The organism is uncultured Winogradskyella sp. (genome assembly GCF_947496485.1).
In the GTDB taxonomy this organism is placed as follows: Bacteria; Bacteroidota; Bacteroidia; order Flavobacteriales; family Flavobacteriaceae; genus Winogradskyella.
The window spans coordinates 173,015-288,357 of record NZ_CANMCZ010000001.1; the positions used below are offsets into that span (position 1 = coordinate 173,015).

The 115,343-nt window shown below is 32.3% G+C and carries 109 protein-coding genes (2 of these 109 running past the window's edge); 35 read left to right on the forward strand and 74 right to left on the reverse strand.

The genetic code is table 11. The features are described 5' to 3' along the window. The 5 genes from Q0822_RS00715 to Q0822_RS00735 form a co-directional block, all read right to left on the reverse strand. Positions 1-1,019, reverse strand: partial view of a thioredoxin family protein gene (locus Q0822_RS00715; RefSeq protein ID WP_299118929.1) — the 5' portion only. Its footprint begins 952 nt before the window's first position; only the first 1,019 of its 1,971 coding nucleotides appear in the window; its start codon is at positions 1,017-1,019; the stop codon falls past the left edge of the window. 137 nt (positions 1,020-1,156) lie between these two features. Continuing rightward, positions 1,157-1,567 (reverse strand): rhodanese-like domain-containing protein, encoded by a 411-nt coding sequence (locus Q0822_RS00720; RefSeq protein ID WP_299118931.1) that lies wholly within the window; start codon positions 1,565-1,567, stop codon positions 1,157-1,159. A gap of 10 nt (positions 1,568-1,577) precedes the next feature. Continuing rightward, the gene (locus tag Q0822_RS00725; protein WP_299118932.1) at positions 1,578-1,892 is read right to left on the reverse strand and encodes a rhodanese-like domain-containing protein; all 315 of its coding nucleotides are present in this window, start codon (positions 1,890-1,892) and stop codon (positions 1,578-1,580) included. A gap of 106 nt (positions 1,893-1,998) precedes the next feature. Beyond that, a complete protein-coding gene (locus Q0822_RS00730) occupies positions 1,999-2,661 on the reverse strand; it encodes a thioredoxin family protein (protein ID WP_299118933.1) in 663 nt (220 codons plus the stop codon). 7 nt (positions 2,662-2,668) lie between these two features. Next, the gene (locus Q0822_RS00735) at positions 2,669-3,217 is read right to left on the reverse strand and encodes a TlpA disulfide reductase family protein (protein WP_299118934.1); all 549 of its coding nucleotides are present in this window, start codon (positions 3,215-3,217) and stop codon (positions 2,669-2,671) included. Positions 3,218-3,561: 344 nt separating this feature from the next. Between Q0822_RS00735 and Q0822_RS00740 the strand changes: the two genes are divergently transcribed. The 7 genes from Q0822_RS00740 (at position 3,562) to Q0822_RS00770 (ending at position 10,496) form a co-directional block, all read left to right on the forward strand. Continuing rightward, positions 3,562-4,962 carry an anthranilate synthase component I family protein gene (locus Q0822_RS00740; RefSeq protein ID WP_299118936.1) on the forward strand — a complete coding sequence of 467 codons (1,401 nt, stop codon included), beginning with the start codon at positions 3,562-3,564 and terminating at the stop codon, positions 4,960-4,962. Position 4,963: 1 nt separating this feature from the next. Then, on the forward strand, positions 4,964-5,530 hold the full coding sequence (locus Q0822_RS00745; protein ID WP_299118938.1) for an aminodeoxychorismate/anthranilate synthase component II: 567 nt from the start codon (positions 4,964-4,966) through the stop codon (positions 5,528-5,530). A 2-nt stretch (positions 5,531-5,532) separates the two neighbouring features. Continuing rightward, entirely contained in the window at positions 5,533-6,525 is a 993-nt protein-coding gene (trpD, locus tag Q0822_RS00750) for an anthranilate phosphoribosyltransferase (protein ID WP_299118940.1), read from the forward strand. A gap of 278 nt (positions 6,526-6,803) precedes the next feature. Beyond that, the gene (gene trpC, locus Q0822_RS00755) at positions 6,804-7,589 is read left to right on the forward strand and encodes an indole-3-glycerol phosphate synthase TrpC (RefSeq protein ID WP_299118942.1); all 786 of its coding nucleotides are present in this window, start codon (positions 6,804-6,806) and stop codon (positions 7,587-7,589) included. Beyond that, positions 7,586-8,281, forward strand: a complete 696-nt coding sequence (locus Q0822_RS00760) for a phosphoribosylanthranilate isomerase (protein WP_299118944.1) — start codon at positions 7,586-7,588, stop codon at positions 8,279-8,281. The genes trpC and Q0822_RS00760 overlap by 4 nt, the downstream gene beginning before the upstream one ends. 331 nt (positions 8,282-8,612) lie before the next feature. Next, positions 8,613-9,227: a phosphoribosylanthranilate isomerase gene (locus tag Q0822_RS00765; protein WP_299118946.1), complete on the forward strand. Its 615-nt coding sequence runs from the start codon at positions 8,613-8,615 to the stop codon at positions 9,225-9,227. Positions 9,228-9,590: 363 nt separating this feature from the next. Next, complete coding sequence (locus tag Q0822_RS00770) at positions 9,591-10,496, forward strand: TIGR01777 family oxidoreductase (RefSeq protein WP_299118947.1); 906 nt, start codon at positions 9,591-9,593, stop codon at positions 10,494-10,496. Positions 10,497-10,504: 8 nt separating this feature from the next. Here the strand turns inward: Q0822_RS00770 and Q0822_RS00775 are convergent, their stop codons facing one another. The 9 genes from Q0822_RS00775 to Q0822_RS00815 form a co-directional block, all read right to left on the reverse strand. After that, entirely contained in the window at positions 10,505-11,152 is a 648-nt protein-coding gene (locus Q0822_RS00775) for a hypothetical protein (RefSeq protein ID WP_299118949.1), read from the reverse strand. A 113-nt stretch (positions 11,153-11,265) separates the two neighbouring features. Further along, the gene (locus Q0822_RS00780) at positions 11,266-11,487 is read right to left on the reverse strand and encodes a hypothetical protein (protein WP_299118951.1); all 222 of its coding nucleotides are present in this window, start codon (positions 11,485-11,487) and stop codon (positions 11,266-11,268) included. 69 nt (positions 11,488-11,556) lie between these two features. Beyond that, positions 11,557-12,252 (reverse strand): DUF4253 domain-containing protein, encoded by a 696-nt coding sequence (locus tag Q0822_RS00785; RefSeq protein ID WP_299118954.1) that lies wholly within the window; start codon positions 12,250-12,252, stop codon positions 11,557-11,559. A 242-nt stretch (positions 12,253-12,494) separates the two neighbouring features. Continuing rightward, complete coding sequence (locus tag Q0822_RS00790) at positions 12,495-12,923, reverse strand: hypothetical protein (protein ID WP_299118955.1); 429 nt, start codon at positions 12,921-12,923, stop codon at positions 12,495-12,497. A 100-nt stretch (positions 12,924-13,023) separates the two neighbouring features. Next, complete coding sequence (locus Q0822_RS00795) at positions 13,024-13,722, reverse strand: hypothetical protein (protein ID WP_299118956.1); 699 nt, start codon at positions 13,720-13,722, stop codon at positions 13,024-13,026. 481 nt (positions 13,723-14,203) lie between these two features. After that, positions 14,204-14,728 carry a hypothetical protein gene (locus Q0822_RS00800; RefSeq protein WP_299118958.1) on the reverse strand — a complete coding sequence of 175 codons (525 nt, stop codon included), beginning with the start codon at positions 14,726-14,728 and terminating at the stop codon, positions 14,204-14,206. Positions 14,729-14,947: 219 nt separating this feature from the next. Beyond that, a complete protein-coding gene (locus Q0822_RS00805) occupies positions 14,948-16,486 on the reverse strand; it encodes a phospholipase D family protein (RefSeq protein ID WP_299118961.1) in 1,539 nt (512 codons plus the stop codon). Positions 16,487-16,504: 18 nt separating this feature from the next. Continuing rightward, positions 16,505-17,287 carry an anti-sigma factor gene (locus Q0822_RS00810; RefSeq protein WP_299118963.1) on the reverse strand — a complete coding sequence of 261 codons (783 nt, stop codon included), beginning with the start codon at positions 17,285-17,287 and terminating at the stop codon, positions 16,505-16,507. After that, a complete protein-coding gene (locus Q0822_RS00815) occupies positions 17,287-17,841 on the reverse strand; it encodes a sigma-70 family RNA polymerase sigma factor (protein ID WP_299118965.1) in 555 nt (184 codons plus the stop codon). The genes Q0822_RS00810 and Q0822_RS00815 overlap by 1 nt, the downstream gene beginning before the upstream one ends. A 127-nt stretch (positions 17,842-17,968) precedes the next feature. On the opposite strand from Q0822_RS00815, the gene Q0822_RS00820 reads away from it, so the two are divergent. Next, positions 17,969-18,481: a fasciclin domain-containing protein gene (locus Q0822_RS00820; protein ID WP_299118968.1), complete on the forward strand. Its 513-nt coding sequence runs from the start codon at positions 17,969-17,971 to the stop codon at positions 18,479-18,481. Between the two features lie 163 nt (positions 18,482-18,644). Here the strand turns inward: Q0822_RS00820 and Q0822_RS00825 are convergent, their stop codons facing one another. Beyond that, positions 18,645-20,684, reverse strand: a complete 2,040-nt coding sequence (locus tag Q0822_RS00825; protein ID WP_299118970.1) for a dihydrofolate reductase — start codon at positions 20,682-20,684, stop codon at positions 18,645-18,647. A gap of 95 nt (positions 20,685-20,779) precedes the next feature. Between Q0822_RS00825 and Q0822_RS00830 the strand changes: the two genes are divergently transcribed. Further along, positions 20,780-21,799: an SRPBCC family protein gene (locus Q0822_RS00830; RefSeq protein ID WP_299118972.1), complete on the forward strand. Its 1,020-nt coding sequence runs from the start codon at positions 20,780-20,782 to the stop codon at positions 21,797-21,799. Beyond that, entirely contained in the window at positions 21,799-22,167 is a 369-nt protein-coding gene (gene crcB / locus Q0822_RS00835; protein ID WP_299118974.1) for a fluoride efflux transporter CrcB, read from the forward strand. Before Q0822_RS00830 ends, crcB begins: the two co-directional genes overlap by 1 nt. Here the strand turns inward: crcB and Q0822_RS00840 are convergent. Next, entirely contained in the window at positions 22,164-22,766 is a 603-nt protein-coding gene (locus Q0822_RS00840; protein ID WP_299118977.1) for a DUF1684 domain-containing protein, read from the reverse strand. The two genes, crcB and Q0822_RS00840, sit on opposite strands and share 4 nt — an antisense overlap. A gap of 234 nt (positions 22,767-23,000) precedes the next feature. Here Q0822_RS00840 and Q0822_RS00845 point away from each other — a divergent pair, with 234 nt between their 5' ends. Genes Q0822_RS00845 through Q0822_RS00860 form a run of 4 tightly spaced genes read left to right on the forward strand, consistent with a single transcriptional unit; the run spans position 23,001 to position 26,340 of the window. After that, positions 23,001-24,206, forward strand: a complete 1,206-nt coding sequence (locus tag Q0822_RS00845; RefSeq protein ID WP_299118980.1) for an MFS transporter — start codon at positions 23,001-23,003, stop codon at positions 24,204-24,206. Then, the gene (locus tag Q0822_RS00850) at positions 24,203-24,580 is read left to right on the forward strand and encodes a VOC family protein (RefSeq protein WP_299118984.1); all 378 of its coding nucleotides are present in this window, start codon (positions 24,203-24,205) and stop codon (positions 24,578-24,580) included. Before Q0822_RS00845 ends, Q0822_RS00850 begins: the two co-directional genes overlap by 4 nt. Positions 24,581-24,589: 9 nt before the next feature. Then, a complete protein-coding gene (locus tag Q0822_RS00855; RefSeq protein ID WP_299118987.1) occupies positions 24,590-25,567 on the forward strand; it encodes a YpdA family putative bacillithiol disulfide reductase in 978 nt (325 codons plus the stop codon). Next, complete coding sequence (locus tag Q0822_RS00860; RefSeq protein WP_299118989.1) at positions 25,564-26,340, forward strand: DJ-1/PfpI family protein; 777 nt, start codon at positions 25,564-25,566, stop codon at positions 26,338-26,340. Before Q0822_RS00855 ends, Q0822_RS00860 begins: the two co-directional genes overlap by 4 nt. 1 nt (position 26,341) lies before the next feature. Here the strand turns inward: Q0822_RS00860 and Q0822_RS00865 are convergent, their stop codons facing one another. Continuing rightward, entirely contained in the window at positions 26,342-26,785 is a 444-nt protein-coding gene (locus tag Q0822_RS00865) for an Lrp/AsnC family transcriptional regulator (protein WP_299118991.1), read from the reverse strand. Between the two features lie 116 nt (positions 26,786-26,901). Between Q0822_RS00865 and Q0822_RS00870 the strand changes: the two genes are divergently transcribed. Continuing rightward, complete coding sequence (locus Q0822_RS00870) at positions 26,902-27,297, forward strand: hypothetical protein (protein ID WP_299118993.1); 396 nt, start codon at positions 26,902-26,904, stop codon at positions 27,295-27,297. A gap of 4 nt (positions 27,298-27,301) precedes the next feature. Here the strand turns inward: Q0822_RS00870 and Q0822_RS00875 are convergent, their stop codons facing one another. Beyond that, the gene (locus Q0822_RS00875) at positions 27,302-27,916 is read right to left on the reverse strand and encodes a DEAD/DEAH box helicase (protein WP_299118995.1); all 615 of its coding nucleotides are present in this window, start codon (positions 27,914-27,916) and stop codon (positions 27,302-27,304) included. Between the two features lie 3 nt (positions 27,917-27,919). Then, positions 27,920-31,336, reverse strand: a complete 3,417-nt coding sequence (locus Q0822_RS00880) for a methylmalonyl-CoA mutase family protein (RefSeq protein ID WP_299118997.1) — start codon at positions 31,334-31,336, stop codon at positions 27,920-27,922. A 145-nt stretch (positions 31,337-31,481) separates the two neighbouring features. Here Q0822_RS00880 and purU point away from each other — a divergent pair, with 145 nt between their 5' ends. Both purU and Q0822_RS00890 read left to right on the forward strand, forming a co-directional pair. Beyond that, entirely contained in the window at positions 31,482-32,333 is an 852-nt protein-coding gene (gene purU / locus Q0822_RS00885) for a formyltetrahydrofolate deformylase (protein ID WP_299119000.1), read from the forward strand. 248 nt (positions 32,334-32,581) lie between these two features. Next, the gene (locus Q0822_RS00890; RefSeq protein ID WP_299119002.1) at positions 32,582-33,682 is read left to right on the forward strand and encodes an OmpA family protein; all 1,101 of its coding nucleotides are present in this window, start codon (positions 32,582-32,584) and stop codon (positions 33,680-33,682) included. Between the two features lie 35 nt (positions 33,683-33,717). Here Q0822_RS00890 and Q0822_RS00895 read toward each other — a convergent pair whose 3' ends face one another. After that, positions 33,718-34,848, reverse strand: coding sequence for a TlpA disulfide reductase family protein (locus Q0822_RS00895; protein WP_299119005.1), 1,131 nt, complete (start codon positions 34,846-34,848; stop codon positions 33,718-33,720). Positions 34,849-34,932: 84 nt separating this feature from the next. Continuing rightward, positions 34,933-35,880, reverse strand: a complete 948-nt coding sequence (locus Q0822_RS00900; RefSeq protein WP_299119007.1) for an MBL fold metallo-hydrolase — start codon at positions 35,878-35,880, stop codon at positions 34,933-34,935. 40 nt (positions 35,881-35,920) lie between these two features. Between Q0822_RS00900 and Q0822_RS00905 the strand changes: the two genes are divergently transcribed. After that, positions 35,921-36,628 (forward strand): DUF4197 domain-containing protein, encoded by a 708-nt coding sequence (locus Q0822_RS00905; RefSeq protein WP_299119010.1) that lies wholly within the window; start codon positions 35,921-35,923, stop codon positions 36,626-36,628. Here Q0822_RS00905 and Q0822_RS00910 read toward each other — a convergent pair whose 3' ends face one another. The 5 genes from Q0822_RS00910 to prfA form a co-directional block, all read right to left on the reverse strand. Then, entirely contained in the window at positions 36,629-37,135 is a 507-nt protein-coding gene (locus tag Q0822_RS00910; RefSeq protein ID WP_299119012.1) for a hypothetical protein, read from the reverse strand. It abuts the gene before it with no gap. Positions 37,136-37,309: 174 nt separating this feature from the next. Then, positions 37,310-38,092 (reverse strand): helical backbone metal receptor, encoded by a 783-nt coding sequence (locus tag Q0822_RS00915; protein WP_299119016.1) that lies wholly within the window; start codon positions 38,090-38,092, stop codon positions 37,310-37,312. Positions 38,093-38,094: 2 nt separating this feature from the next. After that, positions 38,095-38,916, reverse strand: a complete 822-nt coding sequence (gene pyrF, locus Q0822_RS00920; protein WP_299119017.1) for an orotidine-5'-phosphate decarboxylase — start codon at positions 38,914-38,916, stop codon at positions 38,095-38,097. Continuing rightward, entirely contained in the window at positions 38,917-39,588 is a 672-nt protein-coding gene (gene lepB, locus Q0822_RS00925) for a signal peptidase I (protein WP_299119018.1), read from the reverse strand. A gap of 28 nt (positions 39,589-39,616) precedes the next feature. After that, positions 39,617-40,693, reverse strand: coding sequence for a peptide chain release factor 1 (gene prfA / locus Q0822_RS00930; protein ID WP_299119020.1), 1,077 nt, complete (start codon positions 40,691-40,693; stop codon positions 39,617-39,619). A 118-nt stretch (positions 40,694-40,811) separates the two neighbouring features. Between prfA and Q0822_RS00935 the strand changes: the two genes are divergently transcribed. Both Q0822_RS00935 and Q0822_RS00940 read left to right on the forward strand, forming a co-directional pair. Further along, the gene (locus Q0822_RS00935; RefSeq protein ID WP_299119022.1) at positions 40,812-41,099 is read left to right on the forward strand and encodes a hypothetical protein; all 288 of its coding nucleotides are present in this window, start codon (positions 40,812-40,814) and stop codon (positions 41,097-41,099) included. 6 nt (positions 41,100-41,105) lie between these two features. After that, the gene (locus tag Q0822_RS00940; protein WP_299119024.1) at positions 41,106-41,765 is read left to right on the forward strand and encodes an ABC transporter ATP-binding protein; all 660 of its coding nucleotides are present in this window, start codon (positions 41,106-41,108) and stop codon (positions 41,763-41,765) included. Here the strand turns inward: Q0822_RS00940 and Q0822_RS00945 are convergent. The 5 genes from Q0822_RS00945 to Q0822_RS00965 all read right to left on the reverse strand — a co-directional run bounded on the left by Q0822_RS00945 (position 41,762) and on the right by Q0822_RS00965 (position 47,480). Continuing rightward, the gene (locus Q0822_RS00945; RefSeq protein WP_299119026.1) at positions 41,762-42,769 is read right to left on the reverse strand and encodes a DUF3078 domain-containing protein; all 1,008 of its coding nucleotides are present in this window, start codon (positions 42,767-42,769) and stop codon (positions 41,762-41,764) included. The two genes, Q0822_RS00940 and Q0822_RS00945, sit on opposite strands and share 4 nt — an antisense overlap. An 11-nt stretch (positions 42,770-42,780) precedes the next feature. Further along, the gene (locus Q0822_RS00950) at positions 42,781-43,959 is read right to left on the reverse strand and encodes an AIR synthase related protein (RefSeq protein ID WP_299119027.1); all 1,179 of its coding nucleotides are present in this window, start codon (positions 43,957-43,959) and stop codon (positions 42,781-42,783) included. 14 nt (positions 43,960-43,973) lie between these two features. After that, positions 43,974-44,744 carry a Curli production assembly/transport component CsgG gene (locus Q0822_RS00955; RefSeq protein WP_299119028.1) on the reverse strand — a complete coding sequence of 257 codons (771 nt, stop codon included), beginning with the start codon at positions 44,742-44,744 and terminating at the stop codon, positions 43,974-43,976. A gap of 186 nt (positions 44,745-44,930) precedes the next feature. Beyond that, the gene (locus tag Q0822_RS00960; protein ID WP_299119031.1) at positions 44,931-45,068 is read right to left on the reverse strand and encodes a hypothetical protein; all 138 of its coding nucleotides are present in this window, start codon (positions 45,066-45,068) and stop codon (positions 44,931-44,933) included. A 225-nt stretch (positions 45,069-45,293) separates the two neighbouring features. After that, a complete protein-coding gene (locus Q0822_RS00965) occupies positions 45,294-47,480 on the reverse strand; it encodes a glutamine synthetase III (RefSeq protein WP_299119034.1) in 2,187 nt (728 codons plus the stop codon). A 174-nt stretch (positions 47,481-47,654) separates the two neighbouring features. Here Q0822_RS00965 and Q0822_RS00970 point away from each other — a divergent pair, with 174 nt between their 5' ends. After that, entirely contained in the window at positions 47,655-48,674 is a 1,020-nt protein-coding gene (locus Q0822_RS00970) for a glutamine synthetase beta-grasp domain-containing protein (protein WP_299119037.1), read from the forward strand. A 75-nt stretch (positions 48,675-48,749) separates the two neighbouring features. On the opposite strand, the gene Q0822_RS00975 is transcribed toward Q0822_RS00970, so the two are convergent. Further along, the gene (locus Q0822_RS00975; RefSeq protein WP_299119040.1) at positions 48,750-49,700 is read right to left on the reverse strand and encodes a calcium/sodium antiporter; all 951 of its coding nucleotides are present in this window, start codon (positions 49,698-49,700) and stop codon (positions 48,750-48,752) included. Between the two features lie 144 nt (positions 49,701-49,844). On the opposite strand from Q0822_RS00975, the gene Q0822_RS00980 reads away from it, so the two are divergent. From Q0822_RS00980 to Q0822_RS00990, 3 genes are read left to right on the forward strand one after another with little or no spacing between them, the layout of a single operon-like run. Beyond that, positions 49,845-50,834: a TlpA disulfide reductase family protein gene (locus Q0822_RS00980; RefSeq protein WP_299119043.1), complete on the forward strand. Its 990-nt coding sequence runs from the start codon at positions 49,845-49,847 to the stop codon at positions 50,832-50,834. A gap of 29 nt (positions 50,835-50,863) precedes the next feature. Further along, positions 50,864-51,223: a BlaI/MecI/CopY family transcriptional regulator gene (locus tag Q0822_RS00985; RefSeq protein ID WP_299122236.1), complete on the forward strand. Its 360-nt coding sequence runs from the start codon at positions 50,864-50,866 to the stop codon at positions 51,221-51,223. Positions 51,224-51,225: 2 nt separating this feature from the next. Further along, complete coding sequence (locus Q0822_RS00990; protein ID WP_299119045.1) at positions 51,226-53,523, forward strand: M56 family metallopeptidase; 2,298 nt, start codon at positions 51,226-51,228, stop codon at positions 53,521-53,523. 82 nt (positions 53,524-53,605) lie between these two features. On the opposite strand, the gene Q0822_RS00995 is transcribed toward Q0822_RS00990, so the two are convergent. After that, the gene (locus Q0822_RS00995) at positions 53,606-55,564 is read right to left on the reverse strand and encodes an endonuclease (RefSeq protein WP_299119048.1); all 1,959 of its coding nucleotides are present in this window, start codon (positions 55,562-55,564) and stop codon (positions 53,606-53,608) included. Between the two features lie 593 nt (positions 55,565-56,157). Between Q0822_RS00995 and Q0822_RS01000 the strand changes: the two genes are divergently transcribed. Beyond that, positions 56,158-56,307 carry an SsrA-binding protein gene (locus Q0822_RS01000; protein WP_299119051.1) on the forward strand — a complete coding sequence of 50 codons (150 nt, stop codon included), beginning with the start codon at positions 56,158-56,160 and terminating at the stop codon, positions 56,305-56,307. Between the two features lie 53 nt (positions 56,308-56,360). Here Q0822_RS01000 and Q0822_RS01005 read toward each other — a convergent pair whose 3' ends face one another. The 6 genes from Q0822_RS01005 to Q0822_RS01030 form a co-directional block, all read right to left on the reverse strand. Next, positions 56,361-58,595, reverse strand: coding sequence for a TonB-dependent receptor (locus tag Q0822_RS01005; RefSeq protein ID WP_299119053.1), 2,235 nt, complete (start codon positions 58,593-58,595; stop codon positions 56,361-56,363). Positions 58,596-58,761: 166 nt separating this feature from the next. Further along, positions 58,762-59,235, reverse strand: coding sequence for a hypothetical protein (locus Q0822_RS01010; protein WP_299119055.1), 474 nt, complete (start codon positions 59,233-59,235; stop codon positions 58,762-58,764). A gap of 4 nt (positions 59,236-59,239) precedes the next feature. After that, entirely contained in the window at positions 59,240-62,380 is a 3,141-nt protein-coding gene (locus Q0822_RS01015; protein WP_299119058.1) for a non-ribosomal peptide synthetase, read from the reverse strand. Positions 62,381-62,393: 13 nt separating this feature from the next. Continuing rightward, complete coding sequence (locus Q0822_RS01020; protein WP_299119062.1) at positions 62,394-62,633, reverse strand: acyl carrier protein; 240 nt, start codon at positions 62,631-62,633, stop codon at positions 62,394-62,396. Further along, positions 62,626-64,206, reverse strand: a complete 1,581-nt coding sequence (locus Q0822_RS01025; protein WP_299119065.1) for an amino acid adenylation domain-containing protein — start codon at positions 64,204-64,206, stop codon at positions 62,626-62,628. Before Q0822_RS01025 ends, Q0822_RS01020 begins: the two co-directional genes overlap by 8 nt. Positions 64,207-64,215: 9 nt before the next feature. Next, the gene (locus Q0822_RS01030) at positions 64,216-65,370 is read right to left on the reverse strand and encodes an acyl-CoA dehydrogenase family protein (RefSeq protein ID WP_299119068.1); all 1,155 of its coding nucleotides are present in this window, start codon (positions 65,368-65,370) and stop codon (positions 64,216-64,218) included. 239 nt (positions 65,371-65,609) lie between these two features. Here Q0822_RS01030 and Q0822_RS01035 point away from each other — a divergent pair, with 239 nt between their 5' ends. Beyond that, positions 65,610-67,220, forward strand: a complete 1,611-nt coding sequence (locus Q0822_RS01035; protein WP_299119071.1) for a hypothetical protein — start codon at positions 65,610-65,612, stop codon at positions 67,218-67,220. Between the two features lie 30 nt (positions 67,221-67,250). On the opposite strand, the gene Q0822_RS01040 is transcribed toward Q0822_RS01035, so the two are convergent. Further along, positions 67,251-68,888, reverse strand: a complete 1,638-nt coding sequence (locus tag Q0822_RS01040; RefSeq protein WP_299119073.1) for a hypothetical protein — start codon at positions 68,886-68,888, stop codon at positions 67,251-67,253. A 293-nt stretch (positions 68,889-69,181) separates the two neighbouring features. Between Q0822_RS01040 and Q0822_RS01045 the strand changes: the two genes are divergently transcribed. Genes Q0822_RS01045 through Q0822_RS01070 form a run of 6 tightly spaced genes read left to right on the forward strand, consistent with a single transcriptional unit; the run spans position 69,182 to position 77,393 of the window. Next, positions 69,182-70,237 (forward strand): ornithine cyclodeaminase family protein, encoded by a 1,056-nt coding sequence (locus tag Q0822_RS01045; RefSeq protein WP_299119076.1) that lies wholly within the window; start codon positions 69,182-69,184, stop codon positions 70,235-70,237. Positions 70,238-70,287: 50 nt separating this feature from the next. Next, positions 70,288-71,529, forward strand: coding sequence for a HupE/UreJ family protein (locus Q0822_RS01050; protein ID WP_299119079.1), 1,242 nt, complete (start codon positions 70,288-70,290; stop codon positions 71,527-71,529). A gap of 24 nt (positions 71,530-71,553) precedes the next feature. Continuing rightward, the gene (locus Q0822_RS01055) at positions 71,554-74,472 is read left to right on the forward strand and encodes an amino acid adenylation domain-containing protein (RefSeq protein ID WP_299119082.1); all 2,919 of its coding nucleotides are present in this window, start codon (positions 71,554-71,556) and stop codon (positions 74,470-74,472) included. A 10-nt stretch (positions 74,473-74,482) separates the two neighbouring features. Further along, positions 74,483-75,283 (forward strand): class I SAM-dependent methyltransferase, encoded by an 801-nt coding sequence (locus tag Q0822_RS01060; RefSeq protein WP_299119085.1) that lies wholly within the window; start codon positions 74,483-74,485, stop codon positions 75,281-75,283. Beyond that, on the forward strand, positions 75,280-76,629 hold the full coding sequence (locus tag Q0822_RS01065) for a phosphopantetheine-binding protein (RefSeq protein WP_299119087.1): 1,350 nt from the start codon (positions 75,280-75,282) through the stop codon (positions 76,627-76,629). Before Q0822_RS01060 ends, Q0822_RS01065 begins: the two co-directional genes overlap by 4 nt. Before the next feature lie 32 nt (positions 76,630-76,661). Further along, a complete protein-coding gene (locus Q0822_RS01070) occupies positions 76,662-77,393 on the forward strand; it encodes a 4'-phosphopantetheinyl transferase superfamily protein (protein WP_299119090.1) in 732 nt (243 codons plus the stop codon). A gap of 348 nt (positions 77,394-77,741) precedes the next feature. Here Q0822_RS01070 and Q0822_RS01075 read toward each other — a convergent pair whose 3' ends face one another. From Q0822_RS01075 to Q0822_RS01090, 4 genes are all read right to left on the reverse strand, one after another. Continuing rightward, complete coding sequence (locus tag Q0822_RS01075; protein WP_115816073.1) at positions 77,742-78,788, reverse strand: serine hydrolase domain-containing protein; 1,047 nt, start codon at positions 78,786-78,788, stop codon at positions 77,742-77,744. Between the two features lie 155 nt (positions 78,789-78,943). Further along, positions 78,944-80,176 carry an adenylate/guanylate cyclase domain-containing protein gene (locus Q0822_RS01080; protein WP_186844063.1) on the reverse strand — a complete coding sequence of 411 codons (1,233 nt, stop codon included), beginning with the start codon at positions 80,174-80,176 and terminating at the stop codon, positions 78,944-78,946. 318 nt (positions 80,177-80,494) lie between these two features. Further along, a complete protein-coding gene (locus tag Q0822_RS01085) occupies positions 80,495-83,788 on the reverse strand; it encodes a M1 family aminopeptidase (protein ID WP_186844064.1) in 3,294 nt (1,097 codons plus the stop codon). Between the two features lie 2 nt (positions 83,789-83,790). Beyond that, positions 83,791-84,678 (reverse strand): ABC transporter ATP-binding protein, encoded by an 888-nt coding sequence (locus tag Q0822_RS01090; RefSeq protein WP_186844065.1) that lies wholly within the window; start codon positions 84,676-84,678, stop codon positions 83,791-83,793. 208 nt (positions 84,679-84,886) lie between these two features. Here Q0822_RS01090 and Q0822_RS01095 point away from each other — a divergent pair, with 208 nt between their 5' ends. Both Q0822_RS01095 and Q0822_RS01100 read left to right on the forward strand, forming a co-directional pair. Beyond that, the gene (locus Q0822_RS01095; RefSeq protein ID WP_186844066.1) at positions 84,887-85,681 is read left to right on the forward strand and encodes a histidine kinase; all 795 of its coding nucleotides are present in this window, start codon (positions 84,887-84,889) and stop codon (positions 85,679-85,681) included. Beyond that, entirely contained in the window at positions 85,678-86,379 is a 702-nt protein-coding gene (locus tag Q0822_RS01100) for a LytTR family DNA-binding domain-containing protein (RefSeq protein ID WP_186844067.1), read from the forward strand. Before Q0822_RS01095 ends, Q0822_RS01100 begins: the two co-directional genes overlap by 4 nt. 112 nt (positions 86,380-86,491) lie before the next feature. On the opposite strand, the gene Q0822_RS01105 is transcribed toward Q0822_RS01100, so the two are convergent. From Q0822_RS01105 to Q0822_RS01130, 6 genes are all read right to left on the reverse strand, one after another. Continuing rightward, positions 86,492-87,889 carry an alpha/beta fold hydrolase gene (locus Q0822_RS01105; RefSeq protein WP_186844068.1) on the reverse strand — a complete coding sequence of 466 codons (1,398 nt, stop codon included), beginning with the start codon at positions 87,887-87,889 and terminating at the stop codon, positions 86,492-86,494. Between the two features lie 121 nt (positions 87,890-88,010). Continuing rightward, positions 88,011-88,463 carry a hypothetical protein gene (locus tag Q0822_RS01110; protein WP_186844069.1) on the reverse strand — a complete coding sequence of 151 codons (453 nt, stop codon included), beginning with the start codon at positions 88,461-88,463 and terminating at the stop codon, positions 88,011-88,013. A gap of 102 nt (positions 88,464-88,565) precedes the next feature. Further along, positions 88,566-89,222, reverse strand: a complete 657-nt coding sequence (locus tag Q0822_RS01115) for a hypothetical protein (protein WP_186844070.1) — start codon at positions 89,220-89,222, stop codon at positions 88,566-88,568. Further along, the gene (locus Q0822_RS01120; protein WP_186844071.1) at positions 89,206-89,697 is read right to left on the reverse strand and encodes an RNA polymerase sigma factor; all 492 of its coding nucleotides are present in this window, start codon (positions 89,695-89,697) and stop codon (positions 89,206-89,208) included. The genes Q0822_RS01115 and Q0822_RS01120 overlap by 17 nt, the downstream gene beginning before the upstream one ends. A 65-nt stretch (positions 89,698-89,762) precedes the next feature. Further along, on the reverse strand, positions 89,763-90,461 hold the full coding sequence (locus tag Q0822_RS01125) for a response regulator transcription factor (RefSeq protein ID WP_044633815.1): 699 nt from the start codon (positions 90,459-90,461) through the stop codon (positions 89,763-89,765). Then, on the reverse strand, positions 90,458-91,411 hold the full coding sequence (locus Q0822_RS01130) for a histidine kinase (RefSeq protein WP_052823525.1): 954 nt from the start codon (positions 91,409-91,411) through the stop codon (positions 90,458-90,460). Before Q0822_RS01130 ends, Q0822_RS01125 begins: the two co-directional genes overlap by 4 nt. Positions 91,412-91,641: 230 nt before the next feature. Here Q0822_RS01130 and Q0822_RS01135 point away from each other — a divergent pair, with 230 nt between their 5' ends. Beyond that, a complete protein-coding gene (locus tag Q0822_RS01135; RefSeq protein WP_100818301.1) occupies positions 91,642-92,730 on the forward strand; it encodes a serine hydrolase domain-containing protein in 1,089 nt (362 codons plus the stop codon). Here Q0822_RS01135 and Q0822_RS01140 read toward each other — a convergent pair. From Q0822_RS01140 to Q0822_RS01255, 24 genes are all read right to left on the reverse strand, one after another. After that, positions 92,727-93,206 carry a zinc ribbon domain-containing protein gene (locus Q0822_RS01140; protein WP_246457469.1) on the reverse strand — a complete coding sequence of 160 codons (480 nt, stop codon included), beginning with the start codon at positions 93,204-93,206 and terminating at the stop codon, positions 92,727-92,729. The two genes, Q0822_RS01135 and Q0822_RS01140, sit on opposite strands and share 4 nt — an antisense overlap. 58 nt (positions 93,207-93,264) lie before the next feature. Continuing rightward, complete coding sequence (locus tag Q0822_RS01145) at positions 93,265-93,840, reverse strand: helix-turn-helix domain-containing protein (RefSeq protein ID WP_186844072.1); 576 nt, start codon at positions 93,838-93,840, stop codon at positions 93,265-93,267. Next, the gene (locus tag Q0822_RS01150) at positions 93,833-94,303 is read right to left on the reverse strand and encodes a hypothetical protein (RefSeq protein ID WP_186844073.1); all 471 of its coding nucleotides are present in this window, start codon (positions 94,301-94,303) and stop codon (positions 93,833-93,835) included. The genes Q0822_RS01145 and Q0822_RS01150 overlap by 8 nt, the downstream gene beginning before the upstream one ends. A gap of 1 nt (position 94,304) precedes the next feature. Further along, on the reverse strand, positions 94,305-95,684 hold the full coding sequence (locus Q0822_RS01155) for a serine hydrolase (RefSeq protein ID WP_186844074.1): 1,380 nt from the start codon (positions 95,682-95,684) through the stop codon (positions 94,305-94,307). A 161-nt stretch (positions 95,685-95,845) separates the two neighbouring features. Continuing rightward, the gene (locus Q0822_RS01160) at positions 95,846-98,059 is read right to left on the reverse strand and encodes a CocE/NonD family hydrolase (protein ID WP_222611297.1); all 2,214 of its coding nucleotides are present in this window, start codon (positions 98,057-98,059) and stop codon (positions 95,846-95,848) included. Positions 98,060-98,092: 33 nt separating this feature from the next. Further along, on the reverse strand, positions 98,093-98,713 hold the full coding sequence (locus Q0822_RS01165; RefSeq protein WP_186844075.1) for a hypothetical protein: 621 nt from the start codon (positions 98,711-98,713) through the stop codon (positions 98,093-98,095). A gap of 119 nt (positions 98,714-98,832) precedes the next feature. Continuing rightward, positions 98,833-99,555 (reverse strand): LytTR family DNA-binding domain-containing protein, encoded by a 723-nt coding sequence (locus tag Q0822_RS01170; protein ID WP_186844076.1) that lies wholly within the window; start codon positions 99,553-99,555, stop codon positions 98,833-98,835. After that, positions 99,542-100,567 (reverse strand): histidine kinase, encoded by a 1,026-nt coding sequence (locus Q0822_RS01175; protein ID WP_299105120.1) that lies wholly within the window; start codon positions 100,565-100,567, stop codon positions 99,542-99,544. Before Q0822_RS01175 ends, Q0822_RS01170 begins: the two co-directional genes overlap by 14 nt. Before the next feature lie 329 nt (positions 100,568-100,896). Beyond that, positions 100,897-101,604, reverse strand: coding sequence for a CPBP family intramembrane glutamic endopeptidase (locus Q0822_RS01180; protein WP_186844078.1), 708 nt, complete (start codon positions 101,602-101,604; stop codon positions 100,897-100,899). 54 nt (positions 101,605-101,658) lie between these two features. Next, positions 101,659-102,558 carry an MBL fold metallo-hydrolase gene (locus tag Q0822_RS01185; protein ID WP_186844079.1) on the reverse strand — a complete coding sequence of 300 codons (900 nt, stop codon included), beginning with the start codon at positions 102,556-102,558 and terminating at the stop codon, positions 101,659-101,661. 186 nt (positions 102,559-102,744) lie between these two features. Further along, positions 102,745-103,599, reverse strand: a complete 855-nt coding sequence (locus Q0822_RS01190) for a type II CAAX endopeptidase family protein (protein ID WP_186844080.1) — start codon at positions 103,597-103,599, stop codon at positions 102,745-102,747. A 27-nt stretch (positions 103,600-103,626) separates the two neighbouring features. Further along, entirely contained in the window at positions 103,627-104,709 is a 1,083-nt protein-coding gene (gene trpS, locus Q0822_RS01195) for a tryptophan--tRNA ligase (RefSeq protein WP_222611298.1), read from the reverse strand. Positions 104,710-104,840: 131 nt separating this feature from the next. Then, positions 104,841-105,527 carry a DUF4386 domain-containing protein gene (locus Q0822_RS01200; protein WP_071339919.1) on the reverse strand — a complete coding sequence of 229 codons (687 nt, stop codon included), beginning with the start codon at positions 105,525-105,527 and terminating at the stop codon, positions 104,841-104,843. A 229-nt stretch (positions 105,528-105,756) separates the two neighbouring features. Beyond that, positions 105,757-106,584 carry an alpha/beta hydrolase-fold protein gene (locus Q0822_RS01205; RefSeq protein WP_186844081.1) on the reverse strand — a complete coding sequence of 276 codons (828 nt, stop codon included), beginning with the start codon at positions 106,582-106,584 and terminating at the stop codon, positions 105,757-105,759. A gap of 132 nt (positions 106,585-106,716) precedes the next feature. Then, entirely contained in the window at positions 106,717-107,292 is a 576-nt protein-coding gene (locus tag Q0822_RS01210) for a hypothetical protein (RefSeq protein ID WP_186844082.1), read from the reverse strand. Positions 107,293-107,573: 281 nt separating this feature from the next. Beyond that, entirely contained in the window at positions 107,574-108,827 is a 1,254-nt protein-coding gene (locus Q0822_RS01215) for an alpha/beta hydrolase-fold protein (protein WP_186844083.1), read from the reverse strand. Positions 108,828-109,037: 210 nt separating this feature from the next. Continuing rightward, positions 109,038-110,021: an alpha/beta hydrolase gene (locus tag Q0822_RS01220; RefSeq protein WP_186844084.1), complete on the reverse strand. Its 984-nt coding sequence runs from the start codon at positions 110,019-110,021 to the stop codon at positions 109,038-109,040. 7 nt (positions 110,022-110,028) lie between these two features. Continuing rightward, positions 110,029-110,883 (reverse strand): alpha/beta hydrolase, encoded by an 855-nt coding sequence (locus Q0822_RS01225; RefSeq protein WP_186844085.1) that lies wholly within the window; start codon positions 110,881-110,883, stop codon positions 110,029-110,031. A gap of 54 nt (positions 110,884-110,937) precedes the next feature. Further along, the gene (locus tag Q0822_RS01230) at positions 110,938-111,870 is read right to left on the reverse strand and encodes an NAD(P)-dependent alcohol dehydrogenase (RefSeq protein ID WP_186844086.1); all 933 of its coding nucleotides are present in this window, start codon (positions 111,868-111,870) and stop codon (positions 110,938-110,940) included. A gap of 11 nt (positions 111,871-111,881) precedes the next feature. After that, entirely contained in the window at positions 111,882-112,451 is a 570-nt protein-coding gene (locus Q0822_RS01235) for a hypothetical protein (RefSeq protein ID WP_186844087.1), read from the reverse strand. A gap of 52 nt (positions 112,452-112,503) precedes the next feature. After that, complete coding sequence (locus tag Q0822_RS01240; protein WP_186844088.1) at positions 112,504-113,106, reverse strand: hypothetical protein; 603 nt, start codon at positions 113,104-113,106, stop codon at positions 112,504-112,506. Between the two features lie 356 nt (positions 113,107-113,462). Then, positions 113,463-113,789 (reverse strand): hypothetical protein, encoded by a 327-nt coding sequence (locus Q0822_RS01245; protein WP_246457472.1) that lies wholly within the window; start codon positions 113,787-113,789, stop codon positions 113,463-113,465. 210 nt (positions 113,790-113,999) lie between these two features. Then, the gene (locus Q0822_RS01250; protein ID WP_186844089.1) at positions 114,000-115,085 is read right to left on the reverse strand and encodes an acyltransferase family protein; all 1,086 of its coding nucleotides are present in this window, start codon (positions 115,083-115,085) and stop codon (positions 114,000-114,002) included. Positions 115,086-115,097: 12 nt separating this feature from the next. Next, on the reverse strand, positions 115,098-115,343 hold the final stretch of the coding sequence (locus Q0822_RS01255; protein WP_186844090.1) for an ankyrin repeat domain-containing protein. It continues 348 nt past the right edge of the window; 246 of the gene's 594 nt are visible here — the last part of the coding sequence; its start codon lies beyond the right edge, outside the window — the gene reads right to left on this strand; it ends in the stop codon at positions 115,098-115,100.

Sequence of the window (115,343 nt, forward strand, 5' to 3'; positions counted from 1 at the left end):
AAAATTGGTCCTGTACAGGAAAAGGATACAATAGCTAAAGTTAGAGCCATAAAGAAGACACCAATAAAACCACCAATTTTATTGGCTTTACTATCCATTGCAGCACTCCAAGATTGTGGTAAGGTTAATTCATAATAACCAAAAAATGAAAATGCAAAAGCTATAAATATGACAAAGAATATAATATTCAATGTCACATTAGTTGAAATATTATTTAAAATTCCTGGATCTAACGAATCCATTAAATGGAAAGGCAAACTTAATAATGCATAAATTAGAAAGATAAAGAAGCCATATAATACAGAATTAAATATCCCTGTTTTAGAATCGCCTGCACTCTTAGTGAAAAAAGATACAGTTAAAGGAATCATAGGGAACACACAAGGTGTTAATAAGGCTATAAGACCGCCTAAAAAACCAAGAAAAAATATACTTAGATTACTTTGCTCCTCTACGGTTTGTTTTTCGTATTTATCCCAACCTGTAACATTTAGATTGAGTGACTCAGATAATTGTTTGCTTCTATCATCTATAGAAATTTCTTTTTTCGCTATTTCTGAACCATCTAATGATAAGTTAAATGTATTCTCTCCAAGAATACATTTTGAGTCATCACAGGTTTGATAATCAACAGAAACTTCAATCTGTTTAAGATTACCGTTTAATAGTTTTATCTTTTGTGTAAAAACAGCTTTGTCCTTAAATTTCACTACATCCTCTTCAAAGATCTTATCAAAAATAGGAGCTACGTTAGGCTCAGAAGTTTCACCTATTAACTCATAGTTATTCTCTTGATTTTTAAAATCGAAAAATGTAGTTGGTGCAAATCCGCCATTAGATTTTTGAGAATAAATAGACCAACCACTATCTATATTGGCCTTAAAAATAAGATTGTATTCAGTATCGGAAACTTTCTCAACAGAAGATTCCCATTTAGTAGGTTCTAATTCTTGAGAATATAAATTGAATGAAAAACATAACGCCAAAAGGCTAAGTAGAAGTACTTTTTTTAAGCTCATATACAAAATGTTAATGCACAAATGTAAGAGATGTGTTTTTATTAATGGTTAACAGTCGTCTAATTTATAAAAACCTTAGGAATTAAGGTTATTTTATTTAGGCATAAAAAAACCGAACATTTGTTCGGTTTATATATTTAAGATTTTACTTCAATCTTTATTTTATCGGAATGTTTCCATTTAGAGATTCCGCCTTCGAGATCATATATTTTTTCAAAACCAGCGTCTTTAAGTTTTTTAGCACACTTAGCACTTCTATTACCACCTTTGCAGTAAAGTATTACTGGCTTTGCTTTATCTAATTTTGTTATATCCTCATCAAAAGTTGGTGATTGAAAATCTATATTCTGGGAATTAGCAATACGCACTTCTTCGTGCTCCTTTGGAGTTCTAACATCTACCAACTGTGCATCTTCTAACTCTAATATGGATTGCATTTCTTCAGCTGTAACTAATTTTACTTCTGTATTTTCTAGTTTAGAGTCAATACAGCTTACACTAAAGCTTATTGCTCCTAAAAGACAACAAATGATTATTAATTTTTTCATGATTTTTTTATTATTGATTGACTACTTCTCCTCTCCACTCATTAAAACCTCCGATTAGGTTATAAGCGCTATCAAAACCTAATTGGTTCATTATTGCACAAGCCTGTCCACTTCGGTTTCCAGATCTGCAATACACATAATAGCTCTTAGTCTTATCTAATTTTTGTATTTCTTCAATAAAACCTTGACCTCTATAAATATCTATATGAATTGAATTAGGTATAACACCTTCATCAACTTCGTCTTGGGTTCTAACATCTAAAACAACCGAATTATTGTCTTCTTCTAGTTGTTTTGTCCAATCTTTTTGCGATAAATCCGCCATATTCAGCTTTTTTCTTCGACAAAATTAACATTTCCTTATGATATAGACGTAAAAAAATCCGAAGTGTTACACTTCGGATTACATATTTAACATTTAGGTAACTTACTTATACTTTAATAGAACATCCTATAGCTTTTGTTTCTTTAGTTTTAACTTCTTTATTTTTCAATAAGGCATTAACCGCATCTTCTGCATAAGTTTCAGTAACTGCTTCTGCATCTTTGTAATTATTATCAATAGCACCAATGTACTTAACTACATTTCCTTTTTTTGTTTTTTCAAGAATGTAAACATGTGGCGTTTTAGTTGCTCCATATTGAGGATAAATTTTTTGCCCTTTGTCCATTAAATATGGAAAAGTAAACCCTTTTTCTTTGGCTCTAGCTTTCATCGCCTCCATGTTATCACCTGGTTTTACGTCTGTATTGTTAGGCATTATTGCAATAACAGGATAGCCTTTGCCTGCATACTTTTTGTTTAGCGCTTCCACTCTATCTTCATAGGCTACAGCATAAGGACAAGTATTGCATGTAAAAATTACAATAAAGCCTTTTGCATCTTTATAATCTGCTAGAGACACTTTATTTCCGTCTATGTTTTCTAAACTAAAGTCAGTAGCAATATCGCCTACTTTGTAGCCATCACCATCAGTATTAATTGTAAAAGCAGAAAGTGTAAGCACTAACACCATAACTGCAAGTAATTTTAAAGTTTTACTCACCACACTTCTATTGTTAAAGTGTTGGTGATTTTTTTTAGTAAAATTCATAATTTATTTATTTTAAAAATTGTTTTAGTTCGGTTTCTAATTCTTCTTGTGTGAATGATTTTTCGTAAAACTGTCGTTTATCGCCTTTATATATAATAGTTGCAGGCAATGCACCTGACCAGTCTTTATCAACCATAGCAACCCATCGATTCATATCTGTATCATCCAAAGCTACGATTTCAGATTTTAAATCTTTTATTTTAATAAAGGGCTTTAATTTCTTTTCGTAATCTTTAGGAAAATCTAAGCTTACTAAAAGCACTTCCACATTTTGGTCTTTATAGTTTTCGTTTATATGTTCAAAAAAAGGTAATTCTTTTACACAAGGTGCGCACCATGTTGCCCAAAAATTAACCACATGCACCTTATCATCTTTAATATTTATAAATGGCTCTAAGCCATCATAATCGTAAATATTAAAATCTATATCAGATACATCAATAACTTCTTCTATTTTCTCAGTAACAGCATCTTTTGATTCAACTGTTTCAGAACCAGAAGTCTCATTTTTACATGATAATATTGAAAGTAGAAGTACAAATAATATGTGTTTCATGCCTTAAAGTTATTAATCCATTTGTTTCGCTCTTACATAATTAACAAAAAATTAAATCAAACATCTAATTCGAAACTTCATTAAATCACTAATCATATATTAAGGATGTTCTATCTGACATTCCAAAAAATTAAATATTTACAGATAAAATGTTTGAAAAAGCGAATTATCATTTCTATATTTGACTTTCAAAATGAAAACAATAACAAATCATATTTGGTGGTGGAATTTCTCAAACTCATGTTCGTGAAATAACCCCTTGGTATGTAAAAACATATAAAAAAAGGCTTGTCATTCACGACAAGCCTTTTTTTAATTTAACTAAATACTGAATTTAGCATAAAATGAAAACATTTAGTCTATACACACATTATAAGAAGATATTGGCAGATACCATTACTCCTGTTAGCATTTATCTAAAAATTAGAGATAAGTTTCCTAATAGTATTTTATTAGAGAGTAGTGATTATCATGCCAATGATAATAGCTTTTCTTATATATGCTGTAATCCAATTGCCTCAATTAAGGTTGAAGGTGGAAATATTTCTCAAACGTATCCAGATGGAAGTTCAAAATCTAATTTTGTGGATACCGTTGGTGTCGTTGAAGAAATTCACAAATTCACACAGCGTTTTAAAGTTGATTCTAATGATAAATTTAAGTTTATCAATAATGGCATTTTTGGTTATACATCTTACGATGCCGTAAAATACTTTGAGGATGTTGAAATTTCTGAGAAAGAAAATTCTATAAAAATTCCTGAAATATATTACGCAGTTTATCAAAATATTATCGCTATAAATCACTTTAAAAATGAAGCTTATATTTTTGCACATTGCTTTGATACTGAAAATAATATTGATGAGATTCTTCAGTTAATCCAAACCAGACAATATGCTTCTTACGATTTTAATCCTAAAGGAGAGATTGAATCTAACCTTACTGATGACGAATACAAGCAGCATGTCGAATTAGCAAGAAAGCATTGCGCAAGAGGTGATGTATTTCAATTAGTACTATCAAAACAATTTTCTCAAGAATTTAGCGGAGATGAATTCAATGTGTATAGAGCACTTAGAAGTATTAATCCTTCTCCTTACCTATTTTATTTCGATTATGGCAATTTTAAAATCTTTGGTAGTTCACCAGAAGCGCAACTTATAGTTAGTGATGGCAAAGCTGAAATTCATCCAATTGCAGGTACTTTTAAACGCTCTGGTAACGACTTAAAAGATGCAGAATTAGCAGAAAAACTAATTGCTGATGACAAAGAGAATAGTGAACATGTAATGTTAGTTGATTTAGCCAGAAACGACCTAAGCAGGCATGGAGGTAATGTTACTGTAGAAAATTATAGAGAAGTGCAGTTCTTCTCTCATGTTATTCATTTGGTAAGTAAAGTGACAGGAACCATACATAAAGGTACAGACACCATGCAAGTAGTTGCAGATACTTTTCCTGCAGGAACTTTAAGTGGTGCACCAAAGCATATGGCAATGCAGCTCATTGAAAAATATGAAAAAACAAGCAGAGGTTATTATGGCGGAGCCATTGGATTTATGGATTTTGAAGGCAACTTTAATCATGCGATTATGATTAGAACCTTTTTGAGTAAAAATCATAAACTATTCTGGCAAGCTGGTGCAGGATTAGTTGCTAAATCCAATCCAGAAAGTGAATTACAAGAGGTTTATAATAAACTTGGTGCATTAACCAACGCCATAGAGCAAGCTAAAGACATTTAATATGAAAAAAGTATTAGTAATAGACAATTACGACAGTTTTACATACAACTTAGTGCACTATTTAGAAGATTTAGATTGCGAGGTCACTGTGAAAAGAAACGATAAGTTAACGATTGAAGAAGTAGAAAATTTTGAAAAAATTGTATTGTCTCCTGGACCAGGAATTCCAGAAGAAGCGGGTTTATTAAAAGAAATAATAGCAACTTATGCTCCTACCAAAAGTATACTTGGCGTTTGTTTAGGACAACAAGCAATAGGAGAAGTCTTTGGAGGCACTTTAGAGAACTTAGATACGGTTTACCATGGTGTGTCAACAAATGTTACACTTTCCGTTGATGACGAAACTCTTTTTAATGGTTTGGGTAATACCTTTGAGGTAGGTCGCTATCATTCTTGGGTAGTAAATACAAACTTACCAGATAGTTTAGAAGCTACTTCATTTGATGAAAACGGACAAATTATGTCGCTTAGGCACAAAACTTATGATGTAAAAGGAGTACAATATCATCCTGAATCTGTTTTGACACCGAATGGAAAAGCTATTCTTAAAAATTGGGTTAATAATTAATTATGAAAGCACTTTTAAACAGACTTATAAATCAAGAAAGTATCTCAGCAGAAGAAGCTAAGAACGTTTTAGTAAATATTTCTTTAGGAAAATACAACCAAAGTCAAATTGCATCATTTCTAACCGTTTATATGATGCGAAGTATAACTCTTGAAGAACTTAGAGGCTTTAGAGACGCACTTTTAGAGTTGTGTATTCCTGTAGAATTAGACGATTACAATACTATAGATTTATGTGGTACAGGAGGTGATGGTAAAGATACTTTCAATATTTCGACCTTATCCTCTTTTGTAACCGCAGGTGCTGGTGTTAAAGTTACAAAACATGGCAATTACGGAGTGTCTTCAGCTTGTGGTTCATCTAATGTAATGGAATATTTAGGCATTAAATTTACTAACGATATAGACTTTCTTAAACGCAGTATTGACGAAACTGGCATTTGTGTTTTACATGCACCATTATTTCATCCTGCGATGAAAAATGTGGCGCCAATCCGAAAAGAATTAGGAGTAAAAACCTTTTTTAATATGCTTGGACCTATGGTGAATCCTGCATTTCCAAAAAACCAAATGGTTGGTGTTTTTAATCTCGAATTATTAAGACTTTACGGCTATTTATACCAAGAAACAGATAAAAATTATGCTGTTGTACATGCTTTAGATGGCTATGATGAAATTTCATTAACAGGAAAAACTAAAGTCATATCAAACGCCACAGAAACGTTGTTTGAACCTAATGACTTAGGTGTCCTACAAATTAATGAAGCTGAGATATTTGGAGGTAAAACTATAAAAGGAGCTGCCGCAATTTTTAGAAGCATCATTGACGGAAAAGGTACTGAAGCGCAAAATAATGTCGTTTGTGCTAATGCAGGTTTAGCCATTGCTACGGCAAAACAAATTTCTCACAAAGAAGGTTTTGAATTAGCGAAACAATCATTAGATAGCGGAAAAGCTAAAGCCAGTTTAGAGAAACTTATAGAATTGAGTAAGTAGTAGGCAAATAAAGATATATTAGGGTTGAAAACAAAAGTGACTAAATATGAAAGTCCTAAATTTCGACACAGTCGGAATCAACGATTTTCAGAAATAATGAGCGAAAAAGCGGAACTGCGAAGCGCAGCTTCAAGCATGAAGCTTTGAAAGCGAATGGTGCTTTAGCAATTTCCTAACAAATCGTTTTGAATTTTTGGTTCGTTTTGTTTCAAGACAAAATGAACAGAAGAAAAATAAAAGTATAATTAATTAGATTCCTGCCTACGCAGGAAATAAATATGAACATTTTAGACAAAATAGTAATAGACAAACGAAAGGAGGTCGATTTAAGAAAGTCCTTAATTCCGATGCGTCAATTAGAACACTCTGTTTTATTTGAGCGTGAAACCAATTCTATGGCTCAGAACTTAAGAGCAAGCAGTTCTGGAATTATTGCAGAGCATAAAAGACGATCACCATCTAAGTCTGTAATCAACCAAGGTTTAAATGTACAAGATGTGGCTAGTGGTTATGAAACCGCAGGAGTTTGTGGTATGTCTGTATTAACCGATGTCAAATATTTTGGTGGAGCTTTAGATGATTTATTACTGGCTCGAGCAAGTTGCAATCTTCCACTTTTAAGAAAAGAATTTATAATTGATGCCTACCAAATTATAGAAGCTAAGGCTTATGGAGCAGATGTTATTTTATTAATTGCTGCGATATTAACTAAAGATGAGATTAAGCAATTTTCTGAGTTAGCGAAAAGCCTAAATCTCGAAGTTTTACTCGAAGTTCATAACGAACATGAATTACAAAAATCTATCATGCCTTCTCTAGACATGTTGGGTGTAAACAACCGAAATCTTAAAACTTTTGAAGTCAGTTTAGAAACTTCAAAATTATTAAGTGCACAAATACCTAACGACTTTGTAAAAGTTTCGGAAAGCGGTATCAGTTCAGTAGAAGCTATCAAAGAATTAAAGCCTTATGGCTATAAAGGTTTCTTAATAGGAGAAAACTTTATGAAAACAGAGCATCCTGGACAAAGTGCAGCTAACTTTATTAAGACTTTAGAATCATGAAACTAAAAGTCTGTGGCATGAAATATAACATTGCTGAAGTTGCAGAACTGCATCCAGACTATCTTGGTTTTATATTTTACAAAAAGTCTCCTAGAAATTTTGAAGATACAATTCCAGAGTTGCCAAAGGACATTAAAAAAGTTGGTGTTTTTGTGGATGAAAACATAGAAGTTCTTGTAGCCAAAATTGATACCTGTAAACTTGATGCTATTCAATTACATGGCCATGAGTCACCCGAGTATTGCCTTAAGTTAAAACGTCATTACGAGGAACATAGTGACTTAGTAATCTCTTCAAAAGAAACAGATTACCACGACTTTTCAAAAAAGTCTCGCAATGACAATGTTTTAGAGATTATCAAAGTCTTTTCTATAAAGGATGAATTTGATTTTTCTGTATTAAGTAACTATAAAGATGTCTGCGACTATTTTCTATTCGATACCAAAGGTAAATTACCTGGTGGTAATGGCTATACTTTTAATTGGGATGTCCTCAAAGATTATCCATTCACCAAGCCTTACTTTTTAAGTGGTGGTATTGGATTGAATGAGATTAAAAAAATTAAAACGTTTAAAGAAAGTCCTGCTTCAAAATACTGCTATGCGTTAGATGTAAACAGTAAATTTGAAATAGAACCTGGATTAAAGGATATTGAGTTATTAGAGAACTTTAAGAGTCAACTTTTTACATAGTTTTAGTTAGCAGTTAGATTAAAACAAAAGATAGTAAATATGAAAGTCCTGATTTTCGACAACGTCGGAATCATCAAAATTCAGAAATAAAGAGCGAAGGAATGTAGATGCGAAGCGCAGCTTCAAGCACGGAATTCCGAAAGCGAATGTTGCTTTAGCAATTTCCTAATTTTGATCGTGATCTTTTGGTTCGTTTTGTATCAAGACAAAGTGAACAGAAGAAAAAATAATTAAAAATAGATTAGCTGGGCTGAACCTAAAGGTTTGTCTGCCTACGCAGGAATGACAAAATTAAGGAGCATGGTGAGATTCCTGCTTTCGCTAGAATGAGATGAAACTAAAAGTTTGTGGTATGAAATATAACATTACTGAAGTTGCAGAACTGCAACCAGACTATCTTGGTTTTATATTTTATGAAAAGTCACCCAGAAATTTTGAAGATACAATTCCAGAGTTGCCAAAGGACATTAAAAAAGTTGGAGTTTTTGTGGATGAGAAAATAGAAGTTATTGTAGCCAAAATTGATACCTATAAACTTGATGCTATTCAATTACATGGCCATGAATCTCCGGAAATATGTAGATTATTAAAATCCACAAAAAAAGAAATCATCAAAGTCTTTTCTATAAAGGATGAATTTGATTTTTCTGTATTAAGTAACTATAAAGATGTCTGCGACTATTTTCTATTCGATACCAAAGGTAAATTACCAGGTGGTAATGGCTATACTTTTAATTGGGATGTCCTCAAAGATTATCCATTCACCAAGCCTTACTTTTTAAGTGGTGGGATTGGACTGAATGAAATTGAAAAAATTAAAACGTTTAAAGAAAGTCCTGCGTCAAAATATTGCTATGCACTAGATGTAAACAGTAAATTTGAAATAGAACCTGGATTAAAGGATATTGAATTATTAGAGAACTTTAAGAGTCAACTTTTTACATAGTTTTAGTTAGCAGTTAGATTAAAACAAAAGATAGTAAATATGAAAGTCCTGATTTTCGACAACGTCGGAATCATCAAAATTCAGAAATAAAGAGCGAAGGAATGTAGATGCGAAGCGCAGCTTCAAGCACGGAATTCCGAAAGCGAATGTTGCTTTAGCAATTTCCTAATTTTGATCGTGATCTTTTGGTTCGTTTTGCATCAAGGCAAAATGAACAAAGAAAAAAGCTTCACCTAAACAAACAGATTGCTTCGTTGCACTCGCAATGACGATACCAGGCAATTAGTTTGCTCAAACGTTAAATCCTAATTAAAATTTATAAGCTCCGTTATTCCCTTTCGTATCTTTACATAAAAAGGGAGAATGACCGTTTTAATAACAGGAGCAACAGGATTAATTGGGCAGGAAATTGTAAAACAATGTCATGCAGAAGGTATAAATGTACATTACCTCACCACTTCAAAATCTAAATTAAGTACAGAAGCTAACTACAAAGGCTTTTATTGGAATCCTAATAACAACGACATAGATCATAGGTGCTTTGATGGTGTTTCTGCTATTATTAATTTGGTTGGTGCCTCAATTTCTAAACGCTGGACAGATGACTATAAAAAAGAAATCTTAGAAAGCCGAACCAAAACAGCTCAACTCTTACAAGACACGATTAAAACTCATAATTATAAAATTGAGCACGTTGTTTCCGCAAGTGCTATTGGTATTTACCCAACCAGTTTAGTCAATTATTACGAAGAAGACAATACTGAAATTTCAGAATCCTTTTTAGGTAAAGTGGTTGTAGAATGGGAAGACGCAGTCGATGGGTTTAAAACTTTGGGCAGTAAGGTTGCCAAAATAAGAATTGGTTTAGTGCTCGCCGAAGATGGTGGAGCTTTACCAGAAATTGTAAAACCTATAAAATATGGCGCAGGTGCTGCCTTTGGTAGTGGTAAACAATGGCAAAGCTGGATTCATGTTGAAGATTTAGCCGCATTGTTTGTATTTGCTTTACAACATAAATTAGAAGGTATTTATAACGGAGTAGCACCAAATCCGGTGAGTAATAAAGAATTAACCAAAGCTGCGGCTAGTATTCTAAGCCGACCTTTAATCTTACCTAATATTCCTAAGTTTGCTATGAAACTAGCATTAGGAGATATGCATATTTTGTTGTTTGAAAGCCAACGTGTAAGTTCTCAGAAAATTGAAGCTGAAGGATTTAATTTTAAGTATGCTAATTTGAGACCTGCTTTAGAGGATTTGTTGTTGTAATACGGATTTTAATCATCGGTCAATATTTCAACAGCTTTCCAAACATATTCCTTAGTAAACTCTCCAAAGTAACTTATAAAATCACTTTTATCAGAAATAACTACGAAGCTACTGCAATTATAACGTCGATTAAAAAAAAGTCTTTCAACAGTTTGTTCAGGATCTTTAATCCACTCTTTAAATCCATCATTTCCCCCAAATAAACCATCAGATTCTTTATAGACGTAAATGATATTTGATGCTCTTATTCTATTAATCCCTTTTTCCATTTGGTTGTACCAACTTCTTCTTGTTCTGCGAGTTGCAGTTCCACTTGAATTACAAGAGTCTTTTCCTGGGTAATAAATTATAACTAATGGTTTTGTAGAATCTATTTCTTTATTTGTTGATAACGTTAAAAGTGAATCTAAATATCTTCTATTTTGCAATGTTCCGTGATTCTCTCGTAAGGAAAGAACTTTATGATTGATAGAATCTCCTTGAAGAATGCTTAATAGTCTATTTTGCTTTTTTCGGCTTTCAAATTCTGTTTTTGAAATTGGACTATAATTTTCATCGAAGTATTTAATACTATCATTGTCAATTTTTTGGTTTTGTGAAAACGAAAAACTTGAAATTGAAATAGCTATAATAAATATCTGAAATATTTTTTTCATATATGTTAGGTCGGTATTGTATATGGTGCGCTGTGTGTTAAAGCACCTAATTTAGCAAATACAAAACTAATGGATCGTTTAATCTACTCGTTAAAAATAGTCGCTAGAAGAGTTTATTCCATAATCTCATAATCAATAGACAATTTACGTAACGCTCTTAATGCCGAACCTGAGTTTTTATCGTCTACCTCAATATCTACAGCATCGCCTTCTAATAGAATATCGGTGAGCTCATTAGCTAATGAGTCACTCATATTTGAAATCTCTGTAATACACTTGGCTATAGCTCTTTTATCTGGTCGCTGCGCATCACAGGATAGTAAGTTTAGTTTCATAGCAACAAGATACAAGAGTTTATGTCTTTGTTTAAAATAATGTCCACTAAATTGGGAAATAATAATTATTTAATCCCACCACAACCAGAAGTATTTATTGTCTTTATAATCTGAAATCATCTCGTCCATATCGCTATAACCTTGATCGATAACATCTGGACAAAACTCATAGACATCTGATGTGAATTTAGATAGGTCTTTAGGTAACTTATTCATGTAAGCATGAATCCTCGCGACGTCAATAACCACAAATTTGAAATCGACCTCAGCATGCCAGGCTTTTAATTGATTTAAGATATCCTGATTATAGACATCATAGTTTAAGCCATTGGTGCCAATCTGCTCTATAATTTTAAATGGGTCCGAACCATCCATAATTATAATATCGTAATAGCTATTGTAAGATTCGTCAAAGTCCATATTGGAAAGAAATATGTAATTATTCCCTGCAACCACTTTATCGTAATATCTATTGAAAATCGCATGCGCTTTTTGTTCCTCAATAAATTTGAACACTAAACCTTTGCCTAAGACATAATTTGTTTCATTGCCATCTTTATCAAAATTATATACTTCTCGATTTAATTGAATAGGTTCCTTTTTAACAGCCTTTTTTATCTCAGACAGCAATTCCTTGTCTATAGTCAATCCATTCTGATGGTTATCTTGTATTGCACTATTTGACGCCAAATCTACTTTAGATTCACCTTTATTTAAACAGGACACTGTTGCTAAAAAGATAAAGATATAAACTAATTTTTTCATAAATCTGATGACTGTCATAAGGCTAATTTATTAGGATTTGATTTTGGAACACAAATATGGCTTGTTATGTGTTTAAGCAACTAAATTAGCAAATACAAACCAAATAGAAAATCCAAGAGGGTTTTCAGAAATAACGGAGAACAAGCAATTACTTATAGCCATTCTTGGCAAAAGCTTCTGTTTAAAATAGAAAAGGCTATCTATTATTAGACAGCCTTTTTATTATTTAGTTTCAATTGTAATTAGTTGCCAGCACTTAATGAGTAACTACCATCTCCATTAAACGAAGTTAGTATAATGGTAACAGTCCAATTTCCAGGTTCGCCAGAGTTAGTCACACCATCTATACTGTCTGGTTCGTTTGCACCATTAAGCGTTTTGTCTAAAACCACAGTTCCATTATCATCTGTAACCACAATTTGGAATGTTCCAGAAGCTGTAGCGGTAATATCTGCATTATAATCTGCAGTTGCTAAGGTATTTGTCCAACTAATAGTCCTAGAGCCATTTCCACCATCTCCTGTAAAGTCTCCTCCTATGTCTCCAGAAGGGCCTTCGTTAACAGTAATACTTACTGCTGGCACATCATCATCTGAACAAGATGTAAATGTTGCAACGAGCAATGTCATTACAATTAAAATTGTAGGTAATTTAAAATTTGGGGTTTTCATTAATATTAAGTTTTGTTGTTTACTTATACTTAAAACAACTAAATCGATAAAACTCCCAGTGAATTAACGCAATGATTTTAAATTTATTTTTAATAGTCTTTTAGTCAGTTCGTAATTCTAGGATGATTTTTTCACCTTTTTCTACCATGGGTTTAATATTATCTAAGTCATCATATTTTTCTTTTGCACTCGGAATTTGAACCGTTGCCAAATGATAAACACCAAACATTTTAGCATCAATTTTTATATCATTCTCTTTTGCATCTAATAAAACCCAATAAGGAACAAAAGCCCAATCCATATTTTTTAGTGTACCGATAGTTTCCGCACTTTCTGTATCACCAGACAAAAATATTCTTTTGTCGTGCCATGTAATGAGATAAGAATAGTGATTAGGAGACCATTTGTGCTTTGTTTTAAATACTTCAACACTGAAATTTTCTAATGATTCTTCAAGATTTTTCAATGCTTCAATATTCCAAGACCCATATTTTTTTCCGCCTTTTTCTTTAATGACTTTTTTAATGTTCTTTTCGGAGTAATGGTCAGAATGTTTGTGCGTAAATATAAATATAGAATTGTCCTTTATGCTATCTAATTGAGATTCGTCAAACTCCATATAGCCGTGTGCGCCAGATTTATACGGAAAATCTGTATAGATATTTGTTGTGCCATCTGTGATATATAATCCGCAATTTCCTAAAAATTGAATTGTAATCTCTTTGGATTGCGAAAACCCAAGTGTTGCAATTAAGCAGAATGTGAGAGTAAAAAATAATTCTTTAAATGTTCTTTTCATATTACGATGTTATATTGTAGACGATATGTTTATGTATCTGAAGTTGCATGTTTAAGGAACTTTTAGTGAACAAAAACGAACGCGAGAAAATTCCGTTGTATTTAATTCGGTCTGATTAATATTTCTTTTTAAATATTTTGACAGCAATTCCGCCAACAATTATTAATGGAAGAACATACATAATTAGTTTTGTCAATCCATTATTTGAAATAGTTCCAGCTTGAGCACCAGTTCCGTAAATCAGAAGAAATATTAACGTTTCAACAAAATATATTAATATCAATAGAATTATTAATCCGATAATCTTTAGTATGTTTTTCAAGGTTCTGCTCAAATGTGTGGTAACGGTATAATGTATGATTTCGTTGCGTGTTTAAGCGTTAAAGTTAGCAAATAATCACAGATAGAAAATTCCAGCGGAATTTTCGTAAGTAAGCTCTAACTAGCAATGAATTATGCACATTGTTGGCAAATCGCTTTTTTAATATTTCATATCAAATTCACCATTCCTTATTTCCTTAATTTCATTTTCAGAATTGATTGCATCATACCAAAATCTACCAGCTAAAATTCTCTCGCTTTGGTCGTGATATTCAATTTCAAATTCGCCGATATATTCAAGGTTTGTAGAGTATTCAATTTGAGTGTTGATACTATACATTCCTGTGCTATAATCGTTAAAATCAATAGTTATTCCCTCAAGATTTAATTCATCAGGATTGATTCCTTTTACAACCATTCGTACAGCTAAAAAACCATTGTTTTCGTCTCTATTATTAAATCTTAATATTATAAAATCCTCATCCATGAAAGATTCAAATCTTAATTCAGATGAGCCAGGACCTGGTGATGTAACAACTTTTGGTTTAAGTTCTATTCCGTCTACATCGCATTTCACGCCACCTCTTCCATCAAACACATAATTATCATCGTCTAAATCAACTGAAGCTGTTTCGCAAGCAAACAAAGAAAAGATTGATAAGAGTAAAATAAATTTCTTTTTCATAGTTCTATTTTTAATAGATGTGATTCGATTCAAGTGGTTGCGTTCAAATGTTTGCCAACGTGTTATATAAACACTTTTAGTCTTTATATCCCACAAATATCTAAGGACAAAAAAACTTTCAAGTGTTTTTTATAAAATCTAAATCTAAGCAAAACTATCATAAAATCTATACGTAGAACTACGTATATTTCAAATAAAAATAAGGTGAGAAAACGGCGCCTATAAAATAGATTTAGGCAAAATCTTACGTGTCCATGTTTTTAAGCGCTTGTAGTTACCGACTTCGGCATCTGGGTTAAAATCTAAAGTGGTTTCCCAAGAGTTTTCTGGTTTAAACTCTATTTCCATGCCTTCTAAAACACCTTCAGCAATAGCCTCAGAATTAACAACCACAACGCATTCGGTATTTAAATTAGCACTTCTAGGATCTAGGTTAAAGGTGCCAATCACCGTTATTTTATTATCAATCACCATAGATTTGGCATGCAATCCAAATATGGGTTTGTGATCTAGTTGTTCTTGCAATTCGCCAGTCATAATTTTGGTACGCTCTGCAGCATCTGGTCGAAATTCAAATATCCGCACTCCCGTTTTAAGCAATGCTTTTCTATCGGTTTGATAGCCGCTAAAGGCTTCTAAATTATCTGTAGACGCCAAACTATTGGTGAGTATTCTAATCTTTACTCCGCGATCTACAGCGTCTTTAAACAGATTTTGTGATAATTCTGTAGTAATTAAATAGGGTGTTTGGATTTCTATGGACGATTGGGCATTTTTCACCAAATCAATTAACGCACTGGTTGAGACTCCTCCTCCACCTAAGCCATCAGTGCCATCATTTTTTCCTGGTTCGTCTGAGATAAATTCTACCTCATCTAACCATACCAATTTCCCAGATGCGTTAATGGTTTTAAATGTATTTGGTAGATTAGAAATGCGTTCTCTTACTTGTGGCCAGAAGTTTTCTGGATTGCAAGCATACTCGTGCAGCTTATCAAATCGGTTCTCTGCGGTTGCATTTTCTGGTATATCATCAACCACTTCTGTGACATCTTTGCTTAAACCGCTAGTCCAGAATTGTTCAAAAGAGGTATTGATGGTTTCGGATACTTTTCCTAATAATAAAATATCTCTATCTCTAAAGTTATACTCGTGGTCGTAGTCAAAATATTCATCCGCAATATTACGACCTCCTGTAATCACCACTTTACCATCGACGATAAATGTTTTGTTATGCATGCGCTGATTGGCATCTCTAAAATCTGTGGCAAACTTTCCGATTTTACTAAAAATGTTCTTTCCTAAATTCACTCCTGGATTATAGATTTTTACGGTAATATTTTCGTGCGATGCAAAGGTGAGTATATCTTGGATGTCTGCATCTACCATAATATCATCAACTATAATTCTCACTTTAACTCCACGATCTGCTGCCCTTATTAAATAATCGCAAGCAATGAGCCCGACATTATCTGTTGAAAAAATGAAATATTGAATGTCTATAGTTTCTTCTGCATATTCACTTAACCATGCTCTGGCGACCATGGAACCGCTTCCATCTTCGAGAACATAAACTCCGGTTTTGGTAGCCATCTGGTCTGCGACCGCTTTTAGTTCTTTAGACAACGAGGTACTATCGCTTCTATGGATTTTATCGCAAAAATTTGTTTCTGGAGATACGTTTTCCCCTTTTTTACAAGAGCTTAAAATGAACAAGGCTATTATAAAATAGGGTATAAATTTTAAAACTGACCTCATTTGGTTTCTAGATAAAAGTTACCTTAAATATACATTAGTCACCAAACGCTCTACAGTTGGGTGATCATTACCACCTGCAGGTTCTATGGTAATATTAAGTGATTCGGCATCATCGATGTATGCCATTGTCATAATGGTTTTATCCTTAGAAATGACTCCCATATCAATCATTACTCCCTCTACATCTGCCCACATTTGGTAGTCGTGCTCAGCGTCTAATTCTGGTAAACGTTCTGTATTAATGATGACCGACTTCGATTTATGGTTGACATAACTTACCACCTTGGCTTCTGGCAATGAGGCATTACCTTTTAGGATATATTGTTCTGTATCTGGGTTTACAATAGCATTGAAAGATGCATTATTTTCTTTTAGCTTTACATTCAAAACTTCTATGGTTGAGTTAAGCTCTGTATTGTTCATTTCAACAATTTGCAACTGTTCTTTTACATCATTGAGTTGTGAGTACATCCAAAAACTGCCAATCATTAGTAAGCCTGCTACGCTTGCTGCAATACCAAAATAAAATTTGGTGTTATTAGTTTTCTTAAGTGTTACTACTTTCGGTGACTCTTGTGTTTTAATGTCTTTTAAAAGCTTCGATTTTACCAATGCTGGTGGAGTCACTGCATTTTCTAAACCGATAGTCTCAAAAGCTTCCTCAAGTTCATCAAAATGTGCTTTGAGTTCAGCATCAGACACAAGCATTTTCTCAATCTGTGTGCATTGGTCTGCATTGAGTTCTCCGAGCAGATATTGCTCTAATATTCCATTTTCTAATAGCGTCTTCTTATCCATCATCATAGCGCATTTAGTATTAGTAATATGAGACTTAAGGTCTTGGTATAAGTTTCTCTAACCTGTTTTAAGGCCTGGCGCACGTAAGATTTAAACGTTCCTAAAGGCACATCCATTTCTTTGTGTGCTTCTCTATGCGTTAATCCTTTAAAGTAAACGAGCTCTATGGCTTCTTTATGGTGGTCTTCTAATTTTTTAACCGCACCATTGAGTTCTAAATACTCTGCATCTATACTAATAGCATCTTCTTTATTAATATGTACACTAAAATCATCCGTTTGGATGAGCGGATCTGTTTTTCTGAGCACATTTAACGTTTTGTTTTTTGCAATGCGATACACCCAAGTATAAAAACGGCCTTTGTCAACATCGTAACTTTCAGCTTTATCCCAAACTGTCATAAAGGTATCTTGCAAAATATTTTGTGCTTTGCCTTCATCGCGAATCATTTTTATGATCACTCCATAAATCGCACCAGAATACTTATCGTATAAAACGGATAGCGCACGCTCGTCTTTGTTTTTTAATTGTTGAATAAGTGCGTTATCGTTTTGCATTAATGTTAAAGATTTCCTAAAAGTAAAGTGTTGCTCATCCAGAGCAAACATGACTGTGTAAATATAAATGAAAGCACTTCAAAAACGAAATAAGTGTATTAATAGTTTAACTTATAATTTAAAAATCATGAAAAAATTAGTTTTTATTTTAACAGCGTTTGTTGCCTTAACATTTAACCAAACTGCAACAGCTCAAAAAACAATCGTAGATGTTGCCGTAGGTAGTGAAGATTTCTCAACTCTAGTTGCCGCTTTAAAAGCAGCAGATTTAGTAGAGGCTTTACAAGGAGATGGACCATTCACTGTATTTGCACCAACAAACAGTGCTTTTGCAAAAATTGACAAAGATGCATTAGCAAATTTATTAAAGCCTGAAAACAAATCTACATTAGCAAATATATTGACGTATCATGTTATCCCTTCAAAATTAATGGCAAGCGATGTTGTTGCTGCATTAAAAAAAGGAGATGGAAAAGTTGAAGTTAAAGCCTTAAACGGAGCCGTGCTAACTGTGATGTCTAAAGATGGAAAAATCTGGTTGAAAGACGAAGCAGGAAATTATAGTGAAATCACTGCTACAGATGTTACAGCTGACAATGGAGTGATTCATGTTATCGATACTGTAGTAATGCCTAAATAAGTTTTTAGTGTATTGGTTAGTAATGGTATTACTGCAAGTTATTAATCATTGTTTGATTGATGTTGATTGATTAATAGCCCGCAATTTTAGTGATAAAATTGCTATGAAAGAAAAAGCACTTACATTTCTGTAAGTGCTTTTTTGATTTTAAATGATTTCTAACTTAGTTCACTACTGGTAGATGGCTATAGTTTTTACTATAATTCAACATCTGCTGCGGGAAACCTTCTGGTTGTGTCACATTAATTGCTGTGATTTCTCCTTCATCATTCATTTTTGGTACTAGAACCGGATTTACAAAACCACTATAAGGTGCAGATGTAAATTGCTTATTACGCTCTAAAACCTCAGCGTGAACTTTCTGGTCTACTTTTACTCCATAACCTTCTACTAAAGCTTCAACTGCAGCGTAATCTCCTTCAGATTTTATACGTTGTGTTTCGCGTAATAACTGCCCAAATAATTCATGTAACTTATCGTAATCGTTAATATTAAAATAGGTCTTACCATCTCTGGTAACTTTTTCAATAACGTTGTCTTTCTTACCTTGTTCATAAGCCCAAGCCGAAACCCATTGTCTGTTACGCATGTGCGATTCTTCAACATCATCTCCAAGATTTAGACGAATTAATTGCGTCATTAAACCATTTCTAATATAACCATCGTAAGCTGCCATACCAACTTTTTTCCAATCGTCTACCAAACCAAGTTCTTGCAACTTAGAATCATAAAGATAATATAGACCTACTAAGTCCGCTCGTCCTTCTTCTAAAGTAGATGCATAATTTTTTAATGTTTCCTTAGTCTCACCAACTCCAGGATTTAATTGCCCAGATGCATGACCTATAACTTCGTGAAGCGCTGTATGTAATTTATCAGCCTGCTTGCCATATTTTTCTTCTAATTCAAATTCTTCATCATCATGCACAAACTCTTTTAAACGTCCACTTCCACCTGCATTATTGTAAGCATTGATAATGTTTCCTAGTGAAACAGATTTACTTCCTACTTCAGCTCTAATCCAATTGGCATTTGGTAAGTTCACTCCTATTGGAGTACTTGGAGAGGCATCACCAGCTTCACCAGCAACATTAACTACTTTGTAAGTAACACCAACAACGTTCTTCTTTTTGTGTTCGTCCATGAGCGGAGAATTATCTTCAAACCATTGTGCATTCTCAGAAAGTACAGCCATTTTTTCTGACATATCAAAATCGTTAATCTGTACAATAGTTTCGTAAGACCCTCTGTAACCTAATGGATCGTTGTATACTTCAATAAAACTATTAATATAATCAACATTACCAGCCGTTGCTGCTGTCCATGCGACATTATAATCATCCCAAGTTTGTAAATCTCCTGTTTTGTAGTATTTAATTAATAGTGCAATAGCATCGCCTTGTTCCTTATTCTCTGCTACACCTTGTGCTTTTTCTAGCCATTTCACTATCTCATCGATTGCAGAACCATAAAGCCCACCTGATTTGTAAACACGTTCTTTTAATACACCATTTTCTTTAACCAATTGAGAGTTTAGTCCATAAGACAATGGTCGCTTAGGATCTGGTGATGTTTTAGCTCTGTAGAAACTTTCAACATCAGCGTTAGTTACATTTGGTCCATAAAAATTTACTGCAGATAAAGCCACATTATCAACACCTTTGGCTTGATTCACTTTTTTAGAATCTTCAGTATTGAAAATCACATCAAAAGCTTCACCTTCTAATATAGTTTCAGTCTCTGATAGTAATTCATTGAGGTAGTCTTTAGAAAATTCTGGTTTTAATTTATCGTTAGAATAATGATGGTGAATACCATTACTAAACCATACACGCTTTAGATATACTTCAAAAGCTTTCCAATTATCTGATGCTTTGTCTCCACTATAATTTTTGTAAACATTTTCTAATGCTTGTCTAATTTTAAGATTGTGTCTATAGTTTTGATCCCACATAATATCGCGACCAGCTAGACCAGCTTCAGTTATATAATAGACTAATTTTTGTTCTTTTAAGCTTAGGTTCTCCCATCCTGGAATTTGATACCTTAAAATTTTAATATCTGCAAACTGCTCAACGTTATAGTTAAACTCAGTTTCAGACATTTTCTTAGTTTCATCTGCTACAATTTCTTTTGCTTCATCTTTACAAGAAAACGCAAATACTGCTATAAGACAAATTGTAAATATTGATTTTAATTTCATAGAGTTAGTAAATTTTTGGATTGTATACAAATGTACTAATATATCACATATCATAAAATTAGTATCTTTGGAAAACGACTAAATAAATCAATAAAATGAAAATCTTAAGATATATTTTATTACTGCTGTTAATCCTTGTCATAGGGTTTTCAATTTACATCGCAGTACAACCAAATTCGTTTGAGGTGACGCGAACAAAAACTATAAAAGCTCCTCAAGCTGTAGTTTATAATAACATTATAGATTTTAAAAACTGGGAGGCTTGGAACTCTTGGGTAGAAGAAAATCCTGAAACAAAAGTTATGCTTCCTGAACTAACTAAAGGAATTGGCGGTTCTTATTCTTGGGAAGATGAAGATGGTATTGGTACTATGAAAACCTTGGCTACTACCCCTAACTCGTCAATTACACAAGAAATGCAATTTGCTGATTTTCCAACTAATGATGTTACGTGGAATTTACAACCCAATGACGATGGTACAACCGAAGTAACATGGACTATATCAGGAAAAGATTTACCTTTTGGTTTTAAAGCATTTGCTACTGTAATGGGTGGCATGGAAAAACAAATCGGTCCTCACTATGAACGTGGACTTACCATGTTAGATAGCGTATTACAAGACGAGATGAAAGTTTACAGCATCAATGTTGAAGGTGTTACTCAACATAGTGGTGGCTATTATCTTTATAATACAACCTCTTGCAAATTCAGTGAATTTGAAAAAAATATGAAGGAAATGTTACCTAAAGTGGGTGCATATGCCATGACCCATAATGTTACTATGGCTGGACCTCCATTTATTTTATACCATAAATGGGATGAAGAAAATGATGCAGTGATTTTTTCTTGTTGTGTACCAACAAATTCTAAAATGGTTTCTAACGAGCCTGGGATTTTAACTGGTCAGCTAGCGTCATTTAGAACGGTGAAAACAGTCTTGAAAGGAAATTATGATAACCTTAAAGAAGCCTGGGAAACAACAATGAAATACATTGCTGATAATAATCTAGAAATGATAGAAGCAGGACCAATGTTAGAAACTTATATTACAGATCCTATGAGTGAACCAAATCCTGCCAAATGGATAACTGAAATCTATGTTGCTGTAAAATAATGAAACAACTTTTATTAGTTTTTGTAGGAGGCGGCTTTGGTAGTGTGCTACGCTTTATTATTGGTAAATGGTTAAATAGTTCTGAAAACGGAATTCCTTATGGCACCTTTGCAGCAAACATCATAGGAAGTTTACTTATTGGTATTATTCTAGGTTTAGCTGCGAAAAACGAAACGCTATCTCAAAGTCAGACATTACTTTTAGCCACAGGATTTTGTGGTGGATTCACCACATTTTCTACCTTCGCTTATGAAAATCATGTGTTTTTAAAATCAGGAGACTTTACCAGTTTTGCGCTCTATACAATTGCAAGTTTTGTAATTGGGTTTTTAGCTGTATTCTTGGGACTATATTTAGTTAAAGCTTAGTGTTTTTTGAATGCTTTAACACCAGCTTCTATTTCTGTTGCTAAATAGTTTTCTCTAGGCACTATCGGACAAGAATACTTATCGTTATAGGCACAGTATGGATTGTAAGCGGTGTTAAAATCTATAATTATTGTATCTCCTTCCGGAATTGTTGCTTCTGTATAACGTCCACCAGGATAACTTCCATTGCCATTAGTATCATCCAAAAAAGGCAAAAACAAATAGTCCTCATAGCCTTCTTTATCTAAAAGTCCTAAGTTCTGATAGATGTTGAGCTTATATTCTTTTCCTTTTAAACTGAAAGTAACCACACCATACTTTACATAATCTGGTCGTCGTTCTGTCGTAGTTTTCATTTTAAATGGCTTAGCATCTGGCGTTAAAGTCAACTTTGCGTTTACAACATAAGTTGAATCGAATTTATAAAAATCTAAACCTTCAAAGGTCTTTCTATCCTTATCTTTTAGTGGAGATTTTGTAGCATCCTTAAAATCTGCATTCATCTCTTTTTGCCATTCAGTTTCACCGAGAATAGCTTGTTTTTCTTGAGCACAACTTATTGAAAAAGCAAATAAAAAAAGTAATACCAAATTCTTCATTTCAAAATATTTTAGAACTCAAAAATACAACTTCTCATATTTTATTGTAGTTTTGAATCAACAATTAGATAAAATAATGTTACAAACAATTAGATATACAAAGCAAACCTGTGTGATTTCTTCGGAAAACATTCGGACGCATTATCTATTGTAGCTATACACATATACTATTAAACAATATTTAAAAGTCCGACGTTAACGTCGGACTTTTTATTTTTATAACAACCACCAAAAATGAAAACTTTATTTAAAAACTACCTCAGTACCTTCGATGGCCTTTCGAGAGAAGTATGGTGGCTGGCACTAATTACATTTGTAAATAGAGCTGGTACGATGGTCATTCCTTTTTTATCACTCTACCTTACAGATGATTTAAAGTTTACATTCACAGATGTAAGCTGGATTATGAGTGCCTTTGGATTAGGCTCTGTTGTTGGTACATGGATAGGTGGCAAACTAACAGATACTATTGGCTACTATAAAGTAATGGTGAGGAGTCTTTTAAGCACTGGCTTCCTATTTATTATACTGCAATTCTTAAATACGTTTGTTAGTGTTTGCGTTGGCATCTTTTTAGTTATGGTTGTTGCTGACACCTTTAGACCTGCAATGTTTGTTGCTATGAGTGTTTACAGTAAACCTGAAAACAAAACACGCTCAGTAACATTAATACGTTTGGCTATAAACTTGGGGTTTTCTGCTGGACCGGCTGTTGGTGGACTCATAATTACAACAATGGGTTATGGCGGCTTATTTTGGGTAGATGGTATTACTTGTATTCTGGCGACTTTACTGTTAATTAAAGTATTGAATCCACGAGTAGCAAAACCTGTAGATAATATCATTGTTGAAAACCCTGTTTCGGTCTTTAAAGACAAACCCTTTTGGATATTCTTTATTGCTATGTTCATTTTTGGGATTATCTTTTTACAGTATTTCTCTACAATGCCATTATATTATAAAGATGTGCATTTACTCTCAGAATTTGAGATTGGAGTATTATTAGGATTAAATGGGTTTTTTATTTTCTTATTAGAAATGCCTTTAATAAAATGGTTAGAAAAAACGAGATATACCAAAATTGGGCTCATGCTTTTTGGTATCCTATTAGTAAGTATTAGTTTTTACGTACTCAATTTAACATCTTGGATTGGGGTTTTACTAATAGGTATGTTATTTATGACTATTGGAGAAATGATCGCATTCCCTTTTTCTAATGCTTTCGCAATGAGCAGAGCTGAAAAAGGAAAACAAGGCGAGTATCTCTCAATGTATGTTATGGCTTTTTCTATTGCACATATATTTGGACATAATGCAGGATTAAGGCTTGTTGACAATATAGGATATGATAACACATGGTACCTTATGGCTAGTCTTGGACTTATTGGTGTTCTACTGTTAATTTATTTGAAACGCATATTAAAACACGAAGTCATATGAACTTAAATCAAATAACAATCTCATCACTAGATGTTGAAAAATCGACAACGTTTTATAAAGTACTAGGCTTAAACTTAATAGTTGATGCTTTGCCAAGATATGTTCGGTTAGCATGTCCTGATGGAGAATCAACGTTTTCCATTCATAGTGTTGAAGAACTTCCTAACGGGAATAAAATAACGCTATATTTTGAAGTCAATAATCTTTCTAAAACAGTTTCGGAACTGAAAGAAAAAGGTATTACTTTTAATTCTGAAATTACAGAACAACCTTGGCTATGGACTGATATACATTTGAACGATCCTGATGGACATCAAATTATTATTTATCATGCAGGAAAAAACAGAAAAAATCCGCCTTGGAGAATAAATTAGAGAAAGTAAATGAATTCATCTAGTAACGACATTATAATAATTGGAGCAGGACCTATCGGAATAGCCTGTGCACTAGAATGCAAAAAACGGAATTGGGATTATAAAGTGATTGAAAAGGGAGCCTTAACCAATTCCTTATTCAATTACCCATTGAATATGACCTTCTTCTCAACCTCCGAAAAGTTAGAAATTAATGCTATTCCATTTATAAGTAACAATTCAAAACCGACCAGAAATGAAGCCTTAGAATATTATAGAAGAGTAGCAACTTCAAATCAATTAAAAATCAGTTTATACGAAAAAGTTACAGCTATATTTAAGAAAGATAATGGTTTTGAGGTCACTTCTGATAAAGAAAAGTATAACACCAAAAAAATTATAATTGCGACTGGTTTTTATGATATTCCGAAATTGTTGAATGTTCCAGGAGAAGATATGAATAAAGTAGCACATTACTACAAAGAGGCACATCCTTATATCATGCAAGATGTTGCTGTAGTTGGTGCTAGTAATTCTGCCGTAGATGCAGCTTTAGAGATATATAGAAAAGGAGGAAAAGTATCTATGATTGTTAGAGGTGAAGCCATAGGAGAACGTGTGAAATACTGGGTGAAACCAGATATTTTAAACCGGATTGAAGAAGGAAGTATTAAGGCCTATTTTAATTCTGAAGTTAAACATATTAAACCTAATGAAATCGTCATAAATACTCCAGAAGGAGAAGTCACTTTACCTAATGACCAAGTTTTAGCCTTAACAGGTTACAAGCCAAATTTTGAGTTTTTAAAACAAATAGGAATCACCTATTCAAATAATAAAAAATATATACCTAATTATAATCCCAAAACCATGGAATCTAACGTTAAAGGACTCTATTTAGCTGGAGTTATTTGTGGTGGTATGGAAACGCATAAATGGTTTATTGAAAACTCAAGAATACATGCTAAAATGATTACAAACCATATTGAAACTGAATTGAAAAAATGAAACACTTATACTTTTTATTAATCTTCACACTTTTACTAAACTGCAATTCTGAAAAAGAGAAAGAGATAACTATAGATTCCGAAAATTCTTATGAAATCGGACAAACTGTTGCTGTCACTGTTCCTAAGGAATTCCCAAAACTAGAACCCAACCGCTACAATGTTGCCTTTTTAATTATGGATGGCACATATAATACAGAACTCACAGCACCTTACGATATTTTTCAGCATACCATTTTTAGAGACAGTATAAAAGCCATGAATGTATTTACAGTTGCAAATACAGATACTCCAATTACAACTTTTGAAGGTATGCGCTTATTACCAGATTATAATTATGTGACTGATTCACTACCAAAAATTGACATCCTTGTTGTACCAAGTGCAGAACACCACTTAGATACAGATTTAGAAGATGATGTAATGTTAGACTTTGTTAGAAAAGTTGATAAAGAAGCACAATTTATAACCTCACACTGTGATGGAGCCTTTGTACTCGCTAAAGCAGGTCTTTTAGATAATGTAGTTTCTACAACCTTTCCAAGCGATATTGATAAAATGAGAGACAGGTTTCCGAATTTAGATATTAGAAAAGAGGTACTTTTTGTGCATGACGGCAAATATATTACCTCAGCTGGTGGTGCTAAATCTTTTGAAGCTGCTCTATATCTAAGCGAATATCTTTACGGAAAAACAATCGCTCAATCTTTAGCTGGTGGTTTAGTTATAGATTGGGATTTAGAAGAAGTCCCTCATTTAATTATAAGAGAGTAATCTACTTTAAAGGTTTTACTTCACTATGCTTAATAACTTGTGATAATACAATTTGGGTTTTAGTTTCACCATAACTAATTAATTGATCGATAAAAGTCTCTAAATGCTTTTGATTTTTTAACACGACTTCCATGACTATATTTTCGTTGCCTGTAATTCGGTAACAATTTATAACCTCATCATAAGTCTTTACTTTTTCCAAAAAGGGCTTTAACATACCCATGAAAGCTCGCAACGTAATTAATGCTTTTAACTGATAACCTACTTCAAAAGGTGATACTAAGGTGGTATAAGCTTGGATAATTTCTGCATCCTCCATCTTCTTAATACGCTCACTTACAGCTGGTGAGCTTATACCAACACGTTTTCCAATCTCTACATTAGACATTCGAGAATTCTCTTGAAGGCACTTTAAAATCTTCCAATTGAGACTATCTATACTCATTTAAATAAATTAGGTAATAATAATATAAATATTAAAGCAAATATACATATTTACTTTAATATTTAAAGTTAGATATCGATTCTAGTGTGTAATTTCGTGTACATTGCTATTGAAAAATGAATTACAACCTACCATCGCATTTATCTGATCTGCCTATTTATAAAAAGGCAATGGATATTATTATGCTTTCCCGAAACATCTCAACGTATTTAAATCATGATTTATCTTATTTAAATGAAGATGGTACTGAGGATAATGATATTTATTTTTCTGGAGACATCGTACAACAATCTACTAATCTTGCTCCTGAAATAATTAATGCTGAGCGTGAACGTTATTCTGAAAAAAAACATCAACATCTAGAGAGTTTAGAACGTTTAACCACAAAATTATATAGCAACTGTAGAAGATTAGAACGCTCTAGCAGTAATGGAAGAGACTACTTACCTATTCTTAGAGGTGAACTCAAAAAATTTAGAAAACTGCAACGTAATTGGATGATGACTTTGTAAGCGTTTATTTATCCTGAACAAGGTATGCGTTACTCATAAATGAATTTTGATAATTCTTTATTTTAGAATTTAGCTCATCAGCAACTATTACAAACTGACATTTATTAAGACTTTCTGATAAACGCAAAATATGATTATAGGCATTATTACGACCAAGATAATCAGCATCTTCAATGGCGAATAACTGTATTTCACCCAAATGAATGCCATTTAAAAAATAAAGCTTACTTAATCGTGCAGGAGTTGCAATAACGATATCTTGACCTGGATAAATTTCTGTTTTCTGCTTTTCAATGTCATACTCATCATAGAGAGCGTAGAGTCGCAAATCCGTATTCTTAGTAAATCTTTCAAATTCACCTTTTAAAGCTAATGCCTCTTGCTTGTCTTTTACTACGATTATAGCTCGTGGAGAATCTTCAAAAGCTTCAGCTTTTAACTTATGTATTGCAGCAATGATAAGTGCGGTTGTTTTTCCACTTCCTTTTGGTGCAATTACGTAAGCGTCAGCACCTCCTTTTAGTTTTGGAAGTACTTTCTTTTGAAAAGCGTTTGAGGTTTCGAAACCTACATGTTCTAACGATTCTTTTAATAATGGGTGTAGTTTTTTGAATGACATCAATTACATATTACGTCTATATTGTCCACCAACCTCAAATAAAGCTGAAGTAATCTGACCTAAAGAACACACTTTACAAACTTCCATTAAGGCTTCAAAGATATTTTCGTTATTAACTGCTTTTTGCTGTAAATCTTTCAATAAAGTATCAGTATCATTTGCACTATGAAGATTTTCTAAAATCTTAATTTGAAATTGTTTTTCTTCTTCAGTGGCCCTAATCACTTCTTTCGGAATTACAGTTGGCGAACCTTTACTGCTCAAAAATGTATTGACCCCAATAATTGGAAATTGTCCGTTGTGCTTCAACGTTTCATAATACAAGCTCTCTTCCTGAATTTTAGAACGCTGGTACATGGTTTCCATTGCACCTAAAACGCCACCACGCTCAGTAATTCTATCAAATTCGAGTAAAACAGCTTCTTCTACTAGATCGGTTAATTCTTCTATAATGAATGAGCCCTGGATTGGATTTTCATTTTTAGCTAAACCTAATTCTTTATTAATAATTAATTGAATTGCCATTGCTCTGCGTACAGATTCTTCTGTAGGAGTTGTAATGGCTTCATCATAGGCATTTGTATGTAACGAGTTACAATTATCATAAATAGCATATAAGGCTTGTAACGTTGTACGAATGTCATTAAAATCAATTTCTTGCGCATGTAAACTACGTCCAGAAGTTTGAATGTGATATTTCAACATTTGTGCTCTTGGATTTGCTCCATATTTATGCTTTAAAGCTTTTGCCCAAATCTTACGAGCTACACGGCCTATAACAGCATATTCCGGATCGATTCCATTCGAAAAGAAGAACGATAAGTTTGGACCAAACTTATTAATATCCATGCCTCTACTTAAGTAATATTCCACATAAGTAAATCCGTTTGACAAAGTCAATGCCAATTGCGTAATTGGGTTGGCACCAGCTTCTGCGATATGATAACCAGAAATTGAAACTGAATAGAAATTACGAACATTATTCTCTATAAAATATTCTTGTACATCACCCATTAAACGCAACGCAAATTCAGTTGAAAAAATACAAGTGTTCTGAGCTTGATCTTCTTTTAAAATATCGGCCTGTACTGTTCCTCTAACTTGAGCGATGGTTTTTGTTTTTATCTCTAAATAGACATCAGCTGGCAATACTTGATCACCAGTAACACCTAACAGCATTAAACCTAAACCATTATTGCCCTCTGGTAAATCGCCATTATATGTTGGCCGCTCTTTTCCTTTATACAGTTTCGCGATTTTTGTTTCTACTTCTTTTTCTAAACCATTTTCCTTAATGTATACTTCACATTGTTGGTCGATAGCAGCATTCATAAAAAAACCTAACAGCATTGGTGCAGGGCCATTAATAGTCATACTTACCGATGTCATTACGTTTGCCAAATCGAAACCAGAATAGAGTTTTTTAGCATCATCTAAACAACAAATAGATACACCTGCATTTCCGATTTTGCCATAAATATCTGGTCTTAAATCTGGATCATTGCCATAAAGCGTTACACTATCAAAAGCAGTAGATAAACGCTTAGCTGGTAATCCCATACTTACGTAATGGAATCTTTTATTAGTTCTCTCTGGTCCACCTTCACCTGCAAACATTCTCGCAGGATCTTCACCTGTTCTTTTAAAAGGATATAATCCTGAAGTATATGGAAATTCACCTGGTACATTTTCTTGCAAACACCATTTTAAAATATCTCCCCAAGCTTGATACTTTGGCAAAGCTACTTTTGGTATTTGAGTATGCGATAATGACTCTGTATGTGTTTCTATTTTTATTTCCTTATCTCTTACTTTAAAAGAATAGATAGGGTTTTTGTATTTATTAACTTTCTCATCCCAACCAGTAATTACTTCCCAATTATATGGGTCTAAGTTTAGTTTAACACGATCAAATTCTCCAACAAGAAGTTTTATAAAGTCTTTGTTTTCAGGATTACTCGAACTGATAGAATTAGAATCTATTCCTGCTTTGTCTAATTCTGGAGTAGATTCTAAAACAGATTCTAAAGTTTTAAATATTCCATAGAGTTTTTGAGCAACCTCAACTTGTTCATTTGCCTTCTTATCGTAAGCACGGTTACTTTCTGCGATTTCAGATAAATAACGTGTCCTACTTGGCGGAATAACAAAAATCTTCTCACTCATCTCTTTTGAAATTTCGAAAGTAGATTTTAGTTCTGAATCTGCTTTCTCCACCAATTTATCCATAATGGCTTTGTAAAGCGTATTCATTCCTGGATCGTTAAATTGTGAAGCTATGGTTCCATAAACTGGTAAATCATCTTGGTGAACATCCCAAAGATTATTGTTACGCATATACTGTTTCTTAACATCACGTAAAGCATCTAAAGAGCCACGTTTATCAAACTTGTTTATCGCTACCAAATCAGCAAAATCTAGCATATCTATTTTTTCTAACTGTGTAGCAGCACCAAATTCTGGTGTCATTACATATAAAGCAACATCACTGTGTTCCATTATCTCAGTATCAGATTGCCCAATACCAGAAGTCTCAAGAATAATTAAATCGTACTCTGCTGCTTTTAAAACTTCAATAGCTTCATTCACGTATTTAGACAAGGCTAAATTAGATTGACGTGTTGCCAAACTACGCATATATACTCTTGGTGAGTTTATAGCATTCATTCTAATCCTGTCACCTAATAATGCACCACCTGTTTTACGTTTAGATGGATCAACTGAAATAAGTCCAATTGTCTTTTCAGGAAAATCAATAAGAAAGCGTCTTACTAACTCATCTACCAAAGAGGATTTACCTGCACCACCAGTTCCTGTAATTCCTAAAACTGCCGTTGTAGATGTTTTATTCTTTTCGTGAATAGTATTTAATGCTTCTTTTGCAACTTCAGGAAAATTCTCAGCCGCTGAAATTACTCTTGCAATTGCTTTAGGATTTTTCTCATGTAATATTTTTACTTCACCATTAAGAACATCACCTATTGCATAATCTGATTGCTGCACTAAATCATTAATCATGCCTTGAAGTCCTAGCTCCCTTCCATCGTCTGGTGAATAAATTCTGGTGATTCCATAATCCATTAAATCCTTAATCTCTTCAGGAAGAATAACTCCTCCTCCACCACCAAAGATTTTAATATGACCAGCCCCTTTTTCTTTGAGTAAATCAAACATATACTTAAAGTACTCATTATGTCCTCCTTGATAAGACGTCATAGCGATAGCATTAGCATCTTCTTGAATGGCCGTATTAACTACTTCTTCTACACTTCTATCATGACCTAAATGAATAACCTCCACTCCGGTAGATTGGATAATACGACGCATAATATTAATGGCAGCATCATGTCCATCAAAGAGGGATGCAGCAGTTACAATACGTACTTTATATTTTGGCTTATAAGGTGCAACTTGTTTCATTCTTAAAAATCTTGCTTATTTAAGGGACAAATTTACGGAATATTCAAAAAAATTAAGCAATAATCATTAATTATCTAAAACTTTCAAAATGTCTATATAGCTTAGTATTTTATTTAATTTTAACAGTTCATACAAGTTCAGTTTTATGAGTAAAATCACACTATTAATTCATTGTAAGGACCAACCAAATATTATTGCTTCGGTCACTAACTTTATAGCTAATAATAAAGGAAATATTGTATACATAGACCAACATGTAGATAGAGAACAAAATATCTTTTTTATGCGGTTGGAATGTGAATTTGATTCAATTTCATTTTCCATCGAAAATTTCAAAAATAAATTCAGCACTACTTTAGCTGATACTTTTGAATTAAAATGGAAAATCTATGCTGAAAAGAAACCAAAAATGGCATTGTTTGTTTCTAAATATGATCATTGTTTATATGATATATTAGGACGCTACAACTCAGGTGAATTATTTCTCGAAATTCCCTTTATATTAAGCAATCATCTCGATTTAAAACCTATTGCAGACAGTTTTGAAATCCCGTTTTATCATATTCCTATTTCCAGAAATACAAAAGCAGAAGCAGAAAAGGAGCAATTAAAACTGTTAGAATCGCATGGCATAGATTTTATAGTATTAGCAAGATATATGCAAATAGTTTCTGGAACCTTAATTGATAAATATCCTAACAAAATAATTAATATTCATCATTCTTTTTTACCTGCTTTCGTTGGAGCAAAACCTTATCATTCAGCTTTTAAACGCGGAGTTAAAATTATTGGTTCAACAAGCCATTATATTACAGAAGAGCTAGATGCAGGACCAATAATTGAACAAGATATTGCTCATGTATCACATACACATTCCATTAAAGATTTAATTGCAAAAGGACGCGATTTAGAGAAAATAGTACTATCAAATGCTATAAAGCTTCATGTAAATAGAAAAGTGATGGTATATAATAATAAGACCGTCATATTCTCTTAGTTGAAACAAAAAATTATACGTTTTAATCAAAAATTATGTTAAATTTTTATTAATTTTTTATATATTTAACATTCCAATAATATTTAATTCAAACAAAGTCGATTTTTATTATTGTTCTACACTTTAACTTTACTTCCTAACTAGAAGTTAATAGTGACTCTTGCTAAACATTGTGTGTCTAAACCTATACGTGGGATTTTTAATCTTGCGTTATATTTTAATAACCATTAACTAATTATTTAATTCTTATGAAACAAAAACTATTATTATTAGTCTGCTTTATTGCTGGGATCGGATTTTCTCAAGCACAAGACTTACCAACGAATCCAGCACCTGGAAAATGTTATGTAAAGTGTATTACAAAGGATGAGTTTAAAGATGTTGAAGAAACTATTCAAACAAGTCCTGCTTATACTACTTTAAAAGTTGTTCCTGCTACTTACAAGACTGTTGAAGAAAGAGTCTTAGTTAAAGAAGCTTCTAAAAAGTTTGTTTATGTACCTGCAACATACGAAACAGTTGAAGTTTCTTATGTAAAACAAGCAAGTCGTAATGACTTAAAAGTTGTACCTGCTTCATTTGGAAGTGATTCTAGAACTTTTGAAATCTATCCTCAAACTTCAGGATGGGAATACAAAGTATTGGAGGATTGTCCTTCTGTAAATAAGGACGATTGTGTTGCCGCTTGTTTTGTTGAGTATCCTGCACAATCTACAAGTGTAACATATACAACTTTAGCAAGTGATGCAAGTACTAACTCTTCTCCAGTGCCAGAACAAACTGCAACTTACAAGAAAAGAGTTATAAAAACTCCTGCAAGAATGGATGAAATTGAAATTCCTGCTGAGTATGCTACAATTAAGAAAAGAGTTGTAGATACACCTGCTTCTACAACAACTAATACTATAGCTGCACAATTTCAAACAGTTACAAGAACTGTATTAGAGAAAAAAGGTGGTATTACTACTTGGGAAGAAGTTGATTGTGAAGTATTAAATGCTACGCCAATTCCTGTATATTATGAATTAGGAAGCGCTAGATTAACTTCTGCATCTAAAAAAGTTATTGACGAGAGATTATTAACAATTTTAAATGATAAGCCTGTAAGTATTGAGATTATGTCTCATACAGACTCTAGAGGTAATGATGACTTTAACCAGTCTTTATCTCAACAAAGAGCTAACTCTGTGGTTAACTATTTAGTATCTAAAGGTATCTCTAGAAGCAGATTATCTGCTAAAGGTTATGGTGAGACGCGTTTAGCCAATAGATGTGCTAACGGAGTTGATTGTTCAGAAAATCAGCATCAACAAAACAGACGTACTGAATTTAGAGTTTTAAGTAACTAAGAATTTAGCCTTACGTTTTTAGATAAAAAGCTCCTTTAAGGAGCTTTTTTTTGTATGTGATAAACAGGATAAGTTATTTTTTTCTTTTCTGCCTTTATGCCATAATTATCTTCTAAGTCAGTTTGCATTAACTGAAAGAACTTATAGTGGAAATCCCAATCATGCTTACCTAAGCTTACATCAGTCTCATCCGGTACAATAACTGGCATATCGAGTACAAATGCCAACTGATAAGCAACATCCTTTAATGATACATTATCTGCTTGGATCTGAGAATCGCCGACTAAGTACTTAGCATTATTTTTTCCCCAATCAATTTGATTTGTATCCCAAAATCTTGGAGTTTCTACATTAAACTTAATCCCTTCACCTTCAGCAAATTTTCGTTCTACACCTAAATTCATTTTAGTAACAAGTTTGAAAGCAAGGTTTTCATTTGCATTGAGAGGTTTTTTAAAATAAATTTCATAATTAGTATCTAAACCTTCTTCTAAGACAATCTGATTCTTATATATTTTGGCCAAATAACCAATAATCTGTTTTAATGAACCGGTCAATTTTAGGTAGTCTTCAGCATCTCCAATCGTTAAATCTTCTACATTATATGACAATGATTTTATTTCTAAACTTTCCGTTGGTACGTATTCTGAAATAGTATCTTCTTCAATTGAAACGACGTTGAAAAAAGAATTTAATGAGGCTTTAGAAGATTGCTGTCTCAAAAACTTTGAAACGATTTCTTTTTTTAAATCTGGCGCACCACCTTGCCAAAGTACTTTTCCATCAGCATTGAATAATACTCCTTCTGGCAACACTCTTACGTTATAGTCTTTAAAAGTTTCTCCCTTATAATCTATTGCAATTGCTAAATCCGTAGGCTTCTTTTTGAGAAATTTCTCAACCCTTAATGGATTTTCTTCAGTAAGTGACACAATATATAAATCATTAGGAAATTGTTTTTGCAAAACACCTAGATGTTCTTTTGCAGTTATGCATGGTACACACCATGTAGCCCAAAAGTCAACAAAAAACAATTTATTATTGTCGGATGAAGCAATTTTAGATTCTTGTAAGAATTCTGAAACCTTAATTTGCCCAAAACTATACGATGCAACTAATAAGCAAACTATAAGAGGTAAAAAGTGTTTCTTTTTTATACTGGTCATAACGGATGATATCTTTATCTATGGATAATCAAATACTGTGCTAAAAATAACAATTTATCTTCATTGTTCTTTAACTAACGTATTTTAGAGCCCAAAATTATCACCTTCTTTGGCAAATCTAAATCCAAGATTTCTAATACTATCTTTTAACCTATGCCTTTCTTTTATAGCTGGATTGGTATGATTAAAATGAATGAAATAGATTTTATTTTTAGTTTCGACACTTTCATTTTCAAATAATGTTGTCGTCTCAGTAGTAAAAGGGTGTGGAATCTTAGTCATATCTCTCTTTAGTTCTCCATCTCTAAAAAAAGAAGCATCAACAAATGCGTAATCCACTTTTTTAACCTCTTCAATAATATTTCTATCCCATTTTTCCCATTTATCTATATCTGGAATAAAAAGCGCTGTTTTATTTTTCCCCTTAATTTTATACCCCACTGTTTCTGAATATTCATCACGATGTGGTACTAATAAAGGTGTTACTTTTAGCGTTCTGTTAATGTAAATAGTAGAGTCTTTTTTTAAAGGTTTCAATTCAATATTATTCAATAACACTAATTGACTCCATGGGCCATTTGTTTCGAGAAACATTTTCATTCTTGGCATCACATAAACCGGAACTTGTGATGATCCCAAAGCCTCTTTACCTAAATTCATTAAACCTGTATAGTGACCAATATGAGCATGGGTTAAAAACACGCCATCAATTAAGCTGCCATTATCTAAATGCTGATCTTTTAACATTTGTGTTTGTTCACTAATATCTGGTGTAGCATCAAATAAAAATTTTTGTTTTGAAGTTAAGTCTACGAGACCTAAACAAGAAATTAATTTCTTCTTTTCGTTTCCTTCATAATAAGGTTTACAGCATTCTTTCTCGCAATTAATTTGAGGATAACCAGCATCTTGAGCTATACCCAAGATTGTGATATATTGGTCTAATTGTTCTTGTTTGTCTTTTTCGTAGGAAGAATTACAACTGCATAAAACTAGAGTAAATATTAGGCATAATATTTGAAATGATTTCACTTGTAACGATTATCTTTGCTAAGATATAAAACCCAAACCAATGATTAGAAAAATTTTCGCCCTACTTATTATTTTAAACCTAACGGCATGCGCAGAGTTACAACAAGTTGTAGACTCATTACCACAAACAGATGGAGTACTTAGTAATGCCGACATTGCTTCTGGTTTAAGACAGGCTTTAGACCAAGGTATTGACAAACAAGTAACAAAGTTGACGCAAACAGATGGTTTTTACAAAAACGATTTGGTAAAGATACTTTTACCCAGTGAACTTCAAAAGGCAGATAATGCTCTCAGAAAAATTGGACTCAGTAGTTTGGCGGATGAAGGGTTAAAAGCACTTAACAGGGCCGCTGAAGATGCAGTGAAAGAAGCGACTCCTATATTTGTAAATGTAGTAAATGATATTACTTTTAATGATGCAAAAAATATTTTACTTGGCGAAGAAAATGCTGCCACAAGTTATTTGACTACTAAAACGAAAACGGATTTATATAATAAATTTAAACCTGTAATAGAGAGTTCTTTTAGTAAAGTTGGTGCGGATGAGATATGGACAAATCTTATTACTAGATATAACAATATTCCCTTAACTAATAACGTAAACCCTGACTTAACAGACTACGTGACAAATGAAGCTTTAGATGGTGTTTATACAATGATTGCTGTTGAAGAAAAAGAAATTAGAAGCAAAGTATCTTCTAGAAGCACAGCCTTATTAAAGAAAGTATTTGCATTACAAGATTAGTCACTCTACTTTCTTATACAAACCATCAAAAGCGACAGCTACTACTTTATCACCTGAAATGGTTTCCCACAATTGACGTACCGTCCCATCGTCATTTGCAGTCCAGGTAATGCGATGATGAAAAATCTTGCCTTCAGCATTAGTTTCATCATCTGTTCTTAAAATCATTTGGTTACCAACTTTATTTCCTTTCATATGAAGTGTCGCTCCTTGATTATCAATCCAGATTTGCTCCCATTGTTTGGTTTTTAAGTTGTAGAAATTATTACTAGTACCTGTATAACCTGGAGTTGTGCTTGTCCAATTTTCTTGCAAAACGCAATTATCTTGGTCCTTCTTAATCACATTTTTACCTGCTTTTGAGCCATCTTTATTAGTGACTTCCCAAGTGCCTATCCAAAAATCGAATTCCGAATGTTTTTCTGTACAACAGTTGCAATTTTGAGTTTGAGAAATAACTGAAATAGAAAATATTAAAGCTATAACTATTGGTAGATGAGTCTTCATTGTTATAAGTTTTGATGAAAGTTATTAAAGAAGATTTAATTATCTGCTAATATTAACATAACATTTAATATACAAATAGGTATCATCTTTGCATTGCAAAAGATTAATTAGTTAGGTCTTTATTGAAGATTAGTAAGCAAGTCGGTATTTTAGTTAGGTATCGACTTTTTTTGCTTAATTATGAAGTGTTTCAAAATAAGAGAACGACTTTTTTAAACGACTTCCATACCAAGAGAACATTTCACCATCTACAATTTTAATGTCTTTGTCTGGAAAATGTAATTTTAATTCTAAAATATGTTCTTCTTTAAAAGGAAAAGGTTCACTCGAAAGAAAAATAACATCAGTATATTTTAATTTTATATTCTCCAATTCAATTTCTGGATAACGCATTTCTTCTTTGAAAGCATTCTCATAACCAGCTTCTTCAATCATGATATCAATAAATGTATCTGAACCTGCAACCATCCATGGGTTTTTCCATATAAAATAGGCGACTTTAGGTTTTAATGAGCTTTTTAATCGATTCTGCAACAGATTCCGTTGCTCTTTAATATCATTAATAATTTTTAAAGCTTTATTCTCTACTTGAAAAATATTACTATACATTTCGATAAGCTCAAAGCAGTCGTCTAGGTTATACACATCACTAATATGAATTGGTGCTATATCATCTAATGACGCAATAATAGCTTTAGTATTCTCTTCCTTATTACACAGAATAATATCTGGGAGAAGTTCTTTTACTTTTTCAAGATTGATTTGCTTTGTTCCACCAACAACTTTTTTTGATAGCCTTAGATGCTTTGGATGGACACAGAATTTAGTGACACCAACTATTGAAGACTCTAAACCTAAATCTACCAACAACTCAGTCTGACTTGGTACTAATGAAATTATTCGTTTAGGTACTTTCTTTAGTTGAAATTCTCTCTTAAGTTGATCTGTAAAAGTCATTGTTAGAAATGATGTTCTAATTCAACAGCCATCTGCAATTGTAGTGCTTCTGCCTTTTTTGCAGCAGCTTCCGCAAAGTTTTTTTCTGTAGAAGCATAAATAATTCCTCTTGAAGAGTTTATTAATAATCCGACCGAACTATTCATTCCATATTTACAGACCTCTTGAAGATTACCACCTTGAGCACCAACACCTGGAACTAGTAAAAAGCTATCTGGAATAATTTTACGAATATCTGCTAAAAATTCTGCTTTAGTCGCACCAACTACATACATTAGATTTTCTGAATTCCTCCATGATTTAGACGTTTCTAAAACCTGCTTATACAACTCTACTCCATCTACGGTTTTGGTCTGAAAGTCAAATGCACCTAGATTTGAGGTCAAAGCTAATAAAATAGTATGCTTATCCTTAAAAGCTAAAAATGGCTCAACCGAATCTTTTCCCATATAAGGTGCTACCGTTACACTATCGAAACCTAAATCTTCAAAAAATGCTTTAGCATACATTGTGCTTGTATTACCAATATCTCCTCGTTTTGCATCTGCGATTGTATAAATTTCTGGATGATTTTCGTTAAGATAATTGATTGTTTTCTCCAGAGCTTCCCAACCCCTAATTCCATAAGCTTCGTAAAATGCTGTGTTTGGTTTGTATGCCACACAAAGATGATGAGTCGCATCGATTATGGCTTTGTTAAAAGCGAAGATTGGATCGTCTTCTTTTAAGACATGTTTTGGGACTTTATTTAAGTCAACATCCAATCCAATACAGAGGAAGGATTGCTTTTCGTGAATTTGGTCTATTATTTGTTGTGTTGTCATTTAAAAAGTAATTAAAACTGTACCAAGTATATGCGTGTCATCTACAAAACCTCTATATCTTGAATCATAAGAATTATCTCTATTATCTCCAGAAAAAAAGTATTTTCCTTTTGGTATAATAATTGGTCCAAAATTATTAAAATTCCAATCAGAATGATTTAAAAAAATCTCTTTAGATAGATTATCTCTTCCATAGTAATAATATCTTTCTAATTCTATAGGCAGCGATTTTACAAATGAATCATCTAAAAAAACTCTAATTGTATCAGAACTATAATGTGAATAAGGCTCAGGATTTACAACATTATCTTTAATATACCTATTATAATATTGAGGCAACATCTTATACTGAAACCTTAAATCAATTCCTATATCTATATTTTCACCATTAACAAAATAATTACCATTTTTACATTCTAATGTATCACCAGGAATTGCTATTAATCTTTTAACTATTGTCCAACCATCTAAACTATCAGAATATTTAAAGTAAGCAAAGTCTAAACGTTTAGGGCTTTTTAAACTAGAACCTAAAATTGTAGATCCTAATTTTAAATTTGGTTCACTTGATGTTGAAGATATAGCATATGTTCTTAATACTCCTGACCATCTAAACAAAATAACGAAAACTACAAACGCAGCTATAAGAAGTATGATATTTTTCTTATTCATAAAAAAAGCCTCAAAATGAGGCTAAGATCTAAATTACATCATCACTAGCTTTCAACAACTCCGTGTTTTCAGCTAACATTAATTCGTCTATTATTTTTTGAATATCACCATTAATGATATTTGATAAGTCGTAAAGTGTTAACCCAATTCTGTGATCCGTTACACGCCCTTGAGGATAATTGTAGGTTCTAATCTTTGCACTTCTATCACCAGAACTCACCATGCTCTTGCGCTTTTCAGAATCCGCAGCTTGTTGTTTTGCCAGTTCTAGATCATACAATCGTGAACGTAAAACCTTCAAGGCTTTCTCTAAATTTTTGTGAGATGACTTTTGATCCTGGCAACTTACAATCATTCCTGTTGGCTCATGATGCAATTTAATTGCAGAATAGGTTGTATTTACCGATTGCCCACCAGGTCCTGTAGATGTTGTACGTTCAATACGTACTTCAGTCATATCCAGCTCATAATCAAACTCCTCTGCTTCAGGTAATACCATAACAGTAGCTGCACTTGTATGCACACGACCTTGAGTTTCTGTTTGCGGTACACGTTGTACACGATGCACACCTGCTTCAAATTTTAATGTACCATAAACATCTTCACCAGAAACTTCAAAAATAATCTCTTTAAAACCACCAGATGTTCCATCACTTTGACTTACAACATCGACTTTCCAACCTTTATCACTGCAGTACTTAGAATACATCCTAAATAAATCACCTGCAAAAATACTAGCCTCATCACCACCTGTACCAGCTCTTACCTCAACCACAACGTTTTTAGCATCATCTGGATCTTTAGGAATTAATAAGAAACGGATTTCTTCTTCAAGTTTAGTGATAGTCTCTTTGGCTTCGTCGAGTTGCATTTTAGCCATTTCTACCATTTCTGCATCAGACCCATCTGCAATTATTTCTTCAGCCTCAGCGACATTATCTAGTGCTTCCTTATAAACATCTCCTTTATCTACAATTATTTTAAGATCCTTATATTCTTTCATCAGCTTAGTATAGCGTTGCTGATCTGATATAATATCTGGTTGAATAATAAGGTCATTTACCTCATCGAATCGTTGTTTTATAATCTGAATTTTCTCTAGCATCTCTCTTCAAAAAATTGAATTTCAAAAATACGACATTTTATGGATTTTAAGATTACAGTTATAACGACATATCAACAGTAAAAAATAAAATACCGATAATAAACGTTACATTATTAATATGCAGCGATTCCTAGCTATACTTGCATTCTATAAGCCGTTTGTGGTTTGGTCACTTATTATAACAGCTATCATCGGATTTTTTAATCCGCATTTAGTACCAGCAATAGTAACCAAATTATTTCTGACGGTTTTTGCATGGTACTATGTCAATGAAACTAACAATAAACATAAATTAACGTTTTATAAAAATTTAGGCATTTCGCCTTTAAAGCTTTTTACCATTATGTTTATTGTAGACTGCATTTTAACCATTATATTCCTTACTGTATTTAAGGAATTTACATAAATAACAATGATATTTGAATTAGACAATGTAGAACTTTACTTTAAAAACAAACGAATTTTAAACGGTATTTACCTAAAAGCTGAAACTGGTCAAGTGACTGCTATATTAGGTAGAAATGGCTGTGGTAAAAGTAGTTTGCTCAATATTGCGTTTGGGAGTTTAAAACCGAAATACAAATTGATTAGAATTGACAATAAACCACTTTTAAAACCTTTGTATTCAACAGGCTTTGCGAAGTATCTACCTCAATATAATTTTATTCCTAATGGAATGAAGCTTTCATTTATTTTCAAATTATACAAATTGAGCTGGATGGCTTTTATAGAAAATTTTGAGGCATTTTCAATTTATGAAAACTCAAAATTTAAAGCCTTATCTGGAGGTGAGCGCCGCATTCTTGAAACTTATATTATCTTGAAATCAGAAAGCGAAATAGCAATTTTAGATGAACCTTTTTCTCATTTATATCCATTGCATATTGAAACTGTAAAACAGATGATTGCTGAAGAAAAAGCGGATAAGATTATTATTATTTCAGACCATATGTACGAACATATTATCGATACTTCTGATACAATTTACTTATTAAAAAACGGTACAACGAAAAAGATTAATAAACTTACTGAACTCGAAGACTACAAGTATTTAAGTGAAGGCAGTGTCTAATTAAGATTATTTTTTTGTTTTATAATATTGTCTAAATCCACAACGACTCCAACACCAAGAATTTGTTTCCATTGTAGTTTTGGTCCTTCAATTACCAACTCTTCGTTGGTCATTTCATTCCTCTCAACTTCAATTTTTATATCATTATCGTATCTAAGGTGAGAACCTAGAATAGCCTTGACATATTTATTCACTTTCATATCCAAGTTAATCTCCCATTCTATGTCTATGTTTCCAAAACTGTTGATATAATCTGTATACAACCTTAAAAGACTAGTTATTTTTATATTCTCAAATACTTCTTCTTCATATTGGTTCGTCAACAAAATACCCAACTCTTGTCTCACTTTTTTTCCATTCCTTAATATATTTCCTTCTAAATCATAAATAGCAGGGTCGACACCAAAAGCACCTTGATTTGCCAAATCATCATCTAAAACAAAAGTGGTTTTTAATGTAAATGGTGAGGCATAAAAAGACATACGCTCAATATGCCTACCATATTCCATACCTAAACCAAAAAACATATAGCCAGGTGCCAAAAATTTTGAAATGGGCTCATCTCTATTAGGATAATTGTATCCATTAGCTAATTGGGTATTCAAACTAAACCTAGCGGAGTAAAACCAATTGCTCTCAGGATTTTTTTCTAGTCCCACATTAGAGATCACTTCTATAACGTCATCCGTTTTTCTAATATTCCTATCCTCTTGCTTGTTTAGACCATATCTAATGTTGAAGTTCGAATTCCAAAACCATTTTTCTTGTTTGTATTTAGCAGAAGCTTTTCCAGTCACAATACCTGAAATAGAATTGGTTCCACCTGAGTTCCAGTTGGTAAATGAAACTTGATTTAGATTCAAACCAACTTCCTTTTTAGTTCTCCAACCCAATTTAACTTCATCCTTTTTTTTATTGTGAAAATATAAGGAATCTGGCTGCGCAAATATTTGACTTTGGCCAATGACAAATAGACTTAGTATAAACCAAGTATAAGTTTTCATGCTTGAAAAATTTAGTATGTAAACGTGCCGTATTCGCTTTTTATGGTAAGTTTCTTGTGCTCAGAAGCTTCTACTCTACCAATTACTTTTGCATCTACATTAAAAGATTTTGAAATCTCAATAACAGCATTTGCAACTTCTGGTTTTACATACAATTCCATACGATGTCCACAGTTAAAGACTTGATACATTTCTTTCCAGTCCGTTTTAGATTGTTCTTGAATAAGTTTAAATAACGGAGGAATTGCAAACATATTATCTTTTATAATATGAAAACGATCTATAAAATGAAGAATTTTTGTTTGAGCACCACCACTACAGTGTACCATGCCATGTATAGAATCGCTTTTGTATGTATTGAGAATCTCTTTAATAATTGGTGCGTAAGTTCTGGTTGGTGACAATACTAATTTACCAGCATCTATAGGCGAATTTTCGACTGAATCAGTAAGTTTTGTTTGTCCAGAATAGACAAGGTCTTCAGGAACTGCTGCATCAAAACTTTCAGGATATTTTTCCGCTAAATATTTTGAAAACACATCATGTCTTGCAGAGGTTAATCCATTACTTCCCATACCACCATTGTATTCCGATTCGTATGTTGCTTGTCCGAATGATTCTAAACCAACAATAACATCTCCTTCAACAATATTAGCATTATCGATAACATCGCTTCGTTTCATACGAGCCGTTACAGTAGAGTCGACAATTATCGTTCTTACTAAATCTCCAACGTCTGCAGTTTCTCCACCTGTAGAATGAATGGTGACTCCAAAAGATTTTAAATCTTCGATTAATTCTTCTGTACCATTAATGATTGCAGAAATAACATCACCAGGAATTAGATTCTTGTTTCTTCCTATTGTAGAAGATAACATGATATTATCTGTAGCACCAACACAAAGCAAGTCGTCAATATTCATTATTAGTGCATCTTGGGCTATTCCTTTCCAAACTGAAATATCTCCAGTTTCCTTCCAATACATGTAGGCCAATGATGATTTTGTACCAGCTCCATCAGCATGCATAATAAGACAATAATCTTCATCGTTTGTTAAGTAATCTGGTACTATTTTACAAAATGCTTTAGGAAATAGACCCTTATCAATGTTTTTTATGGCATTATGTACATCTTCCTTTGAAGCGGAAACTCCTCGTTGTGCATATCTTTTACTCACCGAACTACTCATTGCAATGTATATTACTATTGGTCTTGCAAAAATAATGATTGTGTTTTATTATCAGTATAAGTTTGGGTCTTATTATTAATAAGAATAGGAATTGGATTTGAATTAATGACTGTTTTCATCTTTTTTCGCAATGCCTCTTTTTTCTTATTTCCACCAAAATAAATATTTAGACCTAATCCCATTCTATATAATACGTCATCACTATCACCAGCAATAAGTCCATCTAGCTCGTCACTTAAGAAATAATTATATTCTCCAAACAACTTGAGGCCTACACGATCCGTAATAATAACTTCGAAACCAAAACCACCTTGAGCTTTTGACTCCGTGGCTGTAAAGTCATTATCTGCATTATAACCTACACCAGCGTATAGAAACGGAGAGAATCTCGTGTAAGGACTAAATAGCAATTCTAAATTTAAATCAAAGGACATAAATCCATTATTATAAAGTTCTTTAAATGCTATATTATATTTATTGTAAGTTATATTAAAATTTAGGTGACTTGTAAGATGATGCTTGTAACCTATTCTAAAATAAACTTCGAATTCAGGGTCTGAATAATCACCATTAATAATAGCTGAACCAGCTGCCATATCGATAGCATTAGAACCTCGGTAACTAAAAAAAGCAAATCTACGGTTTATAGATTTCTCATTCTTTTTTTCTCGCACTTGAGCTTTTTGTGCTTCTATTGTTTTCTCTATTTCTTGGGAAGAAGCAAAACTAACACAAACTACTGTCATTGCTATACTTAATAAAATAGCACTGAATTTAGGAGTCATATACCTTTTATTAGAAAGATAAGTCGATTTCACTACAGATTTGGGAGGAACGCAATATAGAAAAATAATTATCAAATCATAAACAAGACAAAGGAATTAACAGAAACAAAAAAAGATAAAATCGAATAATCGATTTTATCTTTCTGCAGGTATTATATAATACTTAAGGTATTGTCTTAGTTTTTTTTAAGATTCTGACTGTAGCTTAGACTGTATAGTCACAACGTCATCTTTAGTCACGTTATTCAGATCTTCTGAATTGTCTTGAGAAAGGATTAGAGTTGCGCCAACAAGAATAGCTACACTTAATAGTAACTTTTTCATTATTACAAATATTGATTAATAGCACTACAAAGATATGTAATAAACCCAATGCGGAAAGGACAATTCTAAATTTTTAACGAGTTATTACTGTCTTTTCGATAATTCGCTAAAAGTTACCGATAAACGACACCAAAATTAACTTTAGCAAAGAATTATGTACGTATAAATACGTACATAATAATGCCAATTCAGGCTAAAAAACGAACATAAGCTACTGTAATACTATCATTTAGTAAACAAAAGCTCTCTATATTTAGTCAATGGCCACAACTCGTCGTCAATCATTAGTTCTAATTTATCACTATGGTACCTAATATCCTCAAACAATGGTTTCACCTTATTACAATAACCATGAGCCTTTTTTTCAATATCTGATTGTTTATTTAATGATTTTCGAGCATCTGTCATTTTAGTTACCAATGAATTAATGGCTTCAATATGATGAGAAATTTGCTCAATAAGAGATAACTGTTCTTTTGCAAAATTTTTAAACTTATCACCATAAATAGTTTTGAGACCTGTAACATTTTCAATTAATATATTTTGATATCTGACCGCAGTTGGCACTATATGATTACGAGCAATATCGCCCAAAACACGACTCTCTATTTGAATATGAAGAATGTATTCTTCCATCTCAATTTCGTAACGTGCCTCGCTCTCTACATTGTTCATTACACCTAAATTTTCAAAAAGGGCAATTGAAGATTTAGCGACCTTAATTTTTAATGCTTCAGGAGTCGTCTTATTGTTACTCAAACCTCTCTTTTTTGCTTCTTTTTCCCATGCATCACTATACCCATTTCCTTCAAAAAGAATAGCTTTTGATGTTTTAATATACTCTCTTAAAACATTGAAAACGGCATCATCCTTTTTCATTGATTTTTTATCAATCAATTCGTCAACTTCATGCTTAAAATCTATTAATTGCTTAGCAACTATTGTATTTAAGACAGTCATAGGATTAGCACAATTTGCTTTAGATCCGACTGCTCTAAATTCAAACTTATTACCAGTAAATGCAAAAGGCGATGTTCTATTTCTATCTGTATTATCTAATATAACTTCAGGAATTTTTCCAACTACATTGAGTTTTAAATCTGTTTTTTCTTTTGGTGATAATTTACCTTTAGTTACAGTCTCTAATTCATCTAATACCTTAGTTAATTGTTCACCAATAAATACTGAAATTATTGCTGGCGGAGCCTCATTAGCACCTAAACGATGATCATTACTTGCGGATGCAATAGCTGCTCTCAACAATTCCTCATGCGTTTGTACTGCCTTTATGGTATTGATAAAGAAGGTTAAAAATTGAAGGTTGCTCATTGGAGTTTTACCAGGTGACAGTAAATTAACTCCCGTATTTGTACTTAGACTCCAATTGTTATGTTTTCCCGAACCATTTACACCAGCAAATGGCTTTTCGTGCATCAATACTTTAAAATTATGACGCTTAGCAATTTTTTGCATAATATCCATAAGCAGAGAGTTATGATCTACTGCTAAATTTGCCTCTTCATATATTGGAGCTAACTCAAACTGATTTGGTGCTACCTCATTATGTCTTGTTTTTACTGGAATACCTAACAGCATACATTCATTTTCCAAATCGCGCATGTAAGCCATAGCCCTATTTGGAATAGTTCCAAAATAATGATCATCGAGTTGTTGTCCTTTTGCAGGTGAATGTCCTAAAAGCGTACGACCGGTTAATACAATATCTGGACGAGATGCAGCCAAATCACTATCAATTAAAAAATATTCTTGCTCCCAACCTAAGGAAGCATTTACTTTTTTCACATTCTTATCGAAATACTTACAAACTGCTACTGCAGCGTTATCCACTGCTTGCAGCGCTCTTAATAGTGGTGTTTTATAATCTAGAGCTTCACCAGTATAGGATACAAAAACTGTTGGAATACATAAAGTTGTACCATAAATAAACGCAGGAGATGTTGGGTCCCAAGCTGTATAACCTCTTGCTTCAAATGTATTTCTAATTCCACCATGAGGAAAACTTGAGGCATCAGGTTCTTGCTGTACCAACTGATTCCCACCAAACTTTTCTATAGCAAGTCCATCTCCTATAGTTTCAAAAAAAGCATCATGCTTTTCTGCAGTAGCACCTGTTAAAGGTTGAAACCAATGCGTATAATGTGTTGCCCCTTTTGAAATTGCCCATTCTTTCATTCCTGTTGAAATGTGGTCCGCAATTAAGCGATTAATTTTTGTTCCTTTTTCAACAGCCTCTAAAATACTAGTTAAGGCAGTTTTGGTTAAATACTGACGCATTGCAGCTTCATTGAACACATTCTGTCCAAAAATTTCAGAACGCCTTTTCTCGTCCTTAATTATTATTGGTTTTCTTTTCGATGATTCTTTTATTGCGTGAAATCTAAGTGTTGACATATTAATAATAATTTAGGCCAAAAATACGAAATCTTTAAAATTTACAGCAACACCCATTCAAAAATAGGGTTGTTAACAATAATTAATAACATTTTATCTAAAATACCCTATTTTTTTTGACCTATTAAAAAAAAAGATAATATTTGCATTATCAATTTTTTAAATAATAAAACGATGAGTAAATCTAAATTAGAGTACATATGGTTAGATGGATATTTTCCAACCCAAAACATGAGAAGTAAAACTAAAGTAGAAAATGACTTTAGTGGAAAATTAGAAGATTGCCCAATTTGGTCTTTCGATGGCTCTTCAACAAAACAAGCGTCTGGAGGATCTTCAGATTGTCTATTAAAGCCTGTTGCTATTTATCCAGATCCTGCAAGAAGAGATGGCTATTTAGTAATGACTGAAGTTTTAAATGCTGATGGAACTCCTCACATTTCTAACGGTAGAGCTACAATCGAAGATGAAGACAATGATTTTTGGTTTGGTTTTGAGCAAGAGTACTTCATAATGGATACCAAAACACAATTACCTTTAGGTTTCCCTATTGGTGGCTATCCTGCACCTCAAGGTATGTATTACTGCTCTGTTGGTGGTAAAAACACTCATGGTAGAGATTTAGTTGAAAAACATGCGGATTTATGTATTGATGCTGGTCTGAATTTTGAAGGTATTAATCAAGAAGTTGCTTCTGGTCAGTGGGAATTCCAATTGTTTGCTAAAGGAGCAAAAAAAGCTGGTGATGAAATTTGGATTGCACGTTATTTATTAGATCGATTGACCGAGCAATATGGTTATTATATTGAATACCATCCAAAACCATTAGGTAAAGATATGGACTGGAATGGTTCTGGTATGCATGCAAATTTCTCTAACACAGTATTAAGAACTTGTGGAAGTCAAGAAACATATGAGAAAATTTGTGAAGCGTTTAGACCAGTTGTTAAAGAGCATATAGCTGTTTATGGTGAGTTTAATGATCAACGTTTAACAGGTGATCATGAAACAGCATCCATTAATGATTTTAGCTATGGTGTTTCTGATAGAGGAGCTTCTATTCGTATTCCAATTATAACAGTTGAGAAAGGCTGGAAAGGTTGGTTAGAGGATAGACGACCAGCTTCAAATGGTGATCCTTATAAGATTGCAGGTAGAATTATTAAGACTGTAAAGAGTGCTAATATTTCTTAATTAGCAATTAATTATATAAAAATTAATTAGGCTTGTAGATTTCTGCAAGCCTTTTTTAATACCCTTTATATTAGATTACTTTAGTGATACATATATGAAGACCAAATAGGCACCAAATAATAGCATCCCTTTTAATCTTCCTATTTGAAATCGTTTAGGTATGAGCATTAACGGAATTAAGATTGCTGCAAAAGCAATCATCCAAAATATATTAGTAGATAATATTTGTGGAGTATCTGGATTTACCACAATCGGCTTTACAATGGCAGTTAAACCTAAAACTGACGCAATATTAAAAATATTAGAACCTATTAAATTACCTAAAGAAATCGCTTTTTCTTTCTTTAACGCAGCAATAACAGAAGCCGCCAACTCCGGCACACTAGTACCAATTGCAATGACAGTTACGGAAATCGCATAATCGCTAATACCTACAGCTTTAGCAAGTTGCTTTGCACCTTGCACCAACCACTCAGAACCAAAATATAAGCCTGCAGCTCCTATTAAAAGCCAAGCTACAATTTTAAAATTTGACACTTCGGCTAACGCATCATCAACTTCATCTAAATTAGCTTTTATGGATTTTCTGGAACTTCTAATTAAAACAATAAGGAAGATAATTAATGATACAAAAAGTATTACTCCTTCTAATGCCGTTAAAACTTCGTCATTTTTTAAAAAGAAATATAATGCAAACGAAGCCAACATCATCATTGGCCAATTGAGTTTATAAAAATCTCTATCTACAACTAAAGGAGAAATTATTGCAGTAATACCTAGCACCAAACCTATATTAGCAATATTAGAACCAATGACATTACCAAGAGCAATGTCAGACACACCATCTAAAGCAGCTTGCAAACTCACTAAAAGTTCTGGTGCAGATGTTGCAAAAGACACAACCGTCATACCAATAACGAGTTTCGAAATTTTAAGCTTAAATGACAATCCTACCGATGCTCTAACCAAAAAATCTCCACCGACAACTAACAACGCCAAACCAGCTATAACAAGAAATACACTCATTTATTTAATTACAATTTTAATGTAACAGCGAAGATAGCATTTCATTTTCAAAGCGACTCAAAACTAAAAATTTCGTTAAATAACTATTCTTTTAGTTGTATAACTATAAAAATAGTTATAGATTTGAATAATAAAATAATCATTATGAAAAAACTCGTTCACCTATTTATAGTTCTGCTTATTTTATCTTGTAAGAGTGAAACTACGGAAGAGTTCTCATTTTCTGGAACGACTACTGGAATTATTGATGGAACTAAAATGATTCTAGACAATATAGACACAGGTACAATTTTAGATTCAACCATAGTTCAAAACAATTCATTTTTATTTGAAGGCGATTTACCAAGTTCACCTTTAAGAGCTGTTCTTCGGACTTCAGATTATTCTCACTACAGATATGTCTGGTTAGAAAACAATACTATGACTTTTGACGCTAGTAAATCTGACTTCAGAAACGCAGTTATAAAAGGTTCTGAATCTGAAAATTTGAATCAGCACTTAAGCAAATTAGTTAGTGAAATTGAGCCACATAGTGAAGCTCAAAGTGAAGTAGAACAAAAGTTTGTTGGAGATAATCCCAACAGCATAGTAAGTGCCAATATCTTATCAATTTATGCTACTACCTGGGGAAAAGAAACAACCAAAAGTTTGTTTGATAAACTTTCCATAGAAAATAAAAACTCTAGGTATGGAGAGAAAATTTCAACTTATATTAAATTGAATAAAGAACCAAAAATCGGTGAGGGCTACGTTGATTTTGTAATGGAAGATGAAAATGGAAAAAACATCAAACTTTCTAATAACACAGGTAAAATAACCTTATTAGAATTCTGGGCGTCCTGGTGCGGACCATGTAGAAAAGAAATCCCTAACCTTGTTAAAACCTATGAAAAGTATAATTCTAAAGGGTTTGAAATATTCGCTGTCTCTCTTGATGATAACAATGAAAACTGGAAAGATGCCATAAAAAAAGATAGTTTAAACTGGCAACATGCAAGTGACCTTAAAGGAAATGAAAATGTAGCTGGGTTAATTTATGGAGTAAACGGAATTCCTGATAATTTCTTAATCGATGAGAATGGAATTATTGTTGGAAGAAACCTTCGAGGTGATAGACTTAATAAAAAAACTTGAAGAATTGACTAAAATCTGAAACGATTATGATACAAAAACTCACAAATAAGGAAGAAGAAATAATGCATATTCTATGGAAGCTCGAAAAAGCTTTCGTTAAAGATGTACTGGCAGAGATAAAAGAAGACAAGCCACATTATAATACGCTTTCTACAATTATAAGAAACCTAGAAGAAAAGGGATATGTAAATTATAACGCATACGGAAAAACACATCAATACTTCCCGATTGTCTCTAAAGAAGATTATAAAACTAAGTTTATGAATACTGCGATTGAAAATTACTTTAACAGCTCTTATAAAAACGTGGTTTCATTCTTTGCTAAAGAAGAAAAGATCAGCGTAGATGAGCTGAAGGAAATCATTGCATTAATCGAAAATAAAAAGTAGTTATGGAGTATCTTTTAAAAGCATCAGTAGTAATAGTCGTCTTCTATTTGTGTTTCCATTTCTTTTTAAAGAAAGAGACATTTTTTCAGCATAATAGATGGTTTCTATTAATAGGTTTAGTAGTTGCCTTGGTGTTTCCATTTATTGTGATCCCTGTTTATATACCAATAGAACCTATTGTTATATCCGAGAATGTTTACACGCAAAATATACCCTTAAACTCTGCTACTATTGAACATGAAACGGTATTTGATTGGACCAAACTATTTCCAATTATTTATGGAATTGGATTTATATTATTTTCAATTCAATTTATATTACAATTTGGCTCTTTAGCCATACTCTTATTAAAAAATCCAAAACACAAAGACAAACATTTTACTTATGTTGTTGTAAAGACCAAAATATCGCCTTTTTCATTTTTTAAGTGGATTGTTTTTAACCCTGAATCTTTTGAAGAAAATGAACTAAAGCTTATACTAACACATGAGAAAGTGCATGCTCAACAATTGCACTCCATAGACATATTGCTAGTACAAGTTACCTGTATTATATTTTGGTTTAATCCCTTGGTTTGGCTATACAGAAAAGGGTTACGCCAAAATTTAGAATATATCGCTGACTGCAAAACCCAGACTTGTTCTGTAAACGAAAAAGAATACCAACACTTATTATTAAAAACAAGTGTAGCAAATCACAACATTTCATTATCAAATAATTTTTATAATTCATTAATCAAAGAACGAATCGTTATGTTACAAAAATCGAGATCAAACAGAAAAAAACAATGGAAATACGTATTAATGTTACCGCTTTTAGGTGGTTTATTAATAAGTATGAATACTGAAAAAGTATATTTAGATGCCGAAAAACCAGCTTTAAACTCAGAAAAAACTATAGAATTTGTTGTTACCAAAAACACAACTGACAATCAATTAAAAGCCATGTCAGAAGCTGTTGATAGTAAAGGTGGAACTTTAGTTTTCAGCGAAATAAAACGAAATGAAGATAATGAGCTTATAGACATTTTTGTTAAACTTTATGATCGTAGCTATGGAGGAGGTGATTCTAAAAATACCATAGACCCTTTTATAATTTATAAAGAATTATTTGGCAAAGGTGGTGGTTATGTTGGTAGAATAGATGGTGCAACCATACATTTCGACCAAAAACTTAGCACTATTTCGGATAAAGTAGTTGAGGAACTACAAAATAGAGCCCATAAAGCAATGGTCAAAACTGGAATACAAAATGAAAAAGACTTAAAAAGAATTGAAAAAAAGCGAGCTGAATATGGGAAAGTCGAAATGAACAAAATGAAGGTGTCCTCAACACCTGTAAAAACAACTTCAGTTACGAAGCCTGATAAAAATAGTCAACTCATAGCTATGGCTGCACCTCAAAAATCTAAAAGTAAACCTCAATTGAATGGAGATATTTCTATTACAATAATTACAAAAAATACCACGGATTCAGAATTAGACGAGATAAAGGAGAATCTGAAAAAAGAGGGTTTAACTGCTAAATTTAAAGGAGTAAAACGCAACAAGAATGGTGAGATTACTGCAATAAAAATTGAAGTGAAATCTAAAAATTCTAATACTAGTTATAATGTTAACTCAGATGAAGCTATTGACCCAGTAAAAATTATTTATAACGAAAATAAAAACACTATTTCAATTGGAAATAGCAATGCAAAACACATAGAAAATACATTTGTATATGAAACTAAAGGCTCAAAACATAAGCTTCGTAATTCAAGAAACGGAAGTCATGTTTATGTAATATCAGATGACGAGCATGAGCATGATGAAGAACATGAGCATGATGAAGAGCATGAGGATCATGATGTCCAATATATTATCAAGGCTAATGGTAAAAAAGGTAAAAGAAAAATTATAAAACGAAGTAAAAATGTACATGTTGTTTCTGATGACAACAAAGTTGTAGAAGTTATAGTTGATGAAGATGAAGGCAATAAATTTGTAATAAGAGGTAAAGCTAAAAGTGTTTGGGTAAGCGATAATGAAAATGGAAGAAGTAATGATGATAATGTAAAAGAGGAAATAATCATTTTACAAAATGCACATGACAAGAATAATATCTTCATTTCTAGCAATGACGATAAGGACCCTTTATTTATACTTGATGGAAAAGAGGTAACCAAAGATAAATTTAAAGATTTAAAGGCTGATTCTATAGAATCCGTTACAGTCTTAAAGGATAAAAAGGCCATCGAAAAATATGGAGAAAAAGCAAAAAATGGTGTCATTGTTATAAAGACAAAAAAGAAGAACTAATTTATTTTCATCAATCAATCAACAGGAAAAAGCCAAACTAAAATTTTTAGTTTGGCTTTTTTATTCAAAAAAATACAACTATTTAATCTAGTATTATTTTCTTGCTTGTTGAACGATTATCATTCATCAATTTCAGAATATACAATCCTTTGGCTAAATCTAAATCAACATAATCATCAATAGATTCATAATGTTTCAAAAGTTTGCCTTCAATAGAAAAAACTTCAATTTTAGTATCTCCTTTCAAACCTGCAAAATAAACTCTTCCGTTAGTAGGATTAGGATATATTATTACCTCAGATAAGCCATTATCATCAACACTTAACGATTGGTCCCAAGTATCCCCAACATTTGTTCCCCAAATATATTCTACCATTAGTGGCTGGTCTATAAATGGATTTCTATTCTTCTGCCAATTATAAACGATATTATTTCTATTAATTTCAAAATCATCTGGCGGATCATTTCTGTGCCAATCCAATAAAGTTGCTAAGTCACCTAATTGCCCAGTAGTATTTGGAAAACCATTAACTACTTCTAATCCGTTGTATCGAATCTCCATATATAACACGCTACGTGCTACATCACCTCTAAAACTTCCCAAAGTTCCTGTTGGGCCAACATATTGTCCATAATGCTGATTTCCACGAGAACTATTCTCAGCTGCATCCGCTGCTCTCAATGCATGAGCATCTGAATTTCCATGACGAAGCGAATCTGCTTTGGTTGTCCAAAATATGTCTATTCCATCTGCTATTTCATCGTCTTCAATATCAAAAAAACCACCTCTAGATCGCGGAAATGTATGTTCTCTGTTCCACTTACCTGTATTATCAGAACTTGTTTGAAAATCTAGTTTTGGTCTTCCTTCTTCAGAATACACTAACCAAACCTGGTTACTATTAAGCGGATTCTGATCAGCTTCTTTTAAAATATCAGTAACGTCTGCATAAGTTTGCGCTCTAACCGTTGTAGGATCAGAAATAATATCCTGTAAAGCTTGTCTCAGAGCGGTATCCGCAAGACCATCCGTGCTATCATAATAACCAATTGGTTGTGTACTTTGCACAATTCCTGTTGTTGGATTAACTGGTGTTCCCCAAGCAGCCATTGTAAAATCGTTGTCAACAACTCTTACTTCAACAAAATTATTAGAAGGCACCAATGGTTCCACTAAATCTAAGAACTGTACTTCTAAAACCTCGTCACCTTCATCTGTAGTATCATCAACTAGATTAATAGTAGTACTTGTAGAATTTGATCCAGTAGAAATTATTAGACTTAAATTTCCTGTAAAATCTGAAGTATCGAATCCAAAATTATCTAAACTTATAGTAAAATTTAAATCTGAAGAAACATTGGTTTCAGAAGTAAAAGTGATATCAAAAGTATCACCTTCTCCATACTCAGTTTCTACTACTGAAATTGTAACTGGATTAATATCGCTTCCGGAACCATCATTTTCGCGTCGCGGAGTTGGTGTAGCTGCAGAAAATGACTCTACATCCATATTATCCACAAATCGCTGTATAGATTTTGGATTGGCATTAGTACCATTATCATTGTATTGCGTGGTTTCTCCCATCAAAGCCAACAAAGCTGTGTCATCAGAATCATTAGTTCCATATACCATAGCATCTACTAAATTGGTCTGTGTGGCTAAAGTACCTTCTGGAAAATCATTGATGGAAGCTAAATATAAGCCTACTGCATCTGCTCCATTCTGAATTACATTTTCTGAAATTAATAACTGAGGGAAAGGAGATACTCCTCCGCTACCTATTAATAATAATCCATTATTATCTGTTGTGTAACCATCCAAATCAATAACCATGTAACTAGAATCTCCTCCGCTACTTGAGCCATTAAAGAAAACTAAAATGTAACCATCTGTAGAAAAATTTGGAGTCTCAGACTTTAACTCCACAAACTCGGCAGTATCTGTACTTGGGGAATCTGCGTCTAATTCATTAATCACTATAGTTTGTGACCAACTCATTAGTGATATGAAAAATACAATACTTGCAAAAATTCTGTTCATCTTCTATTTTTTTTACAAAGATAGCTTTAAAATTAAGTACTACTGTAAGGTCAAAATTAATTACAAAAAATAGCGCAAACAGAATATGATATTTATCACATTTTAATTTCGAAAAAAGATGAAAAGCTAAAAAACAATCATTTTAATGATGAAAAGCCTCTACGATTATCAAATCCACTTCCAAAATGCCCTATAAATATATCAAATTCATATATAAAATTGAATTAATTATTACAAATAGTAACTAAATTTAAGGCAAGTCACATTTTATTAAAACTATTATGATTTTTATACTTACAAATTCATATTCAAATTCGTTGATTTATATAAAAACATTTGGAGAATTATTCGTTGCCGATATATATTGAAAACTCAATCAAGTAAACGAAGTAATTTATTAACCTCTAAAACCAAAAAATTATGATGACATTAGCAAAATTGATTATTGATATTATATTTTCAATATTCTAAATTAAAACCAAACAACCAATCAAAAAAATGTAAAACTTAGTTCTAGAATAAGTTTTACTATTTTTGTCACTAAAGTGACATTAGACAAAAGTTTAAATGAGCTTTTGTAACAAATCCAAAACATGAAGAAATCTATCTTTAAGCTTATCGCAAAAGCTAATAAAGCAATTCTTCCCAGTTATTCCAAAAAACAATTAGATCTTAGTAAAGCCACTAAGATTCAACTTGCTATAATAGGTTGGCGAGTGTATATTACCAAAAATGCGCTCTAATAAAAAAAGACTACCAAAAGGTAGCCTTATTTTTAAAAATATTAACTATTCTATTAAAACCTTACTGACAACATAGCTCTCATAAAGAAAGGTGTACCTGGAGTAAAGGTTATTTCTTCTACTGGATCAGTTTCATTAAATAAACGCGTTTCTGTTGCAAATTGTGTTTCGTTCCACTCTACATCGAATAAATTTTCTACGATTAGACCAAAAGACCAATTTTTTGCGAAATTGTAATTCAAGTTCAAATCGGTAACTAAATAGCCCTCAGCCACGATAGAATCATCTTCATTCGCTGGTCTATCATCTACATACCTGTAGTTTAAACTTCCTGAAAACTTTCCTAAATCCCTAACTGTAATACCACCAACAGATGTTAAATCTGGTGCCAAAGGAATAAAATCTTGTCCATTAGGCTCTTCTGTGCTTCTTGCTATTGTATAATTGATATCACTATTAATAAATAGCCAATCATTAATTTGATAACGAAATCCGAAATCAACACCATAGCGCTTTGTTTTACCACTCGGTTCCACAATACCTGCATCACCAACGTAAACAAACTCCTGCTCTAAAAACAAGCTCCATAATGCGGCATTAACAACCAATCTATTAGCTGGTTTCCATATCGTACCTAAATCCGCTCCAAATGCCGAAGGCAATGTTTGTTCTCCGGTATTTGCCGTAACCACCCTTGCATCGTTAGAGTGAAAACCATAACCAAGTTTACCGAATAATTGTAAATTTTCAGAAGCCGTGAATATTGTATTAAATTTCGGGCTAATAATAACATCATTTTCACTCAAGGTCTCAAAGGAATCTGCTAAGAAATCCACATAATTAAACTTAAAATAATCTAATCGAAGCCCTGGATTAAATTTCCATTTCTTCGTTTTTAGATTGGCACTTAAAAAAGCATAACCGTTAAGCTCATCGATATCACCAAATGCTATTCTTTCTAAAGTCTCACGTCTATTCCTAGTTTTTGATAATTCGACATCATTATTATCATCGTATCTAAATCCTAAACCAGCATCAAAATCAAATTGCATGTCGTGATTATCTAAATGAAAATCGCGACTATAAACTGATTCTGCACCTGCAATAAGACGATTTTCTTTCTGCTTAATTTGATCACCATTAACTGGATCTTCTAGAAAGAATGTAAAGTTGGAATACAACTCAAATCCGTATCTCGATAAAAAGGCTTTAGACTTAATGCTTTGGTGCTCGTCTAATTGCTTTTTGTGATTTACCCATATGTTAGATCTACTCGTGTTACCACCCTCAGTATCGTCAATAGCACCAAAGCGACCTATGATTCCTTGTTCAACAGCTCTTGTAGGAATCTGACCAGAAGCATCCCAACGACTTTGAAAATGCGAAATGGATAAAGTTAATTCTTCATCTTCATAATTATTAAAGTTGTAGCGTCCCAATATATTGAAACGGTTAAAATTTTGAGGTGAATTAAAAACACCATCAGTAAGCACTAATTCTGATGCAATGAATGTATTACTATTCTCAGTATCTGAGATTTTAAACATATTTACATTTCTAATCGTATTAAATTGACCCACCTCTAGTTTTACCAAATTATCATCAATCTTCTTTTTGGTGTTTAATTCTACATAACCAGCGGTATTAAAGTTACCTACATTAGCATAATAAGGTCCTTTAGCAAAGTCTATATTATCAATAGTTTCAGGAATAATAAAGTGCATATCCGCATAACCTTGTCCATGTGCATGAGATACCATATTAACAGGTAAACCATCGGTAGAGATAGTGATATCCGTTCCGTGGTCAATATCAAAACCTCTTAAAAAGATTTGCTCGGCCTTTCCACCGCCTGCATGTTGGCCAATAATTAATCCTGGCACTTTTCTCAAAATTTCCTGTGCAGATTTTATCGGATTAGTTTTAATATCTACATTGACATATTCCGTTAATGCGTTTACCTTAGATACTAAAACGACTTGATCTAAAGATACTGAGGATTCGACCAAGATAATGTTAACCGTTGCGTCCAATTGATCTTCTGTAATTGTAATTTTTTGTTTTTCGTAACCTAAGCCACTTATAATTAAGACATCTCCAACTGAGATATCATCAAGTTCATAATAACCAGCTACATTGGAATCTGTAAAACCACCTGTGTTTTGGTTATATACGTTTACGCCCTCTATTGGCGTTTTCTTTTCGTCTGTAATTCTCCCATTTATTTCATGGGCAAAAATATTACCGCTTAGTGCCATAAACACTAAGCAAAATAAAATCTGTTTCATAACTTATTTTTTATTAAAACTTTAATGTGATTGTAATTTTTTCAACGCAGATAAATCAATTTTAGTCAAAGATTTACTGCCCATAGTTATATGGGTTTAATTGAAAACTAAATATTTTAGAAAAGAAGAAATCATCAGAAATCTAGATTTCTTCCTCGAGAAGAAGTTAAACTTTGGGAGGTCGATATAACTGTTCTAAATATCCATTTTTGTAGAATATATGTGTTATCCAAAATTCAGGCTTATCCATCTTAAAAGAATTTTGAAATATAAAATTGTACTTACTTGAAGTAATATGCTTATTTAATTTAAAATCTACAGTGGTTGTTTCTCCATTATGATTTTTATTATCATTCGATTGTTCATCAAAAATTTCATCTAAAAAATCTAAAACTTTGTGCTGGTGATTTAAATCATGGTTACCAACATTAGTTCCCGATTTTAATTGATTTACATAATCATTGTTATCAACCTCATCATGCTGAAGTATATAACTTGGAATTTCGAGATTATGAGAAATAGTATGCAAAATACTTCTTAATGGTAATTGTGCTAGTCCTAAAATATAGCATAGCGTAATCGTCCCAGCGATTACTCTGAACAAATTATGCTTAATACTATTCTGTCTATAAAACTGCATCTATCTATTCGGTTAATAAGTTTATGATGGTTTCTTCAACATACTTTGCATAAGAAGCTACAGTAGGATATATAAAAATTTTATCGAGTGGATTTTCCATTTCTAGAGTATCATTTAATACACTTGTAATTCGCATTGCTAATAACGAGTGTCCACCCAGTGCAATAAAATTATCATGGATACCTATATTCTCTACATCTAACATTTCTGACCAAACCTTAGCTATAATTTCTTCAATTTCATTTGTTGGCGCAACATATTTTGTATTCGATTCGAATTGAAAATCACTAGACTCACTTAATTTTTTACGATCTACTTTAGCATTAGGAGTTAATGGAAACTCTTCTAAATATTTAAATTGAAGCGGTATCATGTACTGTGGCAACTGCTTCTCCAAATGACGTTTTAGTTGTGATGCTTCTACTTCAGAATTCCCTCTGTAAAATGCAACCAACTGACCTATCTTTTTTAAGCTATTACCACTATCAATAACAAGAGCTACAGCTTCTTTCACTTCTTCGTACTGCTCTAAAACACTTTCTATTTCACGCAATTCTATACGATGCCCATTGAGTTTTACTTGATTATCTTTTCTTCCGAAAAACTCATAATCTCCATCATTATTAAGTCTTACTAAATCACCAGTATTGTATAAAATATCTAAACTTAAATATGGGTTTTTAATAAATCTTTCTGAAGTTAGCTCTGGGCGTTTAACATAGCCTTTTGCTACACCATATCCTCCTAAATACAACATCCCAACAACTCCTCTTGGCACAGGGTTTAAGTGATTATCTAAAACCAAAACAATGGTATTATATATAGGAACTCCAATAGGTACAGAAACTGCCTCATGAGTTTCGATATTGAATTTTGTAATTATGCTACCAATAGTAGCTTCGGTAGGTCCATAAAAATTATAAATTGATAAATCTTTATGGTATTCGTTCTGAATTTTATTTGCTAAATCCGTTTTGAAATCCTCACCAATAACGATAACATTACGAAGTTTTGATTCTGAATGTCCTTTACCTAAAAATAATAGTAAATGTGAAGGTGTTAATATGATTGAATCAGCTTTGTCGTCTGACAACATTCTAATTACAGAAGTATCTGGCCCTTTTTCATCTTCTTTATAGACTATAATTTCACCAGCATGATATAGCGGTAAGAAAATAGCGGTATATGTAATATCAAAACTAATCGACGTGCAGAAAGCAAACTTGGTATGTTCTCCCCAATAATCATTACACCAAAATAAGTAATTAGATAAATTATTGTGAGTCACCATAACGCCTTTTGGTTTTCCGGTCGATCCAGAAGTATATAAAATATAGGCTAATTGGTCTGGACTACTCTCAGGTAAAGTAATAGCAACATCTGGATTTTTTTGTTTCCAAGTACCATCACTGAGATTTAAAATTTGAATATTATTATTTTTTAAATTACCCTCTAGTGAAGTCGTTGTAACTACTAATGAGCAATTAGAATTTTCAATGATATAGCCTATACGCTCTTTAGGTTGATCTGCTGCAATTGGCACGAAAACAGCATCTAATTTTAATATCGCTATTAAAGAAATAATATAATCAGCAGAACGATACAAATGCACTCCTACACGATTACCAGAAGTGACACCTCTTTCTTTGAGTGTATGAGCTAGCGCATTAGATAAGTTATTAACATCTTTATAAGTATAGGTTTCTAAACCGTTTCTAATCGCAATTGTATCAGAATTTTGTTCAATAACACCTGCTATCTTATCCATAAAAGAAGGATAGTCATCATTAAAAACCACAGTATTCAGCTGGTCTTTAATTGTTTCTTCATTTATGATAGTTGGCTTATCGATTAACTGTGTTTCATCCTTTAAAAAAGCATCAAAAAGCGTTAAGAAATGTGTCGGTATTTTTTCTTGAAGTTCATTATTGAATACAGCTGTATTCAAATCAAAAAACAATTCCATGTCACCTGTACCATCCATATCGTAAACAGTACATCTCATATGATGAGAAGCATCGCAATGATTAGGATGAATCCATTTTGATATTGTTGGACTTCCATTAAAATCTGAAAAACTAGCTTTGATATAATTTAATACGACATTAAAACCACGACTTGCCTCTGCACTCGCCATTCCTGGTTGCGCATGTCTTAAATATTCATTGGTTTCGTTTCGTACTTTGTTGTAAAATGATAAGAAAGTATCTTCTTCTGAAAACTCAGCTACCAGCGGAAATAACTCCACAAACATACCTGCAGTTTTCTTAAACTCATTTGTAACTCTACTATGCGATAATGCTCCTATAGCTAACTTTTCTTCGTTACTTATTCTATTGATGTAAACAAATAATGAAGTTAAAAAGATATTGAAATAGGTTAGGTCTTTGGTCCAGCATCGAATTTCTGGCTTACTAGCAAATTCTTCAAGTTTAGCTATACGCTCTGCACCTAATTTTATTATAAGTCTGTTTGATAATGATGTGATTTCTTTTGGATTTTGTCCATATAAAATCGGTGGCGCAGTGACTTTGCTTGCTGTATCTTTCCAGTATTTGTGCACATCATCCTTATCAATATCCTTGGTTGCGTTTTTTTCGAATTCTAAGTAGTCTCTATATTGAGGTATTTTTAATGAAACTCCATTTTGAGCTTCTAAGTTTTTCTGATAAATTTTAGTGAAATTTTCAAAAAGAATTGTTGAAGAGGTGGCATCGGTAACTAAATGATGAATATTTAAGAACCATACATAATGTGCTTCTCCTATCTTGTATAATATTGAATCAAAAAGAGGCTCATAGAGATCAAAAGTTTTCATGGTTCGCTTTTGTAAAATATGCTCTAATCCATTTATTTCCGAACTTGAAATATCTTTTACTTCTATGTCATAGTGAAATGACTTCAATAAATTCTGAAATGGAATACCTTTCTCTTCTTTGAAAATGATTCTAAAGATATCTATGGAATCAATTAATTCTTGAAATGATTTCTTAAATACAGTTTCATCAATTGAACCTTTAATTTCAAAAGAGTGCGCCATATTATACATAGGACTTAAGGGATTCAATTTTTGTCCCATCCAAAGCAATAATTGACTTTGTGTCAATTCTATATTGGTCTCTATGTAATTTTGTTTCTCTTCCATGTGTGTATCAATGCTATGATACTTTAGCCTTTAAATAATCCGAAATACATGCTACAGTCATAAAATTTTCAATAACCATATCTTGAGCAGGAATTTTTAATTCAAACTCTTTTTCAATAAAACTAACGAGTTTCATCATGCCTAGTGAATCGACTAATCCACTTCCTAATAAATCATCTTCTGCGTCTATATCAATAGCTTCAGAGCTCACGATGAGTTCGTTTTTAATATAATTTATAATTGTTTCATCCATTATAGTCTTCTGCAATTTTTGTTTTAATCTTATTTCTATCTACTTTATCCGAGGTTGTTCTAGGAAATTCATTCATTATATAAATCTGCTCAGGAACTGCATATTTTGGTAAATTATCTGCACAATGTGCTTGCAACACTTTTACATCAACAATACTTCCATCCGTGTTTAATAAAACAACTGCGGTTATAGTATCTCCTGAATCATTTTCTTTTTTTTCCACATAAGTTATGGCCTCTCTTACATTTTCATGTTTTATGAGCTGCGCTTCAACCTCATCTAATTCAACTCTATAACCTCTTATTTTTACTTGTCTATCGTTTCTTCCTACGAAAACTAAATCTCCATTTTCATTCTCTTTTACAACATCTCCAGTCTTAAAAAACACATAATCATAATCTGACAAAATAGACTCTCTATATAATGATTGTTCAGTCAATTCATTATTATTCCAATAACCCAGCATCATGGTTTCACTTCTAATTGCCAAAATACCATGAAGCCCTTTTTCAACTGGCATATCTTTATTATCTAGAATACGGTAATCTGTGTTTTCCCAAACTTCTCCGAGAGGTAAATCGTTTTCGATCTTATAATTTTTATCAATATTAAAATATGTACACTGATTCACTTCGGCAGGACCATATACATTTCCAAACATAGCCTGTGGCCATAATTCTATCAATCGCTTTAAATATTTTTTTGGAAAAACCTCACCTCCAAATAATACCCATCTTAATGACGACATATCTTTTTCCTCTAAAAGTCCTTTTGATAGTAATTGTATTAATGCTTGAGGTGCAGAATACCAGATAGTGATTTTTTCTTTTTCCATTAACTGCGATAAACTCGCTGGTAATTTCGTATGAGCATCGGATAGAATTACTGTTGTGGCCTCCGCTAATAGTGCTGTGAAATATGCAAAAGTTGAAATGTCGAAGTGTAATGGAGCATGGCTCGCAACAACGTCATTTGCACGAACATTATAAACTTCTTTAGATCCTTTAGCGTAAGCTAAACAGCTATTGTGCGTATGCATGATGCCTTTTGGCAAACCTGTTGAACCAGATGTGTACATAACATAAGCCAAATCTTTCCCTAAAATTCTAGGAAAAACAACCTCTGTACTATTAGTTTCAAACACCTGTTTCCAAGGTATTGTTTTGACTTCCAAATCTTTTTCTAAACCAATCACAGTCTTCAATGAAATTGGCTCTTTTGTTATGCCATCAATAGCTCTAGATTGTGTCGGAATTGTTATTAAATGCGCGATATCACAATCATTTATCAGAAATCTTGTGCGATCTTTAGGTACTGAAGGATCTAGCGGTACAAATACTCCACCAGCCATCGTAATTCCATAGACTGCAATAAAGGACTCTATACAACGATTCATATAAATACCTACGCGATCTCCCTTTTTTAAATTGAGCTGAAGTAATAACGTCGCTAATGCTTTTGCTTTTTGTTGTAAGTCTGAATAACTTAAAGACTGAGACATATACTTAAGTGCTTCCTTTTCAGGATGCCCTTTCACCGCATTTTCTAATATTTTAGGGATAGTATAAATCATTCTAGTAGATTATTTAGAAAATAGCATTTGTGATATTATATTTCGCTGTATATCTGATGTGCCAGCATAAAGTACTCCACCTACAGCATCTCTTAAATCTCTTTCTACTTCATGTTCAGTTAAAAACCCGCTTCCGCCATGATTTCTTATCGTATCTAAACTAGAAGCTATAAAACTTTCACTTAGTTGCAACTTTAAAAGTGCCGCATCAAGCATTGCAGAATCTCCTTCGTTTTTAAGCCATGCGACCTTATATAGCAGTAATCTTGATGTTTCTAAACGTAATTTCATATCTGCAATACGATTAGAAACAGATTGAAATGTGCTAATTGACTTGCCAAACTGTTGCCTTTTTTTTACGAAATCTATACTTGTTTCTAGCTGACGTTCCATTGCTCCAAGTTGACTTCCAAGGATGCTACACCGATCATATTCCAATGAATAAGATGTAATTGCCCAACCAGCACCTTCCTTACCCAATCTATTTTCTTCTGGTATAAAACAATCTTCGAAAATCAAATCACCAATAGGTACTGTTCTTAATCCCATTTTGGCCTTATTTGGGCTCTGTATAAATCCTTTTGTACCTTTTTCTACAATGAAACCTGTAACTCCCCATTTTCCTACTTTAGGATTTACATTTGCAAAAACTAGTGCTAGATCGGCTTCTGGACCCAATGTTATTAGTCGCTTTTTTCCATTTAGAATATAACCTCCTTCTACTTTCTTAGCATGAGTAGTCATGCTAAATACATCCGAACCTGCCTCAGGCTCTGTAAGTCCATGTGCACCAATTTTATCACCATTGACCATTGGTCTTAAGAATTTTTCTCTTTGCACCTCCGTACCAAATTCGTAAAGTGGTAATTGAACCGTCCACATTTGTGCATTTAACGCAAAGGCTAAACCATTGTCGTTACAGCCATACCCCAAACCTTCCATGGCAAGGGTGGCTGTAAGTAAATCGATATCCTCAAATTTTCCTCCATATTTTTTAGGTACAGATAAGCCTTGAATACCAAAGTCGGCGCATTTTTTCCAAAGTAGTCTAGAAAAATTCAGATTTTGATCTCTATCTATAGTATCTATATTGAGATTTTCTTTTGCGAAGGCAATTATTTTGTTCTTAAATTCTATTTGATCTGAGGTCCAAGAAAAATTCACTTTAACGTAGGTTTTTACTTCAATTAACTCCTAAATAAACGTAAAAGATACGAATTGTAATAATAGCTAAGACATAAAGGCTTAAAATTCGATTAAGCCACAAAATTTCGGTGTAAAGTTTAAAAAAACAGATATTTACCAACCCATTATAACTATATTTAATACCTATAACATACTAGCTTAAGGATTTATAAGCAATTATTTCTGCATCTGTTTTGAAAGAATTAAAAGATTATTTTATGAATTTCTGGTTTAGAAAATCAGAAGTTAATTTAGAAAAATGGCTAAAGCTTGTTGCTTATTTTTCTTTGGTAATTATACTATACTTTGTACTTAACAAACTTATTCTTAGGCTAACTACAATACCCTTTGAATTTTATTTTGATGATTATCTTTTTATTACTCTTTTTAAAAGATTGATTATCACGTATTATATTCCGGTAATCGCTATACTAGCTATTATTTTCTTGCACAAAAAGCTCTTAGTCCCATGGACTTATTTTGAAAAAGGAATAATTATTCGTAATCTATTACTATATATTGCATGTATATTAACATGGCTTCATACAACACATGATTTTAATTTTTACTTTGATCAAAATTATACATTAGATCGAATTGTATTATTACTGTCATTAATCCTATTTTACTGGCGACCTATTGGTAGTATTCTATTCTTATTCTTTCTTTTTCCATTAGTTGGACAATTAGAAGTTTTAGAAGGATTTTCGCTTTCCACAACTTTCTTACTAACTCGCATTATTATTTTATTTATTGCTTTTTTCTGTATCCATTTAGTCTTTGGAAAATTTAGATTTAAATATTTCGCGTTTATGTTAGGCTGCTTTGTAGCTTCAAATTATATCGTTTCTGGTGCAGGTAAACTCATGCTTGGAGAATGGATTTTCAATGATCAGGTTAATTATCTTTTACCTGCGACCTATGCTAATGGATGGCAATCGTATTTAAACACAGAATCGCTCAATTCATTAACACGGTTTTTAAGTTATTTTAATATGCCTTCAAGATTATTTTCGCTACTCATAGAATGTGGAATGATTGCCTTTTTCTTCAATATAAAATGGGCACGATTTCTACTTATTGGTGCAATTGTTATGCATATTGGAATTTTCTTTTATTCAGGGATTTTCTTTTGGATGTGGATATTGGTACTCATAGGTCTACTATTTATTTTTTCGAAAAAAGTAATTGAAACCCCTTCAGTTTTTAATAAAGCTTACTTCCTTATTGCAATTCCCATTATTTTAGGAGGTAAGTTTTGGATTAATCCGAGTCCTAAGGTATGGTTTGATTCACCACTAAATTATACTTATAAATTTAAAGCGACTCTAGAAAACGGAGAGGGCCATTTACTTCCACCAGATTTTTTCGCACCTTATGATGTACAATTTACGTTTAGCAACTTTAAGTATTTAAATGATAAACCACTTTTAGGTATACATTGGGGAGCACATGCTTCAGAGAAGCTTCATAATTATTTTAAGATACATCGTTCTGATAAAGATATATTTAACTTTGAAAAAACCCACGGTATCATTTATAAAGACCAGGAGAAGCAAATATTTTTAGCAAAATTTATAACTCAATATGTTAAGAATTGGAATGAAAATGCCAAACCTAAAAACACCATTTCTTATCTCAGAGCACCAAGAATACTATGGAATTTTCCACGTAAAGACTTTAATCTCATTGCCCAAACTATTAAGAGTTTAGAAATTATAGAAGTGACTTCTTATTATTCAGAAAAAGAAGGATACAAAGAAATTAGAAATAAAAATGTATTAAATATTTCTATATCAAAACAAAATTCGCCTTTATCAAAAGATTAATCTAAATTATCTGTCATCTGCTAAAGTCCGCTATTCATCAATATCTATAGACAATACTTTTAACCTTCTAAGTTCCCTATATTTTTTTCCATCAAACAATGATAGCTTTTGATACACATTAATTTTTTCAATATCGTATTTACCATCATAAGTATTATCAGTAGGAAAAACTAAACGTTGTGGAGGAGCTGAAACTGCCCTATACCATGGATTAAGTGTTAATCTATAGTTTTTATTTTTCGCAAAGTCCGTCATGTATCTTTTAAACTCCTTAGTTAATCTAGGATTAAATCGGTTCTCTCCATATTTCTTTTCAAAAGCTAAGACTTCTTCTGTTTCTTTAAAAGTTAATAGTTCTTTAACCTCATTTCCATCAAAAGAAACTCCCCAAATAATGTTTAAAGTTGGATGTTCATGTAGAAAATGAAAACCATTAGTCCAGGCCAATTCATAATATTTTGGCCAAAAATAATTTGCAGGTAACTGTGAAGTCTTGCCAGAACTATCCATGACTTCAAAAGAATATGTGTAATTTAATGGAGAATCGTGCCAAACATAAACTGAAGGTCTTAACCATTTTGATGATGTAAATATTAAACAGACTGATAATGCTATATGCCAAATACTAAATGATTTAATTTTTAAAGAAAATATCCCTTTCTTCCATAAAATAATAAGCAGAGTAACCTCTAGTGCAATCCAAGGCCAAAATAGTATGCCTGTCATTACAAATACAAGCGTATGAAACAAAAGAAATCCAAAAAGAAAAAAACGAACAGACCAATTTTTACGAACTAAGATAAGAATACATCCAAACTCCATAACTAGACATCCTATCTTAAGAAACAAGTTGTATTTAGATAAAAAATGAGTCAGTTCAGATAATGTTTCTTGGCTCAAAAAATTGACCCAACCATCCGCGTACATATTGCTCAGTAACAAGTAAATATGATTATCTGACAACCATCCCATTTTTATTTTACCAAATCCTGCAGGAAAGTAGTTTCCTGCTATTACAATGAGTAATAAAAATACAAATGCACCTATCTTCCACTTATGCTTAGGGAATAATAGCCAAACTATTAATTGAGCACTAAATAGCATTAATACTCTTATCGGCAACTCTGTAATGCTCCAATGATTAACCATGAGTGGTTCACCAAAATGAACTAGTATTGGAAATAACACATAAAGAATCAAGAAAAAAGGACGCCAAAAGACGAGTAAAGCCAAAACAAAAACTACTGTACGTTCTATCCAAGCATTCTCAAATAGAAAGTAATTAAAAGGGTAACTAACATGTGCCCAAGACAAAGCTATTATGCATGCACCTACAACTAATCTTAATTTATTTCCTCCTTCTATTGATTTCCAATTTACAGATATCAATTTTTTTCTCCATAACATCAAACCAAACATTAATACTACAGGTATTAAAAGCCAAAAGCTACCTTCAAAAAACTGAGTAGGGGAAACTGCTAAAACGAACTCATTAAAGTTGTTTGGTGCTATTTCTGTTAGGGCTTTATACCAAATATTAAATATGCAAAATATTACAAACAGTAAACCTATTTGTAATAGTGAGGGAAATGCTTCAAAAAGTGTTTTTGGAACTAATCTACTTATGTGCTTTATAATCGATAATTCTTTTAAACTACTTTTTGTCATAAAACAATTAATTGGGTAATGCGCTGAAATAGAATAGATTTTCCGAACTCATAATTAGGTAATATGCAAGTATTAAACTTATGAGTAATTTCTAAAAAGCAACATGACAATAAAGCAAAAAAATTAATCAACATCATAATTTTATCGATTAAATGACCAAAAACAAGTAAGAAAAAAGACAAATATCTAATAGATTGCCCACTTTATCGAAACTATTGCAATAAATATGGCTATTAAGTAAATAAACCTCAACTTTGAGAGAAAAGGCTTAAAAACTTTGAAAAGGTATGGGGATGAAAACACTAATACTATCAGGTAATGATGTTAACAAAATTGTTGAGACTTATGGTCTAAATAATTTGATGGACACACTGATAAAACGAACATCAGACAGCATTAAATCTTACGATTCTGAAAAAACGGAAATACCAATTCGTTCTGGTTTTAATTATGAAATTAACGATCCTGGACTAGTTGAGTGGATGCCAGTACATAAAAAAGGTGATGAAGTTGTTATAAAAGTTGTTGGTTATCATCCTAGGAATCCTCAAAAGTATGATTTACCAACAATACTTTCCACTATTTCATCTTACGATACAACAACAGGTCACTTAAAGGGTTTAGTAGATGGTGTTCTACTTACAGCTTTACGAACAGGAGCAGCATCAGCAGTTGCGTCAAAACTGTTAGCTAAAGACAGTAGTTCTATATTAGGATTAATAGGTTGTGGAGCGCAATCTGTAACGCAATTACATGCCTTGTCTAGACTATTTGATATTAAAAAAGTTCTACTTTTTGATGTCGATGAAACTGCAATGTCATCTTTTAGTAATCGTATAGCAATGCTAGATCTCAGTATTGAAATCGTAGCTTCATCAATAGAAGGCATTCTAAATACAAGTGATATTGTTTGTACAGAAACGTCTATAGATGTTGGTACAGGACCATTATTTAATGAACTCAAAACTAGCGAACATATTCATATTAACGCTATAGGATCTGACTTTCCAGGAAAAGTAGAACTTCCATTAGACTTACTTAAACAGAGTTTAGTTTGCCCAGATTTTTTAGAACAAGCAAAAATTGAAGGTGAATGTCAGCAGCTAAAAGATTCGGAAATAGGTCCTGATTTATCAGGTCTAGTGAAGAATGCTGAAACATATGCTTATGCGAAAAATCAAAGAACTGTTTTTGATTCAACAGGATGGGCTCTCGAAGATCAAATCGTTATGGATTTATTTTTAGATCTAGCTACAGAATTCGGAATTGGAAGAGAAATTGAAGTTGAAAACATTTCTGAAGACGCAAAAAATCCTTACAATTTTATGCTGAAAACTGTTTCAGTTTAATACCTCCAAATAAATTACAGAAGCCTTATTCTTAACTAACACAACCCTAAATGAAAAAGTTACTACTAAAATCTCTATTCGTTTTATTTCTGCTAGCGCCAATGGTCTGCTTAGCACATTTTCCTAATCAAAGTTATATTTTTCTCAGAGTATATGAAACAAATGGTATTGAAGGTCGATTCGAAATTAATGTAAGAGAAATAAATAAAGTTTTTGATCTAAACCTCAGAGACAACGTTACTTTAGAAGAATTAAAACCATATGAAGCTCAATTAAGAGCTTATGTTTTAGAGCATGCCTCATTTTCATCCAAATATGGACCTCATAATATTATTTTAAAGAATGTAGATCTTTTTGACTTTTCTCAAGGAAAAATGGTGCAAGTCTTTTTTGAGCTTGACAACATGGATAAATTACCAGAGCTACTAGATGTTAAGTATGATGTCGTTTACGAAAAAGATGATACACACAGGGGTTTTTTAGTTACAGAATACAGTTGGGCTGCTGGAGTAATTAATGAAGAAAAAAATATTTCTTTGTTCTTTACACCTGATAATGCAAAACAATCATTAGATCTTACTGATACATCGAAATGGAAAGGTTTTGTTGCAATGATAAAACAAGGCATGTGGCATATTTGGATTGGCATTGATCATATTCTCTTTTTGCTAGCATTAATTTTACCCTCCGTAGTTCGCAGAATTAGAAGAACGGGCTCAGAAAATTCAATCGAATCAAAATCCAATGATTGGGTTCCTGTGAAAAGCTTCAAAGATGCATTTTTGTATGTTATTAAAATAATTACATTTTTTACAATTGCGCATACCATAACACTTAGTTTAGCCTCACTTGAAATTGTGAGTTTACCATCTAGACTTGTAGAATCTATCATTGCTTTGTCAATAGGTTTAGCCGCTTATCATAACATAAGACCAATATTTAAAGGTAAAGATTGGGTTATTGCTTTTGTCTTTGGACTTTTTCATGGATTTGGATTTGCTAGCGTATTAGCAGATTTAGGCTTATCAAATGAAAATCTTGGCATATCCTTATTTGGTTTTAACGTTGGTGTAGAAATAGGACAGTTGCTCATTATTGCTATGATGTTTCCAATTCTTTTTCTTTTAAGGAAAAGAAAAATTTACAAGAAAATATTATTTTTTGGATCTATAATACTTATCATAATTTCTTTATATTGGGGAATAGAGCGCATATTTGACATTAACCTTGGTGTAGAAGATTTGCTAAGAAAGATTACGATAGACATCCTTAACGCTTTAGGTTTGTTGTAGATATGAATAAGTAAGTTGTCCCAAATGAAAAAAGAAATAGACAAATCATCGCTTCTTAGCCAATGGAAAAAGCAGAAAAATAAGACGACTGCTAACCCAATTATTAAAGCTCCTGAAGGTGAAACTATTCCGCTTTCAAGAGGTCAACAGCGTCTCTGGTTTCTTCAGCAATTGTACCCAAATAATTCGTTTTACAATCATGCTGAATCTTATACAATTCTTGGTGATTTAAATATCGACTATTTATCAAAAAGTTTCGCCTTAATTATTGAGCAACATAATATATTAAAGTCTTATTTTCCTATTGAAGAAGGCCAAACAACTATAAAGGTTGATACTAACTTCAAGTTTAAAATTAATCGAATTGATTACAGTGAAGATTCGTTAGAAACTGCTAAGCAAAAAGCAAGTGCTTTTATTAGCAAAGAAATTGTAACTCCCTTCAACCTCAGTTCATCTCCTCTTATTCGTGTCTCTCTCTTAAAAATTGCAGAAAAGCATCACATTTTATCAATTAACATTCATCATATCATAATAGATGAGTGGTCTATGAGGCGACTTAGTAATTTGTTGGCTTACTACTACACTAAACTTTCTAAAGAAGAGGTATTATTAGAGTCCGAAGAGTTACACATACAATATCAAGATTTTGCGTATTGGGATCAAAATCGAGAACTTCCAACTAAGCAAATTGGCTATTGGAAAGAGAAATTATCAGGAACAATTCCACAACTAGAATTACCAACAGATTATAAAAGACCGATACAACCTTCGTTTAAGGGAGAACATTATATTTCTAATTTATCTAAAGAAGATTCAGAAGGTTTATTATCGCTTTCTAAAAAAATGGAAACGACTCCATTCGTCGTTACACTCTCTCTTTTCTATACACTATTACACCGGTATACAAAACAAAGCGAGATCTTAATAGGGTTACCTATTACTAATAGAAACCATAAGTCTTTACAAGATTTATTAGGCTTTTTTGTAGACACTGTTGTTTTGCGTACTCAATTTACAGAAGACAATACGTTCTTAGAATTATTATCTAACGTACGTCAAAATACTTTAGAAGCATTTTCTAATAAAGAAATTCCATTTGATTATCTGGTCAAAGAATTATTACCAAGCAGGTCTTTGAGCATGAACCCGTTTTTTCAAGTCATGTTTGTTTATAACAATGAAGATGAAACTGTCAATTTTAATCCTGAACTTGAATTTAAAAAAGAAGAAGACATTCGTTTAAAATCGTCTAAATTCGATTTAACTTTATTCGTAAACGAAAAGGATGGCATGATATCTACCACCTTAGAGTTTGCGACTGATTTATTTAAACAATCAACGATTCAACGCTTTTCTGATCATTTTAATCTTTTAGTAAAAGCCGTTATTGCAGATTCTAATATCTCTATTTCTGAATTACCAATGCTAACCCCAGAAGAGAAAGCTCTATTTAATAAGGATCAGTATACTGTCACTAACGCATTTGAAAATTATACAGGAATACATCATGTCATAGAAGAGATAGCGCAAAATAGTCCTAGTGCTCTTGCAGTAACATTTGGCGATGAATCATTAACATATAAAGACTTAAATGATCGTGCTACGGTTTTGGCTCACGTATTACTTTCTAAGAAAAAAGCAGAAGATAAAATTGTTGGTTTATCTATAGAGCGCTCAACAACTATGATTGTTGGTTTATTAGCTATACTAAAAGCAGGATGTGCTTATCTACCTATCGATCCAGAATATCCTAAACATCGGATTGATTTTATTTTGAAAGATGCTGAAGTAAATTATGTAATAACACAGAATAAGTTGCTTCCAATTTTCAACAATTTTGATGCTGAATTAATTTCTATAGATTCTATTGAAGAAGTAAAAGCAGAAGAATTACCTATTATTTCAAATTCTGATTTAGCCTATGTAATTTACACTTCAGGAAGTACAGGAAATCCTAAAGGTGTCCCTATTACACACAAAAACATTTTGAATTCTACAGCAGGACGTTTAGACTTCTACAATAATAATCCAACAGCTTTCTTATTAATGTCATCTATCTCTTTTGATAGTTCTAAAGCTGGTATTTTTTGGACATTATGCATTGGAGGAAATCTTGTAATTTCAGAAAAACGACTCGAACAAGATATTGAACGTATAGCTACAATAATTGAGGCTCATAACATAAGTCACACCTTAATGCTTCCTTCGCTTTATAATTTAATTATTGAGCATTCAGAAACAACAAAACTCAGTAGTTTAACTACAGTAATGGTAGCCGGAGAAGCATGTCCTATGTCATTAGGTGAAAAACATTTTTCAGTCCTTCCAAAAGTAGATTTGTACAATGAATATGGTCCGACAGAAGCTACAGTTTGGTGTATTGCTCATAAAATTACAACACAAGATATCGAACAAAAAACTATTCCTATTGGTAATAATGTGGCTAATGCAGAGGTGCATATTTTAAATCAAAAATTAAAACCTGTGCCTTTAGGTGTTATTGGAGAACTTTATGTTGGTGGACCAAGCTTAGCTGGTTATTATATAAATAGACCTGATTTAACAGCAGAGGCTTATGTGAAGAATACAGAAGGAGATATTTTATACAAAACTGGTGATTTAGCTAAGTATAATTATAACGGTCATATTGAGTTTCTTGGACGAGTAGATCAACAAGTAAAAATCAGAGGATTTCGTGTAGAACTCGATGAAATTGAAAATACGCTTAATGACAACGAAATGATTAAAAAAGCTGCTGTGATTGTTGAAACAGCAGATCTAAATATACCTTCTTTAGATTCAAATTCAGATATAGAAACTTCGGAACTTGCTAAACTATTAGACACTCATTTATCTACTCAAGACATTGATAAATTACTCAATTCTATTGAACTATTAAATACGAAGGAAAAAGAATACTTATTAAACCAAATCAAATAAGTTATTTGCTATGAAAAGAATTAAAAGAACAAACGCATTTCAAGTCACTTTAGAAATTAAAGACGATAATTATATAAATCCCCCAAAAGTAGCACAACGAAATGCTGTTGTTAATAGAGCACTTAAAGAATTTTCGGCTGAATTAAATTCGCTTAATGAGCAAACAAAAAACTTTGTTCCTGGGGCAACTGCCGCAGATGATAATATTGGTCTTTCAGAAAGAGGTCAGGCACAATTAAGTGCACAAGAAATTATGGAAGATTGGCAAATCCCTTTAATGGAAGCTATGGCAAAAGCAATAGCAGAAGATGGAGGTGATATCTTAGAAGTAGGTTTTGGTAGAGGTGTTTCTGCTGATATGATTCAAAAATATCCCATAAATTCTCATACTATAATAGAGTGTAATGATTTGGTAGTAAAACAACATTTTGAGCCTTGGAAAGCAAAATATCCAACTAAAAACATTTCTTTAGTGCATAGTCTTTGGCAAGATAGTATAGATAACTTAGGCCTTTTTGATGGTATCTTTTTTCATACCTATCCTTTAAATGAGGATGAGTACATGCAATACGTAAATGCTAGCATTACGTTTGCAGAGCACTTCTTTCATCATGCTGCAAATCATTTAAAACCTGGTGGAAGTTTTACATACTTTTCGAATGAAATAGGATCTTTAAGTAGAGAACATCAGCATATGTTATTAAAACATTTTTCCTCTTTTACGATCCATGTCATTTCTTTAAATATGCCTGATGATGTTAAAGATACATGGTGGGCAGACTCAATGGTAGTAATTAAAGCTATAAAATGAGACAAGATATTTTAGAAAATAGATTAAATCAATTATCCAAAGAGGATCATCAATTAATACTTTTAAAACTAAAAGATTTAGTCTCTAACACTTCAGATGCATATACTACTGAAAAACCAAAACGATTGGTTGCTTACATAGAAGCTAACGATACTTTTGAATCAAAAGAGGTAGAGTCGTTTTTAAAGAAGAGATTGCCAGATTATATGGTACCATCTGTAATGCACACTATTCCAAATATCCCTTTACTTCCAAATGGTAAAATAGATCGAAAGAGCTTAAAACCCGTAAAAAAGGAAGATGTACTTAATGAGTCATCGCAAATAAATACCAAGGAATCTCTTTCTGAAATAGAAACACAATTAATAAAAATATGGGAAGATGTATTAAATTTTTCTCCAGTACTTTCCGAAGATAACTTTTTTGAAATTGGAGGGGATTCTATCTTAAGTATTCAAATTATTGCAAAAGCGCGTAAATTAGGATTACAATTAACTGCCAATCAATTATTTGAGTATCAAACTATAGCTGAACTTAGCAAACAGTTATCCGAAAATAAAACTAAGGATGAAAAGGAAGCCTATGATTTCTTGGTTCCTTTGCGAGAAGAGGGAAGCAAAAAACCATTGTTCTGTATCCATTCTGGTGGTGGTCACGTTGTCTTTTACAATCTTTTGGCAAAATATATGAAGCCAAATCGACCTATTTATGCTTTAGAACCTTCTGGTCTTTACGGAGAAAATAAAATGCATGAAAACGTAGTTGATATGACAGTAGATTACATGAAAGCTATTCAATCAGTGCAATCCGAAGGCCCATATAATATACTCGTCTATTGCTTTAGTGTTACAGTTGGTAATGAAATGGCAATAGAATTTTCTAAGCTTGGACATAAAGCCAATATTATAGTTATGGATACAATGGCATCACCTTGGACTCTAAATACACCAATGCGCTTAAAAGCTCGTATGAAATCATTTGTAATTCGTTTTGCTAAAAATCCGTTCGCCAGTATAAAGCATTATTTTGAAGATCGATTATGGCGTATCAAACCATTTCTAGTAAAGTATTTTGGAAATGAGGACACCAGAGATTTAGAACTTATGCAAGAAAATTTAAGAAAAATATGTTTGGCCTACGAATTTAAACCTCATAATGGCGATATATCATTGATCTTAACCGAAAAACCACATCAATCTCTACAACAAGTCATTATAGACTCTTGGAGAGAAATTACAAATGGTGATTTCAAACTTTTTTACACTGATGGAAATCACCGAACTCTTTTTATAGAACCAGATATTAAATTTGTATCTCAAAAAATTGAAGAAGCTATTGTAGAATAAGAAGAGTTCTAATAGATATTTTAAAACAAAAAATGACTAATATAGCAACATCTTTTGCTAATCTAACACCTAATACGCTTCATATTTGGTCACTTAACTTTGTTGTTAATGATAATGCATTTAACAAATATCATAACCTTTTATCTGATGATGAAAAAGAGCGTGCTAGTAGATTCAAATTCTTCAAGGATAAAAGATGTTATGTGGTTACCAAAGGTATTTTACGTTTACTTTCCGGACAGTATTTAAACAAAGACGCTAAAGCAATTAAGTTTGAATATGAAAAATACGGTAAACCAAAATTCAAACACAAGACAAATCTAAACTTCAATGTGTCTCATTCTGGTGATTTAGCCATAATCGGATTTATCTACGACCATACTATTGGTGTGGATATAGAAAAGATTAAAAATGATTTTGATACGTTTGATATTGCTTCAAAATTCTTTTCTAAACAGGAAATTAATGCGCTTCGCGAAATTCCCACTCAACAACAACACCTAGCATTTTATCGTTGTTGGACACGCAAAGAAGCTTTTATTAAAGCCAAAGGAAGTGGTTTATCATTTCCATTAAATGAGTTCTCCGTTTCTTTAGATTCCGATTTAGATGCAGAAGTTTTATGGACAAAATGGAACACAGGTGAAAAACACCAATGGAAATTGAGTTCTTTTATTCCTTCAAAAGATTATATAGCTGCTCATATTGTAGATTCTAAAATTGAAAATATTCAGTATTTTAATTGGGCTGATTCAATTGATTAAACACAAATCAAAATAAAAAATAACGATTTAATTTAAAACAAAAAAAACGCTCAAGCAAGCTTGGCGTTTTTTCTTCTGTAACTATTTATTCGTGACCTCGAAGGGACAGAGTTCAAACTTTTTGAAGGAAGATATTGACTTAATTATCTCAAAATCAATATAAATCAAAACTCACCCTTATTACTTCGAACCCAAGAGTTTATTAGAATTGTTAATTTTGATTTTATTTTTGTAATCACATTGTCGTACAGTAATTTCTAAAAAAATCAAATATATGGTTGTTGAAATTGATAATGCTCAAGGGATAAAGTGGTTCTCGTTATAAATTGATATTCGTTAAAGCCTGTATTATTTTGCTCTATTTTCCTCAACAATTCTAACCACTCTATTTATCATTATTTCTGACAAATTCCACAGTAATAAATCCTCATCAGTTGTATTATTAAAAAGAATTACTACAGTGTCTATATTGTTATGATATTCTGTAAAGCTCTGATATCCTGGAACCCATCCAGAATGTTCATATTCATAAATTTCAGAATAGATTTTCCGTTCTCGTTCTTTGAATATAGAACCATCGTTTAATGCTCTCAAAAATATACCAACATCTTCCGCAGTAGCCAGCATACCGAATTCTTTCTCTTTTAAATCAGGTTCATAGCCAACGTAGTAACCACTCATCACATCCTCTATATCTACCTCGCTTAACGAGAAGAATGTATTATTCAGTTCGAGTGGTACTAAAATTTGCTCTTTGATATATTGATGATGATTATACCCCACCGTATTGTCAATAAGTAAACCAAGGAGTAAATAATTTGTATTTGAATAGCTATAGTCTTCTCCTGGTTCAAACAGCGCGGGTGTATCCAATACTAATGCTAACGATTCCTCAGCACTATCAGGTGGGTTTTCCCAGTAACCTCCACTGTCTGTAAAATTTGGAATCCCGCTTCGATGTTGTACCATCATTTTTAGAGTTATTCTATCTGCATTTTCAATCCTACCTAGCAATTCAGGGAAATAATCAGCAAGGGTTTTATCTAGTGACAATCTGTTATCATTAACCAACTTAGAAATGGAAACCGCTACATATAACTTGCTAATACTAGCTATTTTAAATAGTGCATTGGGTTTAGCAGGTATTTTATGTTCTCGATTGTGCCAACCACCTGTATAAAATTCTGGTTGTTTCCCTGCCTCATCTACATAAACAATCATACCATCCAAACCGTGACTTATTGCTTGGTCAACTTGTTCTTGAACAGTATCTGGCAATGGTAATATCCAAGCTTTCACTAAAATCCAAGGCACAAACCACAAGGAAATTGCAGTACCTGTGAACAAGGCTATCCTGATTATAATTTTTTTATTTCGTTTTTTAGAATTAAGCATAGATAGTAAAGTTATAATTATTGCTCATTTTTAGGAAGTATTATTCGTAACACAGTTCAGAAAAGTTCAGGGTTTCAAAGTTTATGTTTGGAAATATGATCCTATTATATGCAACATAAAAATACTATTTGTTTTCTTGATTAATTTTATGCGTTTTAAGTTTGATTCAGAAAGTACATGTCCAATTTCCCTTTTCCCTTTGCATGGATCTTTCCACGAGAAATACACGAAAATTCATTTTTAATCAGTTTATAGGTGGATGAAGATATATTGATTTTACCTACTTCACCTGCAGATTCCATCCTGCTGGCGGTATTTATCGTGTCTCCAAAAAGGTCGTATGCGAACTTCTTCTTGCCCACAACCCCTGCTACTACAGATCCAGAATGTATACCAACCCTCATTCTCCATTTTATGACATGGCTTTGATTTCTCTCCTCAAGATAGGATAGCATCTTTTGTGCGGCTTTGATGCAGTTAGTAGCATGATTTATCGTTTCTTTTTCAAGGCCACACGCTGCCATATACGCATCACCAATCGTTTCAATTTTTTCTACTTTCGTTTCTTCCATAATTTCATCGAATCGACCAAAAATATCATTGAGTTCATTGACTAAAGTGATTGCTGACATGGACGCCACAAGATTTGTAAATCCTTCAAAATCAGTAAACAGGACAGTGATATTTTTGTGTCTTTTTGGAATTGTTTTACCGCTTTCTTTTAAGTCTCTTATTATGTTTGCGGGTAATATATTGTGCAGAAGATCATCTGATTTTTTCTGTTCAACCATTAAAGATTCCTCAGATTGATCTATTAAAATAGACATACTTGCTATTAGTATGAAGCAAATCAATGCAGTAATACTGATATTAACTATTTGTGATATATAGGGATCTAATCCTCCAAAATGGGATTTTATATTTGATTGAAATATTACTGTAGCAATCAACGTTAGGCAAGCTAGAATACTAAAGACATGGGCTATATTCCTAGCCTTACGAGGAAAAGTCATATATGGCAGAATAATAATTAGGAAACAAACAACTCCAACTCCTGAGGAAAACCCTAGCAAGTAAAGAAATAAGAGAACAGACATATAAGATGCTAGAATAAGCCAAACGGAAGCCAGGACTCGTAACCCTTTCCAATTGAAAATTAACGCCATTAGAAACATTAATCCCAAAAAAGTATTACTTCCGTAAATTATTAATGCGTCTGTCAAGAATAATGCAATTAGCATCCAAGTTACATTATAAACTACACCTAAAAGAGATGCAATATTCGTAACACGTAAATATCTGAGTTCAGTTATAGAAAAATTGTACTCAGCGCCAATATCGACTATTCTTTGAAAGAATCTAGACTTGTTTTTATCATAAATTGACATAAATGCTTTTCAAGTTTTATGAATTGTTAATGTCTTTATTATACGCAAGTAAGTTAACCTTTTTAGCGTTAATTTCTGGATTTTTAGAAGGTCAAAAATTGCAGATTTTCTTTATTCTTTTGTGAAAATGGTAGCATACCTCTCCTTATTGATCTAAACATATGGTGGTTCGTTTTATTTTAAGCTTAGATATGTTCTTTCTTTATTATAAATGTGTTCCGCTTGTTTGATCATCTTCTTAGCTAACGTAAGATTTTTAATGGTTTGCCACAATAAGCACAGGTTTTATGCTTTTATGAGAAGTTGATTTATTTAACCTTAGTGATTTTTTAATACACCCACAGATTCAAAAAGCTCCTCGATGATATGCTGGAGATTGCTTGGTGTAACTGCTCTGAAATACTCTAGTAAGTCTTGAGTTGTCGCATATCTATCAGTCTGCATTTTTAGTTTGCCGTTTTTTGTATTCCAATCTTCAAGAAAATATTTTAATGCTAAATTCACATTCTCTTCGCCAATTGCTTTTTGAAATTCGTACATATTGATTGCTCCTTTTGCGTAATAGACATAATCTTGATTTTCTACGAGAGTAAGAGATGGTTCTTTTTTACTTTCTTGTTGTATTCCTTCTTTATATTTATCCATTTGAAGCGCTAAAAACTGTTGCACTTTTTCTTCGGAATAATGTTGCTTTAAAACCATCAATGCTGCATATTGAGATAAGGTTTCTAAGACCATCAATTGTCCTTGTACATTTGCAGCTTCCACTTGCATACCAAACCATTGGTGAGCTACTTCATGCGCAGTCACATAAAAAGCCATATCAACATCTTTTTCGTCATCTATATCTAACACAAATCCAATAGATTCTGAAAATGGAATAGTTCCAGGAAACGATTGTGCAAATGTTGCATAACGTGGAAACTCCATAATACGTAGTTGCTGGTATTGATAAGGACTGAAGTTGTTACTACAATAATCTAATGAAGCTTTCATAGACTTCATCATTCTATCGATGTTATATTCATGTCCTTTTTGAAAATAAATTTCAAGGTCGACAGGCTCAGTAATCCCCTTATTGCTTGTCATCCATTTGTCTTTTTTAATTTCATAGTCAGCAGAAACTATTGCGTAAAAATTAATAATAGGGGTATTTGTTTTATAGTGAAAATAATTACGATTATTTTCTGTCCATTCCTGCAATAAATCTCCAGGAACCAAAGCCGTTTGATCTTTGGATGTACCAATAATCATTTCAAAATTAATACCATCAGAATCACCACCAGATCTTGCATTGACTAATTCTTTAGGGTCATCTATTTTAGCTTTTTTAGATCTCCTTGATAAGTTATGATCTCGTCGTTCATCTTCATCTTGAAGTTCATATTTTTTATTGTAACCCAAGGTTGGAAACTGTTCATTGTTGAAAAATGTACCATTGTAAACTATATTGGTATTAGAACGACCTTGCTCAAAGCCTTTGGTTGTAAAACTTTGCTTAAAATACATTTTTACAGAATCACCAGGTTGTAAAGCTTTCTTCAGGTTAAAAATTGAATAATCAAACTTTTTATATTGATGATTCGTCGTAAAACCACCTTCGAAAGCGATACTGTCTATCGTAACATTTTCTTCGAGAAGTTTTTGAATATGGATGGATTTTATGTTTTCAATTGATGTGTTTTTTAACATATAATACCCTTCTACTGTGTAGTCTCGTTTAGAAGGATATAGCTCTAATTGTAAGTTTAAGTCTACTATTTTTGGTTGCGTTATATATTCAAATTGTTTCAATTCTTTTTCATACGCTACTCTAAATTCAGTAGCTTCAGAATTGCTCCAATATTCATTTAAAATATTCGTATTGTAAAATATAAACCCTCCAATAATTATAAAAGCAAAAAGAATGATGTCAGTAAACTTTATGAGTGGCTTGCTGAACTTATACTTAGCAATTCTTGTTCGTTTTATTAAATTGGTTTCATTTCCTCTAACAGCGACTAAAGATCCTATGATTAATAAAAGGATTCCGAAAAGAAACCAATACAATTTAATGAGTAAATAGGGTTGTAAAAAATGCCCATAACCATTCATCTCTGAATAAGCACCTAAGGAACTTCCTCCAAAAAAGTGTAAATCATGATCAAACCCCAACACGGCAATAGCTACATTGACAATACTAAATACAATCACCAAAATGATACCTACAAACTTATTATTCACTAAAGATTGTATGAAAAACGCTAAGCAAGTAAAAATGGATAATAGGGGTAGAATTTCTAAAAAGAATCCATTAAAATACACTTGCAATTCATAGTTATAATAGCCACTTAGCGTTTGGAATAATATCCCTGAACTTATTAAAGCAAGTATTAATACGACATAAATTATGTTTAATCCAATAAACTTTCCAGCTAACCTTACAAAACTTGACATGGATGTAGCATCATAAATTAAATTCAACTTCGCACCTCTTTCTTTCCACACCAATTCTCCTGAATAAAAAACAAGGATGATGATAAAGAAAAAATAAGAGGTTTCCTGAAGTTCCTCAACTATAAAATAGGTTGCAGGATAACTATCAACTCCATATACCGTTCCAAGATTTACAGAATTGATTAAGATGATAATCATTCCGCAAATAACTATTCCCCAAAATGATGGTTGTTTAAAAATACTTATAAAATAAAACCACGAAAACTCTTTTAATTGTGTCCATTTAGATTGTAAACCATATTGTTTTTTAGCTTTAGGAATCATCACATCACCAACTAAATTAGTACTTTTATCTACCAGCTTTTGAACTTGCTTTCGTTTTGATTTCTTTTCTTTAACCAGATTGAAATTGAATTTTTTATATCCATAGATTAATGCGATAACACCTAATAAAACCCAAAATAATTTGTTGTATAACAAGGCACTAATAAATGGAAGTTCTTGAGTGCTCTTTTCTAAGACCGACCAAGTTTTTGTAATATAGGTTGTTGTTGTTAATGAAAATGGATCAAAAATAGCTTGCCAGAAATCATTAGTAATTGCTTTGGTTAACAAAAACACCACAAACAAAATAACACCCTGAGTGTATACAACTACTAAATTTCTAGTTAAAGCTCCAGTTACAAAAAACAATGATGCACCAAAAAACAACGTTGGTAGCGTTACCATTAGAAAGGTCTTCATATAAACAAATGCATTAAAAGCCAATTGATCATCTGGACTATTCCAGGGCATAAATTCACCCAACATCATACCCAAAATAATTCCTGTAAATACAAACAGCAAAACAGTAAATGCGCCTAAAAACCGACCAATTAAATAATCTCTTTTTTTGATTGGTGTAGAAAATAGTAATGATTCTATCTCATACTCAAAATCTCGCAACACAGAAACGCCCATAATCATTGAGGCTAAAATCATAAAGAATCCGGTTATAGCTCCCATTGTTTTCGCTATGACTACGGGTGAATTTCTTTTCATTAGACCTAATTCAGTACCTTGAAAAATAAAATCTACACCAACAATTGAAAACAGAAATATAAATAAAAAGAATACATAAGTGTCTGGTCGTTTAATTCGATATTGAATTTCGAACTTAAAAATTTCATACCACATAATTAAATAGATTTAGTTTTAGTTCTATTGAAAATTTCTGAGAAATACACATCTTCTAATTCTGCATTAATGGCTGTAAATCCATCTCCAGGATTGATCTCGCTTATTATATGAATGGTTGGTTTACCAAGAAATAATCGTTCACTGATGACCTGATAATTTTCTTTATATAGGTTCAATTCTGATTTCTCGATTGTTTTTTTATAGACTTTATCTTTTAGGCCTTCTAGTATCTGCAACGGCTGCCCTTTTAAGCATACTTGACCTTGATTAATAATGGCCATATTTGTGCAGAGTTCTTTGACATCGTCAACAATATGCGTAGATAAAATAACCACAGTATGTTCTCCGAGCTCGCTTAAAACATTGTAAAAGCGATTGCGTTCTACAGGATCCAATCCTGCTGTTGGTTCATCTACAATAAGTAACTTCGGATTGTTAAGTAAGGCTTGTGCAATGCCAAATCGTTGCTTCATCCCACCAGAAAACCCTTTCAGATTTTGTTGTCGCACGTCATATAAATTGGTTTTATACAAAAGTGCTTTCACTAATTCTTTACGTTCGTTTTTATTGGTGATGCCTTTAAGCACTGCGAAATGATTGAGTAATACTTCTGCCGATATTTTTGGATACAAGCCAAATTGTTGCGGCAAATACCCTAATACCTGTCGCAATTCATTTTTTTGTTGTAAGACATCGATGTCTCCAAGAACAATGGAACCAGAATCGGCTTCTTGCAGTGTTGCAATAGTTCGCATTAACGTAGACTTGCCTGCACCATTTGGGCCTAATAGACCAAACATCCCTTTTGGTATATCAAGTGAAATGTTTTGTAAAGCTTTAATCCCGTTTGAATACGTTTTTGATAGATTGTCAATTCTGAGTTCCATACTGTTCATTTTTTGATTGATTGAGACAAACATATAAGCGTTTTTAGCCTTTAAAAAGTGTTAGTGACACAAACACATGCATTAGTGACAAACACATTTTTTTAAGGTATAAAGACACCTCAAAACACATTTAGGATTGTTTGTCACTGATGAGATACTGTTTGTCAACTTATTTGTCTGAGGTGTTTTATTTAATTAATATTGAATTATGAATTTTAAAATACCAGAAAGAAAAAGGAAAACTATCAAGCGGTTATATAAAATAGCGCTGGTTATTATAGGCTTAGCCATCGTCATTTTTAATGACACTTTTGGAAAACTAGAAGGGTTTGTAGAATTTATTGCATTGTACTTTATCCTTGTGTTTATTACCATTGCACATTGGCTATTTAAACAAATCAAATCACTAATAAGATTGAAGAATGAAAAAGTAAAAACAGAATTAATGCATTTAAAGAGTCAAGTGAATCCACATTTCTTTTTTAATATGCTTAATAACCTTTATGGATTAGTGGATAAGGATTCTAAGAAAGCTCAAGAGCTCATTCTAAAACTTTCTGATATGATGCGCTATAGTATTTATGATGGCGAAAAAGACAGGGTTTTACTGTCTGAAGAAATAGCTTATCTCGAGAATTATATTGAACTTCATAAAATGCGTTATCATAAAGCGATTGATATACAATTCAATATTGAAACAAACGACACTAATTATGAGATTATGCCACTTCTTTTCATTATTCTTTTAGAAAATGCCTTTAAGCATGGTGTGGAAAATTTAAGAGAAAATGCTTATGTTCATATCACATTAACAGCGCATAATAGTGAATTGACCTTTGAAATAGAAAACAATTTTGATGAAACACAAGATAACCCTGAAACAGGAATTGGATTAAAAAACCTAAAACGACGATTAGAATTGGTATATCCAAAAAAGCATACCTTAACAATTTCCAAAACAGATACCATCTATAACGCTACATTGAATATTAAGGGCTTATGATTACATATATCATTATAGACGACGAACATATTGCACACGATATTATAAAAGGCTATTGTGATATGCTACCAAATTTAGAATTCAAAGCAGATTGTTATGATGCTATAGAAGCTATTGACTACTTAAGCAAACATGATATAGATCTCATTTTTTTAGATTTGAATATGCCTAAATTAAAAGGATTTCAATTTTTAAAAACCTTATCATCTCCACCAAAAGTTATTGTAACCACTGCGTATAGTGAATTTGCGATTGAAGGCTACGAATTAAACGTTGTTGATTACTTGTTAAAACCGTTTAGTTTTGAACGCTTTTTGAGTGCTATTAATAAAGTGACCTCTTCTGATACCAGTACAATAAGAAAAGAAAGTAAAGAGACTATAAAACCTGAAGGACAACATATTTTTTTAAAACAGAATAATAGTCATATTCAGGTAGATGTAGATGATATTCTATTTATTGAAGCCTCAGGCAATTATACCAAAGTTGTTACGAGTACTAGTACTATCAGCATTCGAGAAAAAATATCGGATACCATAGAACTGCTTTCTGATAATGATTTCATACAAGTTCATAAATCATTTGCGGTTGCAAAAAAGCACATCTTTAGAGTAGAAGGAAATAGAATTTATATGGGCGATCATGTTGTACCTATTGGCAAGCTATATAAAACAAACATTAATCAATTATTGAGGTAATTGCTATTGCCATGTCAATATATAATCTAGTCTGAAAATTCGTAAGGATTTTCATGAGTAGGTGAGTACTAGCAATGAATTACTCAAGAGGTTACTACAAGTATTTTATATCTTATTTCAGATGTTCTATTACCCATTTTTTTATTTCGTTCAATGCTGTTGGGGAAAATGTTTGTTCTATTTTTCTATATTCATCCATCTTTCCAGTTTCACACTCCTGAAAGAAGTGGTTTAAGTTTTCTAATTCCACTATTTTATAATTTTTATTCTGGCCTTTGATTAGTGCTTGTCTTATAGCTTCTTGATTAATTTTTGCATTTACTTGCGTGTCTTTACTGCCATTTAATGACAACACTGGAATTTGTAATTTTTCAATTTCATCAGCAGGATTGTATTGTAAAAAATAGCGTGACCAAGGTTGTATACTTGTTTTAAGTTGGTTTTCTATAAATGCATTGATATTCTTTTCTGGTACGTTTAATGATGTTAAAATGGGTCTTAAAAACTCATTATAATGAGTTGTCAATTCGATTTTAATTTCTGTTTTACTCTTATTAGAGATTACAATTGCAATCGCTTTTCTTGTGTTTTTTTCATAAGCCACCTCATCTTTAACAGGAAATTCTCTCAATGTTTTAGATTGCATTACAGATAGTTCTGTTCCCGAAATTCCGGTAGAAGCTAATAACACCATAAAAGCGACATCTTTAGAGTTGTTAGCCGCTAGAGGTGCGATAATACCACCTTCACTATGACCAATCAAACCTATATTTTTAATATCTACATCGTTTCTAGTTTTTAAGTATGCGATGGCACTCAAAACGTCTTTGGAAAAATCTTCTGTGGTTGCTTTACCAAAATTTCCTGTAGATTCTCCAACTCCACGATCATCAAAACGCAATACGCCAATGCCTTGTCTTGTTAAATAATCTGATAATACTAAAAAAGGTTTGTGTCCCATAAAACTTTCATCTCTGTCTTGTGGACCACTTCCGCTAATTAAAATTACTACTGGAAATTTTCCGTTTTTATTGGGTAAGGTTAAAGTACCTGCTAATGTTATGTTGGCTTCATTATTTTTAAAAATGACTTCTTCTTCATAATAAGGGTAGGGTTTTACAGGTTCCTGCGGCCGTTTCGAATCCTCTATTTTTATAGTTCCTTTTTTTAAGTTTAGGACCATTTCTATGCCACCTTCCTTGTAAATACCTTCAAATTGTTGTGCTTCAGTATTAAAAACTCCTGTATAGTTCATTCCAACATTAGAGCCATCAATAATTAGCTTTCCATTTGTAAAAGTTGTAGCTGATGGTTTGATGCCAGCAATTCTAAACGTTGGAACATCCATAGTAGTTGAATACGTAGCGTTTTCTTGTTTTATATTAAAAACAAAAGTGATTTCTTTATCGCCTCTTTTGGTTGTTCCGTTCCAATGTCCTGAAATATCTTGAGAACGTGCACTAGTAATGGCGAGTAAATTTAAAAGTATGATAATTGTTAATGTTTTCATGTTCGTTAAATTTTGATTGGTGATGTCTAGGCCAAATTTTCGTTAGCCTTGTGGTATTAAAAAATAGTATTACTAATTTAGTAATCGAAGCTATTTGAAGAGAGATTTAGTTAGATTTACTTTAGAGCACGTTTCCAGCTTCTTTAGCTTGAGCATCCTTACGGCGACCTATTAATGCGCCAATAAATAGTCCCATACAAATGCCAACGGAAATCCCTAAAGACCTTTCAAAACGCTCACCTATTAGAATTCCAGCTATAACTCCGAATAACATTCCTAAAGTTACACTCAGGTTTGTATAGTATCCTTGAGAAGTCAAGGAAAAGGTGTCCTTTAAATAGGTCTCAAATTTACTCAGTGCGTTTTTAAAGATTTTTTTTCTATTGTCTGGATTTGAGTTTAGTTTTAAGCTATCCAGTTCCATTTCTATAGAATGAATTTCATTAGCGGTGAATGCTCTATTTTCTAATTTTTTAAGAATCTCAATAAATTGAGTATAAATCTTAATTTCAGATTTTTTAGAGGATTCAGTTTTTAAACTTTCAAAAAAGTTAATTGCATTTAATAGTGTCATAATTTTTACTGTTTTCTTGGTTAGTGGCCCAAACCAAAAAATATTACACCAAAAATTTATTTATTTTAAAAAATCACACTAAAACACCTTATATTCAGGTGTTTAGCTTCTTAAACTTTCTATATCTGTCATCAATTCTTCTAGTTTTTTGAATAGTCTTCCATAAACGATGTTTAAATCCCATTTATAAATTCGACCTCCAACAAGGAATAGCAAAACCAAGATGACTGCCACGATAACAATTCCGATGAGTGGGATTCCAAATATTAAATAGGTATCTGGAAAACCAACAAGTATTTCATTTACAAGTCTTTCACCTAAAGGCATGCCTTCGGCATCTTTAAACCAAAAGCCTAAAACCAATGACATGAATATAATTGGATACAAAAACCTTGAAAATCTCTTGTTGATAGATACCTGTTTGTTTATCCATTGGTTAAATGCTTTTAAGTATTGATAACTGCTAATACCTATATCGATTTTCTCTAAATCGTTTAATAACCTCTTATTAATAACAACAAGAACTGAAAGAGTAACAAAAAATATGATACCTGTTATGGGAATTCCTATAATGAAAGAGACGACTAAAAAAGCAAACGAGAATGCCACAATGGCAATCAAATTTATTTTAAACATTCTTTTAAATTTATCAATGATATGAATTGATTTTTGGTTGTAAAGATTGTTTATTTTTGGGACTACTAGTGCGTCGCTCTTGAGAAAACCTTCTTTCCAAATGTTTTCAATTGATTTTTCCATCTAATAATTTTTTTAATCTAGTTTTAATTCTTTTAACACGTACACCAATATTATTTGGGTTCGTTCCTATAATTTCAGCAATTTCCTTTTGCGATTTTTCTTCCAAATAAAGCATGATAACGGCTCTATCTATTTCCGATAGTTTTCTTATGGCATCATATAATAAATTTAGAGATTCGTCTGAAAACGCGTAGTTGTTTTCGGTTTCTTCAGCAGTTATAGAATCAGACACAAAATGCTGAACATTGTTTTTCTTTTTCTTAAGTAAGGTTAAACAGACGTTTAATGAAATGCGATACACCCAAGTGCTCCATTGCGATTCTTCGCGAAAATTGTCCTTACTCCTCCAGATTTGTAAACACACTTCTTGGTAATAGTCTTCAAAATCTTGTTGTGAACTGGTGTAAGCTCGACATAATTTGATAATTATTCCTGCGAATGGTAAAATGGATGTGTTGTAAAAATCGCTACTCAATAGTGTTGTTTTATTGGTTGGTGGCTTAAATTAGGAATTATTACAGGTTAATGTCAAAATTGATTTTATTTTATTAATCGATTTACATTAAGCTTATACATTTTTCCTATTGGAATTTTGTGATTCCTTAGATGTATTCTATTACCTTCAATTAATTCTATTTTATCTATTGAGATAATAAAAGATTTGTGAATCCTTATAAATTGTGTCTCTGGTAAATTATGTGTAAAGGATGTTAGCGTTTGATGAGAAACAATCACTTTATCAACCATATTAATCTTTACATAGTTTCCATAGGCTTCTAAAAACAGAATGTCCTTTAACTTTATCTGGTAGTATTTTTTATCTTCCTTTATAAAAATCTTAGTGTCTTCTATGGTTTCCGTATTTTGTATTGGGCTGGCTTTAATTGATAATGCATCGGAAACTTTACTAACAGATTTTACAAAACGACTGAAATTAAATGGTTTTAATAAATAATCGTCAATATTCAATTCATAACCTTCTAAGGCAAATTCCTTGTAGGCTGTAGTAATGATAATTTTTGGCGGATTAGAAAGTGTTTTTAAAAACTCTAAACCAGAAAGCTTTGGCATATTTATATCTAAAAAAATAAGATCAATAGAATGCTTATTTAAATAGTCTAGGGCTTCAAAAGCATTATAACAACTTTTTTGGAATGATAGATAAGACAAATTACTCGCATAATCTTTAATATTATCATGAGAGGCAGTTTCGTCGTCTACAATTATATATTTTATCATTTCTTATATATATCTAATGTTGTTGAATAGGTGTTTTCTTCAATTTTATTATACAATTGATGTGTGTTTGGATATAATAAATTTAAGCGATCTTTTAAATTTTTGAGCCCAATACCTTTGTCTTCTGATGATTCTTCAGCATCATAATTGTTTTTAACTGTGAAACTTATTTTATTTTCATCTTCAATAAGTTGTAAATGAACAAATGCATTATCTGTTGCTTTTTCAATGCCATGTTTAAAAGCATTTTCTAGCAAGATAATGAATAACAAAGGTGCCACTTTTGTTTCTGGATTTTTAATTGATTTTTCAAAATTCACATCAATGTCTTTATGGTATCTGGCAGTTTGTAAATCAATAAAATTTATTAAATAATCTATTTCATCTTTTAACTGCACGTTTTCCTTTCCGCTATCGTAAATAGTGAATCGCATTAAATCTGATAATTTTAGGACATAGTCTTGAGCTGCATCAGCATCCTTTTTTATTAAGGCATACAAATTGTTAAGTGTGTTAAAGAAAAAATGAGGATTTATTTGATTTTTTAATAGCATCAATTCGGCTTCTAATTTATCCTTTTTAAGTTTTTGAATACTTTTTCGGTATTCGTAGGTCCAATAGAAAATTAAATAAGCAACTGCAATTGCTAAAAGAATTCTTACGCTATTCTTTAGAAAGCCTCCATCTAAATCTGTAGTAGCATCAATAGCAAATATTAAAAGCGGAATACTTATTCCTAAAAAGAGATATTTTAATCGAAGGTTAGAAGTCCCAAATTTTATTTTTTCAGTTTGAAAGAGATAATTCAAAAGGGTGTAAAAGACTACTAAACCCAATGAACTTGAAAGCACTGCGAATATTTCGCTTTGAGCGTTTCTTAAGATTAGCATCAAAATAATAATGATTACAGATAGAACTGCTGCTGCTTTATAAAGTTTTTTATGTGTCATGATTTTAATTTATTTATGATTTTGACACAAATCTATATTGCATATTCAAGGTTACAGCTTTTATTTTATGAACGTCTCTTTTCATATTGTAAACGTATCAAATTTAATGATAAAGGTACTTTAAATATCATAATGAGCTGATTACCATTTGATACGCTAGCTTCATCAAAATAGTTCTAATTAACGAATATTCAGCTCTAGGTTTACATCGAATTTAAAACTAAATACATATGAAAACTTTAATTACAATTATTACAATCGCATTATCAACCTTATTTGTAAATGCTCAAACGAGTTCTGAGAAAGAACTATTAAAAACTTTAAATGAAACTACACCAAAGGCATTGCAAGACAATAAAGTACCTGGATTGGCATTGGCTATTATTAAAAATGGCGACGTTATTATTAAAAAAGAATATGGGTTTTCTGATGTATCAGAAAACGAGATTGTAAATAGTAAAACAGGCTTTAATATTGGTTCTATATCAAAAATGTTTACAGCTTGGGGAATTATGAAATTGGTAGAAGACCAAAAACTTAATTTAGATGCTCCAGCTTCAAAATATCTTTTGAATTGGAAATTACCATCTAGTGAATTTGATTCAGATAAAGTAACTATCAGGAATCTATTGCAACATACTGCAGGTTTGTCTGTTCATGGTTACAACGGTTATGAAACTAAAGATGAATTAACTTCAATTGATGCATCGTTATCCGGAACTACTAATCTAGATGAGAAAGTAGAACTCGTTATGGAACCAGAAAGCAAATGGAAATATTCAGGTGGTGGTTATTCTATATTGCAATTAGTTATTGAAGACGTTAGTGGGAAATCTTTTGCGGATTACATGAAAGAACATATTTTTAAGCCTTTAAAAATGAAACAAACAAGTTTTAATATTAGTAAAAAGGTTTTAAAAAATTCTGCAAAGGCCTATGATGAAGAAGGAAATGAAATCCCATTACGCCTTTTTAATGCGCAAGCAGCAGCAGGTTTGCATACAACAATAGATGATCTTATTCTTTTTGCAAAAGCATCATTTTCAAAAAATCCTGTTTTGTCAGAAGAAAGCATTGCTCTTTTGATAAAACCTACCGAACTATCCAAAGGGAATTACGGAATGGGTTATATGATTATGAATCGTTTTGGGGATTTTACATTATCTGGTCATGGTGGTTCTAATGAAGGATGGCAATCTGGTTTTATGCTCGATTTTGAATCAAAATCAGGTATTATTATCCTTACCAACGGCTCTAATGGAAAAAACGTTTTATTTGGAAACCTGCAAGATTGGGCAAAATGGCATGGAAGTAATTAATTTAATGTCTTAATTTTTGTAACGGTAAAATCTCGTTCACGGTCAACATTTTTTATGGCTATAATAATACTTTCTGGCATTAAATTGTTTCGGTATCTATTGGAACTCATAAAATGTACTATTCCAGATGCTGTTTTAAAATGAGTATATCCATCCAATAATATGATAATTGGATATTTTTTCGCCACTTCAGTTGAATCATTATATGAATCAGGAATACTTATTAAACAAGTTCTTTCTTCATTTAAAATACTAGATTTAATAATGAACTGACTTCCAATTATAATATCCGTTTTATTCTGTCCGAACGTCGTTTGTGCTCCAAAAAGAAGAATACATAAAATCACAAATGTAAAAGTTCTCATAGTTTGCTTTATATGTTTGGTAACAAATATTTTCGACAACGTACCACCTGTGGCTTTCATTTCTCCAATTTCATAAGTGGTATTATCACACTTCGGACATTTGTATTTCATAGTTTTATATTTTTTGAGTTGATACTATATGGCTGTTAACGATGATATTCATTGCCTTTTATTTTAAAAACTTAAATCGAGGACTATATATCACCTCTTTTTCATTGTTTATTCTCAGTGTGTTGATCAATATTAAAATTAAATTGGCGACATACAAAAAGCCAATAACCATAAAAAATGTACTTAACGTTATTTGGTCTGTGAGTCCAATTTTTGATATGGTGAACAATACTATTGGGATAAAAAATAACAGAATGGTCCACGTGATTTCGAAATTGATTAAATCTTTACCCAACTTATTACTATTTTTTATCTTACCTTTTTTTGATGTCCAAAGTATAAATGGAATTAAAACCCCTAGCAATGGAAAGACCAGAAATAACAGTGCAGAGAGATTGAGATACGTTAAATACTTTTTATCTTCTTTTACGGACCAATCTATCAACTCATCTGGACTTACATTTAAGGCATTGGCTAATCGCTTCAATGACTCACCTGTAGGGTTTGATTCCCCTTTTTCGATGCGTTGAATAGTTCGTAAACTTAAACCAGATTCTTCTGCTAGAAATTCTTGTGACATCCCTTTCTGGTTTCTCAATTCTTTTACTCTTAAAGCTAAATAGTTATTATCCATTTTCTAAAGGTTTGTTTTTAGTTAAAGTTTTTCTGTACCTCATTATTGTTATGGTTACTATTCCTAATAAAAATCCAGGAACCAATTGAACTAACGACCCATAAATCACATGATTTAATAGCGCTTGCCCAAAATTATCATAATATAATCCATAATGAGTGCCAATTTCCCATTTTGTATCTACCCACCAAAGTATAGCAACTGGAATCCTTGAAATAGGTGAGTAAATAAGTAAGCTTAATAAAAGAATCTTGTAAGCTTGTTTTTGATTACCTAATTTAATACCTAGATATATAGCAATCCCTAAGGTAAGCCAAAGTAGCCCGATAATAAAAATAGCATTTTCAGGCAATCCCAATAATTCTAAACCATATCTAACTGGAGTTAAAATTAATGCAATTATGATGGGTGCTTTACCATAATAAATGGCTTGCTGTAAAGATGTTTTTTCCTTGTTTTTCATCCTAATTCTTTTTTGCGATAATTTTACGACCAGATTGATTCATCGTTAAGCTAATAACATTATTCGCTTCATTTTTATTAAACGTGATTTCTGCATCTACAATTTTTACAAAAAAATGATTTTGAGTTTCAGCAAATAATTCAACCTTTTTAGTTTGACCTGGAGCTAATAAGTATAATTGATTTGTGTTATCCAATCCTATAGTAAGGTTTACATTTGGTTTAACCTCGTAAGTACCTGTATAGTCACTTAATATTTCAGAAGGTACATTAATTGATTTTCTCTCAGGTTGATTATGCTTAGCCTCTGTTATTTTATCATCTGGTATACTTACAAATAATTCAGCAACTTGTTTCGCCACGTTATTTACATTCTTACAATTACAGTTGGTTAATGCAGTTATATACAGTTTCTCTTTAGGTAAAAACAGCGCAATACTGGTAAACCCCTTCGTACTTCCTGTGTGGGCAATTACAGGAGAATTCCCCAATTTCGAAAATCGAAAACCATATCCATAAGGTACTCTTTTCCCACTGTTTAATGAGGTTGGTGTCATAGCTTGTTTTATACTAGAAGCTTTTAAAAGTGTGTTTGAAAGTAATGCATTTTGCCATTTTAAAAGATCCTCTGTGGTAGATAAAATAGCTCCCGCGGAATATGCTAAAGACAAATTGATATCATCTGATTTTACAAAATCATTTTGTTCAATGATATAACCCTTAGTAGGGTTTGGAATACCTTGTTTCGTATCTCCACAGGATGAATTCTTCATTCCTATTTTATCAAAAATATGTTGTTCTATAAAATCACTGTAAGGTTGTCCAGAAACGATTTCAATAATTCGCCCTAGTATAATATAGCCGGCATTGCTGTATTTAAAACGCTCTCCTGGTTTAAACTCCAAAGGTTCATCTTTAAAATATGCAATAAGTTCTGTAGGTGACATATTAGTTTTAGAAATAAAACCCTTGTCACCAACAGGTGTTCTGTTTTTTATTCCCGAAGTATGATTCAATAGATTGTGAATGGTAATATCTTTTCCAATCTCGACATATTCAGGAATGTATTTTCCAATATTATCCTCAATATTCAGTTTGCCTTGCTCTGCTAGCATTAAAATTGAAACTGCGGTAAATTGTTTTGTAATTGAACCAATCTGAAATACACTACTCTTTTGTAAAGGTGTATTTAATTCTAAATTAGCTTTTCCAAAAGATTTACTATAAATAGATGCTCCTTCTTTTGCTACCAGAATTGAAATACCAGGCTCGTTTTGATTGTAACTTATAGCAACTATGGAATCTATTTTTGATTCATAGCTCTGACTAACGCTAAAATATGTAATGAAAAGAAAAGTGAGTGTTGTAAAAAAATTATTCATTGATTTGTATTTAATGTTCATGGGACAAAATTAAATACAAACCTTACTGGCACTTGCGCCAAGCTTATGACATCTTTATGACATCTGCGCTTATTCCTTTAAATAAAGGCACATTTAAACTTTATTTTACTTAAGAGATGAGATTCTAACAGTTATTGAAATCAGTTCCAAATTGGCAAAGAAATACTGCTGTTTCCTGTAAAAATTATCTCTAATGGAATTTCAGCATCTTTAATACTTTCTTTATTAACATCCTTTCCAGTACCATAATTAATTTGAGCATTATTGTTTTTATTGACATTAACCACCACTACAATGCGACTCCCTTTTTCTAATTTTTTACTGATTAGTTTCGAATTGTCGAAAGACACTTTCGTCTTTTGATTCGGTATCAATAAATTTCTTTGTTCTCTATCTTTAGCATAGCTCGCTCTACCAATATAATAGCTTAAATGAAAATAGTTCCCTTCTGGAGTCAATTCATATACGATTACAGAATAATCAACATCTTTTTTATTTATTGAAAATTCAAGATTCCCTAAAAAAGAGCCATTTATAATTACATCTTCCTTTAGCGCTTCAGAATTAAAAATTAAACCATCTTTTAAATTGATTTGGTCACGTTCCAAAGGCCAAGGATAATACTCTGTGTTAGTCATACTCTTTCGATCCTTAAAATCAACAGACATTTGAATCTCTAAATTATTTGCTTTTGATTTTAAGGCATAAAAATCGTTGGTTTTATCAGCACTTAAATGAAATGTTAAAGTATCATTGGTCATGGCGCTTAAACTTGGTTTGTGCATCCAGGTATTCGTACCCATGACTTGGAAGTTGACTTTATCTTTTAAAATACTCGGTTTTGCTTTTCCGTTTAAAATATAATCAAACCATTGATAAATTAGATCTTCTTCAATATGTATTAAAGCAGCTTTGTCTAATTTGTAATTTCTTAGACTTTCTTCGGGTTTCGTTTGTGCAGTCCAATGGTCATAAGGCCCAACTAACAAATAATGATTCGGATTTTTTGCGTATTTATAATGCTCATTGAAATAATACATGGCTCCTCCTTGTGAGTCATCATAATACCCTGTTATGGTTAAAATCGGAATGTCAATTTTTGCAAATTCTTGCTTGTATGGAATCATTTTTTTCCAGAAATCATCATAACTAGGATGTTGCATATAGGTGTTCCATAATGTATTTGTCTGTCCATCTAAACTATCTAACTTGTTAAACGCAATGCCTGTTTTGTACCAGGTGTTTTTTAAGTTATTCCAACGATTAAAATTATTTGAAGCTTCAAAATCTAAAAACTTGTTATTGGTGACATAAAAATTCCAGGAATACGAATAATTGTGTAGGACATTATTTTCCATGGGGTAGTCAATTCCTGGTGCAATAGCAACCATGGGTACAATGGTTTTTAATGCAGGATGCACATTGTGTTTCATAGAAGCCCATTGTGTAAAACCATTGTAACTACCTCCAAACATGGCTACTTTTTGATTAGACCAAGCTTGTTTACTAATCCAATCAATGACTTCATACACATCAGTATGTTCATATTCAAGTGGTTTTATGTCGCTATGACTCAATCTTTTTCCTCTTGTATTGGCAATCACGCCAATATAGCCTTTGGAAGCTGATAACATGGCAGAGGCCTCATTGGTGCCTGCGTAAATAGAAGACACTAGTATGGCAGATTTTTTAGCTGTTGAATTTCCCTTGCGTTTAACTACTACCATTGAAACTTCGGCACCATCTTTCATAGGAATGACGATACTATCATTTATGACATATCTGCGTTTATGATCTTGTTTAATTTCATCAAAATAAATAACTCTAGTTGATGAAAATACAGTGCTTAAAAAATATTTTTTTACTAAATCCGTAGCTGTTGCCTGTGTTATTTTTTCTGATTTAATACTAGTATACGTATTATTAAATTTACTCACATAATAATCTGTAGGATCTCTAACTATCAGAGCCTTATCTAAGTTAATAACTTGTATGTCATCAGAATTCTTTATGTATTTGCTGTAAGAGTTTTTAAACGCATCTTTAAAGTTCGTAGAAAGCTTTGCCTCTACATAATACTTGTAGACATCTAAATACTGACTTTGATCTCTTGGTGTTTCTGCTATTCTTTTTTTTATTGAAGTTAAGGCGTCTTTATATTCACCTCTTATTAACTGGAACTTAAACTGGTCTATTGCTGATAGACTTTGAATGTCACATTGTATTGCTAATTGCTGCATTTGGTTTTCAAGCGCTACTGAATCTGATAGTTTCACCTTTTTAAATGGCAATTCTTGTGCAAAAGAAGTAACGCTAATTGAGATTAAAAATAATATCAGGACTAATTTTTTCATTGTTTTACGTTTGAAAATTGATAGCAAACAGAACTATTTCTTATTTGGGTATACATATTTGATTAACTCTTCATTGTATAAAAAGCCGTCTTGAGTTTGCGTCATTTTAATAAAGTTTTTTAGTTCTGGTGCATACAACCAAACTTCATCTGTTTGTGCGTTGTATCCTCTAGAATTAGAAACCGTTCCCTTGTATTCTATGGTGTACGCCATAAAGGTACCAGCGTCTACCGTTTCTTCTTTGTAGGATAATACTTTTGCATCTTGACTTTGTGTTCCTGTGGTACCATCTTGACTTGTCCAATTTTTTTCATATCGCCACGTTTTACCAACCTCTAAAGGCCATTTGTATCTTGGTGTTTCGCTTTCTTCTGGCTTTACAATGTCCGAAACTGGAATCGTATCTTTTTCAATCACCATACCTAAACCGCCATTCATATTAACTATTTCTCTTGTGTCTTCCCCTTCTGAACGTACTTCGCCTTCAGTGGTTACGCCTTTATATTTCCAAGTCCATTTTTCTCCAACTGTATAATCGGATAGGATAGGTTGTTCTGCTACTGAAACAGTGTTTTCATTACAAGATATCAACACTGAAATTAGCACTAGATATACGATTCTTTCTATATTAAATACTACTTTTAAATACTTCATAATATGGCTTTTAAATTAATTATAGTACAAAGTAAAGAAGTCTGTTTCTATCAAAAAAGGAAAAGTACATGAGCGTAATAAAAAGTCAATGAACGTTAGAAAATTTAGCGATTTTCTCTTTATAAACTATTCCAGTTTTTAAACTTAACGGACTGCCTGCTAGACACTTCTACTTTTTTCCCAGTCGTTAACATAATTTGTAATTTATTATTGAAGTAGGGGTGAATCTCTTTGATGTAATGTATGTTAATCATTTGGCTTCGATTCACACGGAAAAAGACTTTAGGGTCTAATTTTTCTGCTAATAAATTTAAAGAACGCTTTATCATTGCTTTATCCGAACCAAAATAGAGACGTGCATAATTTTCTAAAGATTCAATAAAATAAATATCTGTGAGAGGAATAAAATGACATTTTTCACCATCTTTTATAAATATCTTTTGATGCATCGGTAAGGTGGTAGGCTCTAATTTTACCCTATTAGACAATTCTTCCTTTACCTTTTCAATAGTTTTAGAAAAACGTTCATCTCTTAAAGGCTTTACCAAATAATCTAAAGCATTCATCTCAAACGCTTTTACAGCATATTGATCATAGGCCGTTGTAAAAACGACGTCAGGCACATTGGTTAGTTCTTCCAATAAATCAAACCCAGATTTCCCAGGCATATGAATATCTAAAAACAATAGGTCTGGTTGTAAGTCTTCAATTAAAGTTATGGCTTCATCTACATGACTAGCTTCAGCTATAATTTCAAACTCTTTATGTTTTTCTAGTGCACGTTTTACTTCTTCTCTCGCTAAACGTTCATCATCAATGATTATGGTTTTATATCTTTTCATCGTTTATATGCATTGGAATTATTAGTTCTGCGCAGACATGGTTATTTTCATTCTCTGTTAAACTAAAAACAGCCTTACCTTTATATTGAATTTCTAAGCGTTTTTTTAAATTTTCGAGACCTAATCCAACACTTTTATTTTGATTAATTATTCCAGGATTCTCAACTGTAATATGAATATGGCTATCCTTCTTTTTAATTTTTAAGTAAATAATACCACCATCAACTATTAAATCAATGCCATGTTTAATGGCATTTTCTATCAATAACTGAATACTTAACGCAGGAATCTTATAATTAATAACGCCTTCTTCAATACTGGTTTTTAGTTGAAGTCGTTCCTCAAAACGCAGCTTTTCTAATTCAATGTAATCATAAACTAAAGCCAATTCATTTTTAATAGGTGTTAAATCTTTGTCTTTTTCATATAAGGATGACCTCAGCAAATCTGATAATAAATCAATAGCTCTTCTTGCAACGTTTGGGTTTTCGATGACTAATGATTTAATAGAATTTAATGAGTTGAATAAGAAATGTGGATTCAATTGCGCTGATAAATTATCTAACTGGGCTTGTTTTGCGATTAAGGAAAGTTGAGCATTCTCTCTTGCCGTAACCACTTCTTTTTGATAGTAATGATATAAGTGATACGCCAATATCCAAATAGACATTAGTCGCAGTCCTGTAAGTAAAATTGGATCCCAGTACATGATGGCTTCAAAGAAATTTTTATCCTCGCCTGCAATAAAAGTCCAATACGCATACCATTTTAAGTTGTTTATTAATACATATAGAAGCGCTAATAAAAGTATACTTGGAATAACACGAATAAGTAACTTTTTAATTGGCAACTGACTCCAGTTAGCTTTTAAAGCATACATTCTATACATATGTGTTAAGAATATTCCAATTGCCACATCCAAAACATAATTTAAAAATGTATAAAAAATTCCATAATTATCTCTGGTATATACGGTGTATGCCCAATAAGTTGACACCAAGCACCAGCCCATCAATTGGCAAAGCCAATATAAACGGGTTTTTGATATTTTATTGGTATAACTTAAACTCATATGAACAGCAAAGCAACGTATTTTCTTTAAAAATAGAAAAAAGAAATACATGAGCGCGAATAAGAAGAGATAAGCGTTTGTTATTAATTTTAAGAATTTAGGCTATGGAATATATGAGGCTTGGATAAATTACTAAAAAGAAAATTTACAGATTGAAGACAAGAGAATTCATGACTTAAAGATTGTCTTTCTTCATGATAGTCTCAGTAGAGGATTCCTCTTTTTTATATCCATCTTTGTTGGCTTAAGTTTTATTCAATTCTTTATCTCTAACTTACAACGCCATTATTTAGGTATAATCCAATAAGGCTGAAGGAGTTAATAATTCCATGTGCAATTATTATAGGAAAAAGTTTTCGCTTAATTATAAAATAGACTGAACCAAATATAAGGGCAATACAACCAGTGGCAATAACACCTGCTAATCCTTGGTAAATGTGTAACATTCCAAATATTACAGCATGTATAATTAATGCTATAATTATTCCCAATGTATTATTTCCAGTACAATCAACCAATCTATTTAGTAAATATCCGCGAAATAACAATTCTTCACCTAAGGCTGCACCAAACCAAACAACTGTAATTAGGTAACCTATAAAAACAAGAGGTTTTCCCATAAAAAAGGCAAATCTATCAGCTACACCTGCTGGGTTCGTTAGACCAAAGCTTTCCAATATTGGTTTTACAATTAGTCCCATAATTGAAAAAACTAGTATTACAGTGCCAAGTGCTATCAATATATTAATCATCCAATTTTTTGTGCCTTTTGGAATCTTAGGCCCAAGCTCTTTCCAGTTTATTTTTTTTTGTTTCATGAAAATCGTACTAACTATAATACCACACCAAATTGCTATTGAGCCAGCACCAATTACGTCGAAATAATCCGCAAGGTGTTTTATGCTCAATATAGTTAGGAATACAATTGCTATTTCTACAAGTATTTTAATATTAAAGTATTTCTTTTGTGGTTCCATATCATTTATCTAATTAGTTGTGAGCTGTATACGTCTTTGTTAGTGTCAGTATTTTTAATTAACTGGATATATTATAAAGCTATCATGAATTTGTTTTGTCGGCGTATCTCCTAATTTTGTTAGAGCACTTGAAAGTTCTTTTAATGTGAATACACTTAACGGAAGTTGGTGTTCTTTAGGCTGGTAGATAGTTCCCATGGGGTAATCAACACCAGCTGTTTGAGTCATTTCAATGTGATTTCCAAGTATGGTTGAAACCTCATTAATGTCGGTGAATTTTACAAGTCTTTCAATACTCATTTTAAAAGCAATCCAATCATTTATGTATAGTCTACCAGGATAAAAGGTGTCTCCAGTCAAGAGAATTTTAGTCGAAGTATCATAAACCGCAATTGAAGAAGCTTGGTGTCCAGGAATTGGTATTATTTTCATCATACGATTTCCTAAATCATAATCTACAATTTCTTCGGGCCAGTTTGAAATCTTAAAAAAATCTTGTACATCTTTAACCTCAAGGTCTATTACAGAAGTGTTCGGTTTTCCTTTGAATTGTCCATCGCCTGCAAAGTGGTCTCCATGCTTATGAGTATGCGCAACAATTAATTTGACCACTCCATTCTTTTTAGACCAGTCGTTAACAATTCTATTTACAGTTTCATAAATCGGAAAAATATCATCTTCTTGAGTAGCTCCAGTATCCATTAATAGCGCTTTGTTTTCACCAAAAAACAGAAACATAAAAGGTGCTTCGTAATTTGTACACTTGTTTTGGCGTAAAATATAAGTATTGCTATTATACTTAACGACCTGAATTGGTGGGTCAATATTATCTTCACAGTTTTCAGAACCATGAATCCAATTTTGAACATTTAAATCAACAGTGTCTTCGATTGATGGTTGGCATGACAAAATCAGAATTAGTGCTGATAGTAAGATTGTGATTTTTGTTTTCATATGTTGGTCTATATTGGCTTTAATGTGATTGTGTATGATTCGTTATGTATTTAAGCAACTGATTTAACAAATAAATCGCAGATAGAAAGTCAGCGAGGACTTTCGTAAGTAGGCTAGAACTAGCAATGAAACGAGCGCAGCGAACTGGCAAGCAATTATACACGGTATTTCTCACTGTATTTTTATTTATAATTTTTCTTTAATTGCTTTTCTCCAAAAGTAAATTCCAAAAACACAAGTCACAATTGCAAACATAATTCCGTTTTCGCCAAGCCAATGTTCCGTTCCTTCATTTTTAATGGTTAATTCAGGTAATATTTTTTGAATATATACATTGCTTACTGCGTGAAATATTACAGCTGGCCATAGGCTTTTAGATTTAAACGTGTAATACGTCATAATAAGTGACATAGAAACAATTACGACAGTGAACGTTGTAAATTCTAATAGGACATTGTTACTATAGTAAACAAGCAATGGCCAATGCCAAAAAGACCAAATCAATCCACTAAAAATTGATACACCAGTATATGAAAGAACCTTTCTTAATTCATAGATGAAAAATCCTCGCCATCCAATTTCTTCCCCTAATGTTGTTGCAGAGGCTCTAATAACCTCTATAGTTGCTAACAACATTATAGCTATGATAGTTATTGATGTTGGGCTTAAAGTGCCTATGCCAAATAAGCCAAGTTCTTTTCCCCATTCTGTAATGTCTTCGCTATTGGCTAAATTTCCAAAACCGAAAATCCAAATAAGCACATAAGTGATTATACCATATAAGGCTGGGATAACGTACGACATTCGTATATATTTCCAATTTCCCCAATTCCAATTTAGAGATGAAATCTTACGACCTCTTATTTTTAAGGTAATAAATGCAGCTATTGCAGGACACCACATGATAGCGCCAACATATATTCGTGATGGATATAAATTAACTATTGCATAATGGAATGGTGAAGTAAGAGCAAATACAAGACCCAGAAATAAGAATATTGTTATCCAGGTTTGTTTTTTATTTTCTATAGATTTTATCATGATGAGTAGTTTTTTTTTATGGTGCCATTATATTTTCATATTCATTGCTTCAGTGACTTCGCTCAGCGTTTCAATCGCTGTTTCTCTCGCCTTACTTATACCTTTAAGCAAAATATCCCTGACATAATCTTTATTTTTTTCAAGCTCTATTCTTTTTTTTCTAATAGGCTCAAAATATGTGTTTATGGCTTCTTCTGTTAGCTGTTTAAGTTTTCCTGATCCTTGGTCGCCAATTTTATGAGCAATATCGGATGGACTTTTATCTGAACATAAGGAAGCTAACTTAAGTAAGTTGGAAACCTCTGGTCTGTTTTCGGGGTCGTAAGATATGTAACGACTTGAATCAGTTTTGGCAGATTTTATTAGTTTTGCTGTTTCGTCAGCTGTTGACTTTATCATAATTGAATTGTTGCGACTTTTGCTCATTTTTTGAATACCGTCTAACCCAAGAATAGTAGGGGTATCAGTAAAAAGTGCAACTGGTTCTGTAAAAATATTTTTATTGAATTTGGTATTAAAGCGCTTTGCAATTTTCCGAGTTAATTCTATATGAGGTAATTGGTCTTTTCCAACAGGAACCACATTACTTTTACAAAACAAAATGTCAGCAGCTTGATGAACTGGATAGATATACATTCCTGCATTAATATTTCTCAGTCCTGAAGCAGTAATTTCTTCTTTAACAGTTGGATTTTTGTTTAATTCTGAACTGGAAACTAATGTCAGAAATGGAATAGTTAGTTGATTTAATTCAGGAATATGACTATGTGGAAAAATATGAGTTTTATAATTTTCAGGGTCTAATCCACAGGCTAAATAGTCCAAAGTTAGTTCATAGGTGAATTTTGAAATTTCATTAAAAACATTTCTATCTGTCAACACTTGATAATCAGCAATTAAAATATAAGTCTCAATTCCTAAGCTTTGTAATTTTAATCGGTTTATAATTGAGCCAAAATAGTGTCCAAGATGCAAATTACCTGTAGGTCTATCTCCCGTTAATACGCGGTACTTTTGAGGATTCTTATACAAATCATTTTCTAATAATTTGCTTCGCTCTTTTGCTTTTTCAAAACTTTTATTAATCATTTTTTGTTTACTTTTATTCAAGAAAGTTCAATTTTTCTCATTACCCACAACGATTTCGGCTATGAGTAGTTTCGTGAATAATCACTTAACGTTGCAAGTATAAACCAAACTAAAAATTCGTGAGGATTTTCAGAAGTAGGAGAGCAAAGCAATTACTTATAGCTAGGTCTTATGCCAAAAATTAGTAAATAACCTATCATCCAAAATTCTCCAATGGTTGCAGGTAGAGTTAGAAATCTATTGAAGCTAAAATCAATTCCTGCGTAGTGTATAACTGTAGAAATTAGATAGCCTATACCACCTAAAATAATTATTCTTCCTAACCAAACAGGCAACCTTTTAGATTTGATAACTATGTATCCCATTGGAAATAGCCATAACCCGAAAAATAGGCCACCAATACCCCAAGCATTCGAAATAATATTTTGAAAAACCTGAATTAGTAAAACTTTGTCTTCCATAGCACTTATTTCTGAATTTGCAATACCTATTGCTGAGGCGATTGAAATTGCACTTATCATAATGGCTAAAGCATTTACCATTCCCCATATACCTAGAGTCCAAGCTTCCCATTCATAATTATCTTTAAATAATTTGAAGAACCAAACTGCGGTAAGAGCCTGAGAAATTACTATACCAAATTCTAATAGCAACCTAATTCTTGCTGTAGATTCTAATTCTACTAAATTTGTTAGCGTTTGTTCAGGATTACCAGACACAAATATTTGAGAATGAAAGACCATAAACCCTAGAATTCCTGTAATAGCCATCATTAAATACCATAAGCCAGTTATTCTAGCGGTCTTAATTAAATTTTTCTGTTCTGTATTTGCAATCATAGATTATTTATTTTTATTATTTTATACTAATTCGGACTCTGTAAAAGATTAATTGTTACAGTTTTGCCCTAATGGCACACAACGTGTTTGTATATGGTTTGTTGCGTGTTTTAAGCAACTAATTACCGACCAAGAAAGTCCGCAAAGACTTTCGCAAGTAGGCAAAAAGCCAGCAATAAATTATATACGGTGTTACCAAACGTATTTGTTGATATTACCAGCTTCGAAATCATTCCTCTTGATTAATATATTTTAACCCTTCGTATAAAGCTACTAATGGTACAGAGCGATGGTTTTCTTTTTCAAAATATTCTATTTCGATATTTAGAGGTTTATCCGATTTCTTTGTTATTAAAGTATAGAGAGAGTCGTGTCTTTGTTTATTCCTTTCGTAATTAGCCTCTCCTTGATTGGCAGTAGCGATATAAAGTTTTTTATCTAATGATATTGAGGAAATAGAATCAACTTTGTTTTTCATCATCTCCTCATTCCACCATATACTTGGGTCTATAGAAATGTAAGCATTGAATACGCTATTTTCATCCATATAGGAATTTAGTGTAAGTAGTCCTCCTAAAGAGTGCCCAACAAGAGTTCTAAACGCTTCTGTCTTATACTTTTTATCAATATAAGGTATTAGTTCTTTCTCAATGAAATTCAAAAAATTCCTTCCACCTCCCATATTATTCGGTCGTTTGGTCTTAATTTTTGTAACTGTAAAATCTCGTTCTCGGTCAACATTCTCTATGGCTATAATAATACTTTCAGGCATTAAATTGTTTCGATTCCTATTAGAACTCATAAAATGTACTATTCCAGATGCTGTTTTAAAATGAGTATATCCATCCAATAATATGATAACTGGATATTTTTTATCAACTTCAGATGAATTATTGTATGAATCAGGAAGACTTATTAAACAGGTTCTTTCTTCATCTAAAATATTAGATTTAATAACGAACTTACTTCCTACTATAATATCTGTTTCATTTTGTCCAAATGTGGTTTGTACTCCTGAAAGAAGAATATATAAAATTACAAATGTCAAATTTTTCATAGTTTGTTTTATATGTTTGGTAAGGGTTTTGTATAAGGTCAGTTGCGTGTTTAAGCACCTGATTTAACAAATAAATCACAGATAGAAAGTCAGCGAGGACTTTCGTAAATTGGCTAATACAAGCAATTAATTTTATACGGTGTTAGCACTTTTTTTTCTGTTTAATACTTTAATTCCAAGTGTTATTAAGATTACTATGAATGCAATAAAAACTATACTTGTTGAAATGCTTTTTATAACTGAAAATATATTGGTTGTATACACTGCAGATTCTTTCAATTCGGGATAGATTTTTAGCATTGTGATAATCCCGATATTTTCCAAATAATCTGTAATTCCGGCAATTATTGGTATTATGCAGAGATAACTATATGGGGAATTTAATTTGTTCAATTTTTTCAAGAAATAACCCATTAGCAGACAGTAAGAAAGTCCAAATAGCAGTGGGTAAATCATATCAACAGGTATTTGATTGGTTAGATACGTCAAACGTCCATTTTCTCCAAGCGAAGTGAATAATTCATTGACATAATTCAAATCATATCCCGTTGGCATCATATCCAACAATTTCATTCCGTTAGAGAATTTCATTGTTTTGGGAATTGTAACAGTCAGCATAAAGGTGTAAACAAGATTGGTCAAGATAAAAAGTCCTAAAACCTTTTTGCCTGAAATATTCTTTTCTATGAATTTTATTAATGGTTTCATTTTTTTCTCAAATAAGTGCTAACGATAAATTGTAGGAGTAGTGGCAGATTGCTTGGTAGTTTCCTATAAGACTTCTACTTTGGCATTACTTAAACCCGCATTATGAATTAGAAAATCTATTACGAACCAAAAACACTGCAAATCAGCCACTTCGTTTCGTTGTCTTCTCTAACCATAGCGGTGCTATGCTTTTCAAATCTAACATCCTGATTTATTGTGTTTTTGATTCTCATCACAAAGTTCTAATGCATAATGCGGGTTAAACAAAATATTAGCCTTTGTTATTTGTTTTTTAGTTCTTGAATTCTGTTTTTATAGTATTCGTCATTACTTAATTCAGCAGCTTTTTGCACAAACCTTAGTGCATTAGTAATATCATTTTGAGCTTCATAATAGTCTGCCATTGAATTATAGGCACTTGCGCTGTTGGGATAATAATCAATATTCGATTTGAAAAATATAAAAGCCTTTTCAGGTTGCCCCATTTGTAAATTCATATAGCCATAGCCACTAAACATTTCCTCAATCATTGGAGGGAAGGGATAACCGAAATGAGTTGAATAGATTTCTTCTTGTTTTTCCAATAGCTTAACCAATTCTTCTACTTTTGTTTCAGGATTATTATATTTTTGTGGAGATTGAAACTGGTACCATTTAAAAAGAAAAATCAATCCATCTCTCATCGTTGGGAGCGGAACAGTACCATGTAAATCTTCATTGTACACCTTCCATGAGAAATTTAATCCACTCTGTTTTTGAGAGGTCGCAAAAGTTGAAAAGTCAATGATTGAACGTGTAAACAAAGTGAATTCTGAAGTGTCGTCCATAATATTCTCCATGGTTATTTCTTCATCCCACATGTGTAGCTGTTCTGCTGCTAAAGACACATAAAGAGATTTGCCATTATAACTTTCTGAACTCAGCTTTTCTTTTGCCTCCTTCAATAATTTTTGGTCGTCCCAATCCAAACTTGGATCTATGGCTATATAGTTTTGAAAGAGATGTTTATGATTAACCAGCATATGTATCGTAAACAGTCCTGCATATGAATGGCCAATTAAGGTACGGTAAGGCGAAGAGGGATATTTATTGTCAATGTATGGGATTAATTCTCTTCCAATAAATTGGGTAAAGTTTTCAGCACCGCCAGTTTCTTTATCCATTGCCTGCCCACGTCTCATTTTAATCTGTGAAGTAGTTAAGTCCCGTATCCTGTCAGTTTTGTTAGAAACTCCAATTAGAATCATATGAGGCAAATAATGTCCCCAATAATTGTCATAAACTGCTTCTAAATTTTCTTTCAAAGAAAATCCATCTAACAAATAAACAACAGGATATTTTACACTACTATTTGGGTTATAATTCTCAGGGAGTTTAACCCAAAACTCTCGATATTCTTTCAATGTCTCTGAATATACGGTATCAATAATTTCAGTTTCAAATTCACTCGATTGAATCAACTTTGATTGTGCCGATATTTCTTGAAAGACAATAAGTAGCCCTATTGTTAATACTATTTTTAATCGTTTTTTCATTTTATTATTTTAATTAATTTTATATTTAATTTATTGATGCCCAGAGATCTACAGCTCTCTACTTAAAGTTAGCAAATCTAACACTTTATAAACTCGGAATTAAAATCCTGTGTTTTCTAAGCTGTTTCTTAAGTAACTCATACCTATTATAGTTTCCGCTTTCGCGAAAGCGAGACCTTCAAAATTGCTTATTTCAATTCATCCTACTCTCTATAAATTACCATTCTTGTTTTCAATTCTTTGTGAACCATTAAATTTTGTCAACCATTTTAAAATTGATTGATTAGTTTCTTGTGGTAATTCTTGTTGAATATGATGACCACAATCCAAACAAATCATATCCAAATCAGGAACAAAATCCTGGAGCCTTTCAAATTTTGGAATCATATCTAGATTACCATAGATCATAAGTGTAGGCTGTTTGATGATTGGGTCTATATCTGCTATTAAGTGCCAGTTTCGGTCTAGATTTCTATACCAATTAATAGCGCCATTAAATCCAGAATTTTTAAAGGCCGTCACAAATACAGACAAATCATCGTCGTTCAAAATAGGCTCACCAAGTGGTTTTTCAGCTTTGGCAAGATTCATCATTAACATTCCTGATTCTGGTGGCGCTAGAGGTACATTTTTACGAAATAAATTATGAAGAAAGTTTTCTGCATGGTTATCTAACACAGCATCTGCCACTCCGGGTTTTTTATTGAAGTGAACAAAATAGAACTCTTCACCAAAAAGCTCTTCCATGAATTGAATCCATGGTTTTTCACCTCGTTCTTGGTAAGGCAAGGCAAGATTTATAATTTTATTGGCACGATCTGGATGTAATAGTGCCAAGTTCCAGACTACATTTGCACCCCAATCATGTCCCACAAAAACAGCATCTCTGTAGTTGTAATAATCAAGTAAAGCTACTAAATCACCTGTTAAATGGATTATATCATATGCCGTTACTTCTTTAGGGCGCGATGAATTACCATATCCTCTTTGATTTGGAACAATGACATGATAACCAGCTTGAACAAGCGCTGGTATTTGATAGCGCCAAGAGAAAGCATGTTCGGGAAAGCCATGACAAAGTACAATTGGATTACCCATATTTTCTTTACCTGCTTCAAATACTTCTAACTCAATTCCATTTATTGAAATTATATTGGATTTGGGAAAATTTGAAAATTTAAATTCTTGTGTCATTTCAATGTTAGTTTTTATCAATAATTAAATCTTCTATTTTTTTAAAATTCTTAGCATTCGGGACATGTTTTGAACCTTCCAGTAATACTGTTTCGCTTAGTGTCGGAAAAACTCTTTCGGCGCGTTTTACCATTTTTTTGCCTGGAAACAGGATATCCTTTTCTGAAGCGAAAATGGTAATTGGTGTATTAATTTCTTTTGCTGAATTTTTTGAAATAACCGGCAACGGCGAAAAATCCATGTTGCAATTTTGAAACGTAGTCCCCATGAATTGAAAAGCAAAATCATCGGCTTCACTAAAGAGGACATTCATGACTTTTTTGAGATACTTACTTTTATTCGTTTTTGTGAATTTCTTTAAGGGTATAAACATTTTAAACAATCCTGTAAAAGGGTTACCGTTTACGATGTAAACTGGCGCAATGAGGTACGCCTTTTTTATAAGGGTTTCATCAAATTCTAAAGTCTTTAAAGAAATAAATCCACCAAATGAAAACCCAACCAATGTTACTGCCGTAAGGTCTAACTTCTGAATGACTTCAACCAACCATTTGCCATAATCCAAAGATTTCATATCTAATCGATTCTCAGCACTTTTGGTGGGTTGGGCTAAGACATCAACTGCATAAACACAATATTTAGAGCTTAGATTTGGAAACGAATCTAAAATTTGTGGTGCACAACCACCTGTGCCGTGAATCAGCACTAATGGAGGGTTTTTAGTGTCCCCAGTAATTATAACATTAGTAGCCCCAAATTGGTTCTGTATCAATTTTTCTGAATATTCAATATTCAGCTCATTCAACTTTTGATTGTAAAGACTTAAAATTTTTGATTTACCTTCTTGTGATTTAAAAAACATGTGCTGTTCGTTTTTTTATTAATGATTTATGGATTGAGATTATCTATAGTCCAACTAAATAGTGATTACCACATTTCCTCTTTTATGACCCATCTCCACATATTTGTGAGCTTCGGCCATTTCTTCTAAAGAATATACTCTATCAATAACAGGTCTAAGTTTCTCTTGTTCGGCTAACCTTTTTAAATTCAAAAAAGCTTCTTTTGGAGTTAATGGAGTCCCATGATCAATGGATATATATTTGCCATTCAAAGTCAACGCTTTTTTGCTCATTTCTTTTAGTTTCGATGATTTCGAATTGCCTACAGCATCAATCACATATTTATATGTTTCTAATTGTTTTTCAGCATTTTCTATTGTGTAGTCAATCACCTTATCACTTCCTAAAGAGGTTACTAATTCAAAATTTCGACTACTGCATACACTTGTAACATGAGCACCCATATACTTCGCCAATTGTATCGCCATTGTACCTATACTTCCTGACGCTCCATAAATTAAAACATTGTCGCCTTTGTTTATGCTCGTCTTTTTTAATAAGTGAGAAGCAAGTAAGCCACCATAAGGGATTGCTGCAGCTTCCTCAAAACTAAGATCTATAGGTTTTAGGGCTAGATTCCAAACTTCTGGTAAACAAATATATTCTGCGTAAGAACCAAAACGACGTTTAGTAGGCGAGATAGAACCATAGGCAAAAACCTCATCACCATTTTCAAACATTGTCACCTCCTTGCCTTTAGCCTCAATAATTCCAGCTGATACCATTCCCAACACAGGATTCCTTGGACGACCAAAACCAAATATGAGTTGAAGTATAAATCTAGAGATCAAAGGTTCATTTAATCTCCGAATAAGAACATCGCTTGTGGTAACTGAAGTAGCACGTATCTTTATAAGTACTTCATTAGCTTTAGGTGTTGGTTTTTCAACATTACCTAGCACCAGATTATCTACATCGCCATATTTTAGACATTTTATTGCTTTCATAATTGTTTTTGCTAAAACCTATACCCTATTCGCAAGTGCATATTTAATTCCAGTTCACTTTTGTTCTTTAAATAACCAGCACGTTTAGCAAATGTGTAGCTAAATCCGGCACCAAGACCTGCTTCATAATTAAAGTGTTTGCCTAAATTTCTTCTAATTCCCCAAGTAGGTATGATAGAAAAATCACTCACCACAGGAGCATCGTCAGTATTGAACAGCGCCAATTCTGGATGATAACCCATTTTTAAAGCAATAAAATTGCCACTATTTCCTTCAATTAGTTTTGAGTTCTCTGAGCGTTTTTTGAGATTGTAATAGAATCTTGGCTCCATAACTATTACAGGTGTTAGCAAAAATGGAGAATCATAATCATCGTAAAACGTAGATTCCCAAATACCAAAATCAAAACCAAGTTCAATTCTCAGTGCTATAGTATTTGATAGTTTTGCTTCATTATATGCCCAGATTCCTAAAACTCCAGTTTGTAATCCGAATGTTGATTTTTCTACACTTGTTGTTTGAGCAACACCAATCGTCGTGGAAAAGATAATTAGCGCTAATATTATTATTGTACGTTTCATAATGTTTCAATTAAAAATTAGTTTTCTATTCGTGTTTAAGTCAAATTCAACATTATAACCAGCTGAACCCTAATCCTACATTAAAGATTACGGCATCTCTATCCGCACCTCCATCTAAAGACACACTACCAAGCACCAATTTAGACTGAATATTGAGCGCAAAATTTTTCTTTTTGTAAATCTCATAACCTGTGCTTGCCATAACAGCGGCACCAAAATTCCAATCGTCATTTACATTGTCTTTAATATCATATAGTGCAGGTGAGTCTATGGCTAATCCAATTCCACCATGAATCCACCAACGATCTTTTACCCAATACTGTACAGATGGGATAAATGCTCCAAAATTTCTGTCATTGTCCTGAAATTCGTAGATGTTTCCTGGTAAAGAGGCAGTAATAGCAAGTCTTTCGTTTAACATATAGCCAAACTTTAGATCTGGAAAAACAAAGGTTCCTTGAGCCTTGTCAAAGGTTTGAATACCTGCACTATCTTCTATGCTGATAATGCCACCACCTACTACGAATTCGAAGATGAAACCATCCCTTTGTGTTGTTGTTTCTGAATTTGTGTTTTGTGCATAGGTTATACTTGATAATAATGTAAAGGCTACACAAGCCATTCTTGATAAGATTTGTTTTTTAATAGATTTCATAATTGTTTGTTTTTGATTGATGATTTATTTCGTATTCTTAGTTAATACATTAATTTTTTTTTTGAGTATTCTAACGCTGCGCCAATGGTAATTCCAATGGGAAGCCACAAAGCTATGTTTGAGGTTAATACGCCTAATAATACTCCTGAAACTATGCCAATTGCAAGTCTAATTCCTTTTTTTACTTTTAATTAATTTCATAATTGTTTGTTTTTTGATTTTTTAAATTGATGTTTACCACTCGATATCAAATTTTTCTGAATTATTCATTTGTATTTCGTAATTCAGCATATGTGTCTTTTAGCTTCTTTAATGATTCAATGGCATTACCATAAGCCTCACGATTTTTTTCTGAATTATTCATTTGTATTTCGTAATTCAGCATATGTGTCTTTTAGCTTCTTTAATGATTCAATGGCATTACCATAAGCCTCACGATTTTGTGCGATCGTAGTCATTCTCGTTAAAACCATGTTTTCAAAATAAATGTCTTTTCCATAAGTGTCTGAAGAAGTGCCCATTTCCCTAAATTTAACGTTTGGCATCAAAAAATTCTCGTAATAATCTGCAAGGGTTGGTTGATCTGCTAATGAAACGGAGTTTTCCTTACAAGATATTAGCAATAAGATTAGCACTGGATATAGGCTTTTTATTAATTGAAATACTATTTTTAAATAACTCATAATAAGACTTTTAAAATAATGATAACACAATGTAAAGCTTATGTCTCTATCTCAAAAGGAAAAGTACATGAGCGTAAATAAATCTAATTGTACGTTAGAAAATTTCATAATTGTTCGTTTTTTGATTGATGATTGATTGATGAATTATATTTTATTGTTTTGATGTACTGATAACTATTATTAAGTGAAAAGATAAGTTTGAGTTAGATTCTAAATCCTTTTTAATTCTTTCTGTACGACGCTTTTAAATTTCCATTTCAAACCAAATAAAGGTCTCAAGATTGTAATTCTTTTTAAGATGAATTCATAAATGAGAAAACAGACTATAAACGTAAATAGGGTAATTCCTACAAACTCTAGCATAGGATGAAGATCTAATGGCAGAATGAGTAATGCACCTGCATATAAGACAAACATGTGAATAATATAAACTGGATAAACAGCTGCACTCAAATAGCTTAGTAAGGCACTTGGTTTATTAAAGTAACTATATCCTATTCCAAATAAACCCAATATCCAAGAATTTGATTCTATGCTGGTGATATACATATTTGATATAGACTCAAATCTAGTGAAACGAATAGCAAATAAGACAGACGCTATGACTATATATAACCATTTCCATTTAGAAACGGTTTGCCAGAATGCGCTACCACTGTATACGAAAAGAAAACCAAAAAAGAACGCAAGAAAACCCATAAAGAATCCATGCCATGTTTCAGCGTACAGTTCAAATAACTGTGGTTGAACAACACCAATTTCTAACATAAAAAATGCTGATATAGATAACGGTCCTAAAGCATAGGTCATGACTTTTGAAATGGTCATTCCAAATTTTCCATTTTCGTTTTTCTTCAGATAGAAAAAAAGAGGTAACAACACAATCACATAGACCACAATATTTCCTAAAAACCATAGGTGTCCCATATGTGGAAAATAGCTCAGTGGCATATTATAGTAGTTCTGAAAAACTAAAAAGTGTAATGGAGTGATTACCAAAATTCCAAACACAAAGGGCAATAGAATTCGTTTACCTCGCTCTATAAACAATTGCTTCCAATTTCTTTTTTTCATTGCGAAATATAAACCCATTCCAGATACAAAAAATAGCAAAGGTATTCTCCAAACATTGAGCATCGTCATAGGTTCCCAAAGTCCTACCAAAGCGTCTTCGCTTCTTATAAAACCTATAAACATGGCCCAAGGTTGAAAAATAATAGCTATGTGGTAAATCAATAATAAGCCTATAGCAATTACTCTTAACCAATCAATATCGTATCTTCTTTCTGTGGTCATCGTATTGTATGTTTATTGAAGCATCATTGCTACAACAGGACGTGCTTTTTGTAATTCATTAAGATCTAATTCAAACCCCATTGGTTTTAATTGTTGAATTAGCATTTCATAGATAGGTTTCATTTGAGCAAAATCTGCCATTACAGTTTCTCTTGCTGTAGCTCCATAATTATTGCGAGCTGATTTATCTGCTTTTGCATCAATAAGTAATTGTACAATTTCAATACGTCCAAAGAATGCTGCTGTATGTAAAGCTGT

What these genes read in the sequence shown, in the direction of transcription:
- Q0822_RS01140 (WP_246457469.1), bottom strand. Translation starts at nt 93,206, where the DNA reads ATGAAATACAAATGTCCGAAGTGTGATAATACCACTTATGAAATTGGA.
- Q0822_RS00870 (WP_299118993.1), top strand. Translation starts at nt 26,902, where the DNA reads ATGAATTACAACCTACCATCGCATTTATCTGATCTGCCTATTTATAAA.
- trpD (WP_299118940.1), top strand. Translation starts at nt 5,533, where the DNA reads ATGAAAGCACTTTTAAACAGACTTATAAATCAAGAAAGTATCTCAGCA.
- Q0822_RS01085 (WP_186844064.1), bottom strand. Translation starts at nt 83,788, where the DNA reads ATGTGGTATGAAATTTTTAAGTTCGAAATTCAATATCGAATTAAACGA.
- Q0822_RS01105 (WP_186844068.1), bottom strand. Translation starts at nt 87,889, where the DNA reads ATGAAAACATTAACAATTATCATACTTTTAAATTTACTCGCCATTACT.
- Q0822_RS00820 (WP_299118968.1), top strand. Translation starts at nt 17,969, where the DNA reads ATGAAAAAATTAGTTTTTATTTTAACAGCGTTTGTTGCCTTAACATTT.
- Q0822_RS01200 (WP_071339919.1), bottom strand. Translation starts at nt 105,527, where the DNA reads ATGATTGCAAATACAGAACAGAAAAATTTAATTAAGACCGCTAGAATA.
- Q0822_RS01175 (WP_299105120.1), bottom strand. Translation starts at nt 100,567, where the DNA reads ATGGGCTGGTGCTTGGTGTCAACTTATTGGGCATACACCGTATATACC.
- Q0822_RS01130 (WP_052823525.1), bottom strand. Translation starts at nt 91,411, where the DNA reads ATGACACATAAAAAACTTTATAAAGCAGCAGCAGTTCTATCTGTAATC.
- Q0822_RS01185 (WP_186844079.1), bottom strand. Translation starts at nt 102,558, where the DNA reads ATGAAAACAAAAATCACAATCTTACTATCAGCACTAATTCTGATTTTG.
- prfA (WP_299119020.1), bottom strand. Translation starts at nt 40,693, where the DNA reads ATGCTAGAGAAAATTCAGATTATAAAACAACGATTCGATGAGGTAAAT.
- Q0822_RS00725 (WP_299118932.1), bottom strand. Translation starts at nt 1,892, where the DNA reads ATGGCGGATTTATCGCAAAAAGATTGGACAAAACAACTAGAAGAAGAC.
- Q0822_RS01240 (WP_186844088.1), bottom strand. Translation starts at nt 113,106, where the DNA reads ATGAAATCTATTAAAAAACAAATCTTATCAAGAATGGCTTGTGTAGCC.
- Q0822_RS01220 (WP_186844084.1), bottom strand. Translation starts at nt 110,021, where the DNA reads ATGACACAAGAATTTAAATTTTCAAATTTTCCCAAATCCAATATAATT.
- Q0822_RS00905 (WP_299119010.1), top strand. Translation starts at nt 35,921, where the DNA reads ATGATTAGAAAAATTTTCGCCCTACTTATTATTTTAAACCTAACGGCA.
- Q0822_RS00935 (WP_299119022.1), top strand. Translation starts at nt 40,812, where the DNA reads ATGCAGCGATTCCTAGCTATACTTGCATTCTATAAGCCGTTTGTGGTT.
- Q0822_RS01010 (WP_299119055.1), bottom strand. Translation starts at nt 59,235, where the DNA reads ATGCAGTTTTATAGACAGAATAGTATTAAGCATAATTTGTTCAGAGTA.
- Q0822_RS00895 (WP_299119005.1), bottom strand. Translation starts at nt 34,848, where the DNA reads ATGACCAGTATAAAAAAGAAACACTTTTTACCTCTTATAGTTTGCTTA.
- Q0822_RS00740 (WP_299118936.1), top strand. Translation starts at nt 3,562, where the DNA reads ATGAAAACATTTAGTCTATACACACATTATAAGAAGATATTGGCAGAT.
- Q0822_RS01005 (WP_299119053.1), bottom strand. Translation starts at nt 58,595, where the DNA reads ATGAAACAGATTTTATTTTGCTTAGTGTTTATGGCACTAAGCGGTAAT.
- trpC (WP_299118942.1), top strand. Translation starts at nt 6,804, where the DNA reads ATGAACATTTTAGACAAAATAGTAATAGACAAACGAAAGGAGGTCGAT.
- Q0822_RS01145 (WP_186844072.1), bottom strand. Translation starts at nt 93,840, where the DNA reads ATGGATAATAACTATTTAGCTTTAAGAGTAAAAGAATTGAGAAACCAG.
- Q0822_RS00990 (WP_299119045.1), top strand. Translation starts at nt 51,226, where the DNA reads ATGGAGTATCTTTTAAAAGCATCAGTAGTAATAGTCGTCTTCTATTTG.
- Q0822_RS01025 (WP_299119065.1), bottom strand. Translation starts at nt 64,206, where the DNA reads ATGATTTATACTATCCCTAAAATATTAGAAAATGCGGTGAAAGGGCAT.
- Q0822_RS00845 (WP_299118980.1), top strand. Translation starts at nt 23,001, where the DNA reads ATGAAAACTTTATTTAAAAACTACCTCAGTACCTTCGATGGCCTTTCG.
- Q0822_RS01020 (WP_299119062.1), bottom strand. Translation starts at nt 62,633, where the DNA reads ATGGATGAAACAATTATAAATTATATTAAAAACGAACTCATCGTGAGC.
- Q0822_RS01050 (WP_299119079.1), top strand. Translation starts at nt 70,288, where the DNA reads ATGAAAAAGTTACTACTAAAATCTCTATTCGTTTTATTTCTGCTAGCG.
- Q0822_RS00915 (WP_299119016.1), bottom strand. Translation starts at nt 38,092, where the DNA reads ATGACTTTTACAGATCAACTTAAGAGAGAATTTCAACTAAAGAAAGTA.
- Q0822_RS00880 (WP_299118997.1), bottom strand. Translation starts at nt 31,336, where the DNA reads ATGAAACAAGTTGCACCTTATAAGCCAAAATATAAAGTACGTATTGTA.
- Q0822_RS01040 (WP_299119073.1), bottom strand. Translation starts at nt 68,888, where the DNA reads ATGACAAAAAGTAGTTTAAAAGAATTATCGATTATAAAGCACATAAGT.
- Q0822_RS00735 (WP_299118934.1), bottom strand. Translation starts at nt 3,217, where the DNA reads ATGAAACACATATTATTTGTACTTCTACTTTCAATATTATCATGTAAA.
- Q0822_RS00760 (WP_299118944.1), top strand. Translation starts at nt 7,586, where the DNA reads ATGAAACTAAAAGTCTGTGGCATGAAATATAACATTGCTGAAGTTGCA.
- Q0822_RS00800 (WP_299118958.1), bottom strand. Translation starts at nt 14,728, where the DNA reads ATGAAAAAGAAATTTATTTTACTCTTATCAATCTTTTCTTTGTTTGCT.
- Q0822_RS01205 (WP_186844081.1), bottom strand. Translation starts at nt 106,584, where the DNA reads ATGAAAAATTTGACATTTGTAATTTTATATATTCTTCTTTCAGGAGTA.
- Q0822_RS01115 (WP_186844070.1), bottom strand. Translation starts at nt 89,222, where the DNA reads ATGGAAAAATCAATTGAAAACATTTGGAAAGAAGGTTTTCTCAAGAGC.
- Q0822_RS01060 (WP_299119085.1), top strand. Translation starts at nt 74,483, where the DNA reads ATGAAAAGAATTAAAAGAACAAACGCATTTCAAGTCACTTTAGAAATT.
- Q0822_RS01230 (WP_186844086.1), bottom strand. Translation starts at nt 111,870, where the DNA reads ATGAAAGCAATAAAATGTCTAAAATATGGCGATGTAGATAATCTGGTG.
- Q0822_RS00890 (WP_299119002.1), top strand. Translation starts at nt 32,582, where the DNA reads ATGAAACAAAAACTATTATTATTAGTCTGCTTTATTGCTGGGATCGGA.
- Q0822_RS01125 (WP_044633815.1), bottom strand. Translation starts at nt 90,461, where the DNA reads ATGATAAAATATATAATTGTAGACGACGAAACTGCCTCTCATGATAAT.
- Q0822_RS00995 (WP_299119048.1), bottom strand. Translation starts at nt 55,564, where the DNA reads ATGAACAGAATTTTTGCAAGTATTGTATTTTTCATATCACTAATGAGT.
- Q0822_RS01215 (WP_186844083.1), bottom strand. Translation starts at nt 108,827, where the DNA reads ATGAAAAAACGATTAAAAATAGTATTAACAATAGGGCTACTTATTGTC.
- crcB (WP_299118974.1), top strand. Translation starts at nt 21,799, where the DNA reads ATGAAACAACTTTTATTAGTTTTTGTAGGAGGCGGCTTTGGTAGTGTG.
- Q0822_RS00810 (WP_299118963.1), bottom strand. Translation starts at nt 17,287, where the DNA reads ATGATGGATAAGAAGACGCTATTAGAAAATGGAATATTAGAGCAATAT.
- Q0822_RS00815 (WP_299118965.1), bottom strand. Translation starts at nt 17,841, where the DNA reads ATGCAAAACGATAACGCACTTATTCAACAATTAAAAAACAAAGACGAG.
- Q0822_RS01065 (WP_299119087.1), top strand. Translation starts at nt 75,280, where the DNA reads ATGAGACAAGATATTTTAGAAAATAGATTAAATCAATTATCCAAAGAG.
- Q0822_RS01135 (WP_100818301.1), top strand. Translation starts at nt 91,642, where the DNA reads ATGAAAACTTTAATTACAATTATTACAATCGCATTATCAACCTTATTT.
- Q0822_RS00860 (WP_299118989.1), top strand. Translation starts at nt 25,564, where the DNA reads ATGAAACACTTATACTTTTTATTAATCTTCACACTTTTACTAAACTGC.
- Q0822_RS00975 (WP_299119040.1), bottom strand. Translation starts at nt 49,700, where the DNA reads ATGAGTGTATTTCTTGTTATAGCTGGTTTGGCGTTGTTAGTTGTCGGT.
- Q0822_RS00970 (WP_299119037.1), top strand. Translation starts at nt 47,655, where the DNA reads ATGAGTAAATCTAAATTAGAGTACATATGGTTAGATGGATATTTTCCA.
- Q0822_RS00775 (WP_299118949.1), bottom strand. Translation starts at nt 11,152, where the DNA reads ATGAAAAAAATATTTCAGATATTTATTATAGCTATTTCAATTTCAAGT.
- Q0822_RS00965 (WP_299119034.1), bottom strand. Translation starts at nt 47,480, where the DNA reads ATGTCAACACTTAGATTTCACGCAATAAAAGAATCATCGAAAAGAAAA.
- Q0822_RS00805 (WP_299118961.1), bottom strand. Translation starts at nt 16,486, where the DNA reads ATGAGGTCAGTTTTAAAATTTATACCCTATTTTATAATAGCCTTGTTC.
- Q0822_RS00780 (WP_299118951.1), bottom strand. Translation starts at nt 11,487, where the DNA reads ATGAAACTAAACTTACTATCCTGTGATGCGCAGCGACCAGATAAAAGA.
- Q0822_RS01000 (WP_299119051.1), top strand. Translation starts at nt 56,158, where the DNA reads ATGAAGAAATCTATCTTTAAGCTTATCGCAAAAGCTAATAAAGCAATT.
- Q0822_RS01110 (WP_186844069.1), bottom strand. Translation starts at nt 88,463, where the DNA reads ATGACACTATTAAATGCAATTAACTTTTTTGAAAGTTTAAAAACTGAA.
- Q0822_RS01055 (WP_299119082.1), top strand. Translation starts at nt 71,554, where the DNA reads ATGAAAAAAGAAATAGACAAATCATCGCTTCTTAGCCAATGGAAAAAG.
- Q0822_RS00785 (WP_299118954.1), bottom strand. Translation starts at nt 12,252, where the DNA reads ATGAAAAAATTAGTTTATATCTTTATCTTTTTAGCAACAGTGTCCTGT.
- Q0822_RS00955 (WP_299119028.1), bottom strand. Translation starts at nt 44,744, where the DNA reads ATGACTCCTAAATTCAGTGCTATTTTATTAAGTATAGCAATGACAGTA.
- Q0822_RS01245 (WP_246457472.1), bottom strand. Translation starts at nt 113,789, where the DNA reads ATGAGTTATTTAAAAATAGTATTTCAATTAATAAAAAGCCTATATCCA.
- Q0822_RS00730 (WP_299118933.1), bottom strand. Translation starts at nt 2,661, where the DNA reads ATGAATTTTACTAAAAAAAATCACCAACACTTTAACAATAGAAGTGTG.
- Q0822_RS01210 (WP_186844082.1), bottom strand. Translation starts at nt 107,292, where the DNA reads ATGAAACCATTAATAAAATTCATAGAAAAGAATATTTCAGGCAAAAAG.
- Q0822_RS00865 (WP_299118991.1), bottom strand. Translation starts at nt 26,785, where the DNA reads ATGAGTATAGATAGTCTCAATTGGAAGATTTTAAAGTGCCTTCAAGAG.
- Q0822_RS01090 (WP_186844065.1), bottom strand. Translation starts at nt 84,678, where the DNA reads ATGGAACTCAGAATTGACAATCTATCAAAAACGTATTCAAACGGGATT.
- Q0822_RS01080 (WP_186844063.1), bottom strand. Translation starts at nt 80,176, where the DNA reads ATGTCAATTTATGATAAAAACAAGTCTAGATTCTTTCAAAGAATAGTC.
- Q0822_RS00830 (WP_299118972.1), top strand. Translation starts at nt 20,780, where the DNA reads ATGAAAATCTTAAGATATATTTTATTACTGCTGTTAATCCTTGTCATA.
- Q0822_RS00770 (WP_299118947.1), top strand. Translation starts at nt 9,591, where the DNA reads ATGACCGTTTTAATAACAGGAGCAACAGGATTAATTGGGCAGGAAATT.
- purU (WP_299119000.1), top strand. Translation starts at nt 31,482, where the DNA reads ATGAGTAAAATCACACTATTAATTCATTGTAAGGACCAACCAAATATT.
- Q0822_RS00960 (WP_299119031.1), bottom strand. Translation starts at nt 45,068, where the DNA reads ATGAAAAAGTTACTATTAAGTGTAGCTATTCTTGTTGGCGCAACTCTA.
- Q0822_RS00795 (WP_299118956.1), bottom strand. Translation starts at nt 13,722, where the DNA reads ATGAAAAGAACATTTAAAGAATTATTTTTTACTCTCACATTCTGCTTA.
- Q0822_RS01165 (WP_186844075.1), bottom strand. Translation starts at nt 98,713, where the DNA reads ATGAAGTATTTAAAAGTAGTATTTAATATAGAAAGAATCGTATATCTA.
- Q0822_RS00945 (WP_299119026.1), bottom strand. Translation starts at nt 42,769, where the DNA reads ATGAAAACTTATACTTGGTTTATACTAAGTCTATTTGTCATTGGCCAA.
- Q0822_RS00790 (WP_299118955.1), bottom strand. Translation starts at nt 12,923, where the DNA reads ATGAAAACCCCAAATTTTAAATTACCTACAATTTTAATTGTAATGACA.
- pyrF (WP_299119017.1), bottom strand. Translation starts at nt 38,916, where the DNA reads ATGACAACACAACAAATAATAGACCAAATTCACGAAAAGCAATCCTTC.
- Q0822_RS01235 (WP_186844087.1), bottom strand. Translation starts at nt 112,451, where the DNA reads ATGAAACGTACAATAATAATATTAGCGCTAATTATCTTTTCCACGACG.
- Q0822_RS01180 (WP_186844078.1), bottom strand. Translation starts at nt 101,604, where the DNA reads ATGGAACCACAAAAGAAATACTTTAATATTAAAATACTTGTAGAAATA.
- Q0822_RS01045 (WP_299119076.1), top strand. Translation starts at nt 69,182, where the DNA reads ATGAAAACACTAATACTATCAGGTAATGATGTTAACAAAATTGTTGAG.
- Q0822_RS01095 (WP_186844066.1), top strand. Translation starts at nt 84,887, where the DNA reads ATGAATTTTAAAATACCAGAAAGAAAAAGGAAAACTATCAAGCGGTTA.
- Q0822_RS01150 (WP_186844073.1), bottom strand. Translation starts at nt 94,303, where the DNA reads ATGAAAAACAAGGAAAAAACATCTTTACAGCAAGCCATTTATTATGGT.
- Q0822_RS00745 (WP_299118938.1), top strand. Translation starts at nt 4,964, where the DNA reads ATGAAAAAAGTATTAGTAATAGACAATTACGACAGTTTTACATACAAC.
- Q0822_RS00765 (WP_299118946.1), top strand. Translation starts at nt 8,613, where the DNA reads ATGAAACTAAAAGTTTGTGGTATGAAATATAACATTACTGAAGTTGCA.
- Q0822_RS01015 (WP_299119058.1), bottom strand. Translation starts at nt 62,380, where the DNA reads ATGGAAGAGAAACAAAATTACATAGAGACCAATATAGAATTGACACAA.
- Q0822_RS00850 (WP_299118984.1), top strand. Translation starts at nt 24,203, where the DNA reads ATGAACTTAAATCAAATAACAATCTCATCACTAGATGTTGAAAAATCG.
- Q0822_RS01075 (WP_115816073.1), bottom strand. Translation starts at nt 78,788, where the DNA reads ATGCTTAATTCTAAAAAACGAAATAAAAAAATTATAATCAGGATAGCC.
- Q0822_RS01155 (WP_186844074.1), bottom strand. Translation starts at nt 95,684, where the DNA reads ATGAATAATTTTTTTACAACACTCACTTTTCTTTTCATTACATATTTT.
- Q0822_RS00875 (WP_299118995.1), bottom strand. Translation starts at nt 27,916, where the DNA reads ATGTCATTCAAAAAACTACACCCATTATTAAAAGAATCGTTAGAACAT.
- Q0822_RS00825 (WP_299118970.1), bottom strand. Translation starts at nt 20,684, where the DNA reads ATGAAATTAAAATCAATATTTACAATTTGTCTTATAGCAGTATTTGCG.
- Q0822_RS01160 (WP_222611297.1), bottom strand. Translation starts at nt 98,059, where the DNA reads ATGAAAAAATTAGTCCTGATATTATTTTTAATCTCAATTAGCGTTACT.
- Q0822_RS01170 (WP_186844076.1), bottom strand. Translation starts at nt 99,555, where the DNA reads ATGAAAAGATATAAAACCATAATCATTGATGATGAACGTTTAGCGAGA.
- Q0822_RS01190 (WP_186844080.1), bottom strand. Translation starts at nt 103,599, where the DNA reads ATGATAAAATCTATAGAAAATAAAAAACAAACCTGGATAACAATATTC.
- Q0822_RS01100 (WP_186844067.1), top strand. Translation starts at nt 85,678, where the DNA reads ATGATTACATATATCATTATAGACGACGAACATATTGCACACGATATT.
- Q0822_RS00855 (WP_299118987.1), top strand. Translation starts at nt 24,590, where the DNA reads ATGAATTCATCTAGTAACGACATTATAATAATTGGAGCAGGACCTATC.
- Q0822_RS00840 (WP_299118977.1), bottom strand. Translation starts at nt 22,766, where the DNA reads ATGAAGAATTTGGTATTACTTTTTTTATTTGCTTTTTCAATAAGTTGT.
- Q0822_RS00980 (WP_299119043.1), top strand. Translation starts at nt 49,845, where the DNA reads ATGAAAAAACTCGTTCACCTATTTATAGTTCTGCTTATTTTATCTTGT.
- Q0822_RS00950 (WP_299119027.1), bottom strand. Translation starts at nt 43,959, where the DNA reads ATGAGTAGTTCGGTGAGTAAAAGATATGCACAACGAGGAGTTTCCGCT.
- Q0822_RS00910 (WP_299119012.1), bottom strand. Translation starts at nt 37,135, where the DNA reads ATGAAGACTCATCTACCAATAGTTATAGCTTTAATATTTTCTATTTCA.
- Q0822_RS01250 (WP_186844089.1), bottom strand. Translation starts at nt 115,085, where the DNA reads ATGACCACAGAAAGAAGATACGATATTGATTGGTTAAGAGTAATTGCT.
- lepB (WP_299119018.1), bottom strand. Translation starts at nt 39,588, where the DNA reads ATGAATAAGAAAAATATCATACTTCTTATAGCTGCGTTTGTAGTTTTC.
- Q0822_RS00720 (WP_299118931.1), bottom strand. Translation starts at nt 1,567, where the DNA reads ATGAAAAAATTAATAATCATTTGTTGTCTTTTAGGAGCAATAAGCTTT.
- Q0822_RS01225 (WP_186844085.1), bottom strand. Translation starts at nt 110,883, where the DNA reads ATGTTTTTTAAATCACAAGAAGGTAAATCAAAAATTTTAAGTCTTTAC.
- Q0822_RS01035 (WP_299119071.1), top strand. Translation starts at nt 65,610, where the DNA reads ATGAATTTCTGGTTTAGAAAATCAGAAGTTAATTTAGAAAAATGGCTA.
- Q0822_RS01070 (WP_299119090.1), top strand. Translation starts at nt 76,662, where the DNA reads ATGACTAATATAGCAACATCTTTTGCTAATCTAACACCTAATACGCTT.
- Q0822_RS00940 (WP_299119024.1), top strand. Translation starts at nt 41,106, where the DNA reads ATGATATTTGAATTAGACAATGTAGAACTTTACTTTAAAAACAAACGA.